Origin of the sequence: uncultured Senegalimassilia sp. (genome assembly GCF_934636665.1) — a bacterium.
GTDB lineage: Bacteria > Actinomycetota > Coriobacteriia > Coriobacteriales > Eggerthellaceae > Senegalimassilia.
The window spans coordinates 1-94,990 of sequence record NZ_CAKUAT010000011.1; the positions used below are offsets into that span (position 1 = coordinate 1).

The window sequence follows — 94,990 nt, forward strand, 5'->3', positions numbered from 1 at the left end:
GCCGCTCCCGCTCGAGGGCGCAGCGACCATGAAGCGCGGGATGGACGTGCTCACCGGGCGCCGCCTTCCCCACCTGCGGCGTTGCAGTTAGCAAACGAGACCACCTCAACGGATGGGCTCCCCTCGGCAGAGGGGTCCTCCCCGACAGGCGACTCAGCAAGCGCCCCGACTTCGGCAAGCTCCTCGGCATCCGCGCCCGCACCACGCGCGCTGACGAGGAACACGGGGTTTTGCGCCTTCATAAGATGGTGCGAGCCTACAGCCTCGGCGCGGGCGGCCGACACCTGGCACGCCTCGAACCCCTTGAAGCGCGAACCCGAGAGGAGCGCGCACGCCTCGGTGAGCGTCTCAACGGTGACGCATGGCACGCACAGGCGAACCTGCGAGTTCTTCTCGAGCGCCGCCTCCACGATGGAGGGAAGCTCGCCCGCGCTCCCGCCGACGAACACGGCGTCGGGGACGGGCAGTTTCGCGAGCGCTTCGGGGGCGACGCCGGGGACGGCATGCACGTTGCCGCACCCGAATGCATCCGCGTTCTCTCGGATGAGCCGCACGCCGGCCGCGTTGCGCTCGACCGCCCATACCGACCCCGCTCGCGCGACGAGCGCCGCCTCGATCGACACGCTCCCCGTGCCGGCGCCGACGTCCCACACGGTGTCGGTCGCGGTAAGGCGCAGCTTCGCGAGCGCGACGGCGCGCACCTCCTGCTTGGTCATGGGAACGTCGCCGCGGATGAAGAGCTCGTCGGGAATGCCCGAGGAAGCGTACGGCCAGCGGGAGCTCGCGGCGCGGGATGCGCCCGCAGAGTCCGCCGCGGAAGAAGCCGCCGCGGGCGCAGACGCGCCGGCCGACGCCTCGGAGGCTGCGCTAGAGCCCGCGGGCGACCCGGCGCCGCCTGCGAACTCGATAAGCATCACGTTCAAGTCGTCGAACGTCTGACCTGCGATTTCACTTGCGGTCGCGCAGGTGATGCGCTCGTCGGGGTACGACAGGCGCTCGGCCACCGTAATGCGCGCGTCCCCGAAACCCGCCTGCACAAGCTCGCCCGAAAGCCGCGAGGGGTCTTCCCCGCCCGACGTGGCGAGGAAGAGCTCACCTGCGCGCTCGGCCTCGGCCACGATGTCGCACGCCACGCCGTGAGCGCTCGCGAAGCGCCAATCCTGCCATGGACGCGCGAGGCACGCGGCGAGATACGACGCCGAGCTTATGCCGGGAATGACGCGCACGTCCACCTGCGCGTCGCCGGAGAGCACCTCCACCAGGCGGCGCGCGCCGCTGAACAGCCCCACATCGCCCGTCATCACGACCACGGCGCGCTGCCACGACGCCGCATCGGTGAGCGCGGCGACGATGTCCGCCGTCTTCACGAGCTCGCATCTCACCACGTCGGGCGGCACGTCGATGCCGGCAAGCGCGCGATGAGCGCCGATGACCACGTCGGCGATGTCGATCGCGTCGAGCGCCGCGCGCGAGAGCAAGTCGGGGTTTCCGGGCCCCGCCCCGATGATCGTTACCTTTCGCATGGAATCTCCCGATACCCGCGCGGCGTGACCATACGGCCGCCTACGCGCTTCGTGTCCGCGTTGCCGACGAACACGGTGGTGAACATGTCAGCGTCGAACTCCCCCAGTTCGGAGAGCCTGCACATGCCCGACTGCTGCCCCTCGCGCCCGATGTTGCGTACCCAGCCGCAGAGCGTGTCGGGGGCCTTCCATTCGAGCATGATCCCCGCCGCGCGCGAGAGCCTGTCGGCGCGCTTTCTGCTGCGCGGGTTGTACAAACAGATGCAGAAGTCGGCGCTCGCCACGGCGGCGAGCCTGCGCTCGATGACCTCCCACGGCGTGAGCAGGTCGGAGAGCGACACGACCGCGAAGTCGTGGGCAAGCGGGGCGCCGAGCACCGCCGACCCGCTCTGAGCCGCGGTGACCCCGGCGATAACTTCCACGTCTACATCGGGGTAGTCCTCCGCAAGCTCCAGCACGGGGCTCGCCATGCCGTACACGCCCGCGTCACCGCTGCACACGAGCGCCACGGCTTCTCCGCTCTGCGCGCGCGAAAGCGCCAGGCGGCACCGTTCGACCTCGTGCATCATCGGCGTCGCGAGATGCGCCGCGTCGGGCACGGCGGCGAGCGCGAGCTCCACGTATTTCGTGTACCCCACAACGATGTCGGCCGCCTCGAGCGCGCGCCGGGCCGCAATCGTCATGCCGTCGGGGCCGCCCGGGCCGATCCCCACCACGAAGAGCTTTCCCATCACCGCTCCTTAAACGAAAGTTCGATAGTTACCTTGGAAAACGCGACGGTCACGCCGCTGCGAGCGAGCTTCGGGAAGATAAGTTTGCCCCCGTCCGCGAGCGCCGCGCGCTCGCACACGTTGTCGACCCCCACCGTCGCGCGCACGAAATCAGATGGCGAAACGCTGCCTTCGACCTGCGACAATTCCTCTGCGGAATACGTCGCAAGCGGGATATTGCGAGCGCGGCAGAAGGCGAGCAGACCCTCCTCGTGCGCCTTCACGTCGATCGTCGCCGCCTCGCGCACGGCCGAAGGCGAGATACCCGCCTGCCCGCACGCGAGAAGAAACGCCTCCTCGATCGCTTCGGCGCACGCACCGCGACGGCACCCTATGCCCGCAACGATGCAGGGCACGACAAGGCGAAGCGGCTCGGGCGCAGGCGCCTGCGCCCGCACGCCCGCCGGCTTCCCCGTCCCACCGGCGGGCACGACCTCGCCCGTTGTCTCCGCCGCGCGAACGGACGCACCTGCATTCGCGCCAGCGAACGGCGACACGACGATATCGGCCCGAGCGCGGTCGGACGCAATGTCAACCCCCTCAGGCGGCTGTCCCGAAATCGGCATGTCGGAATAGAGCGCCACGCGCCCGCCCGAAAGCAGCCGCGCCGACACTCGCTTGATGGCCTCGGGATTCGAAACGGCGAGCCCCGCACAGCGCGCCCACGTATCCACCGCCCACACGCCGCGGACGTCGGTCGCCGTGGTGATGACGGGGATGGCCCCTGCCGCGCGTGCCACAGTTTGCGCAAGCTCGTTCGCACCGCCCAAATGCCCCGACAAAAGCGGGACGGCAAAGCGCCCCGCCTCGTCGATCGCCACAACCGCGGAATCGTTTGCCTTCGAGGCGACATGCGGCGCGATCGCCCGCACGGCGATGCCCGCCGCGCCCACGAACAGAAGCGCGTCCGACGCTTCCCACGCGAGCGCCGTCCATGCGCGCAGGTCGGCCTTCCCCTCGCCGAACCCGCGCGAAACGGAAACGTCCCAGCCAGGGTCATCTTCACCTGTCTGCGCGCAATCGGAAAGCGCGCGTGCGGTGCGCTCCGCCAACGCATACCCCCTCTCAGTGAACGCTATGCAGGAAACCCTCATCTAGCGCACCACCATCGTCGAGAAGTAGCTGCCCCGATCGGGCACATCGTCGAGCGAGCGGTACACGCGCTCGCCCGGAAGCCCACAGTCCTCTACGAGCTCGGCACCGTCGAAGGCGCCCTCCTCGCGAAGGATGCGCTTCGTGTCCGCAAGCGAGCGGCGCGCCTTCATGACCACCTTCGTCCCCGGCCAGCCGATTGCGCGGCGCACGTCGTCGTAGCCGCCGGGCACGATGTGCAGAGGCGACGACATCTCGGGCGTGAGGTCGCGCTCGAGCGCCGCGGCGACCGCGCAGAAGCTCGGCACGCCGGGAATGGCGCGCGCCTCGAACCCGCGGGCGCGCACGTCAGGCACTATGCGCTGGAAGGTGGCGTAGATGCTCGGGTCCCCCAGGTTCAGCAGCGCGACGTCGCGGACCGCATCCAGGTGCGCGACAAGCTCGCGAACAAGCGAGGCATGCTCGGCCGCGCGGCGCTCGGCGTCGCGCGTCATCGAGAATCGCACGGGGATCACCGTCTTGCCTGTAAGGTCGACGGCGCCGCGCACGATGTCGAGCGCGACCATGACCCCGTCCGCCGTCTGCGGTGCGGCGATGACCGGACACGATTCGATTGTGCGGACGGCCTTGATCGTGAGCAGCTCGGGGTCGCCAGGCCCCGTGCCCACCCCGTACAGCACGCCTTTACTCATACGTCGCCCCCAATTCCCCGATAACTGCATCGGCGCCCGACGTGCGGAAAAGCTCGCGGCGCTCGGCGTCGAACACGACCGCGGCGATGTCGCATGCGCCCGCCGCGCGGCGGCGCAACCTGTCCTCGATTGCCGCAGCGAGCGAGGCGCGCGCAGCGTCCCCCACGCCGGCGGCCTCGATTACCTCGAGCGCCGCCGTGGTCGTGACCGACGACATGATCTCGCGCACGGTCTTCGCGCCCGCGCCGGCCAAGGCCGCGTGGGCGGTCAGAATCTCCGCGCGGCAGTCGGCGGTACGCGAATGGGTGTCCATGATGCCGCCCGCGACCTTCACCAGCTTGCCGATGTGCCCCACAAGAAGGACATTGGTGAATCCCTCGCGAACGCAGCAATCAATCGCATCGCCCACGAAGTTGGAGATGACGACCACCGGCGCACCGTTTAGGTGGAAATGCCCCGAGATGAACTGCTCGCCGTAGTTGCCGGGCGTGAGCACGACTCCGCGCCGCCCCATAGCCGCATGCTGCCGGATCTCGAGCTCGATGCTGTCGCGCAAGGCAGCGAGGCTGCGCGGCTCGACGATGCCCGTCGTGCCCAGGATGGAGATTCCGCCCTCTATCCCCAGGTGCGGGTTGAAGGTCTTTTCGGCAAGGGTAACACCCTCGGGTACCGAAATCGTCACAGCAATATTTCCAGAAAAGCCGTACGCGGCGCACACCTCGCGCACCGCCGAAGTGATCATCGCGCGCGGCGTCGCGTTGATGGCGGCCGCCCCCACCGGCTGCTCGAGCCCGGGCAACGTCACGCGCCCCACGCCCACGCCGCCATCGACGGAAACTTCCGATTCGCGCGCGGGCACGCCCTTGCTGCCCGCAGCGCCCGTGCCCGACCCCGCATGTTCCACGCGCGCGTACACGAGCACGCCGTCGGTCACATCGGCATCGTCGCCTGCGTCCTTTCGCACGGCGCACTGGGCGCACCCCTCGCCGATGCATGCGTCGACCACGTCCGCCTCGACGGGCAGCCCGCCGGGGGTGACAATCGACACGCGGCCGACGGGCTTTCGCGACAAGAGCATCTCGCAGGCCGCCTTCGCCGCGAGCGCGGCGCAGCTCCCCGTGGTGTAGCCGCAGCGCAGGCGGGTCGTCCCGGTATATATGTAGTGCTCGAAGGCCACGCTAGCTGCTCGCCTTCCGATACCCCGTGGCAAACGAAGGGTCGTAAAGCTTGCTGCGCTCGTACGACTCCGCTTGCGCGCCGTCGTGCGCAAGCCCGCCGCGAGCTCCGAGCACGCGGCCCACCACCACGAGCGCCGTGCGGTCGATGCCCTCTCGCGCGCCCGCATCGGCGAGCGTGCCCACTGTGCAGCGCACCACGCGCTCCTCAGGCCAGGTCGCCTTGTACACGAGCGCCGCCGGCTCGTCGGAGCTGCGGCCCGCGGCCAAAAGCTCGGCGGAAAGCTCGGCGAGCATACCCGAGCTCAGGAAGATGACCATAGTCGAGCCGCTTTCCGCCATGGTGCGCATGCCCTCGCCCGCGGGCATGGGGGTGCGCCCGGAAAGCCGCGTGATCACGACCGACTGGCTGATTCCCGGCAGCGTGTATTCCTGGCGAAGCGCCGCCGCGGCACCGCAAAAGCTCGACACGCCGGGCACCACCTCGTAGTCCACGCCGCGCGCGTCGAGCGCGTCCATCTGCTCCTGGATGGCGCCGTACAGGCACGGGTCGCCCGTGTGCAGGCGCACCACTTCCTCGCCCCGCGCATCCGCCGCGCACATCACGTCGAGCACTTCCTCCAAGGTCATGTGCGCGCTGTCGTAGACGACGCAGGATTCCCTGCACTCGGCGAGCAGCTCGGGGTTCACAAGGCTCCCCGCCCAAACGACCACGTCGGCCGCGCGCAGAAGACGCGCCCCGCGCAGCGTGATAAGGTCGGCGGCGCCCGAACCTGCGCCAACGATATGAATCATCCGAGCCTTCCCTTCCCGTTTCTCATCGCAACCGTTTACGCCGCCCTTCGTCGCGCAGCGGGCAAAACACGGCGCCCGCAGCGGCAATCGGCGCAAATACGTAGGCAGGAGGCGCAATGCCGCCCGCCCTGGCTTTGACACGCCCACAAACGCCCACTATCATAGTAGCAGTTTCGGCAACGAGCATATGACAATCGAATAAAAGGAAACGACCGGCGCGGCGCCCGCACAGCCCGCGCTGGCTTGCGGAGGGAACCAGGTGGGAATCCTGGGCAAGGGACATTACTGTGTAGGACGCGCGGGCGAACCGCCTCGCGCCCCAAGCCAGACTGCTTCGCCTTTTCCTCACGGCATCGCCGTGGCGTTAGCTCCTTGTGAACCCCGAGGAGCGCGCTTCCCTTTCGAATGAGCCGGCCGCAGCCGGCAAGAAACAGGCGCGCTATCCCTTTGCGGACGAGCGCGCTTTTCTTTTGCTTGTGCCGATAAGCAACTGTCGCCGGGGGACCGGCAAACCGAGGAAAGGGAAAACCATGTCCGACCAGATGTCACGCCGCGGCTTCATGGGCGCCGCAGCAACCGGAGCCGTCGCGCTCGCCGGAGTCGCGCTCGCGGGCTGCTCCAGCACCTCCGCGAGTTCCGAGAAATCGAGCGAAAAGGAGAAGGCCGTGAAGCCGGTCATCCTCGTCACGAGCTTCGGCACGAGCTACAACGACTCGCGCCACATCACCATCGGCGCCATCGAAGACGCTATCCGCGAGAAGTACTGGCAGGACTACGACATCCGCCGCGCCTTCACCGCGCAGATCATCATCGACAAGCTGAAGAAGCGCGACGGCATCACGATTGACAACATGACCGAGGCGCTCGACCGCTGCGTGGAAGACGGCGTGAAGGAAATCGTCGTGCAGCCGACGCATCTCATGGCTGGCCTGGAATACACCGACGTGAAAGACGAGCTCGACAAGTACGCCGACAAGTTCGACAAGATCTCGCTCGGCAACCCGCTGCTCACCTCCGACGACGACTACAAGAAGGTGGCCGCAGCCATTAAGGAGAACATGGCGTCCTTCGACGACGGCAAGACGGCGCTGTGCCTCATGGGCCACGGCACCGAAGCCGATTCCAACGCCGACTATGCCAAGATGCAGGAAGTGTTCAAGAACGAGGGCTTGACGCAGTTCTTCGTCGGCACCGTCGAGGCTGAACCGACCTGCGAGGATGTTATCGCCGCCGCGAGCGCCGCAGGCTACAAGAAGGCCGTGCTCGCGCCGTTCATGGTGGTCGCGGGCGACCACGCGAACAACGACATGGCAGACGAGACCGACCCCGACAGCTGGGCTGCGAAGTTCGTGGCCGCCGGCTTCGAAGTGACGTGCCTGCTCCAGGGTCTGGGACAGAACGTCGCGGTCGACGACATCTACGTCTCGCACGTGGACGACGCCATCGCCAAGCTGTAAACTCGCCGCGCACGGGGGCGCCGGTCGCGTCCCCGTGCAACGGGCATGCGCCTTCCCCGACCGACGGCGCATGCCCGTTGCATTCGCATCCCGCCCGCCCACCGCACGGCGCGGGCGGTCGAACCGATTGGAAGGAACCCCTCCATGTTGAAGAAAACCCTCGCCTTCGCCCTGTCGGCGGCGCTTTGCGCGTTCTCGCTCGCCGGCTGCGCCGGAAATTCAAGCGACAGCGCAAAGGCAAGCGATGCCGATTCCCAGGAAAAGACCGAACAGGCGGCCGATGCGCCCGAGGGCGCAAGCGCTGCCCCCATCACCGCCGACAAGGTGGCCGACGGCACCTATCCGATCACCGTAGATTCCAGCTCGAACATGTTCAAGATTGTGGACGCCCAGCTCATCGTGGAAAACGGCTCCATGCACTGCGTGATGACGCTTTCCGGCACGGGCTACGGCAAGCTCTTCATGGGCACGGGCGACGAGGCTGCCGCCGCGAGCGAGGCCGACTTCATCCCCTATGTGGAAAACGCGGAAGGCAAGTACACCTACGACGTGCCCGTTGAAGCGCTCGACGAGGACACCGCCTGCGCCGCGTGGAGCATTAAAAAGGAACAGTGGTACGACCGCACGCTCGTGTTCGAATCCGCCGGCGTCGATCTGCGCGCCGACGCGCTGAAGTAACGCCATGCAGTCGATTCTTCCCAAGGGGGAAAGCAGGAAGCGCCGCAGCATCGCGGCGCGCGCGATCGCCTGCGTTCTCGTCGCCCTGCTCGCGCTTCCCTTCGCGGGGTGCAGTGCGAGCCCGAACACGACCGGTGGCACGGCGGGCTCTCAGGAATACACTGTGAGCGTCTCGCTTTCCGGTGGGTCAGGGCGCACAAGCATCGCCTCACCCACCACAATTGTGAAGGATGGCGACACCTACACCGCAACCATCACCTGGTCGAGTTCGAACTACGACAAGATGACCGCCGACGGCGTGGACTACGCGCCCGTAAACGACGGCGGCAACTCCACGTTCGAGATACCCGTCACGCTCGACGAGGACATCGCCGTGTCGGCCGAGACCGTCGCCATGTCGACGCCGCACACCATCGACTACACGCTCTACTTCGACTCATCCACCATGAAGGAGAAATCGGGCGACGATGCAAGCGGCGGCTCCCCTGCGGGAACGGCTTCAAGCGCCGCGGCCGACTTCCACAACGCCGATTTGGGCTGCGGCTGGGAGCCGACGGGGGCGCTTCAGCTTGAATACGCCGAGCACTTCACTGTCGACGAGTTCGAAGGCGGCCTGCGGCTTATCTGCGTTTCGAACGGGGAGCGCTTCCTCGTGGTACCGCAAGATGCGAAGGTGCCTGATGGGTTGAGCTCCGACATCGCGGTCATAAGGCGCCCCGCCGACAAGGTGTACCTCGTGTCGTCGGCGACGATGTGCCTGGTCGACGCGCTCGATGCGAACGACAATATCTCCATGTCGGGCACGAAGGCCGACGATTGCTCGGTCGCGGGCTTCAAAAGCGCGCTCGAAAGCGGGGCGATCGCCTACGGCGGCAAGTACAGCGCGCCCGACTACGAGCGAATATCGGCCTCGGGCTGCACGCTCGCCATCGAGAACGCCATGATCAACCACACGCCCGATGTGAAGGAAAAGCTGCAGAAGCTCGGGCTCGTCGTGCTCACCGAACAGTCGTCGAGCGAGCCCGAAGCACTCGGGCGCGTCGAGTGGATTAAGCTTTTCGGCGTCCTGTTCGACAAGGAAGACGAGGCCGCGCACCTGTTCAACGAGCAGAAGGCCCGCGTCGAGCAAACGTCGGGGCTCGCGTCGTCAGGTAAAACCGTGGCGTATTTCTACATTAACTCGAACGGGGCCGCCGTCACGCGGCGGGCGGGCGACTACGTGGCGCAGATGATCGAGCTTGCAGGCGGCAGCTACGCGCTCGATGACGCACAGACGGCGTCGACGTCAGGTTCGTCAGTAACGCTCGAAATGGAGCGCTTCTACGCGACGGCGAAGGATGCCGACATCATCGTCTACAACGGAACCATCGACGAATCGGTTGCCACCTTGAACGACTTCGTAGGCAAAAACGCGCTATTGTCGCAGTTCAAAGCCGTGAAGAACGGCAACGTCTGGGTCACAAGCGCCGACATGTACCAGCAGATGACTTCTACCGCCGACATTATCGACGAGCTGCACGGGGCGTTCACCGGCGATGACGCGAGCGACTTCCATTATCTGAGGAAGCTCGGCTAGCGCCATGAGAAGCCGGCTTTCCATGGCATACGACGAATCGGGGCGCGCCGCGCGGTGTCGCGTCGTGACGGCGCTGCTCGCTGTTGCCCTCATCGTGCTCGTCGGGGCCAACCTGTGCATCGGGAGCGTGCTCGTGCCCGCAGACCACATCCCCGGCATCCTTTCGGGCGGCGCGGCCAATTCCATGGAAAGCCAGGTCATCTGGGAGATTCGCCTGCCGCGCGTGCTTTCAGCCGTGCTTCTCGGCGGGGCACTTTCGCTCTCCGGGTTCCTGCTGCAGACGTTTTTCAACAACCCCATCGCCGACCCGTTCATCTTGGGCGTCTCCTCGGGCGCAAAGTTCGTCGTCGCGCTTACGATGATCGTGCTTCTGGGCGCGAACCAGGCCATGTCCTCGCCGGCCATGGTGGCCGCAGCGTTTCTGGGCTCGCTTATCACCATCGGCTTCGTGCTCCTCATCGCACGGCGCATAAGTTCCATGGCCATGCTCATCGTGGCGGGCGTCATGGTGGGATACATCTGCTCGGCGGCGACGAACTTCCTCATCGCCTTCGCCGACGACCAGTCCATCGTGAACCTGCACAACTGGTCTTTGGGTAGCTTCTCGGGTTCGAGCTGGGACGACGTCGCGGTCATCGCGGTCGTGGTGATCACCGTGAGCGCATGCGTATTCGCGATATCGAAGCCCCTTTCCGCCTTCCAGCTGGGAGAAGCCTACGCGAAAAGCGTCGGCGTGAACGTCGCACGCTTCCGCGTGGTGCTCGTCCTTCTAGCGAGCATGCTCTCCGCCTGCGTGACCGCGTTCGCTGGCCCGGTGTCGTTCGTAGGCATCGCGGTTCCGCATCTCGTGAAGTCGGCGCTGAAGTCGTCGAAGCCCATCCGCGTGATTCCTGCGTGCTTCTTGGGAGGCGCCATCTTCTGCGCGGGCTGCGATTTGATCGCGCGCACGCTGTTCTCTCCCGTCGAGCTTTCCATCAGCGCCGTCACCGCCATCTTCGGCGCGCCGGTGGTTATCGCGCTCATGTTGAAGAAGCGGGTGAGGTAGATGGGGGAATTCGTGCCGCGGCCCAAAACGCTCGGAGGGGACATTCCATGCTTAGACAGTACTGAGCTCGCACGAAAGCGCCAGAAGGCACTTTCGGCTCGTGCTGAGCTGCGCGTGGAACGCCCCCTCCGAGCGGAGTCGAACCTCGAAACCCCGGTCGAAACGCAGGCTGACGGAGCGCCGCTTTTCCGCATAAGCGACCTGTCGGCGGGCTACGACAAGAAGGTCGTAGTCGAAGGCGTCGATCTGGAGGTTCGCGCGGGCGACGTCGTGGCGCTCATCGGGCCGAACGGCTCGGGCAAGTCGACCATCTTGAAAACCATCACACGCCATCTGGCACCGCTTGCCGGCGCGGTCGAGCTCGACGGGCGGGAGATTTCGCGATGGAAGACGGCGGAGTTCGCAAGGAACCTTGCCGTTATGCTGACAGATCGCCCCCAGACCGAGCTTCTCACCTGCCGCGATGTCGTAGAGGCGGGAAGGCATCCCTACACCGGGCGAATGGGCACACTCTCGCCCGACGACCATAGTCGGGTCGACGAGGCCATGAAAACCGCGCATGTGGAAGAGCTCGCCGAGCGCGACTTCATGCAGATAAGCGACGGGCAACGCCAGCGCGTCATGCTCGCACGCGCCATCGCGCAGGATCCGCGTGTGCTCGTGCTCGACGAGCCCACGTCGTATCTCGATATCCGCTACCAGATCGACCTGCTGCGAATACTTCGCCACCTTGCGAAATCGCGGAATGTGGCTGTCATCATGTCCATCCACGAACTCGAGCTCGCGCAGAAAAGCGCCGACAAGGTGATTTGCGTGAAGGACGGCCGGGTCTTCCGCGCCGGCGCACCCGGGGACATATTCACGCGCGAGACGATCGGCGAGCTCTACGGCCTTCAACATGGCACCTTCAACGAGCGCTTCGGCAGCGTGGAAATTGGGCGCCCGCACGGCGATGCGCACACGTTCGTCATCGCCGGCGCAGGTACGGGGTCGGCTGTGTTTCGCCAGCTCATCCGGCAGGGCAAGGCGTTCTACGCGGGCGTTCTGCACGAAGGGGACATCGACTGCGAGCTCGCGCGCGACCTGGCGGCGGAATGCGTGGCCGAGCGCGCCTTCGAGCCGATCGGGGATAAAACCATAGCCCGCGCCAAAGAGCTCCTCGTCCACTGCGCGCGCCTTATCGTGTGCCCCGCCGCCTTCGGCACCATAAACGCCCGCAACGCCGAGCTCGTCGAGTTCGCACGCTCGCATGGTATCGAGGTCATGCGAGCGTGCGAAGGCGCATCGGAGGATTCCCAATAGCCATTAGAGCAGCAAGGCAAATGCGTAGAGCGAAAGCGGGAGATTCCCGAGCGCAATGAGACCTGTTTATGTCAAGCAGGCGATGAACAAAGGGGACTGCGGTGGAAATCCTGGACCGAAATGAGGACCAGGAGGACCATGAGAATGTATAGCGCAGAGCAGAGAAAGAAGGCCATCGAGACGTTCGCCAGGTTCGGCTGCAGCGCCGCCGAGGTGGCCGGCAGGTACGGCGTCTCCCGTGCCGTGCCTTACGTCTGGCGAAGGGAGATCCTGGGGCATAATGGAGGGGCGCCCGAAGAGAAAGGTGCTCCCGTGAGCAAGCGATACGATGAGCTGCCGGATGGCGTCGAGGAGCTGGAGAAGATGCAATCCGACCTGAAGGCGCAGGTCAGGAAGCTGCAGCTCGAGATAGACGTGCGCCAAGCGACGCTCGAGATCCTAAAAAAAGACCCGGGCACCGACCCGAAACGGCTGACGAACGCGGAGAAGGCGGCGGCGAACTCGTCGCTTCTGGGCGCATGCTCCCAGCTCAAGGCGGGCGAGCACCCCAAGGAGCACAGCGACCGAGGCTGCCATTATCGCTGGCCCGGGTGGATAAAGATATGCGACGATCACGGCATCGTGAGGTCGATGTCGAGAAAGGGCTGCAGCCCGGACAACGCGCGCCGAAGGCTTCTTCGGAAGGCTGAAGATAGAGTTCTTCTACGGCAGGGACTGGAACGGGGTCACGCTTGACGAGTTCGCGGACATGCTCGACGCTTATCTCAGATGGTATAGGGACGTCAGGCTGAAAAGCGACCTGGACTACAGGAGCCCAATGCACTATCGGAGGGATTTGGGGCTAATCGCCTAACCCGAAACGGTCCAGGATTTCCACCGCAGTCCCCTTTCGTCAATATCGCTTCTACAACGCTCGGCGTCGTTCCCGCAAGATTCTTGCCCAAGCTCGCGAATCTTTAGGACGGGCAGACCTTTGTCGCCAGCACTAGGTCGGAATGTCTGCATTGCCAGGCCATTCTTGTAGTCGGCAACATCCAACAAAGATACGGTATCCCAAGTTTCATCGACCGTATTGAGGGACTGTTCAAAGTACAAGTCAAACAATTCTTCTAAATAGCCATTTAGCGGAGTGCTTTATGTTCACCATGGCGAGTCTCAGCATATGCCGATAAGGAAAAATACTTAAACGAATCCCCCTCTGCCCCGTAAATTTGTCCGCGCTCCCAATAGCACCCACCACCTATTAACGCCGCCGCCCATAATGACCCCACTCGTGGCTTGATGCCGAGAACGACGCTAACGCCCATCACAGCGCCACTGCTAGAATTGAAATAGTTTTTGAGGGCGCGTTTCAGTGCGAACTCGTTAATACAGGCGGCGAAAAACACCTGTTCAACAAACAATTCCCCAAAGGAGGAATCTGGTAATGATATCCATTGAGGAGTTCGAAGAGATTTACAACTTGATTCCTGGCGAGCCCAAGTTCGAGCTTTGGTTCGACAAAAACGGCCCCAGCTACATGATCATCAAATATGCCGATTGCGCTACTTTTCAGCGTTGCGGTAACGGGCCTCGCGGCAGTGGTGAGTTCGAATACCCAAGCCTGGACGCACTTCTTAGCGCCGACCTCCTCGACGGATTGAATCTTCGCAGGGACTGGAGTCGTATTCAAGGCATCATCGCATCGGAAAGCTGGCATCTAAACAACCCGAACGACCTTCAGCACCTGAAGCAACATTATCATCGCAACTAAAGTTCGCGCGCTATCTCCGCCCACCGCGCGGACGAAGGCTGACACCCACGCGCAAGTGCGCCAAGAAACCGACCGACCACCTAAGACTGGGGTCCACCGCCAGTGAGACAATACCCGCAACCAACCATCCAGCAGGAAACGCGGCATGACAGGCAACCACGAACAGCATGTCCAGGCAACTTGCAACCCGAAAGCTCGCAACAGCCGCAACCAACCCCACCCCGTCAACCAACTCCCAGGAGGATCAATGACCGCCGAATTGCTGCAGACCGGAGCAACAGAATTCCGCACCCCATTGGGAGCGTTTCGTATCACAGGGCCGCACGGGCCCGCGCCTTTCACAGTCTTGCAGCACCCCGTGCCGGATTCTCACAAGGGCGCGCTCAAGCAGTACTATTCCCTCAGCATCAGCCTTGACGAGCTCGTCGCGGACGAAGCGTATGTGATCGAGTTCGACGGCCCGGACCTTGCATACGCGGACTCCGACGAGTTCGGCCAGTTGAACGAAACGATCGCGAACGGCATCACGGTCGGTATCTCCGGATTCAACCCGAACGAGCAGAAAATCACGTGGCCCGAAGGCCCCTCGCCGGACCTTAAGGGCTACTACATCATCTGGGACGACCCGCGCGAAGGATGGTTCACCATCGTGAAGTGCCAAGACCCGGGCACCTATAATCACGCAAGCATCGACATCGGCTGGCTGCCCACCGACCAGACCCACGGCGACGAACTCGCGCTCGCGCTGTTCTACTAGCCTGCCGCTTCCCCAGCAAAACGAGCTAGCTAATCGAAAAGCAAAAAGCTGTGAAATCGTCAGCTGAAACGCCGTGACGCGCATCGGCGGCTTCCTATTAATTAGCTACCAAAGCAAATAGCCGAACCCACCCTCTTCTCGCGCACTTGCATTTCCATCCTAGCGCGGACCATTCGAAGCACCTTCCGCTGGGGGGGTGTCCCCCTTGCAGATTTGTTGCACAACAAATCTTGCTTGTGACGTAGTAGGTTTCTCGTATCGACCGAAGTTGTTGAGATTCGGATATACGGGAGGAACCGATATGGGAATGATGTATACACGCAGACGCTTCTTAACGATTTCCGCCACGATGGCTGCCGCCGCCTCAGCAACGGCGATGTTCGGTTGCAGCAGCAAGGATTCGGACGCTGCGGCGAACGACAGCGCCAAAGACGCGAAGAAGCAGGAGGATTCACAGCAAGAAGAGCCGAAGGCAAAGGAGCCCGGCACCTCTGCCGACAACCTCATCGAAATCAAATTAGGAGATACCATCCATCTCGACGATGCAGCGCTCACCATCGAGTCGAACGACGGCTTCGCTGAAGAACTGCGAGGAACAGACCCGACATTCTCGTTGAAAATCGAATCGGGCAAAGTCGCGCTGCTCGTTCGGTGCTCTTTATATTACGAAGGGAAATCGGAGGCAAGGCCCGAAAACTGCTTGGTCGCGCAGGTTCTGCTCGATGGAGACTACAAATACAAGGCCTCGGTCAATGACACCGAATCCATCGTGAAAAGCATCTCGCCGCTCGAGACGCGCGGCATCACGTTGTGCGCGCAAATCCCCGAAGATGTTGCGAGCCAGCTGACCAATCCCGTACTCATCTTACGCGCCGCCAAGAGGTTCGACCCCGCGGATAAATCCAAAGATACCGTCTACTACCGCTGCCCGCTTTCTTAAGGGAAAGGCCGAGAGATGAAGCACGCGAGCCGATTGGCGGCCGCAGCCCTCGCCGTCGCGCTTTGCGCCGGCGTTGCAGGGTGCGCCTTGGCAGACCCGGACGTCAAAGCCGCCCAGGACTCCATCACTTCGATTGGCGAAGTCTCGCTTGAATCCCACGACACCATCGCCGCTGCCCGCGCCTCGTACGACACGCTAACCGACGAGCAAAAGGCAAAAGTGTCGAACGCACGCAAGCTTGACGACGCCGAGCAGGCGTGGCAAGAAAAGTACGGATCCCGAATCGACGAGGCCGAGGAGGCCATCAGCACCATAGGCGCCGTCACACTGGACAGCGAAGCCGCCATCGACCAGGCCGCCGCAGTTTATCACGCGCTTTCGACAGACGAGAAGACCTTCGTGTCGAACCGCAACGATCTTGCGACCGCCCAAAACACGCTCGCCAAGCTAAAAAAGGAGGAAGCCGATAAGCCGAAGCCATTCGCCGTCGGTGACGCCACAGACAACGCGAAGTGGCACGTAGCACTCACTACAGCCTATACCGCGGAAGAGGTAGCAGATCCAACCACCCTCGATCTATTCCGCGCAGAGGACGGCTGCTTTCTTGTCATGGAGTTCGACGTGCGAGGCGCGGAAGGCTGCCGCGAGACGATCGACGAGAAGGTCATCACCGATATCGCAGCAACCTACAACGGACAGACATACAAGAAGTTCGACTACCAGGCTGGCGGCTTCGCCATCTTCACCTCCGCCCGCAATACGATATTCGACTGGGACGGGACGTCATCAGTGCACTTGTACGAGTTCACTCAACTTCCCGCGGATGCGCTCGGACAGCATGCGGACGTAGCGCTCAAAATCCTGGGAGAAAACAAGGAGATTGGCTTAAACTAGCCCACCAGCAAATCCCCCGGCAGCGCCACACAGCACTGCCGAGGGAAACCTCGCAGCAAGCAACCTCTACCCCGACCCGGGGCGCCCTCACTCGCCGTCCTCGTATACCACGTTGCCGGCACAGATGGTGTACTTCACCTTCCCGTAAAGGTCCTCCCCCGCAAACGGGGTGTTCGCCGCCTTCGAGACGAACTTCGGTCCCACATGCCAGCGTTCGCCTTCGTTGAAGATCACCAGGTCGGCGTCGGCGCCTTCCGCGATCGCGCCCTTGTCCAGCTTGTAGAGCTTCGCCGGGTTCAGGCTCATCTTCTCGATCAGCTGCATGAGCGTCAGATGTCCCTTGCGCACAAGGTTCGTGATGCCCAGGGCAAGCGCGGTCTCCAGCCCGATGATGCCGCTGGGCGCCTCGGCGAACGGCTTGGCCTTCTCCTCTGCGGAATGCGGCGCGTGGTCGGTGGCGATGATGTCGATCGAGCCGTCCTTCAGGCCCTCGATGATAGCGTATCGGTCCGCCTGCGTTCGCAGCGGCGGGTTCATCTTCGCCATCGTGCCCTTCTCCAGCACGGCGTCCTCGGTCAACGAGAAATGGTGCGGCGTTGCCTCGGCCGTCACGTGCGCGCCCGTGTGCAGCGCCAGCATGCAGTCGCGCGCCACCAGCACGTCCTCGGCCAGCGCGGACGCGCCGCCCAGCCCCAGCGCCTTCGACACGGCGCCCTGGTTCACGCCCGGCGACTCGATGAACGCGCGGTCCTCCTCATGGAACGAAAGCGGCAGGTCGAGCTTCGCCGCGCGCTCCATCGCGCACTTGACCAGGGCCTCGTCCATCAGCGGGATGCCGTCGTCGGTGAAGCCCGCGGCGCCGTGGGCGGCAAGCTCCTCCATGTCCACCAGCTCGCGCCCCTGCATGCCGCGGCTGATGGTCGCGCACGTCAGCACGTTGATACCGCAGCGCGCGCCGCGCTCGAGCACGTAGCCGAGCGTCTCCACGTTGTCCACGGGCGGCTTCGTGTTCGCCATGCACACCACGCTGGTGAACCCGCCTGCCGCGGCCGACGCGGCGCCGCTTTCGATGTCCTCCTTGTACGTGAAGCCCGGATCGCGGAAATGCACATGCACGTCCACCAAGCCCGGAGCCACTACGCAGCCCTTCGCCTCGATGATGCGCTCGTAGTCCTCCGAGCGCTGATACTTGCCGATCTTCGCTATCTTGCCGCCGTCTATCACCAGATCGAGCACATCGTCGATGCCGCGCGCAGGGTCGATGACGCGGCCGTCTTTCACCAGGATCATAGCGCCTCTTCCTTCAAATGCTCGTACATCACCATCGCGCCATCGAGGATCGATTCGATGGTGGCGAACTCTTTCTTGTTGTGGCTGATGCCCTTCACGCACGGGATGAACACCATGCCCGTGTCGCAGATGTGCGCGAACGACATGGCGTCGTGACCTGCGCCGCTGATCATCAGCCGATGCGGGATGCGCAGGCGTTTCGCCGCGTCGAGCAGCTTCTGCTGCGTCTCGGACGACATCTCGATGGGCGGGATGTCGGAGGTTTTCTCGCGGAAGTACTTGAGGCGGCGCTTCTCGCAGATGCGCGTGCACGCGGCCTTCAGACGCGCCTCCATGCGGTCGAGGCTGGCCACGTCGATGCCGCGCATGTCGATGCCCAGCTCCACCTCACCGGGGATGACGTTGAGCGCGTTGGGGTGGTTCGTTATGACGCCCACCGTGGCCACGGACTGGTGCATGGCCTCGGACTTGCCGATCTCCTCGACTTCCAGGATAATCTCGGCCGCCGCCGCAAGCGCGTCGGAGCGCATGCCCATGGGCGTGGCGCCCGAATGCTCCGCGCTGCCGTGCACATGCACCTTGAAGCGGCGCGGGCCGGCGATGGTGCTCACGATGCCCACGGCGTCGCCGTATTCCTCCAGGACCTTGCCCTGCTCGATGTGCAGCTCAAGGTACTCGCGGATGCCCTGGATGCGATCGGGCGTCAGGCTGTAGCCCTTGCGGTCGAACACTTCGTGCAGCGTCTCACCCTGCTTGTTCACGGCCTCGCCCACGTCGTGCTTGTAGATCTCCTTGGTGATAAGGCCGCTGCCGATAGTGCTCCTGCCGAAGTTGCTGGACTCCTCGCAGCGCATGGCGCCCACGCGAATGGGCAGGTCAAGGCCGTCGCGTTCGGCCCAGCCCATCACCAGCAGCCCGGCGATGATGCCTGCGACGCCGTCGTAGCGCCCGCCTTCAATCACCGAATCCAGGTGCGAGCCGACCAGCCAATAGGGCTCGTCCATGCTGTACTGCGGGCGGTACAAGTAGGTGTTGCCCACCTGGTCGGCGAAGTGGCCGTAGCCCTTCTCCTCGCCGAGCGCGCACAGGGCCCGGTGCATCTCGTCCTCGACCTCGGTGTAGCCGAGCCGGGTCACGCCGCCCGACTCGCAGCTGCCGATGCCGTAGAACCGGTCGAAAAGGTATTCTGCATACTCAACGTCTTCGATAGCGTGCCGCATAGCTTCTCCTTTCGCATATCGGCATGGTAGCCTAACGCGCCGGGGCAGCCTGCGACCACCACCGAAACCGCACTTCACAGGCACGAAATCGGAGTTTGCGCAACGGGATGGGCCCACGCAGCGGGCGCCGTTTTCGCCGTTGTATTTCGGGAACGTAAAATCTGCAACAAACCCTTGCAAATATTCGATATGAGAGTATTTTAATTGAAAGTTTGACCACTTGCGGAATGAGATGGAAATCACTATGCCACACAAAGAAAAAGCTTCCGAGATGAAGCACTACGCCGGCAAAGCCGTGTTCTCCGCGGCCATCGGCCACGCGCTCGACGGCCTGGACCTCATGATCTTGAGCTTCGCGCTCTCCGGCATCATCGCCACCTTCGGCGTTGACAACGCCACCGCCGGCTCGCTCACGTCCATCACGCTGGCGGGCGCCTTCCTGGGCGGCCTGGTCTTCGGCACGCTGGCCGACAAGCTCGGCCGCATCAGGGTGCTGACCTACTCGGTCATCTTCTTCGGCGTGTTCACCCTGTGCTCCGCCTTCGCTCCCAACTTCGAGCTGATGGCGCTGTTCCGCTTCCTGGCGGGCCTGGGCATCGGCGCCGAGTTCGGCTTGGGCATGGCCATCGCCTCCGAGGTTTCCAGCCCCGCTAATCGCGCGAAGGCCACTTCCGCCGTCGGTCTGGGCTTCCAGGTAGGCGTGCTGGTCGCCTCGCTGGCTTCCGCGCCCATCATCGCCGCGTTCGGTTGGCGCGGCCTGTTCGCGGTCGGCGTCGTGCCCGCCATCGTCGCCATCATCATCCGCGCGTTCGTCCCCGAGCCGCCCATCTTCGAGGAGCACAAGGCCTCCGGCAAGAAGCACGGTAACCTGACCAGCCTGTTCAACTCGCCCACGCGCATCAAGTACTCCGTGATTATCATCATCCTGTGCACCGTGCAGAACGCCGGCTACTTCGGCATCATGACCTGGCTGCCGAAGTACCTTAACGGAGAGCTGGGCCTGAGCCTGACCTCCACCGGCATGTGGACCGCCGTCACCGTCATCGGCATGATGATCGGCATCTCGGTGTTCGGCTGGCTGGCCGACAAGGCCGGCCGTCGCCCCGCGTTCTGGACCTTCCAGATCGGCGCCGCCGTCATGATCATCATTTACAGCCAGCTGACCAACCCCACGGCGCTGCTGTTCGGCGGCTTCTTCATGGGCATGTTCGCTAACGGCATGATCGGCGGCTACGGCACGCTGATCGCCGAGCTGTTCCCCACTGAGGTGCGCGGCACGGCGCAGACCGCGCTGTACAACGCCGGCCGCTTCATCGGCGGCGCGTCGGCCCCGGTTGTCATCCCGATCATCGCCGCCGGCCACGGCTTCGGCTTCGCCATCGGCTGCGTGGCCTGCATCTATGTGGTCGCATTCATCGCGATGTTCTTCCTGCCCGAGAAGAAGGGCTCCGACCTGGAGTAACAGGCGGCAAAGTAGGCTGGTGCGCCGAGTGCGCTTGCCAGTTCGATCACGCTTGCAAGTTTGCAATGGCGTCGTCCCGCAAGGGGCGGCGCCTTTTTGTTGCAGCTAGCACGAAAAACGCGACGACTCACCGACCCCCTGTCATGCTGTCGCGGCACGTCCGGCACCGTTGCGCTCGCCCGAATCCCGTCGCAAGATCGGAAAGTCGATACGTCTGCGTTTTAACCTCGCATCCGGCACTAGCCCGCTTCGGGAAAGCCTCATACGCCCAGCTCACAGGCTTGGACGATTGCAGGCTACTGCGCCGTACGCCATTTAAACACAGACGTATCGACTTTCCGCCCCGCAGCACCCGTTCCCAATGCGACGCATGCGGGCCGGGCATCAAAAAAGCCCCTGCGCAGCACACGCAGGGGCTTTCAGCTACCTGTTTAAGAAAGCGGTGGGTTACAGACGAACCACGTTGCTTGCCTGGAGCTTGCCGTTCTGACCAGTGGTCACGTCGAAGGAAACAGCCTGGCCCTCGTCGAGGGTCTTGAAGCCGTCCATCTTGATCTCAGAGAAGTGCACGAACAGGTCCTCGCCGTCGTTCTGAGAGATGAAGCCGTAACCCTTCTCGGGGTTAAACCACTTAACAGTACCTTCCGCCATTTTAAATCCTCTTTTCTCTCCCGCGCTATCGCACGGGGGTAACACTGCGCGTTGCATGGCGGCAACACTCGCCCTCACCTCGAGAGCACGCGTTCCATCATACGCTAACAGCCAAAGAAAACGTCCGGGAATCTGGCAGGGCGGGAAGATTTAACGTTGTGTTGTCAATGCAGCGCGATCGGCGGCCGGAAAGGAGGGGCGACCCCGATGGACTCGCCGCAGGCAGCATCCAGACGCAGCGCCAGAAACGATCGCGGGCGCAGGCGCCAACCGGGCTTGTCGACGGGTTAACCGGAAAACTGCCCGCCGGCATGCAAGGACCCGAGCAGCCCGTCGCCAGCCCTACCTTGCGCGGAACCCCAGAAGGCTACGGCACTGACGGCACTACCTCGCGCGCAGCTCCCAAAACGCTACGGCGCTGGCGGCGGCGACGTTGAGGCTGTCCACGCCGTGAGCCATGGGGATCTTCACCGTATAGTCGCACGCGACGATGGTCGAGGGGAACAGGCCCGCCCCCTCTGTGCCGAGCACCATAGCCAAGCGCTCGCACTCGGCAAGCCGTGGGTCGCCCAGCGCAAGCGAGCGGTCCTCGAGCGCTAGCGCCGCCACCTTGAACCCGGCTGCATGCAGCAGCGGGACGCCCTCGGCGGCCCATTGGCGCTGCGTGCCGATGCGCGTCCACGGCACCTGCAGCACCGTGCCCTGGCTCGTACGGCTGGCGCGGCGGAACAGCGGGTCGTGGCATGAGGGCGTGACCAGCACGGCATCGATGCCGAACGCGTGCGCCGCACGGAACGCGCTGCCGATGTTGGCATAGTTGCCCACGTCCTCGAGCACGGCAATGCGATGGGCGTTGGCGAGCAGCTGCGCGGGGTCGGGCAGCGCAGGGCGCTCGAACGCGGCCACGGGGCCGCGCACGATCTTGTAGCCAGTGACCTGGGAGAATAATGCGTCGGGGACGCACAGCACCGGGCAGTCGGGGTGCTGCGCGAGCAGCTGGCGAGCGAGCAGCGCGGCATCGTCGGCCAAGGACTCGCTTACCAGGAAGGAGCGAGGACGGGCGCCTGCCTCGACGGCCGCCGCGATGACCGCCCGCGACTCCGCCATGAACAAGCCAGCTGGCGCGTCGGGCCAAGCGGCCAAATCGGCATCGCGCACACGCGCATACGGCGCCAAACGTGCATCGTTTGCGCTGGTAAGGTGTTCATACGGCATGAAGTCGTCCTTTCTTTGCCAGGCGTTTGCGGCAAGGCCATCGTATCGCCCGCAAGGGCCGATCGGTCGAACGGGTCGGCAAGTCGTGAGGCCCACGCGGATCGGGGCTGGCGCTGCGGCGAGCCTATTGTTGCAGCAGAGTTCGGCTGGTTTGCGCGATTCGCTCACGCAGTTCGACGGGGTCGTCGTCCCGCAAGGCCGCAAGCTGGGCCAGCGTTTCCTCGAGCAGATTGCGCACTCGGGCGGCGCTCCACGGCGCACCTGTGGACGCAGGCTCATCGGTCTCCAGCAGCAACCGGTCAACGGGGATGGCCTGCGCGTAGGCTCGTCCGCGTTTCGATTGCAGCATGCGCGGGTTCACGCTGAAGTAGCAGCCCGTCCGCCGAGCGCGCGTGAGCTGGTCGGACGTACCGGAAAACCAATGGATGATGCAGGCGTTGCCCGTCATGCCCCCAAACACGCTCGCATGCTCGAGCACGTCGAGCACCTGGTCAACCACGCGAACCGCATGCACAGACAGCACTTTGCCCCCTGTGCGGGCACATGCATGAGCGACGCACGCCAGCGCATCAAGCTGCGCCTTGCGCGTATCGGCATGACGCGGCGAAAAGTCCAAGCCCACTTCGCCAACGAACCGGGTGCGCGCAACAAGACCGTATAAGCGGTCCCAATTAGCAGCGACGTCGTATTCGCCAACCCACCAGGGATGCAGGCCCGCACCCGTGCGCACGTTGCCCGCGCCGGCAAGCGCAACCCGCTGCTCGGCGAACTCCGACGGCGTCACCGTATTCGAGAACGCCCCCACGCCAGCGGCCGCAAGAGCCCGCGCCGCCTGTACCGCATCTTCGCAAAACCCCAGGTGACAATGCATATCGAAATAAGCGAGCTCGTTCATGCTCATGCGCCCCCGACAACCAGGCGCACCACCTTGGTGGACAAGCCATAGCGCTGCTTCATGTCAGCGAGCTTCGCAAAATGCGCCGTGCCCGTATGCGCTTGCTGTGCCTCGCTGCTCGACCAGCGCTCCAGCAAAAGCACCTGATCAGGCGCATCGACTGGCAGCAAGTACTCATACTGCAGACAACCTTGCTCCGCACGGCTCGATTCCGCCATGCGCAGCTGAGCCAAATCGCGCAGAAAGTCATCGCGTTCGCCCACCGTTACCGTATAGCGAACCTGAAAGAATACCTCATCGTTCATGAAAGCCTCCCCATAGCCCTTACGCCTCCGGCACCTGGGCTATCTCGCAGAGGACCTTGCCTGCCAGCATCTGGCCGAAAATCGGCGGCATGAACGATGCCGTGCCCAGGTTCGTGCGCTCGCGGCGCTCGGCGCCCTCCACGGCTGGGCGCTTCACCGGCTCCTCGCACGAGTACAGCACGCGCAGGCGACTGATGCCGCGCTTGCGGCATTCCTTGCGCATGACGCGCGCAAGCGGGTCGTTGCTCGTTTCGGAAACGTCGGCAAAGCGCAGGCACTCGGGGTGCAACTTGTTGGCGCCGCCCATGCTGGAGATGAGCGGCATCCCCGTGCGGTCAGCGTACTCGGCGATGGCCAGTTTTGCGGAAACGGAGTCGATGGCGTCGATGAGCATGTCAACTTTCCCCAGGTAGCGGTCGAGCAGCGGCGCCACGTCGTCGGCGCGCAGGAACATGTCGAGCGCCTCCACCTGGCAGTTGGGATTGATGTCGTGCACCATGTCGCGCACCACTTCGTGCTTTTTGCGCCCGAGCGTGCTGTGAAACGCGATGGCCTGGCGGTTGATGTTGGACAGGCCGACGATGTCGTGGTCGAGGACAATCAGATGCCCCACGCCGCCGCGCGCCAGCGCCTCCACGCAGTTCGAGCCCACGCCGCCCAAGCCGATGACCATAACAGTGGCCGCCTCCACGCGGTCGAGGCCGGCGCTGGTCATGATGACCTCAAGTTTCTCGGTGGGCGTGCCGCGGCGCGTGCGGACGCGCAGCGACTCAGCAATCTCCTCGCGCGTACGCGGCGTAGGTGCCGGGGCACCAGCGGAGGGGGCAAAACCCCTTGGCGAAGCATCCGCACGCGCGCTCGATGCAGGAGAGGAAGTTTCGGCTGCCGGGGAGACAGCCGCAGAAGCGGCGTCCACCGGGAAGCCGGCGCCCGCCGCCCCGCCCAAAGCCGCGTCGTCTGCAGCGGTCGCATTCTTGCTGTTCACGTTCTCGGCCATGCCGTCCCTTTCGCGCGCGCCGCAAAAGCGGCGGTTTCGTGTTTCGCGTTCATCCTAGCATCACGGGCGCGCGCAACCCTGCAGCAGCAGGCATCATCACGGAAGAAGGGGAAGCGAACGCAAAAGCGGGGCGGGCGCGATCGTTGCGCGCCCGCCCCGCTTGCCTGTTACGAAGCTGTGGTGGAGCTTGTGGAGCCGCTGGCCGAAGATCCGGATGAGGAACCGCCCGTGGACCCCGTGGAACCGCTGTTCGACGAGGAGCTTCCCGTCCCCGTGGAGCCGCTGGTAGAGGAGCTGCTCGACGAGCTGCCGGCGTCGCTCGCGCTGCCGCTGCCGGAGCCGCCGGTTTGCGAACCGGACGCACTGCCGGAACTGCTGCCGGAGCCGGTGGCGGAACCCGTCGAACTGCCGGAGCCGCTCGTGCTACCCGATTCCGTGCCGCTGGTCGACGACCCGCTGGCGCTGCCGGACCCGGAAGCCGAGCTATCCGACGACGCGGTCCCGTCCTGATGCACCGGTGCGGCGGAATCCTTCGTGGCGGCGCCTTGCTGATCCTGCGTCGCCGACTGTTGTGACTTGCCGCTCTGCTTGCCCTTCGTCGTGGAACCGTCGTCGGTTTGCGACGTCGAGGTGCCAGTGAACAGCGGCTCGGTCTTGGTGCCCACGCCTTCGCCCGCCGTCACCAGGTTGATGATGCCTGCGGAAATGGCCACCGCGGCCAGAGCCGATACCACCGACACCGCAATCACGCCGCGCTGCATGCGCTGACGGCGCAGATGCTCCGCGCGGCCGCGCAGCACGCCCGTCTCGCCGCTTTCGCGCAGGTCGCGCACGCTGCGGGTGGGGGTTGCGGAAGCGGCCGGGCCGTCGTCTGCAGCCAAGCCGCCGGGCACGGCCGAATCGCCGGGCGCTACCGCGGCGCCCATCACGCGAGTCGCCGAAGAGCCCTCGCCGGTCGCCGGCATCACGCGGGTTTCGCCCGCGGCTGCGGAAGCGCCAACCTCATCGAGCGGGTTCAACTCGCGCAGTTTGTCGGCGGACGCCTGCAGAAACTGCTTGTACACCTGCGACGCGACGGTGGACACCACCGAGCCGACCGCCACGCCGATAACCGAGCCGGCGATGCCGATCTTCGACGACAGCAGCATCGACGTCACCGCCGCCAACGCGCCGGCGGCTACCTGCGGCACGGACAAGCCCTCGAGCAACCCGCCAAGCCCCTTGCGCTTGGACGCCTCCTCCGCTTCGGCGGCTTCCGCAGCCGCGGCGCCGTTCGCGCCGGGCATGCCATTCGCACCACCTGCCGCAAACGCCCCGTTCGCGCCGGGTACACCGGGTGCGGCATTCCCGCCGTTCCCGCCCGGTGCGGCGAACGGCACCGCCACCCGCTGCGTCGGCGCCGGGCGACCCTGAAGCGGATACGGCACCTGTGCCACCTGCGCCGGCTTATCGGCACGCAGAGGCATTTGCCGCGTTTCGCCCCCCGTCGGCATCCTCGTATCCTTACCCGCGGTTTGCGGGTTTTCCTGCATATGCGCCATGAGCAACCTCCTCATGCTCGCCTTTTCCTGTGCGCGGCTGGCAATCATCGCGCTCGAACCTTGTATTAAGCTGAAGGCTACGCGCTTCGTCATCGCCCCGATACCCTTTCAGCGAACATTCACCGAAGCGATACCGACCCGTCAAACAACAAGCGCCGAATCCGCGCAAACCCAAACGAGGCCGGCACCCCGAAGGATGCCGGCCTCACGTCATGCCGTTTGCAATCGCGAAATCCAGCGCAGCGCTCCGCCGCCCTCGCGCGGCCACGCGCTGCACGGGCGAGGCGCCTGCGCGGCCCCGCCGCCTTATGCAGGCGCCCCTTACTCCGCGATTTCGATGTGGGGTTGGGGCGCGGAGGCCAGGTCGCCGACGGTCACGCCGTCCACGTAGTTCTCGATGACCTCGTCAAGGCCCGCCCAGAAGCGCACCGTGGTGCACACGCCGGCGCGATGGCACGGCTCGGGGCCGTCGAGCGCCGCGCAGGTCACTGGCACCGTGGTGCCCTCGACCGCGCGCAGCACGTCGCCCGCCAGGATATCTTGCGGATTGCGCGCCAAGCGGTATCCGCCGCCCTTGCCGCGCACGCTTACCAACAGGCCCGCCGACACCATGGGGCGGGCGATCTGCTCGAGATACTTCAGGGACAGCTCCTCGTGTTCGGCCACTTCGCGAAGCGACACCTTCGCCTCGGGCCCCGCCTGCGCGATGCACACCGCCAAGCGCAATGCATATCGTCCCTTCGATGAGATAAGCACGATTCCCCCTTATCGTTCCAACTACCTTCGCCAAACCACCGAAACGCTTACCGCGAACCACACGAACCGGCGCACCGAGCCCGCAGGCCCGCCATACACGCTTGCCGCAAGCCCACACGCCGCCGGCCGGCTTCCCAACGCCGCCCCAGCCACGCGCGCCAGCGCCTACCCACTCGCCAGCATGACGACCCCCGGTCATCCGCGGGTTGCCCGCCTCGTCCGGTGCCGCCCTTGGAACATATAGGTTACACTAGACGTAAAGCATGCGCGTTCGCGCTCATTCCGCGGATTGATTCCTTGCAGCAAGCATTTCGCTTGACAAATCCGTACGTCACGTTATCTTAATCCTATCAAACGGATATGAATAAGCATAGCCTTATTTATTGGAAATGAGAAGGGGAAGAAGAAGATGGCAGACGAGAACATCCTCCTCAACGTGGCAGGTCTTTCGGCCGCCGTGGATGAGAAGGTCATTCTTCACGACGTCGACCTGACCGTGGGCGCTGGAGAGACCCACGTGCTGATGGGCCCGAACGGCGCCGGTAAATCGACGCTGGGCCACGTGGTTATGGGCGATCCCGAGTACACGGTGACCGGCGGCAAAATCACGTTCAACGGACAGGATATCACAGATCTGTCCACCGATAAACGCTCCCACGCGGGTCTTTTCCTGAGCTTCCAGGCGCCGGTGGAGATCCCCGGCGTGCCCGTCAGCAGCTTCCTGCGCGCAATCTCCGCAGGCCGCCCGGGGGTGGGCGACATGAAGGGCAAGCAGTTCCGCAAGCACGTCAAGGAGCTGGCCGAGGAGCTGAACATGGACCCGGCCTACCTGGACCGCGAGCTGGGCGTGGGTTTCTCCGGCGGCGAGAAGAAGAAGCTCGAGATGCTGCAGCTGCTGCTGCTCGAGCCGAAGCTGGCCTTCCTGGACGAGACCGACTCCGGCCTTGACGTGGACGCGCTGTCCGTCGTCTCGCGCGGCATGGAGGTCTATCGCAAGCGCTGCAACGGCACGCTCGTCATCATCACGCACAACACCCGCATCCTGGAGCATGTGGACGTCAACCGCGTTCACGTCCTGGTCAAAGGCCGCATGACGGCCGAGGGCGACGCGTCCATGATCGCCGACATCGACGAGAACGGCTTCGAGCAGTTCGAGCAGGCCGCGGCCGCAGCAGCCGAATAAGGGGCAGCCATGGCTAAGCAACGCACCGAGGTAGCGGACATCGACCGCAGCCTCTACGACTTTTCATACGGCGACAGCACCGAGAAGCTCGAGGCGGGCCTGACGCCCGAGATCGTCCGCGAGATCTCGGAGAAGAAGGACGAGCCGGAGTGGATGCTCCAGCACCGCCTGAAGTCGCTGGAGATCTACCAGAGCATGCCCACGTCGGACTGGGGCCCCTCCATCGCCGGCCTTGACATGGACAACATCGTCACCTACGTCAAGCCCAACACCGACCAGAAGTCGGACTGGGACAGCCTGCCCGACGACGTGAAGAACACCTTCGACCGCCTGGGCATCCCCGAGGCCGAGCGCAGCTACCTGGCCGGCGTCGGCGCGCAGTACGACTCCGAGCTGGTCTACCACAACATGCAGGACACCGCTTCCCGCATGGGCATCGTGTACTCCGGCATCGAGGAGGCGTTGCACGACCCGCAGTGGGAGCCACTCATCCGCGAGAAGTTCATGACGCTCATCCCGCCCACCGACCACAAGTTCGCCGCCCTGCACGGCGCGGTGTGGTCCGGCGGCAGCTTCGTGTACGTTCCGAAGGACACCAAGCTCGACTTCCCGCTGCAAAGCTACTTCCGCCTGAACGCGAAGGGCGCGGGCCAGTTCGAGCACACGCTCATCATCGTGGAAGACGGCGCCGACCTGCACTTCATCGAGGGCTGCAGCGCGCCGAAGTACAACGTGGCGAACCTGCACGCGGGCGCTGTGGAGCTGTTCGTCGGCAAGAACGCGCACCTGCGCTACTCGACCATCGAGAACTGGTCGAAGAACATGTACAACCTCAACACCAAGCGCTCCACGTGCGACGAGGGCGGCTCGATCGAGTGGGTGTCCGGCAGCTTCGGCAGCCATGTGGGCTACCTGTACCCCATGTCCATCCTGGCCGGCCGCAAGTCCACGTGCACGTTCACGGGCATCACGTTCGCCGGCACGGGCCAGAACCTCGACACCGGCTGCAAGGTGGTGCTCGCCGCGCCGGAGACCTCGGCTTCCATCGAGACGAAGTCCATCTCCAAGGGCGGCGGCGTGTCCACGTTCCGCAGCAGCGTGGTTGCCACGCCGAAGGCCGAGAACTCCGCGTGCAGCGTGTCGTGCCAGAGCCTGATGCTCGACGACCACAGCCGCTCCGACACCATCCCGGCCATGGACATCCGCTGCAAGCACGTCGACATCGGACACGAGGCCACCATCGGCCGCATCGGCGACGACAAGGTGTTCTACCTGATGAGCCGCGGCATTTCGGAGGAAGAGGCCCGCACGATGATCGTGAACGGCTTCGCCGACCCCGTTTCCAAGGAGCTGCCGCTCGAGTACGCCGTGGAAATGAACAACCTCATCAAGCTGGAAATGGAAGGGGCGATCGGATAATGGGCGCCGACGTTTTGAACAACGTGAACGCGATGCCCGCGCCTACCTGGCATCGCCTTGATATGAACGAGACCGCCGTGGAGCTGCCCGAGGGCCTTTCCTTCGCAGCCCAGGTGGAAGTGGAAGCCGCCGCCGAGCTGATCGGCGAAGCGGGCGCCTTCGACGCGGCCGTGGCCGCGCTGCAGGAGCGCGTCGATGCGGCCCGCGCCGCCGGCCCCGCCGACACGCGCGCCATCCTGAAGGCGGTCGACCCCGACGTGGACCCCGCCAACCTGGACATCCCCGCGCTTTCCACCTACGAGCACAAGGCCGTGCGCCAGGAGATGGCGAACAACGTGGCCGAGGCGTTCGAGTGCGGCATGGGCGAGCAGGCCACCGCATGGCTGGCCGAAGCCGCCGGCAAGAGCGCCGCAACCGTGTTCGCGTCGGCCGCAGGCAAGCGCGGCCAGGCCACCGTGCGCATCGCCGGTGTGGACGGCGCCGCCAACGTGGCCGCCATCGACGTGGTGGCCCCCGCGGGCGCCACGTTCGACCTGACCGTGTCGCTTGACTCCCCCACCGCCGGCAGCGGCGTGGTGGGCGTGGTGCTGCGCGTGTTCGCCGGCGAGAACGCCCATGTCAACGTCACGTCCGTGCATACGCTCGACGAAACGTGGATGGCGCTCGACGACACGGGCATCATCTGCGACGAGGGCGCGTTCGTCACCGTGCGCCACCGCATGCTGGGCGCCGGCAAGTCCTACACGGGCCTGGCCACCGATCTGCGCGGCGACCTGTCGCGCGTGGACGTGGACACCCGCTACCTGGCCGCCGGCCAGGACGTGCGCGACTTCAACTACATCGTGCGTCATCGCGGCAAGAAGACCCGCTGCAACATCGACGCCAACGGCGCGCTCATGGGCGAGTCGAAAAAGGTCCTGCGCGGCACCATCGACCTGGTGCGCGGCTGCAAGGGCGCCGAGGGCACCGAGCGCGAGACCGTGCTTCTGGTAGACGACCGCGTGGAGAACAAGACCATCCCCGTCATCCTGTGCGACGAGGACGACGTGGCCGGCAACCATGGCGCCACCATCGGCCATGTTGCCGCCGACCAGCTGTTCTACCTGAAGTGCCGCGGCCTTTCCCAAGAGGCCGCCGAGGGCTTGTTCGCCACGGCGACCCTCGAGGAGACGGCGCTTGCCATCGAAGACGAAACCGTTCGCGCGGGCGTCGGCCGCCTGGCCGGCCGCCTGGGCATTCCCTATCAGGAGGTGGAAGGCTAGCTTATGTCAGCTTCCGCAAACAACGCAGAGCTCGATCGCACGGCGTGCGCCGTGGCCGACGCGGCGCACGCCGCCCAGGCCTCGGCCACGGCCGGCGACATCGTGTGCGCCGCCAACATCGCCGAGAACCCCTACAAGCGCGACTTCCCGCTGCTTGCCAACCATCCCGACCTGGTGTTTTTGGACAGCGCCGCCACCGCGCAGCGCCCCGCCGCCGTGCTTGACGCGCAGCGCCGCTTCTACGAGGAGATGAACGCCAACGCCCTGCGCGGCCTGTACCGCCTGTCGGTCGAGGCCACCGAGGCCATCGAGATCGCCCGCCAGCGCGTGGCGAAGTTCATCGGCGCACCCGACGCGCACGACATCGTGCTCACGCGCAACGCCTCCGAGTCGCTCAACATCGTGGCGAAGGCCTTCGCCCCCACCGTGCTTAAGCCCGGCGACGAGGTGTGCATCACCATCATGGAGCACCACTCCAACCTGATCCCGTGGCAGCAGGCCTGCCGCGCGGCCGGCGCGAAGCTCGTCTACCTTTACCCTGACGAGAACGGCGTCATCACGCCCGAGGAGATGGACGCCAAGATCGGCCCGAAGACCAAGATCCTGTCCGTTGTGCACGTGTCCAACGTCCTTGGCGTGCAGAACCCCGTCGAGGAGCTGGGCCGCCGCGTGCACGAGCAGGGCGGCTACCTGGTGGTCGACGGCGCGCAGTCCACGCCGCACATCCACGTGGACGTGCAGGCCATCGGCGCCGACTTCTTCGCCTTCTCCGCGCACAAGCTGTTCGGCCCGTTCGGCATGGGCGTGCTGTGGGGCCGCGACGAGCTGCTCAACGCCATGCCGCCGTTCCTCACGGGCGGCGAGATGATCGACTCGGTCACCGAGCAGGACGCCACCTGGGCGCCCGTGCCCGAGAAGTTCGAGGCCGGCACGCAGGATGCCGCCGGCATCTACGCCACCGCGGCGGCCATCGCCTACGTGGAGTCGGTGGGCCTCGACGTCATCGCCGCGCGCGAGCAGGCGCTCGTGCGCTACTGCATGGACGAAATGGCGAAGCTGCCCTTCGTCACCATCATCGGCAGCCCCGACCCCGACATGCACCACGGCGTCATCAGCTTCAACGTCGACGGCATCCACCCGCACGACGTGGCCAGCATCCTGGACATGGACCAGGTGGCCATCCGCGCCGGGCACCATTGCGCGCAGCCGCTGCTCACCTGGCTGGGCGTGGAGAACCTTGCCTGCTGCCGCGCCAGCCTGGCGTTCTACAACGACAAGAAGGACGTCGACGCCTTGATCGAGGGCCTCGGCAACGTTTGGAGGACCTTCAATGGCTAACATCTACACCGCCGCGCTCATGGAGCACAACGCGCATCCCGACTACAAGTACGACATGGAGGGCGCCACCGACGAGCACGAGGGCGTGAACCCCAGCTGCGGCGACGAGATGGTGCTGAAGCTGCGCATCGAGGACGGCGTCATCGAGGAGGCCGCGTTCACCGGCCACGGCTGCGCCGTCTCGCAGGCATCCGCCGATATGATGGCCGACCTGGTCACCGGCGAGACCGTCGAGGAGGCACGCCGTCTGTGCGGCCTGTTCATGAAGATGGTCAAGGGCGAGACGCTCACCGACGAGGAGAAGGAAGACCTCGACGAGGCGGCCCAACTGGAAAGCATCAGCCATATGCCTGCGCGCGTGAAATGCGCCGAGCTGGGCTGGCGCACCCTGTCCGAAATCATCGGCGAATAGGAGCGCGAAACCGCCATCGCAAAGCCGGGAGGGGTTAGCCCCTCCCGGCTTTTTTGGTTTTGCGGGGAACGGAGCTACGGGACGTGGACGAACAGGGGACGGAGGTGTGTTCAGGGTTATTCCTCGCGTTTTGGGCAAAGCGTCGTGAACGCACCTCCGTCCCCTGTTCGCCGGGCGTTTCGTTCTCGCCGGTCCCATTCCCTATTCAACAAGTAGGGAATTATTCGGTTGTCGGTAACATTTTGCCGACGAATGGCTATACTCGCGTTTGTCCTAGTTTTTCGAGCCCCGCCCGGATACCCGGGCGGGGCTCATTTGCGTTTCTGGGGCAGCGAACACACCGCAGGCCGAGCTCCTCGTGAACAGGGGACGGAGGTGTGTTCACGGTCGATCCTCGCGTTTTCGACAAGGCATCGTGAACACACCTCCGTCCCCTGTTCACCGGTCAAACGCCGCATATGCGGGCTTCGTCGGCGCAGCGTCCCCTTCCCCAGCAACGCGCGCACGTTAGAAAGGTTTCATCATGAAGGTCCTTGAGAAGATCAGCGACTTCGCCGGCAAATGGATGGCCATCATCGCGCTTGCGGTCGCCATCATCGCCTTCGTCGCGCCCGCGCCCGTGCATGCGGCGCTGCCCACCAGCTGGGTCAACCCGCTGCTCGGCATCGTCATGTTCGGCATGGGCATGACGCTCAAGCTCGGCGACTTCAAGGTGGTGTTCACCAAGCCGAAGGCCGTGATCACCGGCATCCTGTCCCAGTTCATCATCATGCCGCTGATCGCCTGGGTGCTGTGCCTTGTCTTCCAGCTGCCTACCGAGCTTGCCGTGGGCGTCATGCTTGTCGGCTGCTGCCCCGGCGGCACCTCCTCCAACGTCATGACGTACCTGTCCAAGGGCGACGTGGCGCTGTCCGTCGGCATGACCGCGTGCACCACCATCATGGCCCCGGTCGTCACCCCGGCGCTCGTGCTGCTGCTTGCCGGCCAGAGCGTCGACGTCAGCTACGTCAGCATGCTGCTGTCCATCGTGCAGGTGGTGCTCGTGCCCATCGCGCTGGGCTTCGTCATCAACGCCGTGGCGTCCAAGGTTGCCCAGGCCTGCTCCAAGGTGCTGCCGCTCGTCTCCGTCATCGCCATCTCGCTGATCATCATGGCCGTGGTGTCCGCCAACGCCGCCAAGCTGGCGACCGTCGGCGCGCTGATCATCGTGGTGGTCATGCTGCACAACGTCTGCGGTTACGCGCTGGGCTATTTCGTGGGCCGCACGCTCGGCCTGTCGAAGGCGCAGATGCGCACGCTGTCCATCGAAGTCGGCATGCAGAACTCCGGCCTTGCCACCTCGCTTGCCACCATGCACTTCGCAACCATGCCGCTAGCCGCCGTGCCCGGCGCCGTGTTCAGCGTGTGGCACAACATCTCCGGCGCCATCTACGCCAACATCCTGGCCCGCACCGCCGGCAAGGACGAGAAGGTGGGATAACGCCGCAGCGTCGCGCTGGCGCTTTATCGTTTGACCTGGTTTTCAAGCCCCGTCCGGTTATCCGGGCGGGGCTTGTTTGCGCATGCGGGCGCGAACGCGAACAGGGGACGGAGGTGTGTTCGCGATACGTTGCCGAAAGCGCGAGGATCGACCTTGAACGCACCTCCGTCCCCCTGTTCACGCAGAGCCGGCCTTCCCTCCCGCGTTCTCAAGCGGACACGCAAGGGGATTGCCTGCCCTTTACAGGTGATGCCAACGTGCCCCGCAGGATGCTGCTAGTATGGGGAACGTTTTGATTGGACGGAAGCTCGGGAGGTTCGGGATGCTCGCATTGCACGTATTGGCCAGCGGAAGCTCGGGGAACGCCGCGGTGATCGAGAACACCGCCACCGGCGCCGGGGTGCTGATCGACTGCGGCATCTGCAAGCGCGATTTCCTCAACCGCTGCGACGAGGCCGGCTTCGATCCCGGCCGCATCCAAGCTATGTTCGTGACGCACGAGCACGGCGACCACGTAAAGGGCCTCGGCGTGGTGCTGCGCGGGCTGGCGAAGATCGGCAACGTGCCGCCGGTGTTCGCGGCGGGCGCGTGCACGGCGAACAGCAGCGCACTGGCGAAGGTGGCCGAGGCGTTCGACGTCCGCGAGCTGGCGGCAGCTTGCACCCTGGCGGGCGGCCAAGGTATCGCGAACTCCGAGTTCGAGGACGCCACCCCGCATGCGGCGGTTGCCCCCGCCGGGCAGGGTTTGACGGCGCGCGCTGCAGGCCCCGGCGCCATCGAGGCCGCGGGGATGCGCATCATCCCTTTCGCCACCAGCCATGATGCCGCCGCGTCGTTCGGCTTCCGCATCGAGGACGCCGCCGACGGCGACGCGGTGGGCTACCTGACGGACTCCGGCATCGTCACGGCGCAGGCGCACACGGCGCTGCGCGACGTGCGCATCCTGGCGCTCGAGAGCAACCACGACCCGAAGATGCTGGCCGCCGGGCCCTACCCGTACGTCATCAAGCAGCGCATCGCGTCGAACAGCGGGCACCTTTCCAATGGGCAGGCCGCCGCCGAGCTCGGCACGCTGGTGGCCGAATCGCGCACCGCGGGCCTGCGCCTGCCGCAAACGGTAGTGGCCATGCACGTGTCGCAGAACAACAACGACTACGGCCTTGCCAGGCGCACGCTCGAGGCGGCGCTCGGCGAAGCCGGCTGCCACGCGGAAACCCTCTGCGGCTACCAAGCCCGCCTCACCACCGCCCGCTAACAGCCGCCAACGCCTCGGACACTTTGAGGACGAAGCGTTAACTGTCCGGATTCCTCGGATGCGGAATGTCGAAACCAAGCGTTGACCGAGGGCACTTCGCACCTGCTCGATTCGGACACCTAGTGCTACGTCCCCGAAGTGTCATCGTGACCCAGCCGCCTCCGTGCAGCAACGCAAGCCGCTGCCGCGCCTCACCACCGCCCGCTAAAACGCAAAAAGGCGATGCGCCCCGAAGAGCGCACCGCCTAACCGGCAGTTTCCGGCTTCACGCGCCGCAAGCCCATGGAACGGGAACACCCGCCGCAGGTCGATCGATCACGCCTGCCGCTTCAGCAACGCCAGCGCAACATCGAGCAGGCGAACGAAGTAGCCCTCCGGCTGCGACGCCGCCACCTTCTCGCGAAGACGGGGCACCCAGACAAGCGGATGCTCGCGGATAAACGACGCGATCTCCTCCGCATCCGGCGCGGCCGCATCGCAGGCGGCGGCGCCGGAGGGCTTTTCCGATGCCCGGCGGCAAAGCTCGGACAGGTACAGCAACTCGATGCCCACATGGTCCTCGTACTGGTTGTTCTCGTTGCACAGCTCCAGGCCGAGGGCGCGCAAGCGCTCCCGCATGGCGAACGTCGCCTCGCCGAAGCCGACATGCGAATCAACGGGGCCGTTGGCGGACTCCCAAGGTGCGGCCGCCGGCTTCGGAGGGCCGACGAACAGCTTCGTGAACTCGACGGACACGCGCTGCACCACCTCGGAGCGGACGACGTCGGCAGACGCGCGCTCGGCCCAAGATGCCAACGACTCGGCCGAATCGGCCAGCGCGCCATCGAGCAGGCCGCCCAGTTCGCGCCAGAACGCCGGATCTAGGCCGACCGATTCCGTACGGCTCATAGGAGACAGCAGGCTATTGCCCAAAAACGCATACAGCTGGGATGCGACCATCCATTCCTCGCACGTCATCGAACGCATTTTCCGTCCTTTCAAACCAAACGACCCGTTACGCCATCAAGAAGCGCCGCCCGCGGCGCCCCGGTATGGGGCGCCGCGCAACATGGCCTTACGCCTTCGCAACCAGCTTCTTCGACAGAAGCGCGATGCCCAGGATGCAGAAGCTCACCACCGCCGCCACCACGGCGAACTCGACCGGCTGGGGCATGTACGACCCGGCAAGCGCCCACATGTCGAACCCATCGGCACCGCGTGCCGCGGTCGACCCGGACGAGATGCCCGGCGCGCCGTACACGTTCGTGACCGTGAAGCTGGTGAACAGCAGCCACACGCGCTTGCAGAACACGCCGCACATCACCAGGGCGCTGGCAGCGACCACCACGCCCGTGCACTCGCGGCGCTTAGCGGACGCCAGCAGCACGAACGGGATCAGCAGGCCGCCCAGGATCTCGAACCAGAAAAACGGTGCGGTCGCGCCCGAAGTCATGATGCCGAGCACATGGGATGCGCCCTCGGTCCCCGGGTACGCCGTGGTCAGAAGCTCACAACCGATGAAGAACGCATCCACCGCGATGAACGTGGCGAGCAGACGCGCCAGGTTCGCGAACAGCTCGCGACCGCAATCGAACACGCCGGCCTTGCGCACCGCCGCCAGGACCACCATCAGAAGCGCCAAGCCCGAGTCGCAGGCGGACGCCACGAAGATGGGGGCCATGATGGCCGAATACCAGCCCTCCTTGGCGATCTCCAGGCCGAAGATCCACGCCGTCACGCTGTGCACCAGGATGGCGACCGGCAGCGCCACATACGACAGCATCTTCACCTTGCGCTCATCGCCGCGACGCAGCCAGATGATGTCCAGCACGTTGATGACCAGGTACGTCGTGATGACGCACATGTCCCATGCCAGCGGGCTGGTGAAGTTCAAATGGATGAACATGTTCCAGATGCGCTGGATGCCGCCCAGGTCGATCAGGATGAACGCGCCTGCGCACAGGATGCACACCGTGGAGGTGATGACCGCGGGCATGGACACGCGCTTGAACGACTCGATGCCGAACACGTGCGCCGAGCTGGCCACGATCAGGCCGCCGGCGGACAGGCCGACGAAGAACATGAAGCACGTGATGTACAGGCCCCACGACACGCCGTTGGACATGCCCGTCACGCACAGGCCCTGCGTCAGCTGGAACACGTAGGCGCAGAAGCCGATCACCATGATCGCCGCCAGAACGCCGACGCCGATCTTAGACTGAGCCGAAAGTTTCATAACGGCACCCCTTTACTCGTCGAAGTAGAAGACTTGGGGCTTCGTGCCCTTCTCTTCCAGCAGAATATGCACGTCCTTGCCCTTCGCAGCGCGCAGCTGCGCCAGCTCCGAGTTCGGGTCGTCCAGATCGCCGAACACGCGGGCGTGCGTCGGGCAGCACACCACGCACATCGGCTCCTCGCCGGCATCGGTGCGCTCCTTGCACAGCGTGCACTTCTCCATCACGCCGCGGGTGCGCACGGGCACGCGCGCGTCGCCCCAGTTGAAATCGCCGTCGCGCTGGGGGTCTTCCCAGTTGAACACGCGGGCATTAAAGGGGCAGGCGGCCATGCACATGCGGCAGCCGATGCAGCGGTCGTAGTCGATCTCCACGCGGCCCTGGTCGTCTTTGTACGTGGCGCCGGTCGGGCACACCTTCAGGCAAGCCGGGTTCTCGCAGTGTTGGCACGCCAGGGGCACATAGGTGCGCGTCAAGTTGGGATACTCGCCCACGGCGCCGTCGATGGCGTCGCAGCCCTCGGTGATCACACGGTTCCACAGCATGCCGTCGGGCACGTTGTTCTGCATTTTGCAAGCGTTCGCGCAGGTGTGACAGCCGATGCAGCGATCAAGGTTGATACCGATTGCAAGTTTCGTCATGGCATATCACCTACGCTTTCTTCACTTCGACAAGAGTGTCGTTGTACGGGATGGGCGCGCCGGTGGGCAGGTACTCATCGCGCGGGTTCACGTGGTCGTTCGTGACGTTTTGCGTGTTCCCCTCCTCGATGTACTTGCTCCAGCCCGCTTCCCAGGTGCGGCAGGAGCCGGGACGCACGGCGTTGTTCGCGCGCGCCACGCACTTGAACGAGCCGCGGTCGTTGAACGCCTCCACCACGTCCCCATCGGCGATGCCGCGCGAGGCCATGTCGGCCGGGTTCAGCTCCAGCGTGGGCTTGGCGAACTGCTGCACCCACTTCGCCGCCTTGAAGTGCGAGTGGTTGGAGAAGCGGGTGCGCGTCTGCGTGAACTGCAGCGGGTACTTCTCCGCCAGCGGGTTGCCGGCGTACGCCTCGTTGTTCTCCTCCCAATTCGGCCATGCCTGCTCGCAAGGCTTCCAGGCCTCGTAGTACGGCTCCATGCGCGTGGAGGGCGTTTCGAACTTCAGGTCGGTGTAGGCGCGGCGGGGCTCGTCGACATCGGCCATCTTCATGCTGCCGTGGTTCTTCTCCAGCTCGGCCAGCGTGATGCCCTGCTCGGCAAGGTCCTCGGAGTGCTCGATCTGGTAGCGCACCAGATCCTCCGCGGTCTTGGGCAGATACTCGCCCACGCCCATCTCCTCAGCGATCAGGCGCATGACGTCGAAGTCGGGCTTGCTCTCGAACAGCGGGTCGATGCACTTCGTCTGCAGGTTCACATGGTTGTAGTCGCTGCGCACGATGGAATGCTCGACGGTGTCCTCGAACTTGCTGCACACCGGCAACACGATGTCGGCGTACTTCACCGTATCCTCGTAGTACATGCCGATATGCACGATGAAGTCCAGCGAGTCGATCCACTCGCGCGTCTTGTTCATGTTCGCCCAGTACTGCTGGAACGTGTTGCCCAGCGAGATGATCACATGCACGCCGCCGTCGCGATCGGGGAAGCGGTCGGCGCGAACGTCCAGCTCAGCGGGCTTGAACTGCTCGGGAAGCTCCCATTCGCCCAGCGAGACGCTGTAGCCGGCGCCGCCGATGCCGTGGCCGATGCCGCAGCCGGGCTTGCCGATGTTGCCCGTGAGCGACACGAGCACCATGCCGGCATGGCCGATGATGTCGGGGTTGGAGTACTTATCGGAGCCGCCCTGGCCGAACGCCAGGTACGCCGGGCCGCTCGTGGCGTACTTGCGCGCCACCTCGGCGATCGTCTCGGCGCTTGCGCCGCAAACGCCCTCGGCCCACTCGCACGTGTACGGACGCTGGTTGCGCTTGAGGCTTTCGAGCACGGTGATGGCCTTCTTGCCGTCAACGTCGAACGAGCCCTCGAGCGCAGCGGTGGCAACGGCCTCGGCGTACGGGACCGCCGCGCCCTTGGCAGCGTCCCACACCATGAAATCGCCGGGATCGACCGGCTCGCCGGTCTCCTCGTCGGTTCCCCAAGCCGCGCCCGTGCGCAGCAGCTTGCCCGTGGCCTCGTCCATGAGGAACGGGAACGACGTATGCTCGCGCATGTAAGCTTCGTTATAGAGCTTGTTGTCCAGGATGTAGCTGACCATGCCCAGGTAGAACGCCGCGTCGGTGCCCGGGATCACGGGGATCCACTTGCTGGCCTTGCCGGCCGTGGTGGAGAAGTGCGGGTCGAGCACGATGATCTCGCAGCCGGCCTTCTTCGCGTCCAGGAACGTGTTGGACTGCATCATGGAGCTTTCCAGCAGGTTGGTGCCGGAGATCACGAGCGTCTTGGTGTTCACCCAGTCGCGCGTCTCGTTCGTGCCGCCGCCGAACACGTCGCCGCCGATGGCAGGCGCGGAGCCGTTGCCCGTGCCGCGGTCGATGCCGGGCTCGACGCCGGTGGCGCAGCCCAGAAGCGCAGGCAGGAAGCTAAAGCGCGGCTCATTGGAAGCGGACATGTACACGGACTGCTTGCCGTACTTGTCCCAGGCCTTCCTCAGCTCGTCGCCCACCGTCTTGATGGCCTCGTCCCAACTGATCACCTCGAACGAACCCTCACCGCGTGCGCCGACGCGGCGCATGGGCGACTGCAGGCGCTCATCGCTGTAGACGTGCTGGATCTCGGAAATGCCCTTCACGCATACGTGGCGGTAGTACGGATCGACCGTGTCGTTGGGCTGGATCATGGCCAAGCGGCCGTCGCGCACCGTGCATTTGAGCGAGCAACGCCCCGTGCACATGAACTGATGCAGCGTGTATACGGTCTTCTCGTCGGCAGCCTGCTGCGTGGCGGCGCCCAGCCAGGCGCCGCAGCCGGTCATGGAACCGGCGGCAGCCAAGCCCGTCGCTCCCGCAACGCCGACCTTGAGAAAATCCCTACGGGTCAAACCGCGGCTTGCGCTTTGCGTTCCCGTCATCTCTCCTCCTCGGTTATCTTTCCGAAAGCATCGACCCCGTACCGCGCGCCCCCGCCCGTTTGCAACCGCGCGAAAGAAACGGCCCGAGATCAAGCTCCCCCATTCGTGCATACCATGGATGGCCAACCTCTCGAGCCGTATATTACACTTATGTTGAACTAGTTCAATAGTTCAATGGTTATATTTTGCAAAGAATATTTTCTACCTGCGGAAACGTTTGCTTGTTACCTGCTGCAGCATGTGATTTCCCGACTTGTTTGCCTTTTGAGCCCATCGAATCGACAGCTGCAGCAATGCAAACCCGAAGCATTTCCCGGCTACTTCGCCATATCCTTGCCCAGGTCGACGAAGCCGTCGGCCAAGCTGCTGGGCGCCAGGAGGACGCCCTTGCCGTCGCGGGCGCTTTCATAGGAAAGGTTCATGGCGCGCAGCTGCATGGCGCCCGGCTCCTCGTTGTACACGCGTGCCGCCTCCACGTACATCTCCGAGATTTCGCGCTCGACGTCTGCCAGCAGCACGCGGGCGTCGCGCTCGCGCTCGGCCTGGGCCTCTCGCGCCAACGAGTCCTGCAGCTCCTTCGGGATCTTGATGTTGCGGATCTCCACGGAGATGACGCTGATGCCCCACTCCTCGCACTTTTCGGCCATGAACTCCTGCAGCTCGTGATCGAGCTGGCGACGGCGGACGGAAAGCTCGGCGAGCGTTACCTGGCCGATGGCGTCGCGCACCGCCGTCTGCGCCGCGCGGCGCACGGCCTGCGGGAAGTTCGCCACCTCGAGGCACGCCTTCTCGGAGTCGTAGACCATCCAGAACAAGATGGCGTCAACGTCGACGCTGACCAGGTCGGACGTCAGCGCCTGCTCGGCATAGAACGCCGTGGTGATGGTTCTGCGGTCGATATGCATCGCCACGGAGTCCACGAACGGCACGACCACGTACACGCCCGGGCCCGCGATCTTGCGGAACCTGCCGAAGCGCAGCAGCGCCACGTGCTCCCATTGCGCCGCCACGCGCAGCGTCGACGCGAGCAAAAGCCCCGCCGCGGCCGACCCGAGCACCGTGAACACGCTCAGCCACGGCAGCAAAAGGACGAAGACGACGGCAAAACCCACCGCGAACATAAGCAGGGCGAAGCTGTACACGCCCACGCGGCTTGCATCCTTTTCGGTGATGATGTTGTCGGGCGACTCGTGCGACACGTTGGCGAACGCGGCGTCGCTTTGGTTGTTTCCACGATGGGCGCGCTGCGGTCCGAACCTTCTCATACGAACATCCCTCCTGCCCGCTTCGCCACCGCCTCGGCGGCATCCGCCTCGGACAGCCCCAGCTCCTTGCATTGCTCCAAGAACTTGTCGATCAGCATATCCACCGCAGCCTTCGCATCCTGCGCCTCATAGCCGCTCGAGTTGATCTCGGCCACGAACGTGCCCTTGCCGCGGCGCGTGATGACGTAGCCGTCCTTCTCGATGTCACGATACACCTTGCTGACCGTGTTGTAGTTCACCTTCAGCGACGAGGACAGGTCGCGCACCGTCGGCAGCTTCATGCCGGGCGGGAACGTGCCGGACACCACCAGGTACACCAGCCTGTTGCGCAGCTGCATCCAAATGGGGATGCCGCTTTCCTCATCGATGGTGATGAGGTTTTTATCGGCGACTAACGCGGATTCGCCGGTTTGCCTTGTGTTGGAGATCGCCGTCATGGCCTGCCCCGTTCCATATCGATACGTTTCGCCAAGGCGCTTACGAGCCGTGTAGGCCCTGCATCCTGCTTTCGCACGGATCTGAAGCGCCTTGCGCAAGCGCGTAGTTTACCTAATGAACTATCATTATGTCACAATCAGCGAAACGGCGGCGTGCGAAGCCGCAAGCACCACGCAATATCGCAGGCATAGGCCGCCCGCCAACGTCGATGCCGCGCTTATCGGCCGCAGGGCCGGCACAGGCGCCACGCGCGCGAGTAGGCCCGCAAATACCGGGACGGCGAACCCGCACAGCATCAGCCCGCCCCAGAACACCCCGGCAAGCTGCCCCGAAAACAGCAGCTCGCACGACTGTTTCGCCGCGCCGCCCGCCAACCACCGCGACGCAAAAAACGCGACGAGCGCGACAAGCTCCGCCGCGCGCAGCAAACGGGTGCCGGCGTCGAGCGCTGAGGACCCTCGCGCAGACCCCGAGAGGATGAAAACGGAGAAGGAGATGAAGGCGCAGCCGCAGCTTACGGCCGACACGACGAACAGCGCGACCAGAAGCCAGGTATTCCAAAACTCGACGGCCGCCATCGACGACAGCAGCACGCCGGTGTAGCCCATCACGCCGACGGCCGCCGCAGCGCCGGCGATCTCGAGGCCGCGGAACAGATACGGCGCGTCTATCTTCGCGGCGATCATGGCCGATACCGCCAACGAAAGAGCCAAGCCCAGCATGATCAGCCATGCGCCCATCGACACGATGGAGCGCAGCGGGTTCTCGAACAGGTACCATATATCGAAGGGGTTCCCCAAGTCGCAGAACAGCATGAGCGCCGCCAGCGCCAAAAGCCCGAAAGCGCCGAACATGCCGCATCGCGCGCAAAGCGGCACGCGGCGCGCATCCCAGCCGATGTTCTCGCGGACATCGATCATCGCGGCGCACAGGAAAGCGCCTCCGGCGGTGCCGGCGAGAAACAAATACCAGATAGCGAAATCGCTGAACACGCGTACCCCTTCCCTTACCACGCCGCAGTATACCCAACCAACAGCGCAGCAGGCAAAAACCGAGGGATCCGAGGTTGCTGCCCATATATCCGGACACCTCGGGGACGTAGCGTTAACCGCCCAAAACCTTTCGTGCCGCATGCCGGGGCGGCAAGGTCGACGCCTAACATTTCGAGGACATAGCACTAGGTGTCCGAAACGGGAAACCGCTACCTCGCATCCTCCCAGGGATGGGAAGTTAGATGCCAGCCGCCGCAATAGGGGCACTCGTAGATCTGCAGGCCGCGTTTGCCCTGCTTCTGGCACCAGGCAAGGTTTTCCTGCGCCTCTGCCAGCGTGGCGTAACGATTCTTCGATTCGCATGCCTTATATCGCTGGGCGCTGTCGCGCTCCTCCGCAAGGTGAGCATGGCGCGAATCTTCCCGCGCGAACACGTCGTCGAGCGCATCGAAACCGCCCAGCTGTGCGTTGAACTGCGCTTTCTCCTTCGCCCAAGAAGAGCGATTCTTCTTCGAGGCCATAGTCTCCCCCCTCAAAACAAATCACCTCACCATATACCAAGCTGCGCCGTTTTTCTCAAACAGCTTCCGATACTGCGAAACCGGTCATCGAACGGTTGGCGGCCATGCGCCGCGGCAAGCTATTTCGGACTCATTTTCTTCACCGATGTCGCCAAGTCCGACCCGGTGCTCGCCACGCTGCTGGCCTTCGTCACCTTCGCGGCGAGCTTCCTGGCCCGCCCGTTCGGCAGCCTGCTGCTCGGCGGACAGAACGACGCCCTGGTCATGAACTTCGGCATCCAGACGCTTGGCTGGTACCTGGGCGCGATGGCCGTAATCGCCCTGGTCGCGCTCGTGTTCTTCCGCGAAAGCAAGGACGTGGACTTCGAGCAATAGCAATCCCGAGCGCACCCAACTTAAGCCCGAGAGCGCGGGCAAGCTTCAAGCAGGTCTGTCCCGCTTTTGCTATTCTGCGGGCTTCACCACCGTAAGCTGCATTTTGAACGGGGTAACGCCGCGCACGCTGTGCGGGCTTCCCGAGGTCATGACGATAGATTGACCTGCGGAAAGCTGATGCGGCACGTCGTTGACGGTGATTTCGCCCGTGCCCTCGAGCACCGTGATGAGCGCGTCGCCCGACGCTGCATGGCTTGACATGCCCTCGTCGGCGTCAATGGCGAACACCGTCATTTTGCAACCCGGCGTCTGCGACAACGTAAGGCTGTTCACGCGTCCCGGTTCGATTTCAACCAGGTCCTTCAAGGCGAAAATGCTTGCATGATCCACGTTTTTAATGAGTTCTGCCATGGGATTTCCTTTCTTGCTGCGTCATCGTGACACGCCGTTGACCTGCCACGATGCCTGTGTTTCTCACTACCTCTATCCTTCCGGTCACCGATATAAACCGGCTTAAGGATGAGCCAGCTCCAGCAAACGCTTACTCGTGCGCATTCAGCTGCAGCAGCTTGAAACCTTCGTTGCCCGCGTCTTCCACGGCATGCTCAACATGCGCGGGGACACGCAACACCTGACCGGCCTTAAGCACAATGCGGCTTTCCGGCAGCACAACGCACGCCGTGCCTTCCACCAGGTAATACAGCACATCGCCGAAGTATTCTTCCTCGCTCACGCTTTCACCCGGTGCAAACGCCAGCAGCGTAAGGTCGAACCCAGCATTGCGCGTAAGCGCCATACTCGACACCTGACCTGGGCGAATATCGATCATCTGAGCCAGCGACGTTGCGGCATCGGTTGGTAAGTTGCGAAGCGGCATAAAAGCCTCCGTTCGTTCGTGGCCTTAAGGGTTGCGCTGCCTCGATTGCGAATATAAGCGAATCTTGCTTGTCAATGCCATCATGTAGCGAAAATGGCAACTCGGCGCCGTGTAGCGCCGCCTATTGGCAGGCGGCGCTACACGTAGTACAAAAACGATCGCAGGCGCTCTTCGACGCTTTGGTCAAGCGCGCCGTCGAACGCCAAGTGCAAAAGCGGCGCCTGGCAAGGCACGCTCTTCAAGCGCAGCATGATGTCGACGTTCTCGTACATAGACGCCACCGCCACAACGCCGTCGGCCCTCTGACCCGCCTGCACTGCCTTCGCGTACCGATACCGCGCGTTCGCGCCTGCGAACTGGCCCAGCACGTCGGTTGCAATCTGGCGAAGCTGCGAATGGTCCGACGCATAGGCGGACATATCACCCAACGCGTCAGCCACTTGCTGCATCATGCCGGCAAGCCGCCCCAGCAACGCACGCCACTCGTCCTGCGGCAGCGTGCGCTGTTCCACGCCGAACAGCGGGTCGGTCTCAACCGCCGTGCTCACTTCCAGCGGCCCCGTTGCCAGCTGCGGCTGCGCCGCCGCGTGCTCATGCGAGCCGTCACAGCCGCCAAGCGCGTGAGCGCATGCTGCTTCGCAACCGGCAGCAAGCGCCTGCACGTCCGAAAGCGTGAGCGCCTGATCACGGTCGGACTCAGGCTGAGACGCCGGCACGTCCGGCAAGCCCACCACCCTCGGTGCGCCGGTTTCGCCCAACATGGGCATGAGGCCGCCGACCACTTTGCCGTGCCTTGCCTCGTCGCAGCCGTCTTCCCAGACGAACAGCAAGTATTCGGCGAACGGGGCGCGCATCGCGCGGTAGCCTTCGCCCTCCAAGCGGGCGAACAAACCGCCCGTGAGCTCGTCGCCGACAACCAGCGGCCACTCGCCCACCAGCGCAAGGGTTTTGCGAGGCGCTACAGGCACATCCTGCCAGCTTTCCCGGGCAGCGCTCGCCGCCGTCAACACGTCTTCCAAGGTCAGATGCGGTTTTGCGAACGCTTCCTGCAGCGCGGGACGCGCAGCAGGCGCGGCCGCCCACACCACATCACCGGCAAGCACATGCACGAACAAGCCCTCGAGATCAGCCACATTGCACGGCAGCAGCTCCACATCGGGTGCCACAACACGCACGTCGCCATGCCCCTTCGCATCCAGTACGCTACGGATAACGCGGTCGAACTGCCCATCGGCTTCGCCGCCCTGCGACGACGGCAGCAACAACTGGCCAACGCGCCAGCCACCTTCCGCACTCGCGACTGCAGCCGCAGCGGCATCACGTTCGGCATACGGCCCGTCAACAGCACCAGCACCTTCGCCGCATGCTTGCGCCCCGCCCTCAAGACGCGCAGCTGCGCCAACATCGACAGCAGCTGCCAAGCTCACGCCCAGCAAGCTGGCAAACGAGTAGTATTCCTTGCTGGTGCACTCTTTGCGCCCCAGCTCCAGCGTTGCCGGCGTGGGCGCCAGCTCGCGCACGGGAATGCCCTGGTCACGCAACCACTGCGCCGCAAGCGGACCATACGGTCCGAACGATGGCAAGCCCGCTAACTCGCCTTCGCGCAGCGGCTCGCACGCCGAGTTCACCACGCGCCACGACGTAGGCGTGCCGCGCAAATCCGCCGCCTCGTAATGCTCGATAGCGTTCAAAAACGCCTCCACGCGCGTTTCCACGCCCACCTTCGAGTAATGCTCGTCCATCTCGATGTGCAGGTACGGCTTGCTCCCCATCTCCTCGGCGAACAGATGGCTGATCATGGTGTCGGGGCCGCAACCGTGGTTGGTCAGGTACACGGCGAACAGGCGCGGGTCGCGGCGAACGAGCTTCGCACCTGAAAGGATATGCTGGCCGAACGGCCACACCACGCCAGGATAATCCGCGGATATGCCCAGGTCATGCGCATGCAGGTGACTTACGGTGATAACTTTCCAGCCTCGATCGAGCAGCATGTCGGGTATACCCATGTTCAGCGCCGGGTCCACGATGCCGTAGTTGCGCGTGATCAGCACGATAACGCGCTCTCCTGGTTTCAGACCGGCCAGCAGCTGGTCGCCCAGCTCCTCGGTTTTGCGCGTGAACTCCGTGACGGCGAACCCGCCGGCCAGCATGGCGCGCGCCGTTTCCTGCGGCGTGCGGCCAAGTTGCGCTCCGACCTGCAGCATGACCTCCGCCATGGCACCCTGTCCGAAATCAAGGTTCATCAGGGGATTCAACAGCGTGATGCCGTGGCCTTCGTAGTCCAGTTCGGACGCCACGATGGCCGGGATGGACTGCATATACGTGCACGCGTAGTTGTGCGGCACCGTCGACTTCAGATGGCGAATGGTGTGCACGCTGGGCATGAACACGTAGTCGACGTCCATATCAAGCAGCTGCGCCATGTGACCGTGCACCAGCTTCACGGGGTAGCATGTCTCGCCTTGTGCGCTTGCTTGCGCAAGGCGTACCGTCTCCTCATCGGATGCGTCGGTCAGCACCACATTGAAGCCGAGCTGCTTGAAGAAAGCATTAGCCATGGGAAACAGCTTGTGCAACATCAAGCAGCGAGGGATACCCACCGTTTTCTTCGCCGGGTCGCGCGTGGGGTCGTAGCCTTCGAGGAACATCTCGTCGACTTTATGGAAGAACGCGCGGTTTGCGGCAATTTCGGCCGGGTCGATGTGGCGGGTTTCGTGCGAGGCGCCCGAAAGGTCCCAGCCCTTGAAGTTAGAGCGTACGTTTGCCTGTCGGGGGGCATGCTGGTTCGACATCGCGCCTGTGTCCAGCTCTTCACCTTGCTCATCAGCGCTTTCACCGTTTTGCACCGGTTCTAGCACGCCTTGGGACTCCGCAGCCAGCAGCGCTGCACCCACGGCACCCGAAACGGCGAACCACGGGCTGACCGTAAGGCTCTCGCCCGCATACGCGCGGAAGGCCGCCACGATGGCGGGGTTGTAGGCAACGCCGCCCTGCAGCACGATGCGCTGCCCCACTGGTTTGGCGTTCACCACTTTGTGCAGGTAGTTGCGCACCACCGACAGGCACAGGCCGGCAGCAACCTCGGACTTGGTCGCGCCTTTCGCCAAAGCGGCATTGATAGCGGTTTCCATAAACACCGTGCAACGTTCGCCCAGTTCAACGGGATGTTCCGCCGAAAGCGCCAGCGAGCCGTAATCGGGAAGCGCAATGCCCAGGCGCGCCGCTTGCTCTTCCACGAAACTACCCGTGCCCGCCGCGCACACCTTGTTCATTTGGAAATCGGCCACCTGGCCAGCAACCAGGCTGATGTACTTAGAATCCTGCCCGCCGATTTCGAACACGGTGTCCACTTGCGAGTCAGCCGCAGCGGCAGCGCGCGCTTGTGCGGTAATCTCGTCGCGTACGGCATCGGCTCCGATGAGCTTGCCGATCATGGTGCGCCCGCTGCCCGTCACACCCGCGGCCACTACACAGGCGCGATCGCCCACGCGCTGCGCCAACGAGGCAAGCCCGTCGCGCACGGCCTGCTTGGGGTTGCCGCGCGTGCGCAGGTACTGCGCGTCCAGCAGCACGCCGTCAGTGCTGGCAAGCACAAGGTTTGTGCTGGTAGACCCCACGTCCACGCCCAGCGCCACTGGCACGGGAGCACCTTGTTCCAGCGCATCCACCACCGCCGAGCGCGGCACCGCGCCACCTTCGCGGGCGGGCGAACCCTGCGGGTTCCACGGGCTAGGAGCCAACGCAAAACCGCAGTTAGGCACGCAATCAACCTGCGGCAGCTGAGGCAGTCGCGGCAGGTCGTCGGCCTGCGCAGCCTGCGTTCCTTCAAGCGCAGAGCGCAAGGAGGCAAGCGACGCAAGCCCCGCGGACGCGTCGCTTGCCGCGCCCGCAGCAATGCGTTCGCCATCGCGCCCGCCCGCGCCTTCCGCCGCCGCCAGCGCCGCGCCCACCGCTTGCGCGCACACAAGCTTCTCGTCCGCGAGCAATTCGCCTTCCGCCAGGTCAAACACCTCGCGCACCGCACGAACCACTCCAGCGTTCTCCAGCACGCCGCCAGCCAGCGCCACCGGCTTTTCAACCGGCAGATTACGCACAATAGTGGCCTTGAACGCTTTCACCGTCGCATGGCACAAGCCTTGCAAGATATCCTCAACAGGCACGCCCTCCTGCTGGCGGTGAATGATGTCGGTTTTGGCGAACACGCTGCAACGGCCTGACAAACGCGGCACACTTTGCGCACGTGCAACCAGATCAGAGTAGCTTTCCAGCGGCAACCCCAAACGCTGCATCTGATCCTCGAAAAAGCTGCCCGTACCCGCCGCGCAGCTTTCGTTCATAGCGAATTCCGGCGCCGAACCATGGGCAAAACCCGTAGCAAACACGCCCGACTGCGCGCCCATCCCAATCACGCTCGCCGCCTGAGGCGCAAGCGCCCGCACGCCTTTGACCAGGGCCGGAACCTCTTCCAGCACACGCAAACCCGGAACCAGCGCACGCAGCATGTCCGCGCCGCTGCCCGTAGCGACCACACCGCCGCACGCCTGAGCGGACAGCGACAGGGATCGGTCGGCGCTCCCGTCGGCCAGCTCGGCCAGCATCGCGCGCAAACACGGCAACGGCGAGCCTTTGTGCGCACGCCGAATCACGCGCAGCACGGTGCCACCCGCGTCAACCGCCGCCACTTTCACCGACGAGGCACCGATATCGATTCCCATGTAATACACGCTCTGCTCCTTCAAGCTACTCTCGTCTATCTCGCGCGCAAAACCTACGCGCCGGCCTTGTATGCCTCGAACTCGCCCAAAAACTCGTCGCGATCAAGGCTGCGCACCTGGCACACGTCCTCGAACGTGACCAAGTCGACGATGGGGTTGTCCAGCGAGAAGGGGAAACCCTTCGACTGCAGGAAAGCTTCGAGTTTCGGCTCGTCCGCGCACAGCTGGCGCATGGTCTTGGTTGTATCCATATGCAAATCCTTTCAGAGGGTCGATAACGTTTCTGGGCGGCTCGGAACATGATCGGCCTCGCGAAACTGCCGCCCCATCAGGTCTGCGCCCGCAAGTGCCCCGCGATGCGGGCGCGCCGTCGGCTCGCCCGCCGCGGACGGCTTACCTAGCTTTCGTCACACCGCCGCCTGCGGCCACGCAAACCCCGCCGCAGCGTCCGCACCACCGTCTTGCGCATCGGCCAGGTTGATGCGATCGGCACCCAACAGGCGCGCGTCGTCTTCGCCGTGTGTTGCCACCAACAGCGTGCGCCCGGCGCGATGGCGCAGCACGAACGCGATGACCTTTTCCTTTGTGGCCTGGTCAAGACCGGTAAACGGCTCATCAAGCACAATGAGGTCGCTCGGGAACGCAACGGCACGCGCTAGCGACACACGCCGGCGCATGCCACCGGACAGCTCCATGGCTGGCTGCCCCAGGCAATCCGTCGGCAAGATCTCTGCCAGCAGCGCGGCGACATCGGGCCGCCTTGTATCGGGCGGCAGCACCTGCGCCACGTTCTCCACCGGCGTCAAGGTTTCGCACAAGCGGTCTTCTTGGAACATCATGCTGATGCGACCAGGGGAAATGCCGCGAATCTCTCCGGAGTCGGCGTGTTCGAGGCCCAACAGCACCCGGAACAGCGTGGTCTTGCCGCTGCCCGACGGCGCCATCAGGCAGCGCACGCCGCCGCCCGGCAACGTGAACGTGACGCGCCGCAGCACCTCGTTGGCACCGTACGCCTTGCACACGTGGCGAAACTCCACGTCCGACAACGCGCCGCCAGAGGCCAGCGAGTCGGCCGCGCCGAATAACGCCGCACCTGCGAACGCGCCTTCACCCACGGCCACGCCAGAGCCCGCCGCCCTCTTCTTCCCGAATAGCCCCACGTCACTCGCCTCGTTTCCCGATGAATCCGCCAAGCGGACGGTTCGCGCGCTTGAGCAGCGCCATGAACGCCTTCTCGAACAACACCGATGCCACCATCACCACCACGGTCCATGCCAGCAAATCGGGCGTGTCCAAAAACGTGCGCGCCGTAGCCATTTCTTTGCCGATAGAGGGTTTGGGCGTGGCCAGAACCTCGGCCATGATGCCGCTTTTCCACGTCATGCCCAGCGAAATCTTGGTGCTGGACAGCAGAAACGGCATGAACGCCGGGCGATACACGTACAGAAACGTGCGCCACTTCGACAGCCCGTATACGCGCGCCATCTCCAGCATCTGCTTGTCCACGCTTTCGAAGCCGGTGACCATGTTCGTGTAGATGAGCGGCAGCACGATGAAGAACGCCAGGAACACGGTGAGCGCCTGGTTGCCTACCCAGATGAGCAGCAAGATGATGAACGACGCCACGGGGATGGTGCGTAGCAGGCTGATGATGGGGTCGATGAAGTCGCGAAACAGACGCACGCGGCACGCCACCAGCGCCAGCAGGAAGCCCACCGCAAACGACAGTAAAAAGCCCAGCGCGATGCGCCCGAAGCTAGCGCCGACGATCATCCAGAAGTTCGGCATGACCACCTGGTCGGCCAGCGCCTGAGCCGTGCGGATAGGCCCGGCAAGCACAAGGCGGTTGTCGACCACGTGGTCCAGCAGCTCCCATACCACCAGCCAAAACGCAATGATGATCGCCTTGCGGGCGAACTGCTTGCGCGCGCTGGTCTTGCTGGCGGCGGCGCGGCGCTCGGCTGCAGCACGTTCGGCGTCCAAAATACGCTGCGCCTCGTCCTCGGCCATGAGCCCTTGCGCCGACATCACGCGCACCACCTGGCTTTTCGCCACGCCCATGCTGGTGAGCATGCTCATGATCTCCTCACAAGTGACGCCTTTAGCGGTGGCCGTCTGCATCATGAAGCCCATCTGCGCGTCGGCCATGCCGTTTTGCCGCACCATTTGCGCCATCATGGCAACCTTTTCTTCAGGCATGCCCACCTTCGCGGCAATGGCGGCGAACTGCATACGAGGCAGCTCGTCGGGCGCATCGGTGGCGACGGCGCCACGCGCGCCCATACCGCCCACCAGGCCTTTCAACTTTTCGAACATGGTTCCCTTTTCCGCTACTTGCCGCCAAGCGCTTCAACGGCGGCCTGCGCGTCGGCCGCGCTAGCGGTCACGCCGCCGTTGCCGGTGCCGGCGCTGCTTTCATGCTTCGTGGCCTGCTCCAAGCCCGCCTGCAGGAAGCGCTCGTCCAGCTGACCTTCAGGCGGCAGGTAATAAAAGTCCTCACCGGGCATCTTGCCGCCGATAGAATCGGGATTCGCCAGATACAACTCGTGCAAAAAGCCCGACAGCGCCGTGCGCATATCCTCGCCCGTCAGGTTCACCATGGAAATGTAGGGCATGGCGTCAAGCGCCACGGAGTTGTTCAAGAACGTGCCCAGCTCCTCTTGCAGCGCGGCGGCGTCGCCCATGTTCTCAAGCGTCCAGCTCACGGACTGGCCCGCCATGTTCAGATACTCGACGACGGCCTGCTCATGCTCTTCCAGGAACTGTTTGTTCACAATGGTTGTGGTGGTGACGGCCTGACTGCCCGTGTCGGCGAAGGCGCGGTCCCACTCAACCGTCAGGTCGATGGGAATATACAGCGGGTTGACCAGGATCTTCGCCAGCGAAACGAACGGCTGGGGCAAAATAGCCACGCAGTTTTCCTGCTGCTGCATCATGTTGAGCACCTCAAGCGGGCTGGATTTGAACTCCAGGTTGAACGTGCCCTCGAGGCCGTTTTTCGCCAACAGCGCCTCAATGGTGTACTCCGGCGTGCCACCCTCGCCGTAGCTGTATACGGTGCGGCAGCGCAGGTCGTCGAGCGTGGACACCGATTCGTCGTTGGTCATGACGTACAACACGCCCAGGTTGTTCACGCTGATGACCTCGTAGCGGTTTTTCAGCTCGGCGTTGTTGTACAAGATGGGTCCGATGTTGCTGGGAAGCGTGCAAATGTCGTAGTCGCCCTTATTGAACAGGGCAGACAGGCCCACGTAGTCCACGCCGTTGGGCTCGAACGTGAAGTTGTTGAACGTCTTGCCCACTTGAGCAGCCACGATGAACTGCGACAAGCCCATAGACGGCGGTCCCATGATAAGCCCCACGCGCACGTCGCACGCATCGGCGCTGCCCATAAGCTCGCGCGCTTCGGTGTACGTGGAGAACGTAACGCCATCGTTTGCATCGCTGCCGCCCGCAGCTACGCCGCCCTTCGCGCCTTCGCCCGACGAGCATCCGCCCAGTCCCAACGCCGAAAGCGCCGCCACGCCCGCAAGCGCCGTGAAGCTGCGCCGCGTCATCAAGAAGTTAGCCATATATGTCCGCCTTTCACACGGAAAGGCTTTGACGGAAGCAACACGTAGTAAGCCAGCCAATGTATGCGCCCGGATTAATTACCGCTAATCATAATGCCCTGTCAAAGCCGCTTTTATACACGGCTAACAAGTTTAGTTAAACGAGGCGAATTTGTCAGTGACCTATGTTACCTATAGACAACTTCACGAAAAGTTTGCAAAGGGAAATTCACGAATCAGAGCTGCTTAGTTAAGTACTCCCTGATAAGGTAGCTCAAACGCCACCACCCCACGGCCACACTCGCCGATAACGTCTGCATCTATAAATCGACGGCGATATTGCGATATCTGCTGCGGCTTTTTGCCGAGCCGCACAATCCTTGCGCCTATGCCGTTGCCTGAGCTTTTGCAGGGCGGCCGGCCTTTGGCTTTTCGGCAAGGCGAGCCTCTATGCTATCGAGCGTCACCCAAACAGTGCCACCATCCCTAAAAGCTTCCAGCTGATTTGCCTTGACCATCTGCGAAACACGGCCCTTGGTAACGCCGAGCATTTCAGCCGCACGCGACGCGTTAACTTTGCGAACAGTGTCTTTGTCGGCATTGACCGCGACAATAACGGCCTTACCGCCATTTTTCGGCTGGTTGCCAAACGTCTGCTTCGGAAAAGGCTCATCGTGGATTGCCCGATATTCACACTCAACCTGCAACCATTCTGCAGCCATTTCGCACGCATTGGCAAACGTGGCACCCTGCGTGCCACCATCGAAGTCATACGGCAAGGCCACGAACAAACCGGCTTCTTCAAAAATCTCGAACTCATATACATGCAGCATGTTCGACCTCTCTTTCACGCATCACTTCAAACCCGCTTGTTTTCGTATAGCGTCCGCCAAACGCTCGCCAATCTCCCTATGACGAGGAACCTCTGTACGATGGCCCGGCTTTGTGAACACCTCGTGGTTTGCGCCGCCTTTGCTCACAAACCCTGCGGCAAGCAATTCCCTCACCAAATCACGTCGCTTCACCATCTCTGCTCCTTTATCATAAACTTTTATTTATATTATTACAAGCATCCTTTGCCTCTGAATTTACTAGAACATATGTTTGTTTTAATCATACCGAAAACAAACATATGTTCTAGTCTTGACTTACACGAAAGGCGAAAAACACGGAGGGGCCCACAGCGCATGCCTGGCCACGAGCCCCCATTAGCGACTCAAAACGTTACGAAGCCGGTGGCTCACTCCGGCCGTCCCCCCAAAACGCGAAAGCGCCCCGCGGGCTCTTTCGAACCTGCGGGGCGCATCGGCCAGTGAGACAGCGCACCCAGTGCGCTGCCCCAGTTGCTCGCCCGCTGCCGACGGCGGCGGGCTTGCTAGCCGCTGCTCAGCGGCAGCCGTTACTTGCTGCCGACATCACTTGCCGCATCGCCGGCAGCCGCAGCTGCGCGCTTCTTGCGGCGGTACGCGTACGCGCCGCCAGCCGCGCCGGCAACAGCCAACACGGCGATGCAACCCAGCGCGATCGCAACCGCGGGGTTGGACGCGGCCGCGTCGGCCAGGTCCTCGACCGCACCGGCCACGCCGGACTTCGCGGACCCGGACGACTTGCCATCGGCAGACTTGCCGCTCTTGGTAGCGTCACCGCCCTTGGCAGCACCGTCCTCAGCCGCCGCCAGCGCAGCAGCCGCAGCGTCGCCAGAAGCAGCCACACCGTTCTCGCCATTCAAGATGGCCTGCGCCGCGGCCGGCAGCTCGCCGCCGCCGCTTGCGGGCAGCGAGCCTGCCACCAAGTCAACTTCCCAATTCGTGGACCACGTGTGGTCCCACACGCCGTTGAAGATGCCCGCGGCGATGGTCTGCGCCAGCCAGCCGATGGTCACGCTGGAAGTACACGTGCCCGTGAACTGCGTCTGGTCGGCCGTGGGCGCGCCCAGGTCAATGGTCACCGTGGAGCCGTCGTAGCTGCTCACCGCGCCGCCCCACACGTTGTTGATGGTCATCACCTTGTCCTGGATAACCACCGGAGCGCTCACCCACGCATGGCCGGAAGCGTCCACCGTCATGGTGGCGTTGTTGCTCACCGGCGTCGAAGGCGGGAAGCCGCCGTTGGTCAGGTGCGGGTTCAGCGGCAGGCCCGTGGTGGCCTTGTCGAACCACAGGTTGGCCGAAACCGTGTACGTACCAGCGGCGAAACGCCCGCTCGTGGTAGTGTCCACCGTGGTCGAACCGCCCGGCGTGGGGCTGGGGCTCGGCGAAGGCGTCGGCGTCGGGTCCGGCGTGGGCGTAGGATCGGGCGTGGGCTCCGGGTCCGGATCGGGCACCGGGTCAACGCCATCGGGCAGCGCCGAAGCCGGCAAGCTGGAGTAGTTCACCGTCAGCTGCAGCGCCACCGCGCCGGTAGGCGCAATGTCCATGTCCAGCGGCACTGCATACAACTTGCTACCCGCAAACGTATAGGACTTCACGCCCGTTACCATGTCGTCGGTCAGCGGCACCGACACGTGGCTGATGCGCGTATCGTACTTGCCATAGCTCCACACCGATGCGTCGGCCGGAGCCTTGCGCGTCACGTCAACCTTCGGCAGCTCGGCACACGTGCCCAGCTCCTGCGTGGTGAACACGGGGTTCAGCACGTCAAGCTCAAGCGTCTTGGAGCCATCGGCCGCAACCACCAACGTGGCGTTCTTCGTCAGCGGGGTGGTAGGCGTGGTGCTCGCCACGCCTACCGGGTTGTTGCCGTCCAAAACAGGCTCATTGCCCGCCTTGTCGGCGAACGGGTTGTTCGGGTTGTTGGCGTACACCGTAGCGCCCGGGATAACCGGGTTGTACTCGCCCGGCATGCTCAAATTTGCCGTAATGGTGTACGTGCCCGGCTTCAGCGTGCCCGTGGACGCAGCCTCAACCGTAAGCTTGCCGCCCACGTACACGAAGTCGTAGTTGGCTGACTTGCCGCCAGCGGGCGTCAAGTCGTAGGTTTTGCCAGCCTCAAGCGTTGCAGGTGCGGAAACCGTCGGGGTTTCATAGCCCGCAGCGGAAACAGCCGTCTCGCCGCCCACGAAGCCCGTAACCTCCACGCCCAGCTGCGGCGCAGTGCCAACCGATACCGTTTCGCCCACATACGTGGCCGTCAAAGTCGCCTTGGCAATGGACCAGGGAATCTCCACCGGGTCGGTGGAGCCGTCGTCCCACACAAAGCCCGTCTTCAGTGTAGCCACCGCCGTGTAGGAGCCGGCATTGGTGGCGGTGGCACCGGAAAGCGCGAAGCCCTCCGCAGCCTCAACGCCCGCCTGCTCGGCGCCCGTGTACACCAGGCCAGCAACCGCAGAAGGCTTGGCGACCTTCACGCGCTCGTCCTTGGTGCCCGGCTTCATGGAAGCGCGGAACGCGTCAGCCGCAGCCCGCAAGGCATCAGCAGCATCGGTCACCATTTGATTGGACACCAAGTTGGCATCGATCACCGCAGAAGCCTGAGCAATAGCGTCCTTGAACGCCGCCATAGCTTCCTCAGTCACCCACGTGCCCTCGGTCGATACATCGGAGCCGTCTGCGGAAACAGCCACGCCAGCAGCAAGCTGCTCGGCATCGGTCACCGCAGAAGTCAACGCCGAACGATCAACCACGGCATCAGCCTTGGCCGACGAGTAATCGATGTCCAGAATCAGCGCATCCTTGCTGGCATCAGGAGCAATGTCGGTGTTAATAGGCACCGCGTACAGCTTACTGCCTTTGAACACGAACTGCTGCTCACCGGAATCAGCGCCCTCAGGCAGTTGCACCGTAATGCTGCCAACACGCGTGTCGTACTTACCGTAATCCCACACACTCTTGTCAACAGGCGAAACGCGGTCAACCGTTACGTTGGGAAGCTGGTCGCACGCGCCAAGCTCTTGCAACGTGAACACCGGGTTGGGAAGTTTCAGCGTCAGCGTCTTGGTGCCGTCGGGAGCAACCGTAATAGTAGCGTTGTTCGCAACCGGCGTAGTCGGAGCCGAAGCCTCAACACCAGCCGGGTCGTTGCCGTCCAAAACGGGACTATTACCCGCCTTGTCCGCAAACGGGTTATTCGGGTTGTTTACATACACCGTTACGTTCGCAAGCACCGGGTTAAATTCACCCGGCATGCTCAAGTTCGCCGTAACCGTATACGTGGTGCCAGCGTCCTTCAGGCCCGCCTTCTGCGCGGTTTTGAACGCCGTCACGGCAGCGGCCAGGGCTGCTGCCTGGTCCTCTACCGCTGTTTTGCTAACTGCCTTCGTGCTGCTGGCAAGCGCCTGAGCATCGGCAATGGCAGAAGCAAGCGCATCGTGGTCAGCTTGGGAAACCCACTGGGTGTTGGACGAAACATCCTTGCCATCAGCGGAAACCGTGGTGCCGTCAAGCAGGGCCTGCGCCTCGGCGATAGGCTGGGTCAGCGTGCTAACGTCGCCAGCCTCCACAATCTTCCACGTAAATGTGCGCTCCGCGCGGGCGTCGTCGCCCGTGCAGCCAGCCCATCTCACAAACGGAAGGGCCTGACGAACCGTGCACGTATACTCGCCCACCTCGGTAGCCTTGATGTCGCCCGACACAACCTCAACCATAGGCGAGATACCAGTACCATAGCGAACGGACGAAATAGTATACGCAGACTGCTCCTTGCCGGTATACACAAGTTCCTTAGCAGTAGGCGCCTCAACTTCGCTCCACTGCAGCCAACCCCATTGATCATCAATCAGATAACAATCCTCAAAACCACCTAGACAGACTTGTCTAATCCACTGACCATAGAAGGTTTTGGTTCCATCCTTTTCGTCCACGGCTTTTATTGAATCGTAACTTGCACGGCCTTTTTTCTTGCCACTCCATACCACAGAGCCATCCGAGGCGCACTGAATCAAGTCGAAGGGCTGCTGAGTGCCCTCTATACCATAAAGGGCGGAATTGTAGGACCACGTTTCCGGCCCATACAAATTCGACAGCGTAATCGTCGTATAAGAATCGCTGTCAACACCTACGTACTGCGGTTCCGCGTAGCTTCCATCAACGCCGCGCAAGCGAATGGAGTAACCCACATATTCCGGAACGCGGTACGCCGAAGCCTTCATGGCCGACTCGAATACGTCGCTCGAGTCAATCTTTTTCACCTCAAGCGTTGCAGCGCCCTCGTCCTTCAGATACTTCTCCATGCACGGCTCAGACGATCTAACCCCAACGGTAAGATCACGGCCATCAACCTGCGCGGCGAAGGTCCTATCGTACCTTTGACGCTTATCAGCATCCGCCGTATCCGCCAGAACAAGCGACGAACCGGGTATCACGTCGCTATCTTGCAACATGCCGTCTTCGCCGACGGACGCATGTCTATTGGTAATAGAGTACGCGCCGTCTTTCTCGTACAGGGAATACAAGCTAGACCCGACCTTCGCGGGAAGCGAAAGCGACAAGTAGAAGCCCGAACCAAAGTGGATGACGTTACCATCTTTATCCACCAGATCAATGGTGTAAATCGCAAAAGGAACTTCCTGAACATACTCCTGCTTCAGCAGCTCAGCCGTTTGCTTATAGCTTTCGCTATCCGCATCCGTCTTCGTCACCTTCAGGGAAATGCCCTCGGCACCAAGCTTCTCGGCAAAGGGCTTGTACGTCGTAGAGCACGACGCGACGATGCCGGTTTCCTCATCCTTGAAGGTAAACGAATACTCTTTGGGACGTGCTGTGCTCGCGTCAGCAAGGATGTACGTTCCCATTGCCGCATTCTTTAGGGTAAATGAATCGTCGGAGCCTTGCGTGAGCAAAGTCAACCTCGATCCATCCCATTGATAGATGCGACTGTTTGCGTAGCCCGACTTCAGCGTAAGTTCGGTTTCCTCGTCAGAACCAAGAGCGATGCCATTCCCATCAGCGCTCTGAATATCCACATTGAAAACGCGGAACGTAGGGTTGATGTTAAGCTGCGCATCGAAAGCATCCTTGATGGGAGACGCTTCGTCGGCTGTAGACTCATACGCGCTAAAGTTAGCCCTCGCCTGCTTCAAAGCAGCCGCGATATCGCCCTTATAGGTGGAAACCTTATAGCTTGCATCAGCCGCCGCGCCCTCGCCGGTAAACGTACGCTCATATTGCTTCGCATCCGCGCCGGAGGCAAACACGATATAGGACTTGCCATAGCTGTCGTATGCCGAGTTCGTTTGGCTGCCCTCGCCGTTGAAAAGCCTGGTAAGACGCGTATCCGCCTCATCGCTTGTAAGCGTACTGGGGAACACGGTAACGTCCACGCTGCTATCGGTCACGCTGGTCGGAAGAAGCTGCACACTCGTTACGCCATTTGCAACCGTAATCAGAAACGCCTTGGTGTCGGAAGTTACCTTGTCGCCATCGGTGCGAGGAACGGAAAGGGTACGCAGGCTTTCACCCTGCCACCATCCGCCAACAGCTTGATTAAGGTTGAAGTTACGCGGGAAACAACCGAATGCGTTTATTAGATTTGTTTTTTCGGCGCCGTCGGCGAATGCGGCATCAATGCATTTTTGCCAATCGGCCAGAGTATCGGAGTCGTTCACCTTCGAAACATCAAATCGGACAATACTCGACAAGGTACTTCCAGGCGTGGCTCCGTTTCCATTTTTGGAAGCATCATCCGTGTAGGATTCTGTCCAAGAGTAACCGGTTTCGCTGTTTACCAACGTTTTGCTTGTCCACTTGCTAGCCTTGGTTTTATCAACAACGGCAAAGGTACCAAGCTTTTCGCGGACAACCGAAAAAGCGCCACCCGTTGCCTTTTCGTTCTCAAAAAGGGTTTTCGCAGACCCGTTCTGCAGCAATGCCACGTCGCAGATATCTCTCTTAGAAGTGGGCAATTTGATTTCAACCTTAGTGTTTCCAGCAAGCTTCACTTGATTGCCGGAAACATCAACCAGCCTTGCGTCGTAGAAATCAAACTCAAGCTCCCCGTTATAAAGCGGGGCCAAAATGTTCTGTGCGTTCTTATACGCGTCGCCGGAAGCAGAATTATCCACAACAAGCTTCGTGCCGTCGTTTTTCAACGCAGCAACAACACTTTCTTCTGTTGTGGTCACTTTGGCAGAAAAGCCGGTAGCGGCATCCGTGAAATCGCGAGAAACCACGTCGGCGGCGTTGTCCGGCTCAACGTAGCTTCGACGAGCACTGGACAAATCAACCGAAAGCCTCACCTGCATAGTGGTGTAGCGGCTCAACGGAGTTGGGAACTCCTTATAAGAAGTGAAGGAGTAGTCGCCGCTATCGTTAAGCAGCTTCACATCAAACGAGCCCACGCGGCCATAGCACTTGGTATTCGTGCTGGCTTCCGTGCCATATAGCACATCCTCTTTGACGCGCTGCACGTTGGATACTTCGGTTTCGCCCGGGGCACCCGCAATATCTTGCAGCGTAATCACATCAGAAGGACCGTTGTCCAGCACGAAGCTGATGGTCTTATTGCCGTTTTCGTCTACCACCATCTTCGCGTTATCGGAAACCGGGATGGTGGGAGCAAACGTCGGACACAGCATATACACCTGCACACCCGGAAGAACAATGTTCTCCGCGCCAGGGATATATAGGTTGGCCGTTACGGTATACGTTCCAGCCTCAAGGGTATCGTCAGTTTTCTCGGAAAGCTTCGAGACGTCGGCCACCACCACGGTCTGGCCGGGCTCGACGGAAAACGTAGCGGTCTGGCCGCCGCCGTAGATGGCGGACAGGGACTCGTCGTCGGCCAGCTCCACCGGCGTGAGCGCCGAGCCGTCCCACGCCCAGGCCTTCAGGCCCGAGGAGGGGGCGGCCTGGCCGGCGCTGAGGCGCCAGGCCGTCAGCTTGGCGTCGGAGGGCATGGCCTTGCCGTCGGGCAGGCCGAACGATCCCACGGACACCGCCGAGTCGTCGGCCACGTCGTATAGCTCGGACAGCGCGGCGCGGGCCGCCTTGTCGGTGGCCTCGTCGGCGGAGAACGTGACGTTGGCCGCGCCGAACCAGCTCATGAGGTCGTCGGGGGTCGCGGCCTGCGGCATGTCGCCGTCGGCGGTGTTCACCTTGAGCGCCCAGCTCGCGCCGTCGATGGTGTCGAGGTAGTAGTAGTCCTTGGGCTGCGCCTTCTCGGAAAGCTTCGAGGCGTCGGCCACCACCACGGTCTGGCCGGGCTCGACGGAAAACGTAGCGGTCTGGCCGCCGCCGTAGATGGCGGACAGGGACTCGTCGTCGGCCAGCTCCACCGGCGTGAGCGCCGAGCCGTCCCACGCCCAGGCCTTCAGGCCCGAGGAGGGGGCGGCCTGGCCGGCGCTGAGGCGCCAGGCCGTCAGCTTGGCGTCGGAGGGCATGGCCTTGCCGTCGGGCAGGCCGAACGATCCCACGGACACCGCCGAGTCGTCGGCCACGTCGTATAGCTCGGACAGCGCGGCGCGGGCCGCCTTGTCGGTGGCCTCGTCGGCGGAGAACGTGACGTTGGCCGCGCCGAACCAGCTCATGAGGTCGTCGGGGGTCGCGGCCTGCGGCATGTCGCCGTCGGCGGTGTTCACCTTGAGCGCCCAGCTCGCGCCGTCGATGGTGTCGAGGTAGTAGTAGTCGCGGGCCTGGGAGGTTTGCTCTATACCAGCCGCAATTTGTTTCGCAGCTTCATTTTCGCCATCGCCCTGCACGCCGTCCGCAGTCGGCTCATTGATGACTTGCTGGTTTTGCTCCTGCGTGGCTTTGGGGCTTTCTTCCTGCCCATCATCACCAAATGCCACGTAGGACGGCATGAGCGACACGGCTAGAACCACGGAGAGGAACGCGTTGCCCAGCACGCCCCACTTGCTCATTTTCCTTTTCACCGCTTTGAGGTTTGCCACGTTCCCGCCTCCCTTCTTGCTTCGGTGTTCATAGCGAATCACCCTTTCTTTGCGGCTTGTTTGTATTTGGTGGTGCAACCTTGGGCGCCGATGCCGCATCCTCGGCTCCCAAGGCATCCCGCGACGGACCGGAAAGGCCCCGCCATGTGGAATCTGGGTACGACAAGACAGACGCGCGCCCGCGTTGCGTGAGGGATTGGGTTGTTGCAGGGGTTGTGCGCTTGCCCGCGCGAGCTCGGTGTTCGCCCTGGTTGAAAGGGCGCTCCAGCCGGCAAGTAACACGCGGGTAACTGGCTTGACGGCTGCTATTGTAAGCCTGGGGTTACCGAAATTACAAGAAAAAAGTTCGAAATGGGTTCCTTTTCCGACAAAATCTTCTCCAAGGGTAACATATGTTACCCCAGGTCAGATGGGTACGTCGGTCGGCGAACACGTCAACTCGTAAAGATTCCCAAACATTTGTTCTTGTGTTCTGAACGGATGTTTGGTGATACAGATCGCGCTTGACGTTCCCCCTAGCCGAGGGGCTACTACCTACAGCATGCGGATGAAGCGGCCATCCACTTCTAGCACGCCTTCTTTTTGCAGGGTGCTTAGTTCGCGAATGAGCGATTTGTCGGCGGCACGCAGATACGTGGCCCATTCCTGGCGATTCATGGGAACCTCTACGCGACCGTCCGCGTCCTGGGGTAGCGTGCGCAAATGCGCCATGATGCGGTCGGAAAGACGCGGCTCGCCAACCACGGAGAGCGTTTGCGTAAGCACGCCTATCTTCTTCGACATTTCGGTCGACAGGTTTTCGCGCAGCAGAAACGCATGCGGGCTCGTGCACGATTCGAGTTGCTTTGCGGGGATGCACAGTATGCTCGTGGGCTCAAGCGCACGAATATTCACCGGCGTATGCTTAAGCGTCGCCGGCACGGCCTCGGCAAACGACTCGCCCGAGCCGAACTGCGCCACCGGGCGGTCTTGCCCACCTTGCGGCATGCTTGCTTGCACGGTGCCCGAAACAACCACGGGATAGAAATCCATACGGTCGCCAGCACGTCGCAGCAGTTGGCCTTCTGACAGCTCGATAATGCGCGAATCGATTTCGCGCAGCAAATCGCGCAGGTCCTTCACGGGAATGCCCTCGAACACGGCCGACGAATGCAGCGAGCGAATAAGATCCTGCGTAAACTCCATGCGGCTCACCAACTCCTTGCTGCGCTCGTCGCCCTGGCAAACGTTCCCCGCGCAAGCCTCGTATGCGTGCGGCCGCACATGGCGATACCGTCACTCCAGCCATTCCCGCCATCGCGCCGAAACCAACCACCGGGCAACATTTGCTACCGAAAGTTACCTTTATCTAATTCATTATCGCACTGCGCAGCTTTTTGTAAACAAAGGGTCATATTTTTCCCAAACAAGAAAGGCGACCCGCTCGGCTGCCTTTCCCCAAACCAGCGCTTCGGAAGCGCTTCTTGCAAGCAATCTTGTTCGCAGCAAACCTGGCAAAGCATCCGGCCCCCTGTCGCGCTTCACGCCCTTCACGCCCCGCCCATCATGCAGCCGTACCCGGCACAGAAAGCAACAAAGGGCCCGCGGCATTTCAACCGCGAGCCCCTCGCAAAAGTTAGCGAGTCAAAACCTTCCGAAGGCACTGACCCATCCGTTCCCGTCACGCGGCCTTAAGCCAACAGTTTGCGACCTGCCTCCTCAAGCTCGTCGAGCAGCGCGTCGGCGGCTTCGCGGCTGGCGTCCTTCGCGAACACGTACAGCTTGATCTTCGGCTCGGTGCCGCTCGGGCGCACGATGACCTTGTTGCCGCCTTCAACGTCGAACTCCACCACGTTGGCGGAAGGCAGGCCGTTCACGCCGCCCTGGTAGTCGACCACGGCCTCGACCTTGCGGCCGGCCAGCTCTGCCGGCGCGTTGGTGCGCAGGCCCGCCATAAGGTCGGCCATCTTCGCCGCGCCATCGGCGCCGGGGTAGGACAGCGACACGGTGCGGTTGAGCCACCAGCCGTGCTTGGCATACAGGTCGCGCATGGCCTGTGCCAGGTTCTTGCCCGCCAACTTGTACTCCTGCGCCATCTGGCAGATGAGCAGGCTGGCGTTCACGGCGTCCTTATCGCGCACGTGGTCGCCGGACAGGTAGCCGTAGCTCTCCTCGAAGCCGAAGATGAAGCGGTCGGCTTCGCCCGCGTCGGCCAGCTCGGTGATGATGTCGCCGATGTACTTGAAGCCCGTCAGGCAACGGCGCAGCTCGAAGCCGTATTCCGCAGCCAGCGCATCGACCATGGCCGACGACACGATGGTGGTCACGGCCACCTTGCGCGTCAGGTCCTCGCCGCGATCGGCGCGCATGCGGCACACGTAATCCAGCAGCAGCACGCCCATCTCGTTGCCGGTCAGCAGCGTGTAGTCGTCACCATCCTTGCAGGCGACGCCCACGCGGTCAGCATCGGGGTCGGTGGCCAGCAGCAGGTCGGGATGCACCTGCTCGCACAGGTCGATGCCCTTCTGCATGGCCTCGCGGATCTCGGGGTTCGGGTACGGGCACGTGGGGAAGTTGCCGTCGGGCTGCTCCTGCTCGGGCACCACGGTGACGTCGGAGACGCCGGCGCGCGCGAGCACCGTGGTAACGGGGACCAAGCCCGTGCCGTTAAGCGGCGTGTACACCAGCTTCAGCGGGGCGGCGGCGATCTGCTCGTCGGACAGGTTGTTCACCGACTGCGCCAGCACCGCGTCGTAGTAGCGCTCGAGCACGGCGTCTTCGATCCACTTGACCTTGCCCGATGCCACGGCCTCATCGAAATCCATGGACTTCACGCCGGTGAACGCGTCGGTTCCGGCGATGGCCGCGGAGATGGCGGCGGCAGCCTGGCTGGTGATCTGGCAGCCGTCGGGGCCGTAGGCCTTGTAGCCGTTGTACGGCGCAGGGTTGTGGCTGGCCGTCATGCAGATACCGCCCGAGCAGCCCAGGTCGCGCACGGCCCACGAAAGCGTGGGGACCGGGGAGATGCGCGGGTACACGTATGCCGTCACGCCGTTGGCGGCCATGATGGCGGCGGTGGTGCGCACGAACAGCTCGCCGTTGTTGCGGCTGTCGCGGGCGATGGCGACGGAGGGGTTGTCGAAGTTCGCGTTCAGGTAATCGGCGAAGCCCTGCGTGGCGCGACCCACCGTGTAGATGTTCATGCGGTTCGTGCCGGCGCCCAGCACGCCGCGCAGGCCCGCGGTGCCGAACGACAGGTTCTGGAAGAAGGCGTCGGTCATCGCGGCGTCGTCGCCGGCGTCGGCCTTCGCCTGCATGTCGGCCAGCTCGGCCGCCAGATCGGCATCCTGCACGTTCTCAATCCAATGCGCAAGCTCGGCGCGCACATCGATATCGCTCATAAGGTTTCCTTCGCTTCTAGCGGTTTCTCCCCGGTTGCGCGGGCGCAATCGGGCGCGTCGCGGACATCCGCCCCGCGCGGAGGGCATGCGTCCCGCGCGGCCGGCCCCAGTCCGATGCGGCACGGGCACGCAGCCGCCCTTCAACCAGGCTTTCCTGCATATGCCGCCCATTGTAAACGACAGGCAGGCAAAGCGGGCGAACCCGACAGCATCAGCGCAGTTGCACGCCGAACGTGAACGCACCTCCGTCCCCTGTTCACGATGAACGGGGGACGGAGGTGCGTTCAGACGGGCGGCGGCACTGCTACCCCGCCGGCCGGGTGGGCGGGTTTGTCTCCCCTCCCATCCACTGCTTTCGCGTCACCCCCCTTACCTGATTGTTTTCGTTGACCTTTTTCTTTAAACAAGAGTTGAATCGCCGTCCTTCCCCGTGTGATCCATGGCATACTAGTACAGTTTCGAATTTTGGGGGTGACATGGGGTTATTCGGCACAAAGCATAAACAATCCGATGCGCGGCTTCATCAGCTGCTCGAGGACGTGTGCGCCGACTCCGACCAGTGCGTCCGCATCCTGCTGCGGCGGGATGACCTGTACCCCGTCTACATCTCCGCGAATTTCCGCACCATGCTCGGCATCGACCCGCAACGCTACGTCGACGACATCTACGTGCTGCTGCGCCGCATCCCCGCCGAGAACCGCTTGGAGATCGAGCGAACCATCAAAGCATGGGACCGCGCCGGCAAGCTCACCCAGCTGTGCGCCTACGACATGCCCGGCGACCAACCGGTCCGCAAGCACCTCCGCATCACGACGACGCCCGTCGCCGACGGCGAGCGTTACCTGGTCGAGCTCATCGACGTCACCGAGGAGCGGCAAGCCATCGAGCAGGCCCGCGCCGAGCGCGACCGCGCCCTGCAGATCGTGGAGGGCCGCTCGAGCTTCATGAGCCAGATGAGCCACGAGATCCGCACGCCGCTCAACGGCGTCAAGGGCATCATCGAGCTTGCCCGCGACCACAGCACCGAGCCCGAGCTCCTGCTCGACGACCTGCAGCGCGCCGACGAGCTGTCGGGCTACCTGCTGTCGCTCATCAACGACGTGCTCGACATGAGCCGCTTGAACAGCGGGCACGTGGAGCTTGAGGCGCTTCCCTTCGACATGCGCCTGGTGGCAAGGGAGCTGCAGTCCATGTTCGAGAAGCAAGCCCAGGACGCGCAGATCGATTACCGCGTGGAGACGGACGGCTGCGACGACGTGTTCCTGGTCGGCGACCGCATACGCCTCAACCAGGTGGTGGTGAACTTCATATCCAACGCGCTCAAGTTCACGGATGCGGGCGGCAGCGTCACCGTCACCATGCGCGAGATGTACCGCAGCGAACGGATCGTCAACTACCTCATCCGCGTGCGCGACACCGGCAAAGGCATGGACCCGCGCTACATCAGCCGCATCTTCCTGCCCTTCGAGCAGGAAGACCGCACCATCGCCCGCCGCTACGGCGGCACGGGCCTGGGCATGGCCATCACCGATGCGCTCGTGGACCTGATGGGCGGCAAGATCGTCGTCGACACCGAGCCCGGCAAGGGGAGCGACTTCACCGCGTACATCCCCTTCAAGCTGGCCGACGAGAAGCAGATCGAGCAGCTTGAGCAGGAAGGCGAAACACTGGAAACCCGCTCCGACGAAGGCGGCACGCCGACCGAGTACACATTCGCCGGCAAGCGATTCCTGCTGGCCGAAGACAACGATCTTAACGCCATGATCGCAACCGCGATGCTCGAGGACCTCGGCGTCGCCGTCGACCGCGCCGACGACGGCCCCGTGGTCGTGGACATGTTTGGGAAATCGGCGCCCGGCGCCTACGACGCCGTCCTCATGGACATCCAGATGCCCACGCTCAACGGATGGGAGGCCACGCGCCGCATCCGCGCCCTCGATCGCCCCGACGCCCAAACGGTACCCATCATCGCGCTGTCCGCCAACAACTACGTGGAGGATGCGCGAGAGTCCCGCAAAGCCGGCATGAACGGGCACGCCGGCAAGCCCATCGAAATCGCCGAGCTGAAGGCTCAACTTGCAGCGGCAACAGCGGAATCAGCCTTATCGAGCAGGAGGTAACTATCATGATCGTCGAGCAATCGCGCGCCATCATCGACGAGGTGGGCAAGGCCCTCGTCGGGAAAAGGGACGTCATCGAGAAGGCCCTCATGGCCATCTATGCCGGCGGCCATATCCTGCTCGAGGACGTCCCCGGCACCGGCAAGACCACGCTGGCGCTGGCGCTGTCGAAGGCGCTTGACCTGGAGTACAAGCGCGTGCAGTTCACACCCGACACCATGCCCTCCGACATCACGGGCTTCTCCATGTACGACCGAGACGCCCACGAGTTCCGCTTCACCTGGGGCGCCGTGAACTGCAACCTCTTGCTGGGCGACGAGATCAACCGCACCAGCGCGAAAACCCAATCCGCCCTGCTCGAGGTCATGGAGGAGCTGTCGGTCACCGTGGACGGCGTCACGCACAAGTTGCCGCGCCCGTTCGTGTGCATCGCCACGGAGAACCCCGTGGGCTCGACCGGCACGCAGCCGCTTCCCGACAGCCAGCTGGACCGCTTCATGGTCCGCCTGTCCATCGGATACCCGTCTGCCGACGACCAGATGGAGATTTTGAAGGCCAAGCGCTACGCGAATCCGTTGGATTCCGTGCAGGCCAAGATCGACCGAGACGACCTGCTGGAGGTGCAGAACTTCCTGGGCAACATCAACGTCGCCGACAGCGTGCTCGCCTACATCGTGGCGCTGTGCGAGCGCACGCGCGAGTTGGAGCTGGTGGAGCTGGGCATCAGCCCCCGCGGCATCATCGCGCTCACCCGCATGTCCCGCGCCTGCGCCCTCATCCGCGAGCGCGACTTCGTCACGCCCGAGGACGTGCGCGAGGTGTTCAAGGCCACCTGCGCGCACCGCCTGGTGCTCAAGCCTCAGGCGCGCATCGAGTCCATCGACGCCGACACCGTGCTCGACCAGGTCATGAACGAGGTCGCCGCGCCCTCCATGGGCCGGGCGCGCGGCCGCGCCTAGCGAAGCGCCGACGGCGAACCGAACCGGGCGAAAGGCGAACAGGGCAGATGAAGCGCAATCGAATCATATACGCTATAGCGTGCGCGCTTGCCGTGCTGGCGTTCCTCGCCGTCAACAGCGCGGCGGCGTTGGCGCTTGCCGTCTGCGCCATAGCAGCGCCGGCGGCAAGCTGCCTTTTCGGCGTGCTCGCAGCCGCCCGCACGCGCATCGCCTTCGACCTGCCCGCGGCCGCCGTGTGCGGTCAGAAGCTCGCCATGCAGGTCACCGTCACGCGCCCCAGGCCGCTGCGCAGCCACATGGACCTGGTCCTCGACGTGAAAAACCTCCTGACGGGCAGCCAGGAGCGCATGACGGTGCTGCTCGCGCCCGATATGGCGCGCACCGAGACGTTCTCTATCCCGCTCGACACCGCCTGCTGCGGGCATTACGTGCTCGATCTGGCATCCGCCGGCACCGTCGATGCGCTCGGGCTGTTCGGCATCCCCTTCCCCAACGTCTCGTTCAGCGGGTCCGCCACCGTCTATCCGCCGATGATCGACATCGACGTCCTTCCCGCGCGCGGGCGCATGGCCAGCGAATCAGGCGCCTCTTACGACCACGATCGCCGCGGCCAGGACCGCTCCGAGGTGTTCGAGATGCGCGATTTCCACGACGGCGACTCGTTCAAGCAGGTGCACTGGAAGCTGTCGGCGCGCTTCGGAAACCTGACGGTGCGCGAGGCGTCGCTGCCGACCGACTACGATATCGCGCTTCTGCGCGATGCCCACGCGGGATCGGGCGAAGACGACGAACGGGAGGATGCGGTGAACGCCGTCATGACCATGTTGTCCGCGCTGAGCCTCGCCCTGCTGCGCCAAGGCCTTGCCCACACGGTCATCTGCAAGGACGCCGAGGGTGCGCACGTGCAACGCATCGACTCGCTGGCCGGGTTCGAGGACATGATGGATACGGTGCTGAGCATGCCGCTGGAAGCCAGTCCGCCGCACGACATAGACGCCTTCAACCAGGTGCGCATCGCATACGGCATCACGAAGACGATGCTGGTCACCGACGCCTTGCGCAAAGACGCGCTCGACGAGCTTGCCGGCATGACCGATCTTTCCGTCATCCATATCGGCGAAGCCGCGCAGGCCGGCGCCGACGATGGCGGGCGCTATCTGCTCACGCACATCCCCGCGGAAGCCGTGTGCGGCGGGCGCATCAAGACCTTGGAGCTGTGACATGGCGAAGGCGAACGGACATATATATAAGGAAAGGGCCCTCGTCGTTTCGGCGCAGGTGCCCGGGCGTCGTCGCACCCAGGCCGGGGCGGCGCGGGCAGTCGCGTTCGCGGTCGCGCCCGCCCTTCTGGCGGCTTCGGCGGCGTTTTCGGTAGCCGCATGCCTGAGCGTGCCCGCCTTGGCCTGCGTGCTCGCCGCCGGCGCCGTCGTCGCGGGAGCGCTCGGCGCGCTGGCCTCCGCCGAGCTGCACAAGGCCAAGGCCGCCATGGCAGCGGCCGCCCTCGCCTGCGCCGCGCTGGCAGTCGCCCTGGCCCTGCCCGATGCGCGATCGGGGCTGTTCTGCCTGTTCAACGGCATCGTTTCCCATTTCAACCACGTGTTCGGCACCTGGGCGGGGCTCATCCCAGGCCAGGGCGCCGTCTGCGGATCGCCGGCGTTCGGCATATGCCTCGGCGCCGTCATCGGCGTGGTTTCGTGGGCAGTCACTCGCCTACGCGCCACGTCCATATCGCTCCTGATCGTGGTCGCCTTGTGCGCCGCCACCACGTTGCTCGGGCTCGGCAACGCCCCCGTGGGCTGTGGCCTGGCCGTTGCCGGGTGGCTGACGCATTGCCGCGCTGAACAGCTGAGGCATTCCGCGCGCAGCCTGGCATCGCTTGCCACCGGAGGCGCGCTCGCGGCTTGCACCGTCGCCGTCGTCTTCGCGCTGTGCTGCGAGCTGTACGTCCCGGCGCCCGCCGTCGACGCGCTGCGCGAAGACGCTGCACAGGCCGCCGACCAGGCGCGATACGGCTCCGACTCGCTTCCCCGGGGCAACCTGCGGCAGGCATCGGCCATGAATGCGTCGCAGGACGAGACGCTCGAGCTTTCCTTCGACGGCAGCGTCTCCGACGATGTGCTGCTGCGCGGCTTCCAAGGCGCCACGTTCCAGGGCGCCGCGTGGCTTCCCCTTGATCATGGCGCGTTCGAGGGGCAATGGTCCGGCATGCGAAGCTGGCTAGGCGCCCACGGCCTTGCGCCCGCCTACCAGCGCGCGGACTTCGACGATGAGGCGGCGGCCGCCGGACAGGGCGAGGAGCCCACCGCTTCCGTGCAGGTGAGCAACGTCGGCGCCGATGCGCGCTTCGTGTACACCCCCTACACGCTGCGCAACCTCGACGGCGCCCGCGGCGCGCACGACCTTGACGCCGGCCTGCACAGCGGCTTTTTCGGCGCGCGCTCGTACTGCTTCACCATGGACGACGTTCCCGCCGCCGACGTGCTTGCCGACACCGCCTGGCTTTCCGGAAGACAGGAAGGCTACGCAGGCGCCGAGGGCGTGTACGCCGCGTTCGCGGAAAGCAGCTACCTGCAGGTAAGCGAATCCGAGCAGCGCGACATCGAGCGGCTGCTGTTCGGACAGGATAGCTGGGATGCCGACGGCGCCTCCGACTACGCCGTCATCAGCCGCGTGCGCACCATGCTCGACGCCACGGCAAGCTACACCGCCTCCCCCGCAACCGTGCCCGCAGGCATCGGGGAAGAGGGCGAGCCCACGTTCACCAGCTGGCTTTTGGAGCAGCAGCGCGAAGGCGGGCCGGCGTATTTCGCCACCGTCGCCACGCTGGCGTTCCGCTCGCAAGGTATCCCCGCGCGCTACGTCGAGGGCTATCGCGTGGACGCGGACAAGGTCTCAGCGGCTACGGAAAGCGCTCAACCTGTCACGCTGACGGCGGCCGACGCGCACGCCTGGTGCGAGGTGTACCTGAACGGCCTGGGCTGGACCCCCATCGAGGTCACGCCCGGCTTCTACACGCAGACGCTGCAGGCAGACAGCGTGATGGACGTGAGCGAGGCCGTCAGCTCGGGCAACGGCAGCGTCATGGACCCCGGCTCGGTCGCAGGCGAAGTGAGCGGCGATGCCGACCAGGGGGCCCAGAAAAGCCGCACGCTTTCGGCACGCCACGTCATCCACATTGCGGGTATCGCGCTCGGCGCCGTCATCGCCGCTACCGCGGCGGCCTTCGCGCAGCGCGCCCTGCGGCGGCACCTGCGCGTCAGACTCTGCGGCGACGAACGCCAACAGATTTGCGTCCCGGCGCTCTACCAGCAGCTCGCGCGTCTCATGGCCGCCGGCGTCCCGACGTTCGACACCACCCGCCCGCTCGAATGCGCCGCCGCCGTGCCCGCGGCGTTTCCCGGCATCGATGAGCTGGACTACAAGCGCGCCATCCAGCTGCACCAGGCGTTCGCCTTCGGGGGGCGCCCGCTGAAACCCAACGAGCTGCGCACAGTGCGCAGCTTCAACGACCGCCTTGCCGCGACCCTGCCGAAGCCCGGCACCGTCGCCGAGCGCGCCCGCCGCTTCTTCGCGGACGCCTTATAGAAAGAAGGGATGTATGGCAGACCGACGCACCCCGCATTCCAAGAAGAACCTTGCCACCGCCGCGGCGTCCATCGCCGTCGTCGCCGCGTTCGGCGCAGGCGCCGCCGCGCTTGCCCAGGGCGGCGCATCGTTCGACCCGAGCAGCTTCACCTCCGCATACTCCCCGGCGCCGACCGATGGCGCGAAGGGCTATCAGGCAAGCGAAACCAAAACCGACGCGCAGGCCAACCGCCAGCAAGACGATGCGGAAAAGCAGGACGAGCAGCACACGGCGCTCGACGCCTTCAGCGACCTGCCCCTCGAGGGAGGCACGGGAACCACCGCCTACAACGCCACGGGCGAGGGGTCGCAGACCGTCGCCGTCGCGAACGGCCAGGCCAGCGACACGGACGGGGGCGCCGTCATCGGCACCCCCACGGCGGCGGGGCCCGTCATCGGCCAGGGAACCGACAACGGCGACGGCGGCGCAACCGGGAACGGGAACGGGCAAGGCGGGCAGAGCGGGCAAACCGAGAGCCCCCAGCCCAGCCCGCAGCCCTCGCCGCAGCCCACGCCCGACGAACCCGCGAAGGACTCCTACGACTACCTGCCTCGCGACCCCGCCCCGATCAAAGAGGCGCCCAACGGCGGAACCGGCGGCGATTTCGCGCACATCTACAACGGCGGAAAAGATAGCTCGCTCATCAGCGACGATGACATCACGATCAGCGGGGACGCGAGCAAGGTCTACGATGGCCAAAAGCTCGATGCTTGGACGCTGTTCTGCTCCATCGACGCATACTGGCTGGATTTCGAAACCTGGTCGTTCATCTACTTCGGATGCGCCAAGGACGACTTCGACGCCTACCCGTATTTCCGCATCAACTCATGGAAGAACCAGATCACGGGCGAAAAGAACCCCGCCATCTGCCCCGGCCCCGATTCCCCGCTCACCGTCAACGTGTCCTACCGCGTCTCAACCGACGAGCCATGGCGCAACCGGGACGTCACGCTGACGCCCCAACGTTCCTGCGTCTTCGTGACGGGGCTTCCCGATGCATCCGGAAACAGGCCGGTGCTGTTCTCGCACACCGACGATGCCCGCAAGCTGTGCCTGCTGACCGCCACCACCCAGGAAGCGCTCATGGATTCCGCCGGGTACGTCGACGCCGAGGGGTATCTGGACGCCCTGCTGCTGGGATGGAAGGAGGGCGATTCCGACATCCCGAGCATGTTCGAGCTCACGCCGGGGCGACACGTCATCATCCCCGGCGACATCGCCCCGCTCGACCCCGGGTTCCTGGTGCGCTTCCAAAGCTACTCGCTCGACGACGACGGCCGTGTGATCGATTCGCCAACCGGCCCCTATAGCGCAGCGCGCCTGCAAACGCTCATCGACGTCGACGGCTCGGTGGTGGAGACCTCCGGGGAAGGCGACGGCATAACCGAATCCCTTGAAGTTCCCGAAGGCGTCCAGGCCATCGACGGCAAGATGAACGACGACGGCACAAGGCACGGCTTCGTCTGGAGCCTGACCGAGCTTTCCCTTCCCTCATCGATCATGTACGTGAACGTGGACGCGGGCATCCAGGTGCGCGGCGCCTACCGCGTGGCCGAGGACAACCCCGTTTACGCGGCAACCGCCGACGGGATCCTCACGTCCAAGGACGGAAGCGCCTACCTGGGCATCCCCACCGATGTCAGGGACCTGGACGTCCCCGCCGGCATCACGCGCGTTGAGGTGCCTAAGGCGAACCATCTCGACGCCGTTCACGTGCATGCGGCCAAGGACGGCAGCCTGCCCGATATCGAGATCGGCAACCTTGACGGCTGCACGCTCATCATCGACGACGGCATCTTCGACGAGTTCCTTACCGAGAACGGGGACGCCATCGAGAACGCCTGGACTGTAGAGGTGGCGAAGGCCAGCGACCCCGAGAAGCACCTCACGCTTTCCGGGGGCGTGGTGTTCTCCGAGGACGAGATCGTGCGCGTGCTCGACCTGGGCAACGAGACCGTGTTCACCCAGTTATCCCATATCGTGAAGACCGGCGCGCTTGCGGGCAACGGGTCGATCGAGACGCTCGTGCTCATGAACGCCTACTCCGGCGAGCCGCTCGTGCTCGAGGACGGATGCCTTGCCGATAGCAGCGTGTCCACCATCGTCTGCAACAGCGAGCAGGAGGCCGCCTACGTGAACAGCCGCCTTGCAGCCGCCGGGGCACCGGACGCCGAGGTGGTCGTGATGGACGTCTCGCAGGAAGGGTTCATCTACTTCACGGACGGCGACGGCTGGACGACGCTGCTCTACGACTCCTGGTGGGTCGAGAGCTTCGACGGCACGCTGACCAGCGAAAACGGCGGCAAGATCAAGGTCAACGAAATCTCCGACTACGCCTTCGCGGGCGACCTGGACCTGAAGTGGGTCACGCTCGACGAGAGCGTGACGGAAATCGGCAAGAACGCCTTCCAGAACTGCTCGAACCTCCAGGGGCTGTTCATCGGAACGTCCGACACCATCGATGTGGGTGCGAACGCCCTCGCAGGCTGCAGGAACCTGGGTTTCGTGGCCTCTCGTGCCAAGAACGCCTCCTTCGCCACCGACGAGAACCCGGGCGGCACCGGCTGCACCTGGTACTGCCCTAGCGACGCTGAAAGCGGTTACGACAGCCGCTTCGTCAACATCGAGGGCGTGAACGACCTGGTGGCGCTGCCGCAAAAGGACGGATCGCTCATCCTGTACGGATACCTGGAAGACGACGAGGACGGCGCGCCGAGCCTTGCCCTTGGCGCGGGCACCAGCCTGCAGGGGACCGTCGTGCTTCCCTCTTCCGTGACCGAGATCTTCGGCGGCGCCGTCGTCGGCGGGCAAACCCTGCCTGGCGCATTCGAGGGCACCGGCGGCGAATGGACCCTTGACTGGGAAAAGCTGACGAACCTGCAGTACATAGACCGCAACGCCTTCAAGAACTCCGGCCTCCAAGGAAGCGTGATGATCGACCAGCCTGACGCGTACGTGTGGGTCGAGATGAACGCATTCGACGGATGCGCGGGCTTGACCTCGGTCGATATCGCGGCGGGAAACCTTTTCGTCGACCAGGAGGCGTTCGCCAACTGCCCCGGTATCACCGCCGCCAAACTGGTCGCGCACAACGAAGAGGCCACTGACAAGGCGCGGTACAACCGCATCGGCGTAAATGTGTTTGCCGGCAACGAAGCGATTATCGATATCACCCTCGGCGAGCGCGTGGCGTCCTTGGACCTGTACGGCCCGGGCGTCGGATACACGTTCACCGGCTTTGAAGGGGAGGAGGGCAGGATCCGCCTCCATATGCCCGACGACGGCCAGGTCCAGCGCGCATACCTGGACGCATGGACATACCGGTTCGCGGGATACACCGATTACGACAGCATGTTCTTCCAAGTCGAAAACGAGCTGTTCGACTGGGACATCTTCACGGCGCCGACCGAGACGCAGGTGCGCAAGGAGATGGCCGCACGCCTGCTTGAGCCTGAAAACCGCCTGCGCGCGATGATGGGGCTGCCCACGGTCGACGCATCCACCGTGGTGGTCGTCGACGAGGCCGTGGACACGAAAGCCCCCGTCGCACCGCCGACAAGCGAGCCGGATGCCGCCGCGAACGCAAAATCCGCCGGCGAAGCAGGGCGAATCGCCGATTCCGCCGGTATTAACGGGTATGATGGGATTTGGCACCCCGCTGACAAATCCGGCGGGGCCGACGCCGCAGGCGCCGACTTCGCTGATGATGGCGGCGACGGCTCGAGCGACGACGCGGGCAGCGGCCCCGCCGCCCGCCCGGCCATCGAGGCCACGGAAGCTCGCCCAACCGATACGGAACCTTCGACCAGCGCCGAAACCACGCCGGCCGAGCACTAGGAGGAATCCAGTATGCACATGCGCACCAACCGCCACGCCGCAGGCGTCACCCAGGAAGACGGCGCAACCGACAACCGCCGCAGCCGCCGCGCGCACCGCGCCCGCCCCCGAAAAGCCGCGCTGGCCGCATTCGCCCTTACCGGCGTGCTTGCCGCTGCGCTATCCACCGGCTGCGCCGGCGATAGCGGGAAGACCGCCGTCAAGCTGGACCCGAGCAACCCCACCACCATCACCGTATGGGATTACTACAACGGCGCCCAGCAGGCATCCTTCGACAGCCTGGTGTCCGAGTTCAACTCCACCGTGGGCAAGGAGAAGGGCATCTACGTGAAAAGCAAGACCCAAGGGTCGGTCGCCGAGTTGGAGAAGGCTATCTCGAACTCGTCGGCAGGCGAGGTCGGCGCCGACCAGATGCCCAACGTGTTCTCCTCCTACGCCGACACGGCCTACAACGTGCAACAACAGGGCAAGCTCGTCGATCTGACGGACTACTTCACCTCCGACGAGCTGTCCAACTATGTGCCCGACTACCTTGACGAGGGACGCTTCGACGGCAACGATTCCCTGTACCTGCTGCCGGTGGCGAAGTCCACCGAGGTGACCATGCTCGACGAAACCGACTGGGAGCCCTTCGCCCAGGCAACCGGCGCAACCGTCGATGACCTGGCAACGCAAGAGGGCATCGCGGCCACCGCCAAGCGCTACTACGAGTACACCGATGCGCTGACGCCCGACGTCCCCGATGACGGCAAGGCGTTCTACGGCCGCGACTCCCTGTCCAACTACTTCATCATCGGCATGAGGCAGATGGGCGTCGATCTGCTCGCGCCCAACGCCGACGGCAAAACCGCGGTCAACGCCGACAAGGAAAAGGTCCGCCGCCTGTGGGACAACTACTACATACCCTTCGTCAGCGGATATTTCGACGCCAAGGGCAAGTTCCGCTCCGACGACATGAAGACGGGCGACATCATCTGCTACACGGGCTCCACCGCATCGGCGGCGTACTTCCCCGACCAGGTGGTCGACGACAACGGAACGCACGAGATCGGCTATCAGATCATCATGCCGCCAACCTTCGAGGGAGGCAACGCCGTGGCTCCTCAGCAAGGCGCCGGCATGGCGGTGGCGAAGTCGGACGAGCAACACGAATACGCTTCCTGCGAGTTTCTGAAGTGGTTCACCGAGAAGCAGAACAACCTGCGCTTCGCGACGGCGGCGTCGTATCTTCCCGTGCGAACTGATGCAAACAGCGTCGAAGAGCTTGATAACGCGATTCAGAACGAGAACCTCTCCGTAAACCCCAAGACCCGCGACTGCATCGCCATGGCCATGGACTCCTTCGACGACGTGGAGCTGTACTCGCTTAAGAGCTTCGACAACGCTTATGCCGCGCGCAAGGTGCTCGACCATTCGCTCGACGATAAGGCGACCGCCGACAAAGCGGCTGTTCAGACAGCAATAGCCGCCGGCCAATCGCGCACCGAGGCGCTTGAGCCGTACGTGGGCGATGCCGCGTTCGAGCAATGGTACGCCTCCTTCTGCCAGCAGCTCCAAGCCGCAGCCGAGGGCACGGAGTAGCAAGAAGTGCATAACGAACGCAAGAACATAGTCTCTGGCGTGGGCGCGGGTACGAGCGCAGGCACGAGCACGGGCAAAAACGCCGCAAAGGGGAAGCGAAAGGTATCTTTCCTTCGAGTGCTCATGATCTCGCTTGCCGCGATCGTCCTGATCCAGGGCGCCTTGCCCATCTCGGTCCTCACGTTCAGCGGAGTGAAGAGCACGCTTGAGGACAACGCCATCTCCATCGACGCCCGCGCGGTGGACAACCGCAAGGTGAACCTGGAAAGCGCTATGGTCAAAAGCTGGTCCGGCATATCCCGCGAGACCGTCATCTTCAACTCCGCCCTCTCCGACCAACTTGCCCAATCGGGCCTCGACGTGTCGGAGTTCCTTGCCGATAACGATCAGAAGGAGGCCTTCGTAGCCGCCGCCTTCCCGCGGCTGCTCTCCATCATAGGGGCCAACACCGCCAGCGGCGCGTACCTGATCTTGGGAAACGACGGTGACCTTTCCGCCGCGCAGGACCACATCGGGGCGTTCCTGCGCGATTCCGACCCCACCGGCAGTTCGGATTCCTATTCCGACCTGCTGCTTGAGCGAGGGGACAAGGAAATCGCCCGCGACGCGTCCATCGCCCTTGACAACACCTGGGCGCCGAAACTGCACCTCGCCGGCAACGGCGCGCGCGGCGCCGACGACTTCTTCTACAAACCCTACGAGGCCGCCCTGCAAAACCCGGGCGCCGATGCGAATGCCATGGCGTATTGGTCGCAGCCGTTCGTGCTGGAGGGCAATCCGAGCGACAGCTACCGCATGATCGCCTACTCGGTGCCGCTCATGCTCAACGGGCAGGTGTACGGCGTGCTGGGAATCGAGGTGTCCACCGCATATCTGACGGACTTGCACTTCCCCATATCCGAACTTTGCGGCAGCGAAGCCGGCGGCTACGCCCTTGCGCTGGCGGACGGCAACGGCTCGTACCAGGTCATCACGGGAAACGGTGTGCTCTACAACGCGGTGAACGCCGAAGGGCCCGCCTTCGCACTCAAGGAAACGCGCAATGCGGGCCTTATGCAGGTCGAAGGCGTTACCATGGGCGATCAACAGGTGTACGCGATCGCCGAACCGCTGAAGCTGTATTCGGGCATCGTACCCTACGACGACACGAACTGGGCGGTCGTCGGCCTGTTCTCCGAGGATTCTATCTTCGCCACGGGCAACTCGTTGTACCACCGTCTGGGCGTGACCATCGGCCTTACCACCCTCGGATGCCTGGTGCTGGTGGCGCTGGTCTCGCGCGCCATCAACCGGCCGCTCAGGGACCTAATCGAAAGCGTGCAAGGAGGCATGGAGAAGCTGCACGCGTTCCGCACACCCGTCGCCGAGGTCGACCAGCTCCATAAGGTCATTCTCGACCTTACCGAGGACGGCCTTGAGAAGCAGCACAAGCTCAACGAGGAGAAGGAGCGCTATCGCCTGGCCGTCAAGGGCACCAACGACGCCTTCTTCACCTTCCATCCCGAAACAGGATCCATCGAGATCGTGAACTCCCTCGACGACGGCGAGTACGATGCCACGCGCTTCTGGGACCTGTTCCGCCACGACAGCGCGAACCCCGAGGCGGTGGACGCCATCGAGCAGGCCGTAAGCCTGATGCAGGAGACGAGCATCCAGGTGGAAGCCGTGACCGAACGCTCGCCGCAAGGTCATTGGCTCGAGGTGAGCTCATCGCGCGTTCAGGACGCCGACAACGGGCAAGACTGCATGGTGTGCGTCATCCACGACATCGACGGCAGGAAGCGCCGCGAGATCGAAGCTGCGCGCAAGCAGGCGCTCGACCCCGCGACATCGGCATATCGCTTCAAGCCCGGCATGGACGCCATCGCAGCGGCGCGCGTGGGCGCAGACGCGGGGCAGCTTGTCGTCGTCGAGATCGACGGGTTCGCGAACATCGTGCGCGACTACGGCATCCCCTTCGGCGACGTGCTGCTCAACGAGCTGGCCAAGGTCATGCGCACCTTCAACCACAACAGGGGCGACCACGATGCCATCCTGATGCGCGTCGGCGCCGGGCAGTTCGCCTACTGGCTTCCCGGCAAATGCGCCGGCGATGCGATCGGCGAGGCGACCGAGCTGCAGCGCCGGTTCGCGCGATTGGTCCGCCCCGGAGTGCTGGAGCTGAGCTTCCATGTAGGCGTGGCATCGGCAGAGGATGTCAGGAACACCTCCGAGCTGCTTCGACGGGCGCGCACGGCGCTTCAGGCGTCGATGGAGCATCGTGCAGCCTGCGCATGCTGGGACCCGTCCATGGACGGCTCGTTCGAGCCAAGGCCGTTCGACCCCATATCCTCGTTCAACCACGTCGAGGATATGGGGCTGCCCGCCCTGACGCTGAACCTGCTCGACCGACGCCTTTCGCTGACGGCGGGTATGGACCTGCTTATGCGGCAACTGAACGAGAGGCTCGACGTGACCAACCTGTTCATCACGTCGTTCCAAGAAGACTATCAAACGGCATCGGTGCGCTACTTCTTCGGCCCCATCCCGGGCATCGACGAAGGCGCCGTGTTCCCGCTTTCGCGGGAGGCCGTCGACACGCTGCAACGATTCGGCGAGCAGGGCCTGGTGCATCCCGTGAGCGAGATGCCCATCTTCGCCATGTGCGAGGAGGTGCGCGCTTACTGCGGCGGCGTCGCGTTCACTATGACGAACGCGGGGAAATACTCGGGGGCCGTGTTCTTCCTGAGCAACGCCGGCAAGGCATTCGACGACGATGAGACCGCAAACACTCTGCGCGAGGTGGGCACGATCATCCAAAACCGCATCAACCAAGAGGAGCTTGACCAATCGGCACAGGCGAAGTCCGACTTCCTCGCGCGCATGTCGCACGAGATCCGCACGCCCATGAACGGCATCATCGGCATGACCGAGATAGCCTTGAAACCCGAGCAGAGCGACGAGCGCCGAGTCGATTGCCTGAACAAGGTGCACGCGTCGTCGCTGTACCTGCTCGACCTTCTCAATGGCATCCTGGACATGACGAAGATCGAGAGCGACAAGATGCTGCTCGGCGATGCGCCCTTCAGCATGAGCCACGTGGTAGAGGAGCTCAACGCCGTAAGCGCCGGAAGGCTTGCCGCGCGCAACCAGAAGCTGATCGTGGACATGCGGATGCAGCACGATTGGTTCACGGGCGACGCGCTACGCCTTAGCCAGGTGCTCATCAACCTGGTGGGCAACGCGGTGAAATATTCGCACGATGGCGGCATCATCACGGTGACCATCGAGGAGAGGGCCGCCGGCGCCGGCGCCGCGGGCAGCCTGCCGGTAGGCTGCGAGGCCACGGGGGCTGACGCTGCGGGCGCGGCGAGCGAGTTGCGGGCGGGTTGCGAGACCGCGGGAGCTGACGCACAGGCAACGGAAGGCGCGGCGGCGGGTACGCTTCCGGCAGGCTACGAGGCAGCGGAAGGCGGCACACAGCCGGCGGACCGCGAAGTCACGGGCGCCGAAAAGCGGGCGACGGGGAACGGCGCCCGGACGAACGACACCCGAACGGCAAGCGTGTATTTCGCCGTCACCGATGAGGGCGTGGGCATCGCCGAGGAGGACATCGATCGCATCTTCGCAAAGTTCGAGCAGGTAAACGCCACGGACGCCCGCCAACAGGGCACAGGACTGGGACTCGCCATCAGCAACCGCATCGTGCTCATGATGGGCGATCGCATCCACGCGAACAGCCGCCTCGGGCATGGCAGCACGTTCTATTTCGAGATACCGCTACCGATAACCGACGCAGTCGGCAAGCCGGCAGATGCAGATGCCGAGCAGGTCGATTTCATCGGCAAGCGCGCCTTGGTCGCCGAGGACAACGAGCTGAACATGGAAATCATCACGTACGTGATCGGTGACATGGGATTCACCGTGGATAAGGCGACGAACGGCCAAGAGGCGGTGGACGCGTTCAGGCAGTCCCCTGTTGGGCGCTACGACATCATCTTGATGGACGTCATGATGCCAGTCATGGACGGGCTTACCGCCGCGCACCGCATCCGCTGCCTGGACCGCGCCGACGCCGCCAACGTGCCCATCGTGGCAACCAGCGCGAACGCGTTCGCCGAAGACGTGAAGCGCTCGCTTGCCAGCGGCATGAACGCCCACGTCTCCAAGCCCATCGACCCGGCGAAGCTCGCGAAGGTGCTAGCCAAAGTGATGCGATAAGGGCGCCTGCGGCTTGCGCGCATCGCGCCGCGAGCCCCTGCCTTTGCTAGCGCTGCGCACTGCACGCGGGTTGCAAACGATTGTTGCACCCCACGGCTTACGCGCCGCGAGCCCTCCGCCTTCACTAGCACTGCGCTTTACAGCTTGCCGCAGCGCTCGAGCCGCGCGCAGCAACTGCCGACGGTACACTCTGACCATGTCTGCGTGAGTCGATTCACTTACTCCGAATCGACTCACGCGCATCATCGCTCGCATTGCTTGCACGTCCTATAACGCACGAGGAGCCGCTCATCAGCGGCTCCTCGTTTACGTTTGCGATTGCGTTAACGCTATTCTGCCAGCTTCTTCGCCAGTAACTGGTTGATGATCTTCGGATTGCCCTGGCCGCGCATCTCCTTCATGCACTGGCCCACGAAGAACCCGATGACCTTCGTGTTGCCTTCCTTATAGCGAGCAACCTCGTCGGGGTTCGCCGCGATGATGGCATCCACAACGGCCTCGATGGCGCCGGTGTCCGACACCTGCTTCATGCCACGCTCCTCGACGATGACCGAGGGGTCCTTATCCTCATCCATGATGGCGGAGAACACCTGCTTGGCCTGCTTGGACGAGATGGCGTCCTCGGCGAGCAGCTTCACCAGCTCCACCGCGCGGGCGGGCGTGAGCGGGCTTTGCGCAAGGTCGGCATCCTCGCTGGCGTTGAACCATGCGGTGACGTCGTTGATGGCCAGGTTGGCAACGGGCTTCGCCAACCTGGCGGCATCCTTGCCCGCAACCTCCATGCACGCTTCGAAGAAGTCTGCCGTGGCGCGGTGGTCGACCAGATGGCGAGCATCGTACGCGGACAGGCCGAACTCCTCGGCGAAGCGGGCGGCCTTCTGGTCGGGCAGCTCGGGCAGCTTGGCACGCACGCCTTCGATGAACTCATCGGAGAGGTCATAGGGCGCCAAGTCGGGCTCGGGGAACAGGCGGTAGTCGTCAGCGGTTTCCTTCACGCGCATGACGATGGTGTGTTTCATGGTGGGGTCCCAATGGCGGGTTTCCTGGTAGATTTGACCGCCCTCTTCCAGAACCTCGGCCTGACGGCAAATCTCGTAAGCCAAACCATCATGCAGGTTCTTGAAGGAGTTCATGTTCTTCAGCTCGGTCTTCACGCCCAGCTTCGTGGAGCCGCGGCGACGCAGGCTGACGTTGCCGTCGCAGCGCATGGAGCCTTCCTCCATGGAGCAGTCGGAGATGCCGATGGCCAGATAAATCTGACGTAGCTTCTGCATGAACAGGCGCGCCTCCTCGGGCGTGCGCAGATCGGGCTCGGTGACCAACTCGATGAGCGGCGTGCCGGCGCGGTTGTAGTCAACCAGCGAGTGCGTAGCGCCCGCGATACGGCCCTCATCGCCGCCGATGTGGATCATCTTGCCGGCGTCTTCCTCCATATGGATGCGCGTGATGCCCACGTGGGCCGTGTAGCCGGAATCGGTGACGGTGACGTTCTCGCACGTCTCGCCCGGCTTCAAGCCGGCGATATCGCCGCGTTCCTTGGCTGCCGGACCGTCGACATCCAAATCGAGATGTCCTCGCATGCAGAACGCCACCGGACCCTGCGTGGTCTGGAAGTTCTTAGCCATGTCGGGATACATGTAGTTCTTACGGTAGAACATGCTGTGCTTCTCGATATCGCAGTTCGTGGCCAGGCCGGCAAGCACGATGGACTCGATAGCAGCCTTGTTCGGCACAGGCAGAGCACCCGGAAGACCCAGGCACACCGGGCAGGTGTGCGTGTTCGGATCGGCGCCGAACTCAAGCTTGCAGCCGCAGAACATCTTCGTGTTCAACGTGGTCAGCTCGGCGTGGATCTCCAAGCCGATGACCGCCTCCCAATCCTTGAGGACTTCTTCGAGCTTACGCATTACTCAATCACCTTCCCGTCGGCGAAGTTCGGGGCCACGGGGGCCTTGCCGTAGGCGGCCTCAAGCGCCATGGCGGCGCGGAACATGTTCTCGTCCTTGAACTGCGGGGCGATAAGCTGCACGCCCACGGGCATGCCGCTTTGCGCACCCAAGCCGCACGGCACGCTCATGCCGCCGTTGCCGGCAATGTTGATGGAGATGGTGAACACGTCGGACAGGTACATGGTTGCCGGATCGGCGATCTCGCCGAACTTGAACGCCGTAGCCGGGGCCGTGGGCGCCAAGATGACGTCGCACTGCTCGTAGGCGTTGCGGTAGTCCTGCGTGATGAGCGTGCGGACCTGCTGGGCCGGATAGTAGTACTGCTCGTACACGCCGGCGGAAAGCAGGTAGCTGCCCAGCATGATGCGGCGCTTCGCCTCTTCGCCGAAACCATGGGCGCGGCTTGCCTCGTACTGGCTGCCCAAGTCCTTGTGGCCTTCCTCGCAGTAGCCGTAGCGCACGCTGTCGAAGCGGGCCAGGTTGGAGAACGCCTCGCACGGGCCCAGCACGTAGTAAGCGCTGATGGCGGCGTCAATATGCGGCAGGTCGACCTCGACGATGGTGGCGCCGGCGGCCTCGAGCTTGGCAGCGGCCTCGGACACGCGCTCCGAGACCTCGAAGGACAGGCCCTTGGCGTCCATGAAGCTGCGAACCACGCCGATGCGCATGCCCGCAACGTCCTGTTGGCATGCAGCGCGGAAACCGGCCTTCACGTCCTGCGACGTGCAGTCCAGGGGGTCATGGCCGCACAGGGCGTCCATCGCGGCAGCGGCGTCCTCGACGCTGCGGGCGAACGGGCCGACCTGGTCGAGCGAGCTGCCGAAGGCCACGACGCCGTAACGGCTGACCGTGCCGTACGTGGGCTTCACGCCCACGATGCCGCAGAAGCTGGCGGGCTGGCGGATGGAGCCGCCCGTGTCGGAGCCCAGCGTGACGCACGCCATGCCCGCGGCGACCGCCGCCGCAGAGCCGCCCGAGCTGCCGCCCGGAACACGACCCAGATCCCACGGGTTGCGCGTGGGGCCGAACGCGGAGGACTCGGTGGTGGAACCGAACGCGAACTCGTCCATGTTCAGCTTGCCCAGCGGCAGACCGCCGGCGTCGATGATGCGCTGCACGCACGTTGCGGTGTACGGGGACACGTAGTTTTCCAGCATGCGGGAGGAGCAGGTGGTGTGCGTGCCCGTCATGTTCATGTTGTCCTTGAACGCCACCGGCACGCCGGCCAGCGGGCCGAGCGTATCGAACGTGCCGTCGGCGATGGCCTGGTCCACGCGCTGCGCGGCGGCCATGGCAGCCTCGGAGGTGACCTCCAGGAACGCATGCACCTGAGAATCGGCCTGCGCGATGCGGTCGAGGCTTGCCTGCGCAACCTCGCAGGCGGTGAACTGCTTGGATGCCAGACCCTCGCGGATCTGCGCGATGCCCATATCGGAGATGGCCATTACGCATCGCCCCCTTCGCCCAGGATGGACGGAATCAGGAAGCTGCCGTCCTGCTGCTTCGGCGCGTTCTCAAGCGCAACCTGCTGCGTGAACGACTCGGTTTCCACATCCTCGCGCATGACGTTGGACAGGCTTCCGATGGGATGGAACGTAGGCTCCACGCCCTCGAGGTCCAGCTGCTTGATGGACTGCAGCGTTTCGATGATGTTGTTCAGATCGACCGTCATCTCGGAGAGCTCCTCCCCGGAAAGGCCGATGCGCGCGTATTCCGCGATGCCGCGGACCTCGCGCTCGGTAAGGTATTGGGTCATTGGTTTCTTTCCTTTCGATTCCAACGCACGTGTTAGCGGCTACGCTGCAAAGCGACAACTACCCCGCATCCGATCGACGCCGATGCAGTAGCAGCACCCGCGGGCACACCCGGGGAAGCCACCGCAATCGCGACACTTGCGGACACGCCCGGGGAAGCCGACACGATGGCGACGCCCGCGGACACGCCGGGAAAGCCGGCGCAACCCAGCTCCACGCACGCTGAAAGCGGTTAGACCGTTAACTTGGCTATGATAGCAAACAAGCCCGCCCATCAGGCCGCGAACCCTCAGGCGACAGCGATTCGATAGACACGGAACCCAGCCCCATCGCGACGCTGACCGCTACGCAATACCAGCGAGCTTCAAATCTTCATCTACCAGATGGCGAAGATATTCCGACCGTTTCATCCCAAGCTGCGCTGCGCGGATGTCTATGAGCAGGATTTTATTCACCGGCTCTTTAAACCCCACCTGCTTCATTTCCTCATCGAACATAAGAGGGCGGCCGGGACCATAACCCGGCGCATACACAACAGGACCGCTGGGCTCGCCGTGGAAAACGCCCGCCGTTGCATCAGCTTCCATCTTGTCGAGTTGTTCAGGAGTGTATCCGAACCGCTTTTCAACTTCTTCAGCAGTTAACACCGTCATCGCTTCCTCCTTACAAGCCCCAGTTCCTTTAAGACCTTTTCAGTAGGCGGCTTCATCGCATGATAGACAAGGACACCTTGCCATTTCAGCGAGGCAACCAATTCGATGGCCTCGCCCTTTGCCGAAAGGCCGATTGCGACGATCGTTTCCTCGCATGGTGCCGTTCTGAGTCTCATGGCCACGATGCTGTTCCATGCTTGCAAGATCTCATCGCTTGTGACGCCATGCTTGAAAGCATGCACATCTATCTGTACGTCATCCATTAATTCCTCGAATTTCGTACAACGATATTTTAGCATGCCTTATCTGCGAAAACTATCGTTGCATTCCGTGGTTTCGAGGATCTTGCAGAAGAGGAAAGGGCACCCCGGAGACGGATGCCGGCCACGACATTCCCGCAGGCCCAACGCCCGAAGGGAAAGCATCTGCACTGGCTCATGTGATGCAAGGATTCTAGCACACGCACAGATGTTCGTGCAAGTCGAAAACCGAACATATTTTCGCTAATTTAGGCACAAGCAAACGCGCGATGGCAAGACGGCCGAGCAGCCGTTCTTCGCACGCATATGCAAAAGGCCGCATCGCCTTCGAAACGGCGATGCGGCCTTAGCAGCTGCGGGAAGCCCGCGAGCTCATCAAACGACGTCGCAGACGTCGCCCCCAGGCGGGCGCAGCGAATTCCGAACAGGTCGAGCTATCTCCACTCCGCCCAGATCACGTCGCCGCGCTCGGGGGCCTTAATGCCCGGGCCGTTGGGCAACATATAGTAGGCGTTGGCCTCGAAGCTCTCCGGGCTGCCGGGGCGCCCGGGCACGGGCCAGGCGCGCAGCGTGCCGTCCTCGGCACGCTCGGCACGCAGCAGCTTGATGCCGAAGAACTCGGGCTCGCCGGGCTTGTGCGCAGGATGCTCCGCGGGCCTGTCCTCGCCGCGGACCGGGCCGCCATGTCCCTTCGGACCGTGCCCACCTGCCGGGAACGCCTCAGCCAGCACCATGGGCGTGCGCGGAACCTCGGGGTCCAAGCCGGAAAACGCGCGCATGAGCGGGCGCAGGTAGAAGTTCAGCGTGAACGACGCGCCGGCGCTGGGGCCCGAGATGCCCACGATGGGCGTGCCATCGACGATGGCGAAGCTGGAATGGTGCCCCGGGCCGTGGTTCGTCTGATGGCAGATCATCTGCCCCATCTGCTCCATGACCTCGCAAGACCAGTCATCGCTTCCCTTCGACGACCCCGCGTTGAGCACCACGGTGTCGGCCTGCTCGACGGCTTGCGCGATGGCCTCCTCGATGGCGTCGCGGCGGTCGGGAACGATATCGAACGGGACGAAACGCCCGCCCCACTGCTCGCATTTCGCCTTCACGAGCACGCTGTTCATCTCGAAGTTGCGCCCGCGGGCCGCGAAGGATGCGGCGCGGTCGGGGTCGAACGGCACGCCGGGAGCCACCAACTCGTTGCCCGTGGGGATGAACGCCACGCGCGGGCGGCGCACCACCGGCACCGACCCGTTGTTGCCCGAGCCCATGCGCGCCGCCAGGTCGGGCGTGATCAGCTGGCCTGCGCGGCCCAGCACATCGCCGCGACGCATGGTGCTGCCTACCGGACGCGTGCCCACACCGGGCCTCGACGGCGCTGCATCGATGATCACATGCTGCTCATCTGCGGAAACCTGCGCATGCTCGATGACGATGGCCGTGTCGAACCCTTCCGGCATGGCAACACCGGTGTTTGCGAACTCCCAGTCCCGGCCGCGCACCCACGCGCTGGTGTCGGGCACTTCGCCATCTGCCAGGTCGACAAAATCGGACCAGTGCAGCGCGATGGAATCCATGGCGCAGGTGAGCGCGCTGGGCATGTCGTTCACGGCGCATACGTCATACGCCAGCACGCGCCCTACCGATTCCGCCAGGGAAACGCGCTCCACCAGCTTGCGCGCAACCTCACGCGCATGGAATTTCCCGGCATCGGCGCCTTTTGCCTGCGCCTGCACGCCGCGCCAGCCGAAACCCTCCGGCAGCGCGTCCAACGCCGCCAACGTCGCCGCAACCGCCTCCTCGCGCGACAGCTGTATATGTTGCGAATGGTCCCTCATGGCCGCCTCTTTCCCTGATGCTCAGCGCAAAGCCGACGCATTGCGCGCACGCAACCCGCCGCCCGCCGCCCGATACCCGACCGCCCGGATGACGACGAGACGCAGCGCGCGTCACCTGCCTACGCCGAGAGCTTGCCCTCGGCAAGCTATTCTCGGTTGAATACAACCCGAACTATAGTCCAACTTCATCTGTTTGCGTGCCTTTCATTTGGATTCGGAATCGAATGCCCACGACGCTTGCATCGGCGCTTCGCCACGGCGTATACTGCCCCCTCGTAAAGGAGCGCGGGTGACCCGGAACAAGTCCAGGCATCCAGCCTCGCAGCAAAGAAACGAAAGGCACTGACGTGACCGTATCGGTTGGTTCGTGCCCCGCAGAACGTGACGCGCGCTTGCGCGTGGGGTTCGTGGGAGCCGGCAAAATCGGGTTCGCCCTGGGAACGCATCTGTTCGAACACGGTTCGAAGGTCTCAGGCTATGCAAGCCGCACGCAAAAGGCGGCGCTTTGGGCATCGCAGTGCACGCATTCCGTTTCCTTTTCCTCGCTGCAAGCGCTTCTTGATTCCACGAACCTCATCTTCATAACCGTGCCCGATGGCGCCATCGCCGAAGCGGCAGGCCAGCTGGCCGACGCCGCGGCGAGCACGCCGGCAGGCAGCCTTTCCGGAAAATTGGTGTGCCACGCAAGCGGCGCGCTGACCTCCGGAGAGCTCGACGCATGCCGAAAAGCCGGGGCAGCCTGCGCGAGCGTTCACCCACTGTGCGCCGTGCCCGACGTCCCGACCAGCGCCGATGCGCCCGATCGCCTTGCCGGCATGTTCTTCGCGCTTGAAGGCGACCAGGCTGCGGTCAACGCGGCAGGCGCGCTGCTGGATGCGGCGGGCAACCCGCACTGCACCATCGCAGCCGACGCGAAGGTTCGCTATCACGCCGCGGCGGTGTTCCTGAGCAATCTGGTGTGCGGCCTTGCCTCCGAGGGGCTGGGCATTCTGGAGGGCTGCGGGTTCACGCCTGAGCAAGCTCTGCAGGCCGCCGGCCCGCTGTTCACCGGAAATTGCGCCGCCATCGCGCAAAAGGGCCCGCAAAATGCCCTATCCGGCCCCATCGAGCGCAACGACATCGAAACGGTGCGCAAGCATCTGGCCGCATTGGACGGGCAGGCGCGCGAAACCTACGCCACGCTGTCGCTTTCCGTTTGCGAACTGGCCGCGCGGCGCCACCCCGAACGCGATCACGCCCCGATGAGGAATCTGCTGGAATCAGCACAAACCCGCAGGTAAAGCGAAGGAGAGAAACCCATGAAGAACACCGTGGCAACGTTCGCCCAGGCCAAGGCCGAGGGCCGCAAGCTCGCCATGCTCACGGCCTACGATTACTCCACCGCGAAGCTCGAGGACGAGGCCGGCATCGACGGCATCCTCATCGGCGACTCGCTGGGCAACGTGGTGCTCGGTTACGAGGACACCCTGTCCGTGACCGTTGAGGACATGATCCACCACAGCGCCGCCGTCGCCCGCGGCGCCAAGAACGCCCTGATCGTCTGCGACATGCCGTTCTTGTCCTACGAGGTCAGCGTGCCCGACGCCGTGCGCAACGCCGGCCGCCTGCTCAAGGAAGGCCGCGCGAACTGCGTGAAGCTGGAGGGCGGCGAAGAGGTGTGCCCGCAGGTTGCCGCCATGGTGGCCGCCGGCATCCCCGTCATGGGGCACCTGGGCCTGACGCCGCAGTCCATCAACGCGTTCGGCGGCTTCAAGGTGCAGGGCAAGAGCGAGGCCGCTGCCCGCAAGCTGATCTCCGACGCGAAGGCGCTCGAGGCTGCCGGCGCGTTCGCCATCGTGCTCGAGGCCGTGCCCGCCAAGCTTGCCGCCCTGATCACCAAGGAAGTGGGCGTCCCCACCATCGGCATCGGCGCCGGCGCCGGCTGCGACGGCCAGATCCTCGTTTACCAGGACATGCTGGGTATGTTCAGCGACTTCTGCCCGAAGTTCGTCAAGCGCTTCGCGAACGTGGGCGAGGCCATGCGCGACGGCTTCGCCAGCTACATCAACGAGGTGCGCGAGGGCTCCTTCCCCTCCGCCGAGCACACGTTCAAGATCGACGACGAAGTGCTCGAGAAGCTGTACTAGCCGATAACGGGCTGATGGGGCAACCGAGGCAACCTTGCCGCGCCCGCCCGCCCCATCAGCCCCACGATCATATCGGCTTGCAATGGATCCGAACGCCAGCGCGCCCGGATCCATTGCAAGCCGATCAGAACCCCAATGCAATAAGCCGCGTGGGGGTGCCGAGACCTGCTGCGTCCACGGCGCTTCGATTTCCGCCGCTTCCCGATTCATCGCACCCGAAAGGAAACCTACTAAAATGCTTACCGTTGCCACCACCCCCGAACAGGCGAAACAGGTTATCAGCGAGTGGAAGGCGCAGGGCCTGAGCGTGGGCCTCGTTCCTACCATGGGCTACCTGCATGAGGGCCACGAGAGCCTGATCAAGCGCGCCGTCACCGAGAACGACCGCGTCATGGTCAGCGTGTTCGTCAACCCCATCCAGTTCGCCCCGGGCGAGGACCTGGAAACCTACCCGCGCGACTTCGATGCCGACAAGCGCCTGATCGAGGGCGCCGGCGCCACGCTGGTGTTCCATCCCGAGCCCGCCGACCTGTACTTCCCCGATGCGTGCACCTACGTCAACGTGGAGGGTATCACCGCCGAGCTGTGCGGCAAGACGCGCCCGACGCACTTCCGCGGCGTGTGCACCGTCGTCAACAAGCTCATGAACATCTCCCAGGCCGACCGCGCCTACTTCGGCCAGAAGGACGCCCAGCAGCTGGCCGTCATCCGCCGCATGGTGCGCGACCTGAACATGAACGTACAGGTTGTGGGCTGCCCCATCGTGCGCGAGGAGGACGGTCTGGCGAAAAGTTCGCGCAACACCTACCTGTCCGCCGAAGAGCGCGCAGCCGCGCTCGTGCTCTCGCGTGCCGTGGCCGAGGGCCAGCGCCTGATGGAAGCCGGCGAGCGCTCCGCCGCCACGGTGCTCGACGCCATGAAGCAGCTCATCGAGGCCGAGCCCCTGGCGCGCATCGACTACGTCGAGATGGTGTCATGGGACGGCATCAAGCCTGTCGAGACCGTCGACGGCCCGGTTCTGGTGGCCATGGCCGTCTACATCGGCAAGACGCGCCTCATCGACAACTTCATCTTCGGCGAATAACTTCGATTTTCAAAACCTACGAAAGGACCAATAACCGTGTTCTCTACCATGCTGAAGGGCAAGATCCACCGCGCCACCGTCGTCCAGGCCGAGCTTGACTACGTGGGCAGCATCACCGTCGACGAGGACCTGATGGATGCCGCGGACATCCGCGAGTACGAGCAGGTGCAGATCGTCGACGTGAATAACGGCCAGCGCTTCGAGACTTACGTCATCGCAGGTCAGCGCGGCAGCGGCATGATCTGCCTCAACGGCGCCGCCGCCCGCTGCGTCTCGGTGGGCGACAAGGTGATCATCATGTGCTACGCCCTGATGACCCCCGAAGAGGCCGACGCAAACCCGCCGCGCGTGGTGTTCGTCGACGACGACAACCGCCCCGAGCGCATCACGCGCTACGAACGCCATGGCCGACTGGAGGACATGGACCGCTAGCGCTCCGATAAAATCGGGCGCTTAGCGCTGCGTCCCCGAAGCGGTCCGCGCAACGCGCCCGGACCGCTAGCGCGCTTTGGCAGAACGACGGTCAGGGCTACGTCGCCAAAGAGGCTCGAAGCTCAAGGACGAAGACATCGGAAATGAACAGAGGCCGGGATACGCAGAGCAGCTGCACATCCCGGCCTCTTGCGTTGTTAGAGCAGCGATACCCTTTAGTGCACCTGCACAAGGGAGAAGACGTCGGCATCGGTAACCTTGGCAATTGCCTGGCGCGGATTCAAGAACGCCAGCTCCATGAGGAAGCCCATGCCCGCCAGCGAAGCGCCGAACTGCTTGATAAGCTTGGCTTGCGCCTCGGCGGTGCCGCCCGTGGCAACCAGGTCGTCCACGATCAGCACCACGTCTTCGGGGTCGATGGCGTCGGCGTGGATCTGCAGCTCGTCGCTTCCGTACTCCAAGTCATAGCTTTCGCTGCGCACCTCGCGCGGCAGCTTGCCCGGCTTGCGTGCGGGCACGAAGCCGGCATGCAGACGATACGCAACCGGCGCGCCGATCATAAAGCCTCGGGCCTCGGCGCCGACAACCTTAGTCACGCCTGCATCCTTAAAGTGCTCGGCGATGGCATCGATGGTGGCCTCGAAACCGTCCGGATCCTTCAACAGCGTGGTGATGTCCTTGAACACCACGCCCGGTTTCGGATAATCGACGATGTCGGTGATGTGGCCTTCGAAATCGAACGACGACATGGCGGTCCTTTCCTAGAATATGCGACCAGGTCATTGTAGCGCCACCGGGCGCGACAGGCGCCGCCGCACGCCGAAATCGGACGCTTCCGGCGTTAATGCCCACGAACCCACATGTTCGCCACGCCGAAACGCTGCAGCTCCTCGAACAAAAACGGCAGGTAATACGGCCACGCGCCGGAACCTTTGCTGGAAAAGCCCTGCGCATCGCTAAGCACCTCTACGCTCCACTCCAAGCTATCATCCTGAGCGGCATACGGCTGATAGGCCTCCTCCCACGAGGCCAGCTCGAAGCCGAGCAACTGCCCGCGCAATGCGGCGGCATCCTCGGGGTCCAGCTGCAAAAACTCGCGTTGCCCCATCACGCCCAGCTCCTGCTCGAGCGCTGCACCCAACTCGTCGAACGTGATGCGCACGGTGCTGCGGTTCTCCACGGAGCCGCGCATGGCCAGGTTGAACTCCACCATGCGCGCGCAACGCAGCACCTCGAAGCGCCGGTCCACACGCTGGCCCTCGTCCACATCGTGCTGACCTACGATAAGCTGCTCGCCCGAACGAGCTCGGTAACACCCTGCCGGGACCAGCGAGTCGCCATCGATGCGCAAAATGCCATCGACATCGAACTTCGCACCCGAGGGCAGCGGCCTCCATTGCGCATACGAGTCGGAACACTCGCCCAGGCGCTGCAATGCGCGGCGGCATTTCTCCAGGTTGCCGCGATAATAGTCGAACCCGTCATCAAGAGCCGCCTCGAAGTTCGCCGCCGCCTGCACATAATATGCCTGAGCCAGCGCATCATCGCACGCGCAGCCGCGCCCATACTCGAAACAACCCCCGAGCCTGAAAGCCGAGCTTCCCAGCCAATCGGGCTCGTTGCGACCCTGCGCAAGCCGATGCGCCTTACCGTACAGAGCAAACGCCCGGATATCCGCCGCGGATTCGTCCTCAACGTCGATGTTGCGCCAATACAGCATGTCGCCGAGCTTGTACAGCGCCTCCGGATGCTCGCAAAACGCCGCCTGCTCGAACAGCTCCATCGCCAGCTTGGCGTCCTCTTCGCCCAGACGACCGTATTCATAGATGTAGCCCAGGTTCACCGCGGCCTGCGGGTTGCCGAAACTCAGGCTTTTCTCATAGAACCGCCGCGCCGCCTCGAAGCACCGCTTGTCATCGGAGGCAAGTCCGTCATTGTAAAACCGCGCGCCGATGTCCAGCGACAAGCCGCCGCGTTGCTGGCTGTCACGCGCTTCGTCGTATGAGGGGTCAAGATTGCGTAGGTCCATGTGGTTCCCTTCGAGATATACCCTTCCACCATAGCAGAGAATCAGCAGGAACGGCCCGAAGCTGCTGTGCGCAAGAAGGAACGGACGAACGCGATGCGGCTATTCGTAGTCCTGCAGCAGCTTGCGCAGGTACTCGGCATACCCTTGCCGCAAGCTTGACGGCGACTCTACCGTGATCTGGCCGGCGAACTGGGATATCCAGCCGAAGAACACCGGCGTCGCCATGGCCGCCACGATTACCCGAGCGGTACCGTCGCCCATATCGCTCACGCGCGCGTCCTTCCCGAAACGATCGACCACGGCGTTCATAGCGCTTTCCCTTACGCGCAAAACCGCGCGCACCGAGCTGCCCGAGAACATGCCGAACACGCGACGGTCGTACTCATCCGCATCGAACGTGGCAATGCGGGCGTTTCGCGTAGCGCGCTGCTGCGTCACGCGAATGTCGCACATGCGGTCGACGCGGTAGTTGGCGAAGTCGTCGTACTTCTCGCTGTAGCAGACCAGGTAGTAGAAGCCGTCGGAGTACATCAGCTGCACCGGCGTTTGCGTGTACGCTTTACCGTCATGGCGCAGTTGCACCTGAGCCGAACAATCGTAACTGGTGTATTTGAACGACAGCATGCGCTTGGCGGCGATGGTCTCTTGGATGATGTCAACGTTGCGGAATACGCTATCGTTTTGGCTTTTCACTCGCCCGCCGACATGCACCTGCTTCTCAAGGCCTTTCACCTGATGTTTCGACCCAAGGCTTTTGATGGAGCGAACGAGCGAGCTCGATTGCCGCGCCGTGATGAAACGGCTTCCCTGCACCGCATCGATAAGCAGCAGCAGCTCGGATTTGGCGAACGGGCGCTTGGCAAGGAAGTAGCGCACGGGTTTGACGTGCTGTCGCTGAATCTCGATGCCCGCGTTGTTCAGCGCCTCGAAATCGCGGTAGATAGCCTTGCGCTCCGCGGACACGCCCGCCGCCTCCAGCTCCTCGAGGATCTGCTCAAGCGTCAATCCCTGCTCGTCGTCGGTGTTCTCGAACATGATCTTCAGCAGCGCCAACAAACGCTCTTTGCTGACTTCCTTCGCCATACGGACCCCTCACACAGCTTCCTTCGCGCACATTGCGCATCTGCATATGATAGGCGATTAAGTGAGTGAGTGAGTGAGTGAGTGAGTGAGTGAGTGAGTGAGTGAGTGAGTGAGTGAGTGAGTGAGTGAGTGAGTGA

Annotated in this window: 73 protein-coding genes and 2 pseudogenes; 31 read left to right on the forward strand and 44 right to left on the reverse strand. The window is 63.7% G+C overall.

Going from position 1 to position 94,990, the window contains the following annotated elements; genetic code table 11:
* Positions 1 to 50: 50 nt before the first annotated feature.
* The 6 genes from cbiE to cobM are packed head-to-tail and all read right to left on the reverse strand — an operon-like array spanning position 51 to position 6,047.
* On the reverse strand, positions 51 to 1,523 hold the full coding sequence (cbiE, locus tag Q0G75_RS05605; protein ID WP_294417860.1) for a precorrin-6y C5,15-methyltransferase (decarboxylating) subunit CbiE: 1,473 nt from the start codon (positions 1,521 to 1,523) through the stop codon (positions 51 to 53).
* On the reverse strand, positions 1,511 to 2,254 hold the full coding sequence (cobJ, locus tag Q0G75_RS05610; RefSeq protein WP_294417886.1) for a precorrin-3B C(17)-methyltransferase: 744 nt from the start codon (positions 2,252 to 2,254) through the stop codon (positions 1,511 to 1,513). The genes cbiE and cobJ overlap by 13 nt, the downstream gene beginning before the upstream one ends.
* Entirely contained in the window at positions 2,254 to 3,345 is a 1,092-nt protein-coding gene (locus Q0G75_RS05615; protein ID WP_294417862.1) for a cobalamin biosynthesis protein, read from the reverse strand. Before Q0G75_RS05615 ends, cobJ begins: the two co-directional genes overlap by 1 nt.
* A gap of 42 nt (positions 3,346 to 3,387) precedes the next feature.
* A complete protein-coding gene (cobI, locus tag Q0G75_RS05620) occupies positions 3,388 to 4,077 on the reverse strand; it encodes a precorrin-2 C(20)-methyltransferase (RefSeq protein ID WP_294417864.1) in 690 nt (229 codons plus the stop codon).
* On the reverse strand, positions 4,070 to 5,254 hold the full coding sequence (gene cbiD / locus Q0G75_RS05625) for a cobalt-precorrin-5B (C(1))-methyltransferase CbiD (protein WP_294417867.1): 1,185 nt from the start codon (positions 5,252 to 5,254) through the stop codon (positions 4,070 to 4,072). Before cbiD ends, cobI begins: the two co-directional genes overlap by 8 nt.
* Position 5,255: 1 nt before the next feature.
* Complete coding sequence (gene cobM, locus Q0G75_RS05630; RefSeq protein ID WP_294417870.1) at positions 5,256 to 6,047, reverse strand: precorrin-4 C(11)-methyltransferase; 792 nt, start codon at positions 6,045 to 6,047, stop codon at positions 5,256 to 5,258.
* 530 nt (positions 6,048 to 6,577) lie between these two features.
* Between cobM and Q0G75_RS05635 the strand changes: the two genes are divergently transcribed.
* The 11 genes and pseudogenes from Q0G75_RS05635 to Q0G75_RS05685 all read left to right on the forward strand — a co-directional run bounded on the left by Q0G75_RS05635 (position 6,578) and on the right by Q0G75_RS05685 (position 16,449).
* Positions 6,578 to 7,504, forward strand: a complete 927-nt coding sequence (locus tag Q0G75_RS05635) for a sirohydrochlorin cobaltochelatase (RefSeq protein ID WP_294417872.1) — start codon at positions 6,578 to 6,580, stop codon at positions 7,502 to 7,504.
* Positions 7,505 to 7,648: 144 nt separating this feature from the next.
* Positions 7,649 to 8,182 (forward strand): hypothetical protein, encoded by a 534-nt coding sequence (locus tag Q0G75_RS05640; protein ID WP_294417874.1) that lies wholly within the window; start codon positions 7,649 to 7,651, stop codon positions 8,180 to 8,182.
* Positions 8,183 to 8,345: 163 nt separating this feature from the next.
* Positions 8,346 to 9,758: an ABC transporter substrate-binding protein gene (locus tag Q0G75_RS05645; protein WP_294417876.1), complete on the forward strand. Its 1,413-nt coding sequence runs from the start codon at positions 8,346 to 8,348 to the stop codon at positions 9,756 to 9,758.
* 22 nt (positions 9,759 to 9,780) lie between these two features.
* On the forward strand, positions 9,781 to 10,803 hold the full coding sequence (locus Q0G75_RS05650) for an iron ABC transporter permease (protein WP_114620020.1): 1,023 nt from the start codon (positions 9,781 to 9,783) through the stop codon (positions 10,801 to 10,803).
* Positions 10,804 to 10,917: 114 nt separating this feature from the next.
* A complete protein-coding gene (locus Q0G75_RS05655; RefSeq protein WP_294417880.1) occupies positions 10,918 to 12,105 on the forward strand; it encodes an ABC transporter ATP-binding protein in 1,188 nt (395 codons plus the stop codon).
* A 144-nt stretch (positions 12,106 to 12,249) separates the two neighbouring features.
* Positions 12,250 to 12,459, forward strand: a pseudogene (locus tag Q0G75_RS05660) (transposase); the annotation flags it as partial.
* A 123-nt stretch (positions 12,460 to 12,582) separates the two neighbouring features.
* Positions 12,583 to 12,958: pseudogene (locus Q0G75_RS05665) on the forward strand (IS3 family transposase); the annotation flags it as partial.
* 573 nt (positions 12,959 to 13,531) lie between these two features.
* Positions 13,532 to 13,858, forward strand: coding sequence for a hypothetical protein (locus Q0G75_RS05670; RefSeq protein ID WP_294417093.1), 327 nt, complete (start codon positions 13,532 to 13,534; stop codon positions 13,856 to 13,858).
* Positions 13,859 to 14,216: 358 nt separating this feature from the next.
* Positions 14,217 to 14,615 carry a hypothetical protein gene (locus tag Q0G75_RS05675; RefSeq protein ID WP_294417091.1) on the forward strand — a complete coding sequence of 133 codons (399 nt, stop codon included), beginning with the start codon at positions 14,217 to 14,219 and terminating at the stop codon, positions 14,613 to 14,615.
* A gap of 301 nt (positions 14,616 to 14,916) precedes the next feature.
* Positions 14,917 to 15,555, forward strand: a complete 639-nt coding sequence (locus Q0G75_RS05680) for a hypothetical protein (protein ID WP_294417090.1) — start codon at positions 14,917 to 14,919, stop codon at positions 15,553 to 15,555.
* 15 nt (positions 15,556 to 15,570) lie between these two features.
* Positions 15,571 to 16,449 carry a hypothetical protein gene (locus Q0G75_RS05685; RefSeq protein WP_294417088.1) on the forward strand — a complete coding sequence of 293 codons (879 nt, stop codon included), beginning with the start codon at positions 15,571 to 15,573 and terminating at the stop codon, positions 16,447 to 16,449.
* An 87-nt stretch (positions 16,450 to 16,536) separates the two neighbouring features.
* Here the strand turns inward: Q0G75_RS05685 and Q0G75_RS05690 are convergent, their stop codons facing one another.
* Together Q0G75_RS05690 and Q0G75_RS05695 are read right to left on the reverse strand one after the other, a co-directional pair.
* A complete protein-coding gene (locus Q0G75_RS05690; protein ID WP_294417085.1) occupies positions 16,537 to 17,739 on the reverse strand; it encodes a dihydroorotase in 1,203 nt (400 codons plus the stop codon).
* Positions 17,736 to 18,959 carry a hydantoinase/carbamoylase family amidase gene (locus Q0G75_RS05695; protein ID WP_294417883.1) on the reverse strand — a complete coding sequence of 408 codons (1,224 nt, stop codon included), beginning with the start codon at positions 18,957 to 18,959 and terminating at the stop codon, positions 17,736 to 17,738. Before Q0G75_RS05695 ends, Q0G75_RS05690 begins: the two co-directional genes overlap by 4 nt.
* A gap of 244 nt (positions 18,960 to 19,203) precedes the next feature.
* Between Q0G75_RS05695 and Q0G75_RS05700 the strand changes: the two genes are divergently transcribed.
* Positions 19,204 to 20,421 (forward strand): MFS transporter, encoded by a 1,218-nt coding sequence (locus Q0G75_RS05700; protein ID WP_294415943.1) that lies wholly within the window; start codon positions 19,204 to 19,206, stop codon positions 20,419 to 20,421.
* A gap of 447 nt (positions 20,422 to 20,868) precedes the next feature.
* On the opposite strand, the gene Q0G75_RS05705 is transcribed toward Q0G75_RS05700, so the two are convergent.
* From Q0G75_RS05705 to Q0G75_RS05735, 7 genes are all read right to left on the reverse strand, one after another.
* Positions 20,869 to 21,072: a cold-shock protein gene (locus Q0G75_RS05705; RefSeq protein ID WP_042436473.1), complete on the reverse strand. Its 204-nt coding sequence runs from the start codon at positions 21,070 to 21,072 to the stop codon at positions 20,869 to 20,871.
* A gap of 384 nt (positions 21,073 to 21,456) precedes the next feature.
* Entirely contained in the window at positions 21,457 to 22,287 is an 831-nt protein-coding gene (locus Q0G75_RS05710) for an RNA methyltransferase (RefSeq protein ID WP_294415941.1), read from the reverse strand.
* 124 nt (positions 22,288 to 22,411) lie between these two features.
* Positions 22,412 to 23,182 (reverse strand): TatD family hydrolase, encoded by a 771-nt coding sequence (locus tag Q0G75_RS05715; RefSeq protein WP_294415938.1) that lies wholly within the window; start codon positions 23,180 to 23,182, stop codon positions 22,412 to 22,414.
* 2 nt (positions 23,183 to 23,184) lie between these two features.
* Positions 23,185 to 23,487, reverse strand: coding sequence for an antibiotic biosynthesis monooxygenase family protein (locus tag Q0G75_RS05720; protein ID WP_294415936.1), 303 nt, complete (start codon positions 23,485 to 23,487; stop codon positions 23,185 to 23,187).
* A 19-nt stretch (positions 23,488 to 23,506) separates the two neighbouring features.
* Positions 23,507 to 24,484, reverse strand: coding sequence for a tRNA threonylcarbamoyladenosine dehydratase (locus tag Q0G75_RS05725; RefSeq protein WP_294415934.1), 978 nt, complete (start codon positions 24,482 to 24,484; stop codon positions 23,507 to 23,509).
* A gap of 167 nt (positions 24,485 to 24,651) precedes the next feature.
* Positions 24,652 to 25,977: a hypothetical protein gene (locus Q0G75_RS05730; protein WP_294417885.1), complete on the reverse strand. Its 1,326-nt coding sequence runs from the start codon at positions 25,975 to 25,977 to the stop codon at positions 24,652 to 24,654.
* Between the two features lie 369 nt (positions 25,978 to 26,346).
* Positions 26,347 to 26,781: an Rrf2 family transcriptional regulator gene (locus tag Q0G75_RS05735; protein WP_294415931.1), complete on the reverse strand. Its 435-nt coding sequence runs from the start codon at positions 26,779 to 26,781 to the stop codon at positions 26,347 to 26,349.
* A gap of 409 nt (positions 26,782 to 27,190) precedes the next feature.
* On the opposite strand from Q0G75_RS05735, the gene sufC reads away from it, so the two are divergent.
* The 7 genes from sufC (at position 27,191) to Q0G75_RS05770 (ending at position 35,130) form a co-directional block, all read left to right on the forward strand.
* Complete coding sequence (sufC, locus tag Q0G75_RS05740; protein ID WP_042436489.1) at positions 27,191 to 27,964, forward strand: Fe-S cluster assembly ATPase SufC; 774 nt, start codon at positions 27,191 to 27,193, stop codon at positions 27,962 to 27,964.
* A 9-nt stretch (positions 27,965 to 27,973) separates the two neighbouring features.
* The gene (gene sufB / locus Q0G75_RS05745) at positions 27,974 to 29,383 is read left to right on the forward strand and encodes a Fe-S cluster assembly protein SufB (protein ID WP_114620940.1); all 1,410 of its coding nucleotides are present in this window, start codon (positions 27,974 to 27,976) and stop codon (positions 29,381 to 29,383) included.
* Positions 29,383 to 30,645: a SufD family Fe-S cluster assembly protein gene (locus Q0G75_RS05750; RefSeq protein ID WP_294415929.1), complete on the forward strand. Its 1,263-nt coding sequence runs from the start codon at positions 29,383 to 29,385 to the stop codon at positions 30,643 to 30,645. Before sufB ends, Q0G75_RS05750 begins: the two co-directional genes overlap by 1 nt.
* A 3-nt stretch (positions 30,646 to 30,648) precedes the next feature.
* Positions 30,649 to 31,983, forward strand: a complete 1,335-nt coding sequence (locus tag Q0G75_RS05755) for a SufS family cysteine desulfurase (RefSeq protein ID WP_081469051.1) — start codon at positions 30,649 to 30,651, stop codon at positions 31,981 to 31,983.
* Positions 31,976 to 32,395 carry a Fe-S cluster assembly sulfur transfer protein SufU gene (sufU, locus tag Q0G75_RS05760; protein WP_114620937.1) on the forward strand — a complete coding sequence of 140 codons (420 nt, stop codon included), beginning with the start codon at positions 31,976 to 31,978 and terminating at the stop codon, positions 32,393 to 32,395. Before Q0G75_RS05755 ends, sufU begins: the two co-directional genes overlap by 8 nt.
* A gap of 523 nt (positions 32,396 to 32,918) precedes the next feature.
* Entirely contained in the window at positions 32,919 to 33,875 is a 957-nt protein-coding gene (locus tag Q0G75_RS05765; protein WP_294415924.1) for a bile acid:sodium symporter family protein, read from the forward strand.
* A gap of 322 nt (positions 33,876 to 34,197) precedes the next feature.
* A complete protein-coding gene (locus tag Q0G75_RS05770) occupies positions 34,198 to 35,130 on the forward strand; it encodes an MBL fold metallo-hydrolase (RefSeq protein ID WP_294415920.1) in 933 nt (310 codons plus the stop codon).
* A 315-nt stretch (positions 35,131 to 35,445) separates the two neighbouring features.
* Here Q0G75_RS05770 and Q0G75_RS05775 read toward each other — a convergent pair whose 3' ends face one another.
* From Q0G75_RS05775 to Q0G75_RS05810, 8 genes are all read right to left on the reverse strand, one after another.
* Positions 35,446 to 36,096, reverse strand: a complete 651-nt coding sequence (locus Q0G75_RS05775; protein ID WP_294415919.1) for a molecular chaperone — start codon at positions 36,094 to 36,096, stop codon at positions 35,446 to 35,448.
* An 88-nt stretch (positions 36,097 to 36,184) separates the two neighbouring features.
* Complete coding sequence (gene nrfD, locus Q0G75_RS05780; RefSeq protein ID WP_294415917.1) at positions 36,185 to 37,345, reverse strand: NrfD/PsrC family molybdoenzyme membrane anchor subunit; 1,161 nt, start codon at positions 37,343 to 37,345, stop codon at positions 36,185 to 36,187.
* A 12-nt stretch (positions 37,346 to 37,357) separates the two neighbouring features.
* Complete coding sequence (locus Q0G75_RS05785) at positions 37,358 to 37,984, reverse strand: 4Fe-4S dicluster domain-containing protein (protein ID WP_294415915.1); 627 nt, start codon at positions 37,982 to 37,984, stop codon at positions 37,358 to 37,360.
* A 10-nt stretch (positions 37,985 to 37,994) separates the two neighbouring features.
* Positions 37,995 to 40,394: a molybdopterin-dependent oxidoreductase gene (locus tag Q0G75_RS05790; RefSeq protein WP_294415913.1), complete on the reverse strand. Its 2,400-nt coding sequence runs from the start codon at positions 40,392 to 40,394 to the stop codon at positions 37,995 to 37,997.
* A 317-nt stretch (positions 40,395 to 40,711) separates the two neighbouring features.
* Positions 40,712 to 41,659, reverse strand: a complete 948-nt coding sequence (locus Q0G75_RS05795) for a slipin family protein (RefSeq protein WP_294415911.1) — start codon at positions 41,657 to 41,659, stop codon at positions 40,712 to 40,714.
* Positions 41,656 to 42,096 (reverse strand): GntR family transcriptional regulator, encoded by a 441-nt coding sequence (locus tag Q0G75_RS05800; protein WP_294415909.1) that lies wholly within the window; start codon positions 42,094 to 42,096, stop codon positions 41,656 to 41,658. Before Q0G75_RS05800 ends, Q0G75_RS05795 begins: the two co-directional genes overlap by 4 nt.
* A gap of 126 nt (positions 42,097 to 42,222) precedes the next feature.
* Complete coding sequence (nrfD, locus tag Q0G75_RS05805) at positions 42,223 to 43,089, reverse strand: NrfD/PsrC family molybdoenzyme membrane anchor subunit (RefSeq protein WP_294415907.1); 867 nt, start codon at positions 43,087 to 43,089, stop codon at positions 42,223 to 42,225.
* A gap of 209 nt (positions 43,090 to 43,298) precedes the next feature.
* On the reverse strand, positions 43,299 to 43,610 hold the full coding sequence (locus tag Q0G75_RS05810) for a hypothetical protein (RefSeq protein WP_276668179.1): 312 nt from the start codon (positions 43,608 to 43,610) through the stop codon (positions 43,299 to 43,301).
* 165 nt (positions 43,611 to 43,775) lie between these two features.
* Between Q0G75_RS05810 and Q0G75_RS05815 the strand changes: the two genes are divergently transcribed.
* A complete protein-coding gene (locus Q0G75_RS05815) occupies positions 43,776 to 43,985 on the forward strand; it encodes a hypothetical protein (RefSeq protein WP_281625252.1) in 210 nt (69 codons plus the stop codon).
* A gap of 69 nt (positions 43,986 to 44,054) precedes the next feature.
* On the opposite strand, the gene Q0G75_RS05820 is transcribed toward Q0G75_RS05815, so the two are convergent.
* The 12 genes from Q0G75_RS05820 to Q0G75_RS05870 all read right to left on the reverse strand — a co-directional run bounded on the left by Q0G75_RS05820 (position 44,055) and on the right by Q0G75_RS05870 (position 65,332).
* Complete coding sequence (locus tag Q0G75_RS05820) at positions 44,055 to 44,396, reverse strand: cupin domain-containing protein (RefSeq protein ID WP_294415903.1); 342 nt, start codon at positions 44,394 to 44,396, stop codon at positions 44,055 to 44,057.
* A 130-nt stretch (positions 44,397 to 44,526) separates the two neighbouring features.
* On the reverse strand, positions 44,527 to 44,862 hold the full coding sequence (locus tag Q0G75_RS05825; protein ID WP_294415902.1) for a cupin domain-containing protein: 336 nt from the start codon (positions 44,860 to 44,862) through the stop codon (positions 44,527 to 44,529).
* A 137-nt stretch (positions 44,863 to 44,999) separates the two neighbouring features.
* Positions 45,000 to 49,577, reverse strand: a complete 4,578-nt coding sequence (locus Q0G75_RS05830) for an acyl-CoA dehydratase activase (RefSeq protein ID WP_294415947.1) — start codon at positions 49,575 to 49,577, stop codon at positions 45,000 to 45,002.
* A 53-nt stretch (positions 49,578 to 49,630) separates the two neighbouring features.
* On the reverse strand, positions 49,631 to 49,828 hold the full coding sequence (locus Q0G75_RS05835; RefSeq protein WP_042436513.1) for a hypothetical protein: 198 nt from the start codon (positions 49,826 to 49,828) through the stop codon (positions 49,631 to 49,633).
* A 156-nt stretch (positions 49,829 to 49,984) separates the two neighbouring features.
* Positions 49,985 to 50,737, reverse strand: a complete 753-nt coding sequence (locus Q0G75_RS05840; protein ID WP_294415900.1) for an ATP-binding cassette domain-containing protein — start codon at positions 50,735 to 50,737, stop codon at positions 49,985 to 49,987.
* A 1-nt stretch (position 50,738) separates the two neighbouring features.
* On the reverse strand, positions 50,739 to 51,893 hold the full coding sequence (locus tag Q0G75_RS05845; RefSeq protein WP_114620926.1) for an ABC transporter permease: 1,155 nt from the start codon (positions 51,891 to 51,893) through the stop codon (positions 50,739 to 50,741).
* 14 nt (positions 51,894 to 51,907) lie between these two features.
* The gene (locus tag Q0G75_RS05850; protein WP_294415899.1) at positions 51,908 to 53,149 is read right to left on the reverse strand and encodes a hypothetical protein; all 1,242 of its coding nucleotides are present in this window, start codon (positions 53,147 to 53,149) and stop codon (positions 51,908 to 51,910) included.
* 365 nt (positions 53,150 to 53,514) lie between these two features.
* A complete protein-coding gene (locus Q0G75_RS05855; RefSeq protein ID WP_294415897.1) occupies positions 53,515 to 53,961 on the reverse strand; it encodes a helix-turn-helix domain-containing protein in 447 nt (148 codons plus the stop codon).
* A 21-nt stretch (positions 53,962 to 53,982) separates the two neighbouring features.
* The gene (locus tag Q0G75_RS09355; protein WP_365368819.1) at positions 53,983 to 54,156 is read right to left on the reverse strand and encodes a type II toxin-antitoxin system HicA family toxin; all 174 of its coding nucleotides are present in this window, start codon (positions 54,154 to 54,156) and stop codon (positions 53,983 to 53,985) included.
* A gap of 371 nt (positions 54,157 to 54,527) precedes the next feature.
* Positions 54,528 to 61,952 (reverse strand): MBG domain-containing protein, encoded by a 7,425-nt coding sequence (locus tag Q0G75_RS05860; protein ID WP_294415896.1) that lies wholly within the window; start codon positions 61,950 to 61,952, stop codon positions 54,528 to 54,530.
* A 534-nt stretch (positions 61,953 to 62,486) separates the two neighbouring features.
* Positions 62,487 to 63,137, reverse strand: coding sequence for a Crp/Fnr family transcriptional regulator (locus Q0G75_RS05865; protein ID WP_294415894.1), 651 nt, complete (start codon positions 63,135 to 63,137; stop codon positions 62,487 to 62,489).
* Positions 63,138 to 63,622: 485 nt separating this feature from the next.
* Positions 63,623 to 65,332, reverse strand: a complete 1,710-nt coding sequence (locus tag Q0G75_RS05870) for a phospho-sugar mutase (RefSeq protein ID WP_294415893.1) — start codon at positions 65,330 to 65,332, stop codon at positions 63,623 to 63,625.
* A gap of 476 nt (positions 65,333 to 65,808) precedes the next feature.
* Between Q0G75_RS05870 and Q0G75_RS05875 the strand changes: the two genes are divergently transcribed.
* The 7 genes from Q0G75_RS05875 to Q0G75_RS05905 all read left to right on the forward strand — a co-directional run bounded on the left by Q0G75_RS05875 (position 65,809) and on the right by Q0G75_RS05905 (position 81,654).
* Positions 65,809 to 67,452 carry an ATP-binding protein gene (locus Q0G75_RS05875; protein WP_294415892.1) on the forward strand — a complete coding sequence of 548 codons (1,644 nt, stop codon included), beginning with the start codon at positions 65,809 to 65,811 and terminating at the stop codon, positions 67,450 to 67,452.
* Between the two features lie 5 nt (positions 67,453 to 67,457).
* Entirely contained in the window at positions 67,458 to 68,411 is a 954-nt protein-coding gene (locus tag Q0G75_RS05880) for a MoxR family ATPase (protein ID WP_294415890.1), read from the forward strand.
* A 47-nt stretch (positions 68,412 to 68,458) separates the two neighbouring features.
* The gene (locus tag Q0G75_RS05885) at positions 68,459 to 69,631 is read left to right on the forward strand and encodes a DUF58 domain-containing protein (protein WP_294415889.1); all 1,173 of its coding nucleotides are present in this window, start codon (positions 68,459 to 68,461) and stop codon (positions 69,629 to 69,631) included.
* Position 69,632: 1 nt separating this feature from the next.
* Entirely contained in the window at positions 69,633 to 71,996 is a 2,364-nt protein-coding gene (locus Q0G75_RS05890) for a transglutaminase family protein (RefSeq protein WP_294415887.1), read from the forward strand.
* 13 nt (positions 71,997 to 72,009) lie between these two features.
* Positions 72,010 to 75,873 (forward strand): leucine-rich repeat protein, encoded by a 3,864-nt coding sequence (locus Q0G75_RS05895; RefSeq protein ID WP_294415886.1) that lies wholly within the window; start codon positions 72,010 to 72,012, stop codon positions 75,871 to 75,873.
* A 12-nt stretch (positions 75,874 to 75,885) separates the two neighbouring features.
* The gene (locus tag Q0G75_RS05900; RefSeq protein WP_294415883.1) at positions 75,886 to 77,454 is read left to right on the forward strand and encodes an extracellular solute-binding protein; all 1,569 of its coding nucleotides are present in this window, start codon (positions 75,886 to 75,888) and stop codon (positions 77,452 to 77,454) included.
* A gap of 123 nt (positions 77,455 to 77,577) precedes the next feature.
* Complete coding sequence (locus Q0G75_RS05905) at positions 77,578 to 81,654, forward strand: ATP-binding protein (RefSeq protein WP_294415945.1); 4,077 nt, start codon at positions 77,578 to 77,580, stop codon at positions 81,652 to 81,654.
* Between the two features lie 329 nt (positions 81,655 to 81,983).
* On the opposite strand, the gene gatB is transcribed toward Q0G75_RS05905, so the two are convergent.
* The 6 genes from gatB to Q0G75_RS05935 form a co-directional block, all read right to left on the reverse strand.
* Entirely contained in the window at positions 81,984 to 83,561 is a 1,578-nt protein-coding gene (gene gatB, locus Q0G75_RS05910) for an Asp-tRNA(Asn)/Glu-tRNA(Gln) amidotransferase subunit GatB (RefSeq protein ID WP_294415881.1), read from the reverse strand.
* A complete protein-coding gene (gene gatA, locus Q0G75_RS05915; RefSeq protein ID WP_294415879.1) occupies positions 83,561 to 85,048 on the reverse strand; it encodes an Asp-tRNA(Asn)/Glu-tRNA(Gln) amidotransferase subunit GatA in 1,488 nt (495 codons plus the stop codon). The genes gatB and gatA overlap by 1 nt, the downstream gene beginning before the upstream one ends.
* Positions 85,048 to 85,359 carry an Asp-tRNA(Asn)/Glu-tRNA(Gln) amidotransferase subunit GatC gene (gene gatC / locus Q0G75_RS05920; protein ID WP_042436539.1) on the reverse strand — a complete coding sequence of 104 codons (312 nt, stop codon included), beginning with the start codon at positions 85,357 to 85,359 and terminating at the stop codon, positions 85,048 to 85,050. Before gatC ends, gatA begins: the two co-directional genes overlap by 1 nt.
* A 342-nt stretch (positions 85,360 to 85,701) precedes the next feature.
* Positions 85,702 to 86,010: a CopG family transcriptional regulator gene (locus Q0G75_RS05925; RefSeq protein ID WP_114620917.1), complete on the reverse strand. Its 309-nt coding sequence runs from the start codon at positions 86,008 to 86,010 to the stop codon at positions 85,702 to 85,704.
* Positions 86,007 to 86,273, reverse strand: coding sequence for a hypothetical protein (locus Q0G75_RS05930; protein WP_114620916.1), 267 nt, complete (start codon positions 86,271 to 86,273; stop codon positions 86,007 to 86,009). Before Q0G75_RS05930 ends, Q0G75_RS05925 begins: the two co-directional genes overlap by 4 nt.
* A 431-nt stretch (positions 86,274 to 86,704) precedes the next feature.
* Complete coding sequence (locus Q0G75_RS05935) at positions 86,705 to 88,099, reverse strand: molybdopterin-binding protein (RefSeq protein ID WP_294415876.1); 1,395 nt, start codon at positions 88,097 to 88,099, stop codon at positions 86,705 to 86,707.
* A gap of 347 nt (positions 88,100 to 88,446) precedes the next feature.
* On the opposite strand from Q0G75_RS05935, the gene Q0G75_RS05940 reads away from it, so the two are divergent.
* From Q0G75_RS05940 to panD, 4 genes are all read left to right on the forward strand, one after another.
* On the forward strand, positions 88,447 to 89,379 hold the full coding sequence (locus Q0G75_RS05940; RefSeq protein ID WP_294415873.1) for a Rossmann-like and DUF2520 domain-containing protein: 933 nt from the start codon (positions 88,447 to 88,449) through the stop codon (positions 89,377 to 89,379).
* Between the two features lie 18 nt (positions 89,380 to 89,397).
* Positions 89,398 to 90,225, forward strand: coding sequence for a 3-methyl-2-oxobutanoate hydroxymethyltransferase (gene panB, locus Q0G75_RS05945; protein WP_294415872.1), 828 nt, complete (start codon positions 89,398 to 89,400; stop codon positions 90,223 to 90,225).
* Between the two features lie 235 nt (positions 90,226 to 90,460).
* Complete coding sequence (gene panC, locus Q0G75_RS05950; protein WP_294415870.1) at positions 90,461 to 91,309, forward strand: pantoate--beta-alanine ligase; 849 nt, start codon at positions 90,461 to 90,463, stop codon at positions 91,307 to 91,309.
* A gap of 36 nt (positions 91,310 to 91,345) precedes the next feature.
* A complete protein-coding gene (gene panD / locus Q0G75_RS05955) occupies positions 91,346 to 91,741 on the forward strand; it encodes an aspartate 1-decarboxylase (protein ID WP_294415868.1) in 396 nt (131 codons plus the stop codon).
* Positions 91,742 to 91,956: 215 nt separating this feature from the next.
* Here the strand turns inward: panD and Q0G75_RS05960 are convergent, their stop codons facing one another.
* From Q0G75_RS05960 to Q0G75_RS05970, 3 genes are all read right to left on the reverse strand, one after another.
* The gene (locus tag Q0G75_RS05960; RefSeq protein ID WP_294415864.1) at positions 91,957 to 92,490 is read right to left on the reverse strand and encodes an adenine phosphoribosyltransferase; all 534 of its coding nucleotides are present in this window, start codon (positions 92,488 to 92,490) and stop codon (positions 91,957 to 91,959) included.
* A gap of 92 nt (positions 92,491 to 92,582) precedes the next feature.
* Complete coding sequence (locus Q0G75_RS05965; RefSeq protein WP_294415862.1) at positions 92,583 to 93,770, reverse strand: hypothetical protein; 1,188 nt, start codon at positions 93,768 to 93,770, stop codon at positions 92,583 to 92,585.
* Between the two features lie 99 nt (positions 93,771 to 93,869).
* On the reverse strand, positions 93,870 to 94,853 hold the full coding sequence (locus Q0G75_RS05970) for a WYL domain-containing protein (RefSeq protein WP_294415860.1): 984 nt from the start codon (positions 94,851 to 94,853) through the stop codon (positions 93,870 to 93,872).
* Positions 94,854 to 94,990: the final 137 nt, after the last annotated feature.

Bases quoted from the DNA above. Each gene is read 5' to 3' on its own strand.
- cbiE (WP_294417860.1), bottom strand. From the start codon at position 1,523: ATGCGAAAGGTAACGATCATCGGGGCGGGGCCCGGAAACCCCGACTTG.
- cobJ (WP_294417886.1), bottom strand. From the start codon at position 2,254: ATGGGAAAGCTCTTCGTGGTGGGGATCGGCCCGGGCGGCCCCGACGGC.
- cobI (WP_294417864.1), bottom strand. From the start codon at position 4,077: ATGAGTAAAGGCGTGCTGTACGGGGTGGGCACGGGGCCTGGCGACCCC.
- cobM (WP_294417870.1), bottom strand. From the start codon at position 6,047: ATGATTCATATCGTTGGCGCAGGTTCGGGCGCCGCCGACCTTATCACG.
- Q0G75_RS05635 (WP_294417872.1), top strand. From the start codon at position 6,578: ATGTCCGACCAGATGTCACGCCGCGGCTTCATGGGCGCCGCAGCAACC.
- Q0G75_RS05640 (WP_294417874.1), top strand. From the start codon at position 7,649: ATGTTGAAGAAAACCCTCGCCTTCGCCCTGTCGGCGGCGCTTTGCGCG.
- Q0G75_RS05650 (WP_114620020.1), top strand. From the start codon at position 9,781: ATGGCATACGACGAATCGGGGCGCGCCGCGCGGTGTCGCGTCGTGACG.
- Q0G75_RS05670 (WP_294417093.1), top strand. From the start codon at position 13,532: ATGATATCCATTGAGGAGTTCGAAGAGATTTACAACTTGATTCCTGGC.
- Q0G75_RS05680 (WP_294417090.1), top strand. From the start codon at position 14,917: ATGGGAATGATGTATACACGCAGACGCTTCTTAACGATTTCCGCCACG.
- Q0G75_RS05685 (WP_294417088.1), top strand. From the start codon at position 15,571: ATGAAGCACGCGAGCCGATTGGCGGCCGCAGCCCTCGCCGTCGCGCTT.
- Q0G75_RS05690 (WP_294417085.1), bottom strand. From the start codon at position 17,739: ATGATCCTGGTGAAAGACGGCCGCGTCATCGACCCTGCGCGCGGCATC.
- Q0G75_RS05695 (WP_294417883.1), bottom strand. From the start codon at position 18,959: ATGCGGCACGCTATCGAAGACGTTGAGTATGCAGAATACCTTTTCGAC.
- Q0G75_RS05700 (WP_294415943.1), top strand. From the start codon at position 19,204: ATGCCACACAAAGAAAAAGCTTCCGAGATGAAGCACTACGCCGGCAAA.
- Q0G75_RS05705 (WP_042436473.1), bottom strand. From the start codon at position 21,072: ATGGCGGAAGGTACTGTTAAGTGGTTTAACCCCGAGAAGGGTTACGGC.
- Q0G75_RS05710 (WP_294415941.1), bottom strand. From the start codon at position 22,287: ATGCCGTATGAACACCTTACCAGCGCAAACGATGCACGTTTGGCGCCG.
- Q0G75_RS05715 (WP_294415938.1), bottom strand. From the start codon at position 23,182: ATGAACGAGCTCGCTTATTTCGATATGCATTGTCACCTGGGGTTTTGC.
- Q0G75_RS05720 (WP_294415936.1), bottom strand. From the start codon at position 23,487: ATGAACGATGAGGTATTCTTTCAGGTTCGCTATACGGTAACGGTGGGC.
- Q0G75_RS05725 (WP_294415934.1), bottom strand. From the start codon at position 24,484: ATGGCCGAGAACGTGAACAGCAAGAATGCGACCGCTGCAGACGACGCG.
- Q0G75_RS05730 (WP_294417885.1), bottom strand. From the start codon at position 25,977: ATGCCGACGGGGGGCGAAACGCGGCAAATGCCTCTGCGTGCCGATAAG.
- sufC (WP_042436489.1), top strand. From the start codon at position 27,191: ATGGCAGACGAGAACATCCTCCTCAACGTGGCAGGTCTTTCGGCCGCC.
- sufB (WP_114620940.1), top strand. From the start codon at position 27,974: ATGGCTAAGCAACGCACCGAGGTAGCGGACATCGACCGCAGCCTCTAC.
- Q0G75_RS05750 (WP_294415929.1), top strand. From the start codon at position 29,383: ATGGGCGCCGACGTTTTGAACAACGTGAACGCGATGCCCGCGCCTACC.
- Q0G75_RS05755 (WP_081469051.1), top strand. From the start codon at position 30,649: ATGTCAGCTTCCGCAAACAACGCAGAGCTCGATCGCACGGCGTGCGCC.
- sufU (WP_114620937.1), top strand. From the start codon at position 31,976: ATGGCTAACATCTACACCGCCGCGCTCATGGAGCACAACGCGCATCCC.
- Q0G75_RS05765 (WP_294415924.1), top strand. From the start codon at position 32,919: ATGAAGGTCCTTGAGAAGATCAGCGACTTCGCCGGCAAATGGATGGCC.
- Q0G75_RS05770 (WP_294415920.1), top strand. From the start codon at position 34,198: ATGCTCGCATTGCACGTATTGGCCAGCGGAAGCTCGGGGAACGCCGCG.
- Q0G75_RS05775 (WP_294415919.1), bottom strand. From the start codon at position 36,096: ATGCGTTCGATGACGTGCGAGGAATGGATGGTCGCATCCCAGCTGTAT.
- nrfD (WP_294415917.1), bottom strand. From the start codon at position 37,345: ATGAAACTTTCGGCTCAGTCTAAGATCGGCGTCGGCGTTCTGGCGGCG.
- Q0G75_RS05785 (WP_294415915.1), bottom strand. From the start codon at position 37,984: ATGACGAAACTTGCAATCGGTATCAACCTTGATCGCTGCATCGGCTGT.
- Q0G75_RS05790 (WP_294415913.1), bottom strand. From the start codon at position 40,394: ATGACGGGAACGCAAAGCGCAAGCCGCGGTTTGACCCGTAGGGATTTT.
- Q0G75_RS05795 (WP_294415911.1), bottom strand. From the start codon at position 41,659: ATGAGAAGGTTCGGACCGCAGCGCGCCCATCGTGGAAACAACCAAAGC.
- Q0G75_RS05800 (WP_294415909.1), bottom strand. From the start codon at position 42,096: ATGACGGCGATCTCCAACACAAGGCAAACCGGCGAATCCGCGTTAGTC.
- Q0G75_RS05810 (WP_276668179.1), bottom strand. From the start codon at position 43,610: ATGGCCTCGAAGAAGAATCGCTCTTCTTGGGCGAAGGAGAAAGCGCAG.
- Q0G75_RS05820 (WP_294415903.1), bottom strand. From the start codon at position 44,396: ATGGCAGAACTCATTAAAAACGTGGATCATGCAAGCATTTTCGCCTTG.
- Q0G75_RS05825 (WP_294415902.1), bottom strand. From the start codon at position 44,862: ATGCCGCTTCGCAACTTACCAACCGATGCCGCAACGTCGCTGGCTCAG.
- Q0G75_RS05830 (WP_294415947.1), bottom strand. From the start codon at position 49,577: ATGGGAATCGATATCGGTGCCTCGTCGGTGAAAGTGGCGGCGGTTGAC.
- Q0G75_RS05835 (WP_042436513.1), bottom strand. From the start codon at position 49,828: ATGGATACAACCAAGACCATGCGCCAGCTGTGCGCGGACGAGCCGAAA.
- Q0G75_RS05845 (WP_114620926.1), bottom strand. From the start codon at position 51,893: ATGTTCGAAAAGTTGAAAGGCCTGGTGGGCGGTATGGGCGCGCGTGGC.
- Q0G75_RS05850 (WP_294415899.1), bottom strand. From the start codon at position 53,149: ATGGCTAACTTCTTGATGACGCGGCGCAGCTTCACGGCGCTTGCGGGC.
- Q0G75_RS05855 (WP_294415897.1), bottom strand. From the start codon at position 53,961: ATGCTGCATGTATATGAGTTCGAGATTTTTGAAGAAGCCGGTTTGTTC.
- Q0G75_RS09355 (WP_365368819.1), bottom strand. From the start codon at position 54,156: ATGGTGAAGCGACGTGATTTGGTGAGGGAATTGCTTGCCGCAGGGTTT.
- Q0G75_RS05865 (WP_294415894.1), bottom strand. From the start codon at position 63,137: ATGGAGTTTACGCAGGATCTTATTCGCTCGCTGCATTCGTCGGCCGTG.
- Q0G75_RS05870 (WP_294415893.1), bottom strand. From the start codon at position 65,332: ATGAGCGATATCGATGTGCGCGCCGAGCTTGCGCATTGGATTGAGAAC.
- Q0G75_RS05875 (WP_294415892.1), top strand. From the start codon at position 65,809: ATGGGGTTATTCGGCACAAAGCATAAACAATCCGATGCGCGGCTTCAT.
- Q0G75_RS05880 (WP_294415890.1), top strand. From the start codon at position 67,458: ATGATCGTCGAGCAATCGCGCGCCATCATCGACGAGGTGGGCAAGGCC.
- Q0G75_RS05885 (WP_294415889.1), top strand. From the start codon at position 68,459: ATGAAGCGCAATCGAATCATATACGCTATAGCGTGCGCGCTTGCCGTG.
- Q0G75_RS05890 (WP_294415887.1), top strand. From the start codon at position 69,633: ATGGCGAAGGCGAACGGACATATATATAAGGAAAGGGCCCTCGTCGTT.
- Q0G75_RS05895 (WP_294415886.1), top strand. From the start codon at position 72,010: ATGGCAGACCGACGCACCCCGCATTCCAAGAAGAACCTTGCCACCGCC.
- Q0G75_RS05900 (WP_294415883.1), top strand. From the start codon at position 75,886: ATGCACATGCGCACCAACCGCCACGCCGCAGGCGTCACCCAGGAAGAC.
- Q0G75_RS05905 (WP_294415945.1), top strand. From the start codon at position 77,578: ATGATCTCGCTTGCCGCGATCGTCCTGATCCAGGGCGCCTTGCCCATC.
- gatB (WP_294415881.1), bottom strand. From the start codon at position 83,561: ATGCGTAAGCTCGAAGAAGTCCTCAAGGATTGGGAGGCGGTCATCGGC.
- gatA (WP_294415879.1), bottom strand. From the start codon at position 85,048: ATGGCCATCTCCGATATGGGCATCGCGCAGATCCGCGAGGGTCTGGCA.
- gatC (WP_042436539.1), bottom strand. From the start codon at position 85,359: ATGACCCAATACCTTACCGAGCGCGAGGTCCGCGGCATCGCGGAATAC.
- Q0G75_RS05925 (WP_114620917.1), bottom strand. From the start codon at position 86,010: ATGACGGTGTTAACTGCTGAAGAAGTTGAAAAGCGGTTCGGATACACT.
- Q0G75_RS05930 (WP_114620916.1), bottom strand. From the start codon at position 86,273: ATGGATGACGTACAGATAGATGTGCATGCTTTCAAGCATGGCGTCACA.
- Q0G75_RS05935 (WP_294415876.1), bottom strand. From the start codon at position 88,099: ATGAGGGACCATTCGCAACATATACAGCTGTCGCGCGAGGAGGCGGTT.
- panB (WP_294415872.1), top strand. From the start codon at position 89,398: ATGAAGAACACCGTGGCAACGTTCGCCCAGGCCAAGGCCGAGGGCCGC.
- panC (WP_294415870.1), top strand. From the start codon at position 90,461: ATGCTTACCGTTGCCACCACCCCCGAACAGGCGAAACAGGTTATCAGC.
- Q0G75_RS05960 (WP_294415864.1), bottom strand. From the start codon at position 92,490: ATGTCGTCGTTCGATTTCGAAGGCCACATCACCGACATCGTCGATTAT.
- Q0G75_RS05965 (WP_294415862.1), bottom strand. From the start codon at position 93,770: ATGGACCTACGCAATCTTGACCCCTCATACGACGAAGCGCGTGACAGC.
- Q0G75_RS05970 (WP_294415860.1), bottom strand. From the start codon at position 94,853: ATGGCGAAGGAAGTCAGCAAAGAGCGTTTGTTGGCGCTGCTGAAGATC.